This is a genomic window from Dyella sp. NPDC103356 (assembly GCF_055584465.1).
Map to the genome: position 1 here is coordinate 113,017 of NZ_JBVJLZ010000008.1, position 111,598 is coordinate 224,614.

106 protein-coding genes (1 of these 106 cut by a window edge) are annotated in these 111,598 nt (G+C 60.3%); 53 read left to right on the forward strand and 53 right to left on the reverse strand.

Annotated features, from left to right (window positions below; all coding sequences use genetic code 11):
- Both egtB and egtD read left to right on the forward strand, forming a co-directional pair.
- Positions 1-194, forward strand: partial view of an ergothioneine biosynthesis protein EgtB gene (gene egtB / locus ACZ6WW_RS18165; RefSeq protein ID WP_465275429.1) — the final stretch only. The gene continues 1,051 nt to the left of window position 1, outside the view; 194 of the gene's 1,245 nt are visible here — the last part of the coding sequence; the start codon falls outside the window, past its left edge; it ends in the stop codon at positions 192-194.
- A gap of 18 nt (positions 195-212) precedes the next feature.
- Positions 213-1,178, forward strand: a complete 966-nt coding sequence (gene egtD, locus ACZ6WW_RS18170) for an L-histidine N(alpha)-methyltransferase (protein ID WP_465275528.1) — start codon at positions 213-215, stop codon at positions 1,176-1,178.
- A 236-nt stretch (positions 1,179-1,414) separates the two neighbouring features.
- On the opposite strand, the gene ACZ6WW_RS18175 is transcribed toward egtD, so the two are convergent.
- The 3 genes from ACZ6WW_RS18175 to ACZ6WW_RS18185 form a co-directional block, all read right to left on the reverse strand.
- The gene (locus tag ACZ6WW_RS18175) at positions 1,415-2,440 is read right to left on the reverse strand and encodes a S41 family peptidase (RefSeq protein ID WP_465275430.1); all 1,026 of its coding nucleotides are present in this window, start codon (positions 2,438-2,440) and stop codon (positions 1,415-1,417) included.
- Positions 2,441-2,775: 335 nt separating this feature from the next.
- Positions 2,776-6,234: a transcription-repair coupling factor gene (mfd, locus tag ACZ6WW_RS18180; protein ID WP_465275431.1), complete on the reverse strand. Its 3,459-nt coding sequence runs from the start codon at positions 6,232-6,234 to the stop codon at positions 2,776-2,778.
- 96 nt (positions 6,235-6,330) lie between these two features.
- Positions 6,331-6,945 carry a GNAT family N-acetyltransferase gene (locus ACZ6WW_RS18185; protein ID WP_465275432.1) on the reverse strand — a complete coding sequence of 205 codons (615 nt, stop codon included), beginning with the start codon at positions 6,943-6,945 and terminating at the stop codon, positions 6,331-6,333.
- Positions 6,946-7,136: 191 nt separating this feature from the next.
- On the opposite strand from ACZ6WW_RS18185, the gene ACZ6WW_RS18190 reads away from it, so the two are divergent.
- On the forward strand, positions 7,137-7,514 hold the full coding sequence (locus ACZ6WW_RS18190; RefSeq protein ID WP_465275433.1) for an MmcQ/YjbR family DNA-binding protein: 378 nt from the start codon (positions 7,137-7,139) through the stop codon (positions 7,512-7,514).
- A 6-nt stretch (positions 7,515-7,520) separates the two neighbouring features.
- Positions 7,521-7,913 (forward strand): VOC family protein, encoded by a 393-nt coding sequence (locus ACZ6WW_RS18195; RefSeq protein WP_465275434.1) that lies wholly within the window; start codon positions 7,521-7,523, stop codon positions 7,911-7,913.
- Positions 7,914-7,917: 4 nt separating this feature from the next.
- On the opposite strand, the gene ACZ6WW_RS18200 is transcribed toward ACZ6WW_RS18195, so the two are convergent.
- From ACZ6WW_RS18200 to ACZ6WW_RS18210, 3 genes are read right to left on the reverse strand one after another with little or no spacing between them, the layout of a single operon-like run.
- Complete coding sequence (locus ACZ6WW_RS18200; protein ID WP_465275435.1) at positions 7,918-8,826, reverse strand: cation diffusion facilitator family transporter; 909 nt, start codon at positions 8,824-8,826, stop codon at positions 7,918-7,920.
- Between the two features lie 30 nt (positions 8,827-8,856).
- Entirely contained in the window at positions 8,857-9,360 is a 504-nt protein-coding gene (locus ACZ6WW_RS18205) for a Slp family lipoprotein (RefSeq protein WP_281849720.1), read from the reverse strand.
- 46 nt (positions 9,361-9,406) lie between these two features.
- Positions 9,407-10,282: a 23S rRNA (adenine(2030)-N(6))-methyltransferase RlmJ gene (locus tag ACZ6WW_RS18210; RefSeq protein ID WP_465275436.1), complete on the reverse strand. Its 876-nt coding sequence runs from the start codon at positions 10,280-10,282 to the stop codon at positions 9,407-9,409.
- Between the two features lie 161 nt (positions 10,283-10,443).
- On the opposite strand from ACZ6WW_RS18210, the gene ACZ6WW_RS18215 reads away from it, so the two are divergent.
- The 4 genes from ACZ6WW_RS18215 (at position 10,444) to ACZ6WW_RS18230 (ending at position 14,135) form a co-directional block, all read left to right on the forward strand.
- Complete coding sequence (locus ACZ6WW_RS18215) at positions 10,444-10,794, forward strand: hypothetical protein (protein WP_281849718.1); 351 nt, start codon at positions 10,444-10,446, stop codon at positions 10,792-10,794.
- 110 nt (positions 10,795-10,904) lie between these two features.
- Positions 10,905-12,620, forward strand: coding sequence for a copper resistance system multicopper oxidase (locus ACZ6WW_RS18220; RefSeq protein ID WP_465275437.1), 1,716 nt, complete (start codon positions 10,905-10,907; stop codon positions 12,618-12,620).
- Positions 12,617-13,507: a copper resistance protein B gene (locus tag ACZ6WW_RS18225; RefSeq protein WP_465275438.1), complete on the forward strand. Its 891-nt coding sequence runs from the start codon at positions 12,617-12,619 to the stop codon at positions 13,505-13,507. Before ACZ6WW_RS18220 ends, ACZ6WW_RS18225 begins: the two co-directional genes overlap by 4 nt.
- Positions 13,508-13,523: 16 nt before the next feature.
- The gene (locus ACZ6WW_RS18230; RefSeq protein ID WP_465275439.1) at positions 13,524-14,135 is read left to right on the forward strand and encodes a c-type cytochrome; all 612 of its coding nucleotides are present in this window, start codon (positions 13,524-13,526) and stop codon (positions 14,133-14,135) included.
- Here the strand turns inward: ACZ6WW_RS18230 and ACZ6WW_RS18235 are convergent.
- From ACZ6WW_RS18235 to ACZ6WW_RS18255, 5 genes are all read right to left on the reverse strand, one after another.
- Positions 14,132-15,061 carry a DMT family transporter gene (locus ACZ6WW_RS18235; RefSeq protein ID WP_465275440.1) on the reverse strand — a complete coding sequence of 310 codons (930 nt, stop codon included), beginning with the start codon at positions 15,059-15,061 and terminating at the stop codon, positions 14,132-14,134. The two genes, ACZ6WW_RS18230 and ACZ6WW_RS18235, sit on opposite strands and share 4 nt — an antisense overlap.
- 48 nt (positions 15,062-15,109) lie before the next feature.
- Positions 15,110-17,245: an AsmA family protein gene (locus ACZ6WW_RS18240; RefSeq protein ID WP_465275441.1), complete on the reverse strand. Its 2,136-nt coding sequence runs from the start codon at positions 17,243-17,245 to the stop codon at positions 15,110-15,112.
- Positions 17,246-17,528: 283 nt separating this feature from the next.
- The gene (locus tag ACZ6WW_RS18245; RefSeq protein ID WP_465275442.1) at positions 17,529-18,317 is read right to left on the reverse strand and encodes a siderophore-interacting protein; all 789 of its coding nucleotides are present in this window, start codon (positions 18,315-18,317) and stop codon (positions 17,529-17,531) included.
- Positions 18,318-18,383: 66 nt separating this feature from the next.
- Positions 18,384-18,767: a Fur family transcriptional regulator gene (locus ACZ6WW_RS18250; RefSeq protein ID WP_465275443.1), complete on the reverse strand. Its 384-nt coding sequence runs from the start codon at positions 18,765-18,767 to the stop codon at positions 18,384-18,386.
- Complete coding sequence (locus tag ACZ6WW_RS18255) at positions 18,760-19,353, reverse strand: PadR family transcriptional regulator (protein WP_465275444.1); 594 nt, start codon at positions 19,351-19,353, stop codon at positions 18,760-18,762. The genes ACZ6WW_RS18250 and ACZ6WW_RS18255 overlap by 8 nt, the downstream gene beginning before the upstream one ends.
- A 166-nt stretch (positions 19,354-19,519) precedes the next feature.
- On the opposite strand from ACZ6WW_RS18255, the gene ACZ6WW_RS18260 reads away from it, so the two are divergent.
- A complete protein-coding gene (locus ACZ6WW_RS18260) occupies positions 19,520-21,421 on the forward strand; it encodes an ABC transporter ATP-binding protein (RefSeq protein WP_465275445.1) in 1,902 nt (633 codons plus the stop codon).
- 322 nt (positions 21,422-21,743) lie between these two features.
- On the opposite strand, the gene ACZ6WW_RS18265 is transcribed toward ACZ6WW_RS18260, so the two are convergent.
- Positions 21,744-22,673 (reverse strand): peptidylprolyl isomerase, encoded by a 930-nt coding sequence (locus ACZ6WW_RS18265; RefSeq protein ID WP_465275446.1) that lies wholly within the window; start codon positions 22,671-22,673, stop codon positions 21,744-21,746.
- Positions 22,674-22,807: 134 nt separating this feature from the next.
- Between ACZ6WW_RS18265 and ACZ6WW_RS18270 the strand changes: the two genes are divergently transcribed.
- The 4 genes from ACZ6WW_RS18270 (at position 22,808) to ACZ6WW_RS18285 (ending at position 28,293) form a co-directional block, all read left to right on the forward strand.
- On the forward strand, positions 22,808-23,326 hold the full coding sequence (locus tag ACZ6WW_RS18270; protein WP_281849707.1) for an RNA polymerase sigma factor: 519 nt from the start codon (positions 22,808-22,810) through the stop codon (positions 23,324-23,326).
- Complete coding sequence (locus ACZ6WW_RS18275; protein ID WP_465275447.1) at positions 23,319-24,431, forward strand: FecR family protein; 1,113 nt, start codon at positions 23,319-23,321, stop codon at positions 24,429-24,431. Before ACZ6WW_RS18270 ends, ACZ6WW_RS18275 begins: the two co-directional genes overlap by 8 nt.
- A 110-nt stretch (positions 24,432-24,541) precedes the next feature.
- Positions 24,542-27,037: a TonB-dependent receptor gene (locus ACZ6WW_RS18280; protein WP_465275448.1), complete on the forward strand. Its 2,496-nt coding sequence runs from the start codon at positions 24,542-24,544 to the stop codon at positions 27,035-27,037.
- Complete coding sequence (locus ACZ6WW_RS18285) at positions 27,037-28,293, forward strand: histidine-type phosphatase (RefSeq protein ID WP_465275449.1); 1,257 nt, start codon at positions 27,037-27,039, stop codon at positions 28,291-28,293. The genes ACZ6WW_RS18280 and ACZ6WW_RS18285 overlap by 1 nt, the downstream gene beginning before the upstream one ends.
- A gap of 2 nt (positions 28,294-28,295) precedes the next feature.
- Here the strand turns inward: ACZ6WW_RS18285 and ACZ6WW_RS18290 are convergent, their stop codons facing one another.
- On the reverse strand, positions 28,296-29,279 hold the full coding sequence (locus ACZ6WW_RS18290; protein WP_465275450.1) for a hypothetical protein: 984 nt from the start codon (positions 29,277-29,279) through the stop codon (positions 28,296-28,298).
- A 315-nt stretch (positions 29,280-29,594) separates the two neighbouring features.
- On the opposite strand from ACZ6WW_RS18290, the gene ACZ6WW_RS18295 reads away from it, so the two are divergent.
- Positions 29,595-30,989: a serine hydrolase domain-containing protein gene (locus tag ACZ6WW_RS18295; protein WP_465275451.1), complete on the forward strand. Its 1,395-nt coding sequence runs from the start codon at positions 29,595-29,597 to the stop codon at positions 30,987-30,989.
- 14 nt (positions 30,990-31,003) lie between these two features.
- Here the strand turns inward: ACZ6WW_RS18295 and ACZ6WW_RS18300 are convergent, their stop codons facing one another.
- Both ACZ6WW_RS18300 and ACZ6WW_RS18305 read right to left on the reverse strand, forming a co-directional pair.
- Entirely contained in the window at positions 31,004-32,476 is a 1,473-nt protein-coding gene (locus tag ACZ6WW_RS18300; RefSeq protein WP_465275452.1) for an ABC transporter permease/substrate-binding protein, read from the reverse strand.
- Positions 32,473-33,240 (reverse strand): ATP-binding cassette domain-containing protein, encoded by a 768-nt coding sequence (locus ACZ6WW_RS18305; protein ID WP_465275453.1) that lies wholly within the window; start codon positions 33,238-33,240, stop codon positions 32,473-32,475. The genes ACZ6WW_RS18300 and ACZ6WW_RS18305 overlap by 4 nt, the downstream gene beginning before the upstream one ends.
- Before the next feature lie 150 nt (positions 33,241-33,390).
- On the opposite strand from ACZ6WW_RS18305, the gene ACZ6WW_RS18310 reads away from it, so the two are divergent.
- Positions 33,391-33,813: a hypothetical protein gene (locus ACZ6WW_RS18310; RefSeq protein ID WP_465275454.1), complete on the forward strand. Its 423-nt coding sequence runs from the start codon at positions 33,391-33,393 to the stop codon at positions 33,811-33,813.
- 29 nt (positions 33,814-33,842) lie between these two features.
- Here the strand turns inward: ACZ6WW_RS18310 and ACZ6WW_RS18315 are convergent, their stop codons facing one another.
- From ACZ6WW_RS18315 to ACZ6WW_RS18330, 4 genes are all read right to left on the reverse strand, one after another.
- On the reverse strand, positions 33,843-35,363 hold the full coding sequence (locus ACZ6WW_RS18315; RefSeq protein WP_465275455.1) for a glycosyltransferase family 39 protein: 1,521 nt from the start codon (positions 35,361-35,363) through the stop codon (positions 33,843-33,845).
- Between the two features lie 307 nt (positions 35,364-35,670).
- Positions 35,671-36,021: a carboxymuconolactone decarboxylase family protein gene (locus tag ACZ6WW_RS18320; protein ID WP_465275456.1), complete on the reverse strand. Its 351-nt coding sequence runs from the start codon at positions 36,019-36,021 to the stop codon at positions 35,671-35,673.
- A gap of 185 nt (positions 36,022-36,206) precedes the next feature.
- Positions 36,207-36,935: a 2OG-Fe dioxygenase family protein gene (locus ACZ6WW_RS18325; protein ID WP_465275457.1), complete on the reverse strand. Its 729-nt coding sequence runs from the start codon at positions 36,933-36,935 to the stop codon at positions 36,207-36,209.
- Positions 36,935-37,822 carry a LysR family transcriptional regulator gene (locus ACZ6WW_RS18330; RefSeq protein ID WP_465275458.1) on the reverse strand — a complete coding sequence of 296 codons (888 nt, stop codon included), beginning with the start codon at positions 37,820-37,822 and terminating at the stop codon, positions 36,935-36,937. Before ACZ6WW_RS18330 ends, ACZ6WW_RS18325 begins: the two co-directional genes overlap by 1 nt.
- Before the next feature lie 99 nt (positions 37,823-37,921).
- On the opposite strand from ACZ6WW_RS18330, the gene ACZ6WW_RS18335 reads away from it, so the two are divergent.
- Complete coding sequence (locus tag ACZ6WW_RS18335) at positions 37,922-38,755, forward strand: oxidoreductase (protein WP_465275459.1); 834 nt, start codon at positions 37,922-37,924, stop codon at positions 38,753-38,755.
- A 10-nt stretch (positions 38,756-38,765) separates the two neighbouring features.
- Here ACZ6WW_RS18335 and ACZ6WW_RS18340 read toward each other — a convergent pair whose 3' ends face one another.
- From ACZ6WW_RS18340 to ACZ6WW_RS18350, 3 genes are all read right to left on the reverse strand, one after another.
- Positions 38,766-38,912, reverse strand: coding sequence for a hypothetical protein (locus ACZ6WW_RS18340; RefSeq protein WP_281849690.1), 147 nt, complete (start codon positions 38,910-38,912; stop codon positions 38,766-38,768).
- A 474-nt stretch (positions 38,913-39,386) separates the two neighbouring features.
- Positions 39,387-40,085, reverse strand: a complete 699-nt coding sequence (locus ACZ6WW_RS18345; protein WP_465275460.1) for a 2OG-Fe(II) oxygenase — start codon at positions 40,083-40,085, stop codon at positions 39,387-39,389.
- Positions 40,086-40,172: 87 nt separating this feature from the next.
- Complete coding sequence (locus ACZ6WW_RS18350; protein WP_465275461.1) at positions 40,173-41,072, reverse strand: SDR family oxidoreductase; 900 nt, start codon at positions 41,070-41,072, stop codon at positions 40,173-40,175.
- A gap of 76 nt (positions 41,073-41,148) precedes the next feature.
- On the opposite strand from ACZ6WW_RS18350, the gene ACZ6WW_RS18355 reads away from it, so the two are divergent.
- The 3 genes from ACZ6WW_RS18355 to ACZ6WW_RS18365 all read left to right on the forward strand — a co-directional run bounded on the left by ACZ6WW_RS18355 (position 41,149) and on the right by ACZ6WW_RS18365 (position 44,174).
- Positions 41,149-42,009, forward strand: a complete 861-nt coding sequence (locus ACZ6WW_RS18355; protein WP_465275462.1) for a helix-turn-helix transcriptional regulator — start codon at positions 41,149-41,151, stop codon at positions 42,007-42,009.
- 210 nt (positions 42,010-42,219) lie between these two features.
- Positions 42,220-43,050, forward strand: a complete 831-nt coding sequence (locus ACZ6WW_RS18360) for a helix-turn-helix domain-containing protein (protein ID WP_465275463.1) — start codon at positions 42,220-42,222, stop codon at positions 43,048-43,050.
- A gap of 269 nt (positions 43,051-43,319) precedes the next feature.
- Positions 43,320-44,174 (forward strand): alpha/beta fold hydrolase, encoded by an 855-nt coding sequence (locus ACZ6WW_RS18365; RefSeq protein WP_465275464.1) that lies wholly within the window; start codon positions 43,320-43,322, stop codon positions 44,172-44,174.
- Between the two features lie 66 nt (positions 44,175-44,240).
- Here ACZ6WW_RS18365 and ACZ6WW_RS18370 read toward each other — a convergent pair whose 3' ends face one another.
- The 6 genes from ACZ6WW_RS18370 to ACZ6WW_RS18395 all read right to left on the reverse strand — a co-directional run bounded on the left by ACZ6WW_RS18370 (position 44,241) and on the right by ACZ6WW_RS18395 (position 52,305).
- The gene (locus ACZ6WW_RS18370) at positions 44,241-44,774 is read right to left on the reverse strand and encodes a nuclear transport factor 2 family protein (protein WP_465275465.1); all 534 of its coding nucleotides are present in this window, start codon (positions 44,772-44,774) and stop codon (positions 44,241-44,243) included.
- Between the two features lie 114 nt (positions 44,775-44,888).
- Positions 44,889-48,038 carry an efflux RND transporter permease subunit gene (locus tag ACZ6WW_RS18375; RefSeq protein WP_465275466.1) on the reverse strand — a complete coding sequence of 1,050 codons (3,150 nt, stop codon included), beginning with the start codon at positions 48,036-48,038 and terminating at the stop codon, positions 44,889-44,891.
- Complete coding sequence (locus ACZ6WW_RS18380; protein ID WP_465275467.1) at positions 48,035-49,318, reverse strand: efflux RND transporter periplasmic adaptor subunit; 1,284 nt, start codon at positions 49,316-49,318, stop codon at positions 48,035-48,037. The genes ACZ6WW_RS18375 and ACZ6WW_RS18380 overlap by 4 nt, the downstream gene beginning before the upstream one ends.
- The gene (locus ACZ6WW_RS18385; protein WP_465275468.1) at positions 49,315-50,607 is read right to left on the reverse strand and encodes a TolC family protein; all 1,293 of its coding nucleotides are present in this window, start codon (positions 50,605-50,607) and stop codon (positions 49,315-49,317) included. The genes ACZ6WW_RS18380 and ACZ6WW_RS18385 overlap by 4 nt, the downstream gene beginning before the upstream one ends.
- Before the next feature lie 71 nt (positions 50,608-50,678).
- A complete protein-coding gene (locus ACZ6WW_RS18390; RefSeq protein ID WP_465275469.1) occupies positions 50,679-51,089 on the reverse strand; it encodes a hypothetical protein in 411 nt (136 codons plus the stop codon).
- Positions 51,090-51,219: 130 nt separating this feature from the next.
- Positions 51,220-52,305 (reverse strand): aldo/keto reductase, encoded by a 1,086-nt coding sequence (locus ACZ6WW_RS18395; protein WP_465275470.1) that lies wholly within the window; start codon positions 52,303-52,305, stop codon positions 51,220-51,222.
- A gap of 90 nt (positions 52,306-52,395) precedes the next feature.
- On the opposite strand from ACZ6WW_RS18395, the gene ACZ6WW_RS18400 reads away from it, so the two are divergent.
- Positions 52,396-52,803, forward strand: a complete 408-nt coding sequence (locus tag ACZ6WW_RS18400) for a MarR family winged helix-turn-helix transcriptional regulator (RefSeq protein WP_465275471.1) — start codon at positions 52,396-52,398, stop codon at positions 52,801-52,803.
- 12 nt (positions 52,804-52,815) lie between these two features.
- The gene (locus ACZ6WW_RS18405; RefSeq protein WP_465275472.1) at positions 52,816-53,436 is read left to right on the forward strand and encodes a flavin reductase family protein; all 621 of its coding nucleotides are present in this window, start codon (positions 52,816-52,818) and stop codon (positions 53,434-53,436) included.
- Positions 53,437-53,613: 177 nt separating this feature from the next.
- On the opposite strand, the gene ACZ6WW_RS18410 is transcribed toward ACZ6WW_RS18405, so the two are convergent.
- Positions 53,614-54,366, reverse strand: coding sequence for an acetoacetate decarboxylase (locus ACZ6WW_RS18410; protein ID WP_281849671.1), 753 nt, complete (start codon positions 54,364-54,366; stop codon positions 53,614-53,616).
- A 268-nt stretch (positions 54,367-54,634) separates the two neighbouring features.
- On the opposite strand from ACZ6WW_RS18410, the gene ACZ6WW_RS18415 reads away from it, so the two are divergent.
- The 4 genes from ACZ6WW_RS18415 to ACZ6WW_RS18430 all read left to right on the forward strand — a co-directional run bounded on the left by ACZ6WW_RS18415 (position 54,635) and on the right by ACZ6WW_RS18430 (position 57,306).
- Complete coding sequence (locus ACZ6WW_RS18415; RefSeq protein ID WP_465275473.1) at positions 54,635-55,054, forward strand: hypothetical protein; 420 nt, start codon at positions 54,635-54,637, stop codon at positions 55,052-55,054.
- A gap of 759 nt (positions 55,055-55,813) precedes the next feature.
- Positions 55,814-56,191 carry a hypothetical protein gene (locus tag ACZ6WW_RS18420; RefSeq protein ID WP_465275474.1) on the forward strand — a complete coding sequence of 126 codons (378 nt, stop codon included), beginning with the start codon at positions 55,814-55,816 and terminating at the stop codon, positions 56,189-56,191.
- A gap of 91 nt (positions 56,192-56,282) precedes the next feature.
- On the forward strand, positions 56,283-57,095 hold the full coding sequence (locus tag ACZ6WW_RS18425) for a hypothetical protein (protein WP_465275475.1): 813 nt from the start codon (positions 56,283-56,285) through the stop codon (positions 57,093-57,095).
- 1 nt (position 57,096) lies between these two features.
- On the forward strand, positions 57,097-57,306 hold the full coding sequence (locus tag ACZ6WW_RS18430; protein WP_281849667.1) for a cytochrome c oxidase assembly factor Coa1 family protein: 210 nt from the start codon (positions 57,097-57,099) through the stop codon (positions 57,304-57,306).
- A gap of 17 nt (positions 57,307-57,323) precedes the next feature.
- Here ACZ6WW_RS18430 and ACZ6WW_RS18435 read toward each other — a convergent pair whose 3' ends face one another.
- The gene (locus ACZ6WW_RS18435; RefSeq protein ID WP_281849666.1) at positions 57,324-57,707 is read right to left on the reverse strand and encodes a nuclear transport factor 2 family protein; all 384 of its coding nucleotides are present in this window, start codon (positions 57,705-57,707) and stop codon (positions 57,324-57,326) included.
- A gap of 81 nt (positions 57,708-57,788) precedes the next feature.
- Complete coding sequence (locus ACZ6WW_RS18440) at positions 57,789-58,457, reverse strand: TetR/AcrR family transcriptional regulator (protein ID WP_465275476.1); 669 nt, start codon at positions 58,455-58,457, stop codon at positions 57,789-57,791.
- 121 nt (positions 58,458-58,578) lie between these two features.
- Here ACZ6WW_RS18440 and ACZ6WW_RS18445 point away from each other — a divergent pair, with 121 nt between their 5' ends.
- The gene (locus ACZ6WW_RS18445; protein ID WP_465275477.1) at positions 58,579-59,079 is read left to right on the forward strand and encodes a hypothetical protein; all 501 of its coding nucleotides are present in this window, start codon (positions 58,579-58,581) and stop codon (positions 59,077-59,079) included.
- Positions 59,080-59,113: 34 nt separating this feature from the next.
- Entirely contained in the window at positions 59,114-59,449 is a 336-nt protein-coding gene (locus ACZ6WW_RS18450; protein ID WP_465275478.1) for an antibiotic biosynthesis monooxygenase, read from the forward strand.
- Positions 59,450-59,485: 36 nt separating this feature from the next.
- On the opposite strand, the gene ACZ6WW_RS18455 is transcribed toward ACZ6WW_RS18450, so the two are convergent.
- The 3 genes from ACZ6WW_RS18455 to ACZ6WW_RS18465 are packed head-to-tail and all read right to left on the reverse strand — an operon-like array spanning position 59,486 to position 63,667.
- On the reverse strand, positions 59,486-60,964 hold the full coding sequence (locus ACZ6WW_RS18455; protein ID WP_465275479.1) for an efflux transporter outer membrane subunit: 1,479 nt from the start codon (positions 60,962-60,964) through the stop codon (positions 59,486-59,488).
- Positions 60,965-60,975: 11 nt separating this feature from the next.
- Positions 60,976-62,559, reverse strand: coding sequence for an MDR family MFS transporter (locus ACZ6WW_RS18460; protein WP_281849661.1), 1,584 nt, complete (start codon positions 62,557-62,559; stop codon positions 60,976-60,978).
- Positions 62,552-63,667 (reverse strand): HlyD family secretion protein, encoded by a 1,116-nt coding sequence (locus ACZ6WW_RS18465; RefSeq protein ID WP_465275480.1) that lies wholly within the window; start codon positions 63,665-63,667, stop codon positions 62,552-62,554. Before ACZ6WW_RS18465 ends, ACZ6WW_RS18460 begins: the two co-directional genes overlap by 8 nt.
- A 113-nt stretch (positions 63,668-63,780) precedes the next feature.
- Here ACZ6WW_RS18465 and ACZ6WW_RS18470 point away from each other — a divergent pair, with 113 nt between their 5' ends.
- Positions 63,781-64,500 carry a CerR family C-terminal domain-containing protein gene (locus ACZ6WW_RS18470; RefSeq protein WP_465275481.1) on the forward strand — a complete coding sequence of 240 codons (720 nt, stop codon included), beginning with the start codon at positions 63,781-63,783 and terminating at the stop codon, positions 64,498-64,500.
- Positions 64,501-64,515: 15 nt separating this feature from the next.
- On the opposite strand, the gene ACZ6WW_RS18475 is transcribed toward ACZ6WW_RS18470, so the two are convergent.
- Complete coding sequence (locus ACZ6WW_RS18475; protein WP_465275482.1) at positions 64,516-65,412, reverse strand: LysR family transcriptional regulator; 897 nt, start codon at positions 65,410-65,412, stop codon at positions 64,516-64,518.
- A gap of 111 nt (positions 65,413-65,523) precedes the next feature.
- Here ACZ6WW_RS18475 and ACZ6WW_RS18480 point away from each other — a divergent pair, with 111 nt between their 5' ends.
- Positions 65,524-66,399 (forward strand): aldo/keto reductase family oxidoreductase, encoded by an 876-nt coding sequence (locus ACZ6WW_RS18480; RefSeq protein ID WP_465275483.1) that lies wholly within the window; start codon positions 65,524-65,526, stop codon positions 66,397-66,399.
- Positions 66,400-66,474: 75 nt separating this feature from the next.
- On the forward strand, positions 66,475-67,854 hold the full coding sequence (locus ACZ6WW_RS18485) for a serine hydrolase domain-containing protein (protein ID WP_465275484.1): 1,380 nt from the start codon (positions 66,475-66,477) through the stop codon (positions 67,852-67,854).
- 55 nt (positions 67,855-67,909) lie between these two features.
- Here the strand turns inward: ACZ6WW_RS18485 and ACZ6WW_RS18490 are convergent, their stop codons facing one another.
- Positions 67,910-68,365 carry a PA2169 family four-helix-bundle protein gene (locus ACZ6WW_RS18490; RefSeq protein ID WP_281849655.1) on the reverse strand — a complete coding sequence of 152 codons (456 nt, stop codon included), beginning with the start codon at positions 68,363-68,365 and terminating at the stop codon, positions 67,910-67,912.
- Between the two features lie 155 nt (positions 68,366-68,520).
- Between ACZ6WW_RS18490 and ACZ6WW_RS18495 the strand changes: the two genes are divergently transcribed.
- Positions 68,521-68,805, forward strand: coding sequence for a hypothetical protein (locus ACZ6WW_RS18495; protein WP_465275485.1), 285 nt, complete (start codon positions 68,521-68,523; stop codon positions 68,803-68,805).
- Positions 68,806-68,987: 182 nt separating this feature from the next.
- Entirely contained in the window at positions 68,988-70,970 is a 1,983-nt protein-coding gene (locus ACZ6WW_RS18500) for a CocE/NonD family hydrolase (RefSeq protein WP_465275486.1), read from the forward strand.
- Positions 70,971-71,061: 91 nt separating this feature from the next.
- On the opposite strand, the gene ACZ6WW_RS18505 is transcribed toward ACZ6WW_RS18500, so the two are convergent.
- Positions 71,062-71,292: a 4-oxalocrotonate tautomerase gene (locus ACZ6WW_RS18505; protein ID WP_465275529.1), complete on the reverse strand. Its 231-nt coding sequence runs from the start codon at positions 71,290-71,292 to the stop codon at positions 71,062-71,064.
- 70 nt (positions 71,293-71,362) lie between these two features.
- Between ACZ6WW_RS18505 and ACZ6WW_RS18510 the strand changes: the two genes are divergently transcribed.
- The 5 genes from ACZ6WW_RS18510 to ACZ6WW_RS18530 all read left to right on the forward strand — a co-directional run bounded on the left by ACZ6WW_RS18510 (position 71,363) and on the right by ACZ6WW_RS18530 (position 78,000).
- Positions 71,363-72,250 carry a LysR family transcriptional regulator gene (locus ACZ6WW_RS18510; RefSeq protein WP_465275487.1) on the forward strand — a complete coding sequence of 296 codons (888 nt, stop codon included), beginning with the start codon at positions 71,363-71,365 and terminating at the stop codon, positions 72,248-72,250.
- Between the two features lie 245 nt (positions 72,251-72,495).
- Entirely contained in the window at positions 72,496-73,638 is a 1,143-nt protein-coding gene (locus tag ACZ6WW_RS18515; RefSeq protein ID WP_465275488.1) for a cache domain-containing protein, read from the forward strand.
- Entirely contained in the window at positions 73,638-74,717 is a 1,080-nt protein-coding gene (locus ACZ6WW_RS18520; RefSeq protein WP_465275489.1) for a ligand-gated ion channel, read from the forward strand. The genes ACZ6WW_RS18515 and ACZ6WW_RS18520 overlap by 1 nt, the downstream gene beginning before the upstream one ends.
- 496 nt (positions 74,718-75,213) lie before the next feature.
- Positions 75,214-76,188, forward strand: a complete 975-nt coding sequence (locus tag ACZ6WW_RS18525) for a phosphate/phosphite/phosphonate ABC transporter substrate-binding protein (protein WP_465275490.1) — start codon at positions 75,214-75,216, stop codon at positions 76,186-76,188.
- Positions 76,189-76,293: 105 nt separating this feature from the next.
- The gene (locus tag ACZ6WW_RS18530) at positions 76,294-78,000 is read left to right on the forward strand and encodes a tetratricopeptide repeat protein (RefSeq protein WP_465275491.1); all 1,707 of its coding nucleotides are present in this window, start codon (positions 76,294-76,296) and stop codon (positions 77,998-78,000) included.
- An 8-nt stretch (positions 78,001-78,008) separates the two neighbouring features.
- On the opposite strand, the gene mug is transcribed toward ACZ6WW_RS18530, so the two are convergent.
- Complete coding sequence (gene mug / locus ACZ6WW_RS18535; protein WP_465275492.1) at positions 78,009-78,569, reverse strand: G/U mismatch-specific DNA glycosylase; 561 nt, start codon at positions 78,567-78,569, stop codon at positions 78,009-78,011.
- Positions 78,570-78,587: 18 nt separating this feature from the next.
- A complete protein-coding gene (locus ACZ6WW_RS18540) occupies positions 78,588-79,217 on the reverse strand; it encodes a TetR/AcrR family transcriptional regulator (protein ID WP_465275493.1) in 630 nt (209 codons plus the stop codon).
- A gap of 100 nt (positions 79,218-79,317) precedes the next feature.
- Here ACZ6WW_RS18540 and ACZ6WW_RS18545 point away from each other — a divergent pair, with 100 nt between their 5' ends.
- Positions 79,318-80,259, forward strand: a complete 942-nt coding sequence (locus ACZ6WW_RS18545; protein WP_465275494.1) for an aldo/keto reductase — start codon at positions 79,318-79,320, stop codon at positions 80,257-80,259.
- Positions 80,260-80,283: 24 nt separating this feature from the next.
- Here the strand turns inward: ACZ6WW_RS18545 and ACZ6WW_RS18550 are convergent, their stop codons facing one another.
- Positions 80,284-81,135: an NAD(P)H-dependent oxidoreductase gene (locus ACZ6WW_RS18550; RefSeq protein WP_465275495.1), complete on the reverse strand. Its 852-nt coding sequence runs from the start codon at positions 81,133-81,135 to the stop codon at positions 80,284-80,286.
- 84 nt (positions 81,136-81,219) lie between these two features.
- On the opposite strand from ACZ6WW_RS18550, the gene ACZ6WW_RS18555 reads away from it, so the two are divergent.
- Positions 81,220-82,113: a LysR family transcriptional regulator gene (locus tag ACZ6WW_RS18555; protein WP_465275496.1), complete on the forward strand. Its 894-nt coding sequence runs from the start codon at positions 81,220-81,222 to the stop codon at positions 82,111-82,113.
- Positions 82,114-82,209: 96 nt separating this feature from the next.
- Here the strand turns inward: ACZ6WW_RS18555 and ACZ6WW_RS18560 are convergent, their stop codons facing one another.
- Positions 82,210-82,899 carry a hypothetical protein gene (locus tag ACZ6WW_RS18560; protein WP_465275497.1) on the reverse strand — a complete coding sequence of 230 codons (690 nt, stop codon included), beginning with the start codon at positions 82,897-82,899 and terminating at the stop codon, positions 82,210-82,212.
- Positions 82,900-83,250: 351 nt separating this feature from the next.
- Positions 83,251-84,771, reverse strand: a complete 1,521-nt coding sequence (locus tag ACZ6WW_RS18565) for a carbohydrate-binding protein (RefSeq protein WP_465275498.1) — start codon at positions 84,769-84,771, stop codon at positions 83,251-83,253.
- Between the two features lie 284 nt (positions 84,772-85,055).
- Here ACZ6WW_RS18565 and ACZ6WW_RS18570 point away from each other — a divergent pair, with 284 nt between their 5' ends.
- From ACZ6WW_RS18570 to ACZ6WW_RS18580, 3 genes are all read left to right on the forward strand, one after another.
- A complete protein-coding gene (locus ACZ6WW_RS18570) occupies positions 85,056-86,423 on the forward strand; it encodes a DUF418 domain-containing protein (protein WP_465275499.1) in 1,368 nt (455 codons plus the stop codon).
- A gap of 342 nt (positions 86,424-86,765) precedes the next feature.
- Complete coding sequence (locus ACZ6WW_RS18575) at positions 86,766-88,010, forward strand: autotransporter outer membrane beta-barrel domain-containing protein (RefSeq protein WP_465275500.1); 1,245 nt, start codon at positions 86,766-86,768, stop codon at positions 88,008-88,010.
- Between the two features lie 348 nt (positions 88,011-88,358).
- A complete protein-coding gene (locus ACZ6WW_RS18580; RefSeq protein ID WP_465275501.1) occupies positions 88,359-90,428 on the forward strand; it encodes a protease pro-enzyme activation domain-containing protein in 2,070 nt (689 codons plus the stop codon).
- A 24-nt stretch (positions 90,429-90,452) separates the two neighbouring features.
- On the opposite strand, the gene ACZ6WW_RS18585 is transcribed toward ACZ6WW_RS18580, so the two are convergent.
- Positions 90,453-91,460, reverse strand: coding sequence for a CPBP family intramembrane glutamic endopeptidase (locus ACZ6WW_RS18585; RefSeq protein ID WP_465275502.1), 1,008 nt, complete (start codon positions 91,458-91,460; stop codon positions 90,453-90,455).
- 194 nt (positions 91,461-91,654) lie between these two features.
- On the opposite strand from ACZ6WW_RS18585, the gene ACZ6WW_RS18590 reads away from it, so the two are divergent.
- A complete protein-coding gene (locus tag ACZ6WW_RS18590) occupies positions 91,655-92,899 on the forward strand; it encodes a DUF418 domain-containing protein (protein ID WP_465275503.1) in 1,245 nt (414 codons plus the stop codon).
- Between the two features lie 381 nt (positions 92,900-93,280).
- Here the strand turns inward: ACZ6WW_RS18590 and ACZ6WW_RS18595 are convergent, their stop codons facing one another.
- From ACZ6WW_RS18595 to ACZ6WW_RS18610, 4 genes are all read right to left on the reverse strand, one after another.
- Entirely contained in the window at positions 93,281-93,730 is a 450-nt protein-coding gene (locus ACZ6WW_RS18595; protein WP_465275504.1) for a GNAT family N-acetyltransferase, read from the reverse strand.
- A 31-nt stretch (positions 93,731-93,761) separates the two neighbouring features.
- Positions 93,762-94,403 (reverse strand): FMN-dependent NADH-azoreductase, encoded by a 642-nt coding sequence (locus tag ACZ6WW_RS18600; RefSeq protein WP_465275505.1) that lies wholly within the window; start codon positions 94,401-94,403, stop codon positions 93,762-93,764.
- A gap of 2 nt (positions 94,404-94,405) precedes the next feature.
- A complete protein-coding gene (locus ACZ6WW_RS18605) occupies positions 94,406-95,023 on the reverse strand; it encodes a nitroreductase family protein (protein WP_465275506.1) in 618 nt (205 codons plus the stop codon).
- Positions 95,024-95,094: 71 nt separating this feature from the next.
- Positions 95,095-96,012, reverse strand: a complete 918-nt coding sequence (locus ACZ6WW_RS18610) for an NADP-dependent oxidoreductase (RefSeq protein ID WP_465275507.1) — start codon at positions 96,010-96,012, stop codon at positions 95,095-95,097.
- 169 nt (positions 96,013-96,181) lie between these two features.
- Between ACZ6WW_RS18610 and pdxR the strand changes: the two genes are divergently transcribed.
- The 8 genes from pdxR (at position 96,182) to ACZ6WW_RS18650 (ending at position 103,032) form a co-directional block, all read left to right on the forward strand.
- Positions 96,182-97,588 carry a MocR-like pyridoxine biosynthesis transcription factor PdxR gene (pdxR, locus tag ACZ6WW_RS18615; RefSeq protein ID WP_465275508.1) on the forward strand — a complete coding sequence of 469 codons (1,407 nt, stop codon included), beginning with the start codon at positions 96,182-96,184 and terminating at the stop codon, positions 97,586-97,588.
- A 200-nt stretch (positions 97,589-97,788) separates the two neighbouring features.
- Positions 97,789-98,244 (forward strand): DUF3788 domain-containing protein, encoded by a 456-nt coding sequence (locus ACZ6WW_RS18620; protein WP_465275509.1) that lies wholly within the window; start codon positions 97,789-97,791, stop codon positions 98,242-98,244.
- Between the two features lie 85 nt (positions 98,245-98,329).
- Entirely contained in the window at positions 98,330-99,304 is a 975-nt protein-coding gene (locus ACZ6WW_RS18625) for an AraC family transcriptional regulator (protein ID WP_465275510.1), read from the forward strand.
- Positions 99,305-99,484: 180 nt separating this feature from the next.
- Positions 99,485-100,024 (forward strand): carboxymuconolactone decarboxylase family protein, encoded by a 540-nt coding sequence (locus ACZ6WW_RS18630; RefSeq protein WP_465275511.1) that lies wholly within the window; start codon positions 99,485-99,487, stop codon positions 100,022-100,024.
- A gap of 134 nt (positions 100,025-100,158) precedes the next feature.
- The gene (locus ACZ6WW_RS18635; protein ID WP_465275512.1) at positions 100,159-100,794 is read left to right on the forward strand and encodes a nitroreductase family protein; all 636 of its coding nucleotides are present in this window, start codon (positions 100,159-100,161) and stop codon (positions 100,792-100,794) included.
- Positions 100,795-100,965: 171 nt separating this feature from the next.
- The gene (locus ACZ6WW_RS18640) at positions 100,966-101,511 is read left to right on the forward strand and encodes a carboxymuconolactone decarboxylase family protein (RefSeq protein WP_465275513.1); all 546 of its coding nucleotides are present in this window, start codon (positions 100,966-100,968) and stop codon (positions 101,509-101,511) included.
- Positions 101,512-101,645: 134 nt separating this feature from the next.
- Positions 101,646-102,341, forward strand: coding sequence for a glutathione S-transferase N-terminal domain-containing protein (locus ACZ6WW_RS18645; RefSeq protein ID WP_465275514.1), 696 nt, complete (start codon positions 101,646-101,648; stop codon positions 102,339-102,341).
- Positions 102,342-102,531: 190 nt separating this feature from the next.
- Complete coding sequence (locus tag ACZ6WW_RS18650) at positions 102,532-103,032, forward strand: DUF1801 domain-containing protein (protein ID WP_465275515.1); 501 nt, start codon at positions 102,532-102,534, stop codon at positions 103,030-103,032.
- 223 nt (positions 103,033-103,255) lie between these two features.
- On the opposite strand, the gene ACZ6WW_RS18655 is transcribed toward ACZ6WW_RS18650, so the two are convergent.
- Entirely contained in the window at positions 103,256-104,005 is a 750-nt protein-coding gene (locus tag ACZ6WW_RS18655) for an SDR family NAD(P)-dependent oxidoreductase (protein ID WP_465275516.1), read from the reverse strand.
- A gap of 246 nt (positions 104,006-104,251) precedes the next feature.
- Between ACZ6WW_RS18655 and ACZ6WW_RS18660 the strand changes: the two genes are divergently transcribed.
- The gene (locus ACZ6WW_RS18660; protein ID WP_465275517.1) at positions 104,252-104,554 is read left to right on the forward strand and encodes a putative quinol monooxygenase; all 303 of its coding nucleotides are present in this window, start codon (positions 104,252-104,254) and stop codon (positions 104,552-104,554) included.
- Positions 104,555-104,657: 103 nt separating this feature from the next.
- Here ACZ6WW_RS18660 and ACZ6WW_RS18665 read toward each other — a convergent pair whose 3' ends face one another.
- The 3 genes from ACZ6WW_RS18665 to ACZ6WW_RS18675 form a co-directional block, all read right to left on the reverse strand.
- Positions 104,658-105,542 carry a LysR family transcriptional regulator gene (locus ACZ6WW_RS18665; RefSeq protein ID WP_465275518.1) on the reverse strand — a complete coding sequence of 295 codons (885 nt, stop codon included), beginning with the start codon at positions 105,540-105,542 and terminating at the stop codon, positions 104,658-104,660.
- A 151-nt stretch (positions 105,543-105,693) separates the two neighbouring features.
- A complete protein-coding gene (locus ACZ6WW_RS18670; RefSeq protein ID WP_465275519.1) occupies positions 105,694-107,220 on the reverse strand; it encodes a glycosyltransferase family 39 protein in 1,527 nt (508 codons plus the stop codon).
- 141 nt (positions 107,221-107,361) lie between these two features.
- Positions 107,362-108,108: an SDR family oxidoreductase gene (locus ACZ6WW_RS18675; RefSeq protein ID WP_465275520.1), complete on the reverse strand. Its 747-nt coding sequence runs from the start codon at positions 108,106-108,108 to the stop codon at positions 107,362-107,364.
- 131 nt (positions 108,109-108,239) lie between these two features.
- On the opposite strand from ACZ6WW_RS18675, the gene ACZ6WW_RS18680 reads away from it, so the two are divergent.
- Positions 108,240-109,223 (forward strand): LysR family transcriptional regulator, encoded by a 984-nt coding sequence (locus ACZ6WW_RS18680; protein WP_465275521.1) that lies wholly within the window; start codon positions 108,240-108,242, stop codon positions 109,221-109,223.
- A gap of 639 nt (positions 109,224-109,862) precedes the next feature.
- Here ACZ6WW_RS18680 and ACZ6WW_RS18685 read toward each other — a convergent pair.
- The gene (locus ACZ6WW_RS18685; RefSeq protein WP_465275522.1) at positions 109,863-110,327 is read right to left on the reverse strand and encodes a hypothetical protein; all 465 of its coding nucleotides are present in this window, start codon (positions 110,325-110,327) and stop codon (positions 109,863-109,865) included.
- Positions 110,324-111,598: RHS repeat-associated core domain-containing protein (locus tag ACZ6WW_RS18690; protein WP_465275523.1), on the reverse strand; the 1,275-nt coding region annotated here is incomplete at its 5' end. The genes ACZ6WW_RS18690 and ACZ6WW_RS18685, both read right to left, overlap by 4 nt.

Consider the following 111,598-nt stretch of genomic DNA (forward strand, 5'->3'; position numbering starts at 1 on the left):
GCAGCTATCCAGGCTTCAAGACGCTTCCCGGCGCACTGGGCGAATACAACGGTAAATTCATGAGCGGACAGATGGTGTTGCGCGGCGGTTCGTTTGCGACACCGCGCGATCATATTCGCAGCAGTTATCGCAATTTTTTCCCGCCCGATGCGCGTTGGCAGTTCATGGGGCTTCGTCTGGCGCAGGACCGATAAGAGTACCGATGCATGAGCATGCAGGCGTATGAACTTCGCGACGACGATCGTCGCCCCCCGATCAACGATGTCCTGGAAGTGGTACAACGCGGCTTGCGCTTGCAGCCCAAACGCTTGCCATCGTGGCTGTTTTACGACGAGCGTGGCTCGCAGTTGTTCGAGGACATCTGCGATCAACCGGAGTATTACCTCACTCGCGCGGAAATCGATCTGCTCAATGTGCACGCCGGTGACATCGCCGAGGTGTTGGGCGAGGACGTGCGCCTGATCGAATATGGCAGCGGCAGCGCCATCAAGACGCGCATGCTGCTCGAGCAGTTGCGCTCGCCGGTGTCGTATATGCCGGTGGAGATTTCGCCCGAACCGCTGCGTCAGAGCGTGCAGAGCTTCAGCGAGTTGTTTCCGGAGCTGACGATCCAGCCGTTCTGTGCGGACTTCACCCGCCCGTTGCGCTTGCCGGTTCCGCCGCGCGCTCCGCGCCGCAACGTCATCTATTTCCCGGGATCGACCATCGGCAATTTCGAGGCGCGCGATGCGATCGATCTGCTGCGCAAGATGCGCAACGAAATGGGCGAGGGCGGCGGTGTCCTGATCGGCGTGGATTTGAAGAAAGACCCCTCGGTGATCGAGGCGGCTTACAACGATAAGGCTGGTGTCACTGCCGAGTTCACGCTCAATATGCTGGTGCGGCTCAACCGGGAGATCGGCAGCGATTTCGATCTCTCCACCTTTCGCCACCGTGCGCATTACAACCCGATGGCCGGGCGCATCGAGACGCATATTGTCAGCGCGCGTAGCCAGCAAGTGCGGATCGGGCGGATGCATGTCGGCTTTGGCGACGGCGAAGCGATGCAGGTGGAGTACAGCTGCAAATATTCGCTGGAAGATTTCGCCACACTTGCTGCGCATGCCGGGTTGAAAGTGCGGCATGTTTGGCTTGATCCCCAGCAGCTTTTCAGTGTGCAGTTTCTCGTGCGTGCCTGAGTAGTACCAGCTTTTCTGCGGGAGCGACTTCAGGGAACCTTTAAAAACTGACTTTTCGCGCTCTTGAGGGCAAAAACGCCCCCGTGAAACAGGGCTCGTGTTTAGTCACCCAACGGGGTGTCGGAAGCGACTTTTCTTTGAGCCGATGGCGCCCTTGGCGCCATCGGCTTTACACCGCTATTACTCCATGGTGCTGCAGTTGCGCCAGGCACACCAAGAAGAGGCATAACGATCGATTACGGTTTTGGCGCGGGCTCGTCCTTGGCCGGCTGCTTTGCAATATCGTCCTTGATCATTTGCATAGCCGTGGCTTTTTCCTCGCCGACCGGCGTCACCACGTCCGGCTTTACGCCGACGCCTTCCCAGCCTTCCTGAGTGCGCGGAGCAACCACCATCTTGACCGGCAGGAAAACACTCAGGCCGTGGCCAAGGTCTTCGATGCTGCCGGCTATGCCCGCGCCCGCGGTGGTCTGGCCGATAATGGTGGCGCGATGCAGGCGCTGCATTGCATAAGCGAAACCTTCGGTAGCCGAGGCCGTATGGTCGTTGACCAGGATGTAAAGCTTGGCATCGGTCAGGCGCTTGCCTGGCACGTAATCGTAGGTCCACTCCTGCTCGTCGTCGCTACGGTCTTTGTGGAAACCGTTGAGATAGAACTGCTCGTTGCCGACGTCGTAGAAATACGAAGCGAAGAAGCGGCCGATCGTGCCACTGCCGCCGGGGTTGTTGCGGATGTCGATGATCACGTACTTGGCGTGCGCCGCGAGACCCATTGCATTGGCGACCGCCTCGTAGTTGTCCTTGCCTTGGCCCCAGGAACCTTGCGACTGGATATAGGCACTGGCCAGATTCTTGTCCAGTTCCACCGACTCAATGCTTGCGTCGACACCAAGGGGTTTGCTGCTTGCGCTCGCGTTCGCGGCTGTCGTGTGACGGAAACTCTTGTCGCAGAACACATGCAGATGGACATCCTTGTGCGTGCTGCGCAGATCGTCTGTCACTTTCTTGGCCAGGTCGCAATGGTCAAGGCCGTGATAGCGGTTGGACTTGGCGGCATCATTCAGCGCTTGCGCGTAGCGCTTGGAGAGGTCGGGAAAAGGGTAGTGCTTGACCAGATCCTGGCTGAGCGTTTTCAGCACGTCACGAATGTCGTTGTCGGGAAGTGCCTGATCGTCGGCATGGCCCATGGTGGCAAAGGACAGCAGCAAACCGCTCAATAAAGCGGGAATGAGCGCGCCGCGGCGCGTCGGGGTAGCAGTCATGGTGTCGCGAATCCGGGATGGTGCGCACCGGGATTGGTGCGGCGCAGCGAGCGTAGGAATCGACCACTCAGGTAGTCAATCATGACTCATGGCATGGGCTGCCGGATTTGGCTTTTCCAAATGCAAGGTAAGAAAAAGCGCCCAGGTAGGGAGGCTTCGCTTGCGGCTTGCAATGGTGGCCAGGGTCGGAGTCGGGCCGGACGTACACGCCTTTGCAGTCCGCTTCACCGAGGGTTTTACGGGTTCCCTTCAGTCGCGATGGGCCTGCCTTGAGGCAAGTTCCTGTCGAGACTGAAAAGTCGCTCTCACATGAATCTGTCCGTGTAGCTCTCTTCTTATCCAGGCCGCTGCGCACCCAGGGCTACCAGCACATCCTGAGCACTACGAATGCGCTCGGTGGCGCCAGGGAGCTCCAACGTAACGCGCAGCTTGTCCTGGCCCTCCAGCTTGTAGACGCGCGGCAGGCGCTGAACCAGCTTGATGATCGTCATCGGATCCACTTCCGGCTTGTCGCGGAAAACGATGCGACCACCATTGGGGCCGAAGTCGAGCTTGCGAATACCTAGCGGCGTGGCCATCAGCTTCAACCCGGCGATGGCAAACAGTTGCTTGGTCGGGTCGGGCAGCAAGCCGAAGCGATCGATCATTTCCACTTGCAGGTCGCGCAGCGAATCTTCATTGCGCGCGCTGGCGATGCGCTTGTACAGCGTCAGGCGCGTATGCACGTCCGGCAGGTAATCGTCGGGTATCAGCGCAGGCAGATGCAGTTCGACTTCGGTCTCGTGCTCGCTGGTGAGATCGAAGTCCGGCACCTTGCCCGATTTGAGCGCGCGCACGGCTCGCTCCAGCAACTCGGTGTAGAGACCGAAGCCGATCTCCTGGATCTGGCCGGATTGCTCGTCGCCAAGCAGTTCGCCGGCACCGCGAATTTCCAGGTCGTGCGTGGCCAGGGTAAAGCCCGCGCCCAGTTCCTCCAGCGACGCCAAGGCTTCCAGGCGCTTCTCGGCATCAGCGGTCATGGCCTTGCGATCGGGCACGACCAGATAGGCATAAGCGCGGTGATGCGAGCGGCCGACGCGGCCGCGCAGCTGATGCAGCTGGGCCAAGCCGAAGCGGTCCGCGCGGTCGATGATGATGGTGTTGGCCGTCGGGATGTCGATGCCGGTTTCGATAATTGTCGTGCACACCAGCACGTTGAAGCGCTGGCGGTGGAAGTCCGCCATCACCCGCTCCAGCTCGCGCTCGGGCATCTGGCCGTGGGCGATACCGATACGCGCCTCGGGGATCAACTCCTCGATCTCGCGCGCGGTACGTTCGATGGTGTTGACCTCGTTGTGCAGGAAATACACCTGGCCGCCGCGTTGCAGCTCGCGTTGGAACGCCTCGCGGATCAGCGCCGGCTCCCATGCCGAAATAAACGTGCGCACCGCCATGCGATGCGCGGGCGGCGTGGCGATCAGCGACAGGTCGCGCAAGCCGCTCATCGCCATGTTCAGCGTGCGCGGGATCGGCGTGGCGGTCATGGTCAGCAGGTCGACTTCCGCGCGCAGCTTTTTCAGCTGCTCTTTCTGGCGCACGCCGAAACGTTGTTCTTCGTCGACGATGACCAGGCCGAGGTCCTTGAACTTGATATCCGGCTGCAAGAGCTTGTGCGTGCCGATGATGACGTCGATCTGCCCCTCGGCGAGGCGCTTGAGCGCTTCGTTGACTTCCTTGGTGGATTTGAAACGCGACAACACGTCGACGCGAACCGGCCAGTCGGCGAAGCGGTCGGCGAAGTTGCGGTAATGCTGCTGCGCCAGCAATGTGGTCGGCACCAGGACCGCGACCTGCTTGCCGGCGGTGGCGGCAGCGAACGCAGCGCGCAGTGCGACCTCCGTCTTGCCGAAGCCGACATCGCCACAGATCACGCGATCCATGGCACGCGGTGCGGCAAGGTCGCCGAGGACGGCGCCGATGGCATGTTCCTGGTCCGGTGTTTCCTCGAAGGGGAAGCTGGCACCAAACTCTTCGATCAGCTGGCGATCGATCGAAAGCGACTGACCGCCACGCGCTTCGCGTTGTGCATAGATCGCCAGCAGTTCGGCGGCGACATCGCGCACTTTTTCGGCGGCTTTCTTGCGCGCGCGCTCCCACGCATCGCCGCCCAGCGAATGCAACGGCGCTAGTTCGGGCGCGGTGCCGGAGTAGCGACTGACCAGGCCCAATTGCGCCACGGGCACATACAGCTTGTCACCCTTGGCGTATTCGATGGTGAGGAATTCGCCGGCCATGCCGCCGACATCCATCGAGATCAGGCCCTGATAGCGCCCCACACCCTGATCGACATGCACGATCGGCGCGCCGATCGTGAGCTCGGTGAGATCGCGGATGATGCTTTCCGGATCACGCTCCGCACCACGGCGACGCTTGCGTTCGGTACGCACGCGCTCGCCGTAGAGTTCGCGCTCGGTCAGTACGGTAAGCGCGGGTCGGGTGATCGCAAAACCCTGTTCCAGTGCGGCTGTAGTGATGGCGAACTTGGGTGCGGCGCCCGTTGCAGGGACGAAGCTATGCCAGTTTTCGACGCTGTCGGGTTTCATCCCGGCGGCGGCCAGCGTTTCGATCAGGGCTTCGCGGCGGCCGGCTGAATCGGCGGCAATCAGCACACGGCCGGGATAGCTCGCCATGAAGTGGCGTAACGACGTGCCGGGTTCTTCGCCCTTGCGGTTGATCGGCAGCTCCGGCGCCGGCTGCGTACCGGTGTCGACGGCGTGCTCGTGCCCGCTGGGTACGACTTCCACGCGCAGGCGCTTGTTGAGCTGCTCGCGCAATTGTTCCGGTGACAGGTACAGCTCCGCCGGCGGCAGCACCGGGCGCTCGATGTCATGCGCGCGCTGGTCGTAGCGTTCGCCTGTCTGTTGCCAGAACTGTTGGGCGGAGTCGAGCGCTCCCTCGGCGAGCAGGAACACGGCCGTCTCGGAGAGGTAATCGAACAGCGTCGCGGTCTGCTCGAAGAACAGCGGCAGGTAGTACTCGATGCCGCCTGGTGTCACGCCTTCTTTCATGTCCTGGTAAAGCGGGCAGCGACGCACGTCGATCGGAAACCGCTCGCGCAGTTTGCCGCGGAAGTCCTTGGCCGCCGTATCGGTAAGCGGAAACTCGCGTGCGGGCAACAGCTCGACGCGTTCCACCTGTTGATGGGAGCGTTGACTCTCCGGATCGAAGCTGCGAATCGATTCGACCTCGTCATCGAACAGCTCGACGCGATACGGCTCGGCCGTGCCCATCGGAAAGATATCGATCAGCGCACCGCGTATGGCGAAATCGCCCGGTTCGGCCACTTGCGGCACATTGCGATAGCCTGCCGCTTCCAGGCGGCGCTGTTCGGCGCTCAGATCGAATTTCTGGCCCTTTTTCAGCATCAGGCCCGAGCCGGTGATATGGCTGCGTGGCGCGATGCGTTGCATCAGCGTAGCCATCGGCACCACCAGCACGCCGCGCTCGACCGAGGGCAGCTGATAGAGCGTGGCGATGCGCTGCGAAACGATTTCCGGGTGCGGGCTGAAGACGTCGTACGGCAGGGTTTCCCAGTCGGGGAAATGCAGCACCGGCAGGCCGCCGGCGAAGATCCGCAGTTCGTCTTCCAGGGCATGGGCGCGTTGAGTGTCGCGCGTGACCGCCACCAGCAGGCCGCCATGCGAGCGCGCAGCCTCCGCCACCAGCAATGCCCGTGCCGACCCGTGCGGCGGGGTCCAGTAGCGGCGTTGCTTGGGCGTGGTGGGGAGGGGCGGGTGCGAAAGAATGCTTGGCATGAGGACGCGTATGAGATCGCTCGGGACGCCGCGAGCTGCCGCGTCAGGGAAGCGGGCTAGTTTAACGCCTGGGAGGGATGTGCAGCGGGATTGGGGTCAGAGTGCCAGCGAAATCTGCGCCGTCCCCGGCTCATCCGGCAGCAACCGCTGGACGAAGCCCAGTTCGCGGCATAGCTGCAACATGGGGCGGTTTTCCAGCAGCACATAGCCCCAGATCTCGCTCAGCTCGCGGCGGCGGCATTCGTCGACCAGGTGTTGCATGAGCATGGCGCCCAGGCCGAGCCGGGTCCAATCCTGTTCGACCACGATCGAGAACTCGGCACTGTTCGCGGCTTCGTCCACGTAGATACGGCCCACGCCGCGGATCTCGCCGGGCACGACATTTTCGTCTTCCAGCACATAGGCCCGCTCTATGGCCGGATCGATGCGGCAAAGGCGCTGCGCCATCGGCTCGGGCAGCTCGGACATGGAATGCAGGAAGCGGCGACGGATGTCCTCCGGTGACAGTCGCTGGAAGCAGCGCTTGATCGCCGCGACGTCGTTCCCGTCGATATCGCGCAGGCGCAGCTCCCGCCCATCGTGGATGCGCACCAATTCACCCTGGGCCTGCCGTACCAGCTGCAGGCGCGCGAAGCGTTCGCGGCCGCGCGGAGGCAGCGGCGCCTGGTGGGGCGTGTCGGTGAGCTGGATGGCGGGGAGGGACATATCCATACTTTACCGTATTGTGTGCACTGCAACATGAACAGAAAGCTTGAAATGAGGCTTTGAAGAGAGCGTTTTGCCGCAAGTGCGGCATCCAGGCGAGCCGGTATACCCGATCTTGCGGCACGCCGCGTTGAGCTGGTGTGGTGCCGGCCCCTCGCCTCAGAATGCAAGGCTGAACCTACTGACGAGGCGGACGCATGAGCAAAGGCCTGAGTACCGAGCGGCTGGAGCAGCTTTGCAGCGGGTGGCCCGGCGTGACCCGCGACATCAAATGGGGCGACGCGCTGGTTTTCAGCGTTGGCGGCAAGATGTTCGTGGTGGCTTCGAGTGAGCGTGGTCAGGACGGGCGCCTGATGTTCAAGGTCCCGGACGAGCGCTTTCTGGAACTGACCGATCAGGAGGGCATGGCACCGGCGCCTTATCTGGCGCGGGCGCACTGGATCGCCGTCACCGATCGTCGCCGCTTCACCACCGCGACGCTGGAAAAACTGATCCGCGGCGCCTATCTCCAGGTACGCTCCAAACTCACCAAGAAACTGCAGGCGGCGATCGGCCCCGCACCCTTCAAGGAATAAGCAAGCATGAAGCAACATATCGGCAGCTTTGCGCTGCTGGTCGCCGACTACGACGAAGCGATCGCCTGGTACACCCGCGCACTGGGCTTCGAACTGGTCGAGGACGCCGACCTGGGCGGCGGCAAGCGCTGGGTCTTGCTGACACCGCCAGGCGCAAAGGAAACCCGCATTCTGCTGGCTCAGGCCGTCGGCGAAGCACAGACCGCGCGTATCGGCGACCAGGCAGGCGGTCGTGTCTGGTTATTTCTGCACACGGACGACTTTGATCGGGATTGGCGTCGCATGCGCACACAAGGCGTGCATTTTCGCGAAGAGCCGCGACACGAGCCGTATGGCACGGTGGCGGTGTTTGAGGATCTTTATGGGAATGCTTGGGACTTGCTTGAGTTGAAACGTTGACGCGCTAGTCTGCAATATCCGGCTCAAAAAAACTCCACCGAACATCCGGGAAAGCCTCTTTCATCGCCTTCTCGGTGCGGTTGATCGCCTCGATAAAGCTGCGCTGATCCGGCGCCGGCGCCATGCGTGCCTTCACGGCGACCATCACGTCCGGTCCCATTTGCAAGGTCAGCAGGTTGAGTACGGCGTCGACCTCGGGGCGCGCGTTCAAGAAGGCGATCAATGCCTCGCGCTGTTCCGGCTCGACGCCCTGGCCGATCAGCAGCGCCTTCACTTCGTTGGCGACGGCAACGGCAACGATGACGAGCAGGATGCCGATGGCGATGGTGCCGGCGGCGTCGAACAGCAGGTTGCCGGTGATCATCGTGGCGACCACAGCAATAAACGCGAGCGTCAAGCCAAGCAGGGCGGCGAGGTCTTCGCCAAAGATCACCAGCAGTTCGCTCGAGCGCGTTTCGCGGAACCAGCGCCACAGGCTGCGCGAGCCACGCGCCTTGTTTACTTCCTGCAGGCAGCCGTGCATCGAGATACCTTCGACCACGATGCTGAAACCCAGCACGCCCACGGCAAGCCATGGCCAGCTCAATGGCTCGGGATGGCTGAGCTTGTGCACGCCCTCATAGATCGAAAACATGCCGCCGACGCTGAACAGCAGCATCGCCACCAGAAACGACCAGAAATACATCACGCGGCCCCAGCCGAGCGGGTATTCCGCCGAGGGCGGCCGCTTGGCCTGTCGCATGCCCACCAGGAGCAAACCCTGGTTGGCGCAGTCGGCGAGCGAATGCACCGCTTCGGCCAGCATGGCGCCGGAGCCGGTCATGACGGCGGCGATCAGCTTGGCGATAAAGATCGCGAAATTGGCACCCAGAGCGAGCAGGATCGCTCTGAGCGAGTTGGCGTGTCCGGACATCGAGCTTTCCTTGAACGAATCGCGTGGGATTTAGCGGATACCGACGCCCACGCCTACACCGAAATTGACCTTGCCGCCCTGCATCTCCGACGTCGACCAGATATGCGATTGCGTCACGCCGACCAAGGGAAAGGCGTAATCGGCTTCACCCACCTTGCCGGAGCGATTGCCGCTGAGATGGCCGGTGACGGTAATCGGGGCGCCTTGCGGGTAATCGATCGATTCCACATAGCCAGGCATGGTCGCGATAAATCGTCCCATGCCATTGCCGCTCAGCTTGGGTCGCTGAGAGCTGTCCAGCGGATAGGCGAGGATCTCGATTTCGCTATGGTCGGCGAGGTTGTTCACTTGCACGATACGGCCACCCCAGATCACGTCGTGGCCGCTGTACTGTTCCGGCGTCTGCGAGACTTGCGCCGGCGCGACGACCACGTTGGCCGCGGTAGGCTTGTAGATCGGTGCCGGGGCGCAGGCACTCAGGGCCAGCAGCGCAGCCGGAGCGGCCAGGCGGATCAGTAGCGGGGCAAAACGCATGACCGTACTCCTCAGGAAGTGGGCTGGAGATAACCAAGCTTAGCGTTCAGGGCGCTTCCTCGACCAGCCAGTCGAGCCGCGTCTGGGCCGGGCGATCCTGCGAGAGCAACCGTCCCAGTGCATGCATCGGTTCGCGCAAGGCCTCGTCGAGTTTCCAGGGCGCGTTGAGTATGACCATGCCCGAGCCGTTGAGACGGAGCGGTGAATCGTCCGGGCGAATCAGCAGCTCCGCACGCAGCACGCGCTTGACGCCACTGTGTTGCAGCCAGCGGTGGAACGGTTGTACCTGGCTGCGGCGCTTGATCGGATACCACACCGCATAGACGCCGCCAGGCCAACGCAGCAAGGCGTTCTTGATGGTTTTCTCGATCGTGCGGTATTCGTCTTCCTGGGCTTCGAAGGGCGGGTCGATCAGGACCAGGCCACGCTTTTCCTGCGGCGGCACGAAGCCCTTGAGCGCCTCGTAGCCATCGCGCTGATGTACATGAACGCGTGCATCGCGATGAAACAAGTCGCGCAGGCGCGTGGCTTCTTCCGGGTGCAATTCGCATAGCTGTGCGCTGTCGCTGGCGCGCATCGCGCGGGCTACCTGCAGCGGCGAGCCGGGGTAGAGCTTCAAGCCGTCCTCATTGCCGGGCAGGTCGAGAATGGTCTGCAGCCAGCGCTGCAGCAGGCTGGGCAGCGCCGGTGCGCTGCCGTCGCCATGCATGTCCGGAAAGAGCAGGCGCGCGATGCCATCCTTGTATTCGCCGGTCTTGCCGGCCTGCATGCCATCGAGCGCGTAGCAGCCGCTGCCGGCATGCGTATCGACAAAGCAGAATGGCGACGGTTTGGCCTTGAGCGCCTCGATCAGCGCAAAAAGCACGGCGTGCTTGAGAACGTCGGCAAAATTGCCGGCGTGGAAGGCGTGGCGATAATTCATGGCGTCGGCGCTTTGATGTGATCCGCAGTATAGAGGGAGTGCCCTGATGGCGCTGGACTTCGGCATTCGCGGGGGCGCCGATGCGAGGTAAAGCCCGATGGAAGGGGCTTGGAGCCTGCTCCAGAGTTGAGCGCCCTGTGCATGCTGGCTATCCTCGCCCCATGCCCCGTCGCTCGCTCCAGCCCTTCCGCCGTTCCCGCCATGTGTTGGCCTGGGCGCTGTGTGCGTGGCTGGCGCTGGTGAGCATGGCCTGGGCACAGACCGATTGTTGTACAGGCATGCATATGCCCGACAGCGCGGGCATGCACGATACCGGACATGCGCATGGCCAGGGTCCGATGGCCACCGCCGACTGTGCCTGCGTGCACGCCCCGGCCACGCTGCCACCTACCGTGGCACTGGGCATGATCTCCCGGCTACCAGCCCATCCGCTGGCAGTGCAGGGACACCGCTCCGCGCCACAGCGCGCGCAATCCCCTCCATTACGGCCACCGGCGAATGACTTCGCCTGAATAACGGTATTCATGGCAGCAGATGTTTGTGGTGCTGCCACGGATGAGCATCGTTTTGGCCGAGCGTCCGCTTTCGCATAGCCGGACGGACGGCCGTTGGAGTCGACATCATGAGTAAGCAGGATCCGCGCGGCCTTTCGCTGCCGCGTCGGCGCTTCGTTCAAGGTCTGACCCTGGGCGGCGTCGCTGCCGGGCTGGGGCTGTTTCGCAGCGGCGATGTTTTCGCCGCCACTGACACACCGCGCACCGAACTGAGCGGCACCCATTTCGAGCTGGAAATCGGCGAGTTGCCGGTGGATTTCACTGGGAGCAAGCGTGTGGCCACGGTGGTCAACGGCCAGTTACCGGCCCCCTTGTTGCGCTGGCGCCAGGGCGAAACAGTGACCATCCGCGTACGCAACCGCCTTGCCGTTACCAGTTCGATTCACTGGCACGGCATCGTGCTGCCGGCCGATATGGATGGCGTGCCGGGCCTGAGTTTCGACGGCATCCCGCCGGGCGGCGAATACGTCTATCGCTTCACGGTGAATCAGGCAGGCACGTACTGGTATCACAGCCACTCGCGTTTCCAGGAACAGACCGGTTTGTATGGGCCGATCGTGATCGAGCCGCGCCAGGAACGTCACGCGGTGCAACGCGAGCACGTGATCCTGCTTAGCGATTGGACCGATACCGATCCGGAACGGATCTTCGCCAACCTGAAAAAGCAAAGCGATTACTACAACATCGGCAAGCGCACGATGGGCGACTTTCTGCGCGACGCCAGCCGGCAAGGTCTGTCGCAGGCGCTGGGCGAACGGCGCATGTGGAACCAGATGCGCATGGATCCCACCGATCTGGCCGACGTATCGGCCATGACCTATACCTATCTGATCAACGGCTCCACGCCAGCGGGCAACTGGACCGGCTTGTTCGATGCGGGCGAAAAAGTACGGCTGCGTTTTATCAACGGCTCATCGATGACTTTTTTCGATGTGCGTATCCCCGGTCTCAAAATGACCGTGGTGGCCGCCGACGGGCAGCCGATCGAACCGGTGACCGTCGACGAGTTTCGCATCGCCAATGCGGAGACCTACGATGTGATCGTCGAGCCGGCGGCCGACCGCGCCTGGACGATCTTTGCACAGAGCATGGATCGTTCCGGTTTCGCCCGCGCCACGCTGGCACCGCGAGCCGGCATGGTGGCCGATGTGCCGGCGCTCGATTCTCGTCCCTTGCTCGCCATGAGCGACATGATGGGACAGATGCAGCACGGTGGCATGAGCCACGACATGCATGGCATGCCCGGGATGGCCATGGACCATGGCGCCATGGGCGACATGTCGATGCGCGGCCATGGCCCAGAAATCGACATGCGTGTGCCGCAGCCGCGCAGCAACCTGGATGATCCTGGTGTGGGCTTGCGTGACAACGGCCGGCGCGTGCTCAGTTATGCCGACCTGCATGCGGTCGATGCGCCGATCTCGCCCAGGATCGATCGCGAGATGACGCTACACCTCACCGGCAATATGGAACGCTATCTCTGGTCGTTCGACGGCAAGCGCTTCTCCGACACCGGGCCTATCCAGCTGCGCCACGGTGAACACGTGCGCGTGGTGCTGATCAACGACACCATGATGACTCACCCGATCCATTTGCACGGCATGTGGAGCGAGCTGGAGTCTCCCGATGGCGCGTTCCAGGTACGCAAGCACACCGTGGTGGTTCAGCCGGCACAACGCGTGGCCTATCGCGTCAGCGCCGATGCGATCGGCCGCTGGGCCTACCACTGTCATCTCCTCTATCACATGGAAGCGGGCATGATGCGCGAAGTGGTGGTGGCATGAAGCGGCTTTTGATGTTTCTCCTGCTGTGCGGTGTTTCGGGCCTGGCGTATGCGCAACAGACGAAGCCCGCGGACGACATGCAGGATATGCCGATGGACGATATGCCCGGCATGTCCATGCCGCATCAGCATCACGACGTGCCTCCGGCCGCCGCTTCATCGTCGCCATTGCCGCCGAACGATCACGTTCCGCCACCGCCGCCGCAGCATGTCATGGCACAGCATGCCATGTCCGACGCGATGGATATGCACGACACCGGCACGCGCGGCATGCTGTTGATCGACCGCCTGGAGCGTACGCGCACCACAGGCGGCGACAACGCCACAGCCTGGGAGGGCGAGGGCTGGTGGGGCAGCGATATCGATCGCCTGTGGATACGCAGCGAGGGTGAGCGCCAGCGTGGCGTAACGCAAGATGGACGCGTCGACGTGCTATGGGGTCATGCCTGGACGACTTATTGGGATGGTCAGCTTGGCCTGCGCCAGGACATCGGTAACGGGCCCAAGCGGCAATGGCTGGCCGTCGGTGTGCAAGGCCTGGCACCTTACTGGTTCGAAACACAGGCGACGTTCTATGCGGGAGAGCAAGGACGTACGGCTCTGCGTCTGGAAAGCAGCTATGACGTGCTGTTTACCCAGCGGCTGATATTGACGCCGAAGATCGAGCTGAACCTTTATAGCCGCAACGATCCGCAGCGTGCGATTCGTGCCGGTCTGTCCGAGGCCGAAGCCGGCTTGCGTTTGCGCTACGAATTCAGCCGACGCTTTGCGCCCTATGTCGGGGTGTCGTGGGCTTACCGGCGTATTGCCAACGCACCCACCGATGTCCTGCTTGATACCGCCGCGCACGAAACGACCTGGGTTGCCGGCATCCGTTTCTGGTTCTAGATACTCAACGAGGGGAATGATCTTGAAAACATTGTTTGTTGTCTTGGTGATACTCGCGGTGGCTGCTGCCGCCTTTATATATTCCGGCGTTTACGATATCGGCGCAGACCGTCCCCATTGGGGCGTAACCACGCAGATCGTCGAGACACTGCGCGAGCGATCGATTGCACGAGAGTCGGCCGGTGTAACGGTGCCTACTGACCTGGATGCCCAGACACGCATTCACTCGGGCGCCGAACACTACGCGCAGATGTGCGCCGCCTGTCATTTGACGCCCGGCATGCGCAGCACCGAGTTGCGGCAGGGGCTTTATCCGCAGCCGCCGGATCTGGCCAAGCTCGGCATCGCCGATCCGGCCAAGGCGTTCTGGGTGATCAAGCACGGCGTCAAGATGACGGCCATGCCGGCATGGGGCGTCAGCCATAGCGATGATGCCATCTGGGACATGGTGGCCTTTATCCGTCAGTTGCCCAAGCTCGATGAAGACGGTTTTGTCGCGCTGGCCGGTACGCACGGTGACGACGGGCACGGTGGCGGACACCATCATCATGACGAAGGGCATGACGATCACGATGGCGATCACGATCACGACGAGCATCCGGCATCACCGGCCTCGGCGGCGCATTAGTCGACTATGTTGTGGCTCTCCGCGGTAGCCAGCAGCTCGGTCTTCGCCGGCTGGCTATCGCGGCGGTGTAGGAAAGGATGGGCGAACACGGCAGTCAGGATCACCGCGACGCCAAGATAGAACCAGGTGTCGAGCTGACGTTGTTCGCCCAGCAATACGATAGCCAGCACGATCGCATACACCGGTTCGAGATTGGTCACCATCTGCGTCTCGAAGGCGCTCATCTGACGCAGTGCGACGAGTGCCAAGGCGAAGGGCAGCAAGGTGCAGCCGAATGACAGCAGGAGCAGCAGCGCTGCATCATGCGCACCGGGTAGCATGAAAGCGGGGCCCGCATGCGGAAGAAACGGTGCGAGCAAGGTGAGAAAAAGCGTGCCCGAGCCCAGTTCGATGCAGGTGACGGTCAGCGGATCGCCATGCTCGACCAGACGCTTGTTGAGCGAGCCGAAGATGGCCACCAGCAGCGCAGATAGCGCGCCCACCGCAATACCCAGCCGCATTTCCACCGGCACGCCACCCACCACCATGGCGACGCCGGGAATGACCAGGAGACCGATCAGCAGCTCGCGCGGATCAAAGCGACGGCGCGCGATCCACGGCTCGATAAAAGCGAGAAAGACCGGGCCCAGGGCAATACAGGTTGCGCCGACCGATGCGTTCGATAATTTGATCGCCGCATAAAACGTCAGCCAGTGCAGCGACACGATCGCACCGATACCGGCATACGCCCAGCGCAATCTGGCCGGCATGGCCTTGAGCCCGCGCCACACCCTGGGCACCAGCAACAGCGCCGAGGTCACCAGCAAAGTACGCCACCAGACCAGCGGCAGCGCCTGCAGGGTGATCTGCTTGCCGAGAATGGCCGTGAATCCCCAGAGCAGGACGCAGAAGTGGATTTGTAGGCGGGCTTTGGCGGCGGGCTGCACGGTGCGGGATCGTCGTGGCGGTCCCGCATTGTACGTGGTGTGAGCCGATCACTTCGCCTTCGGTTGCACCGGCGCCTTTACCTTTGTTCCGCGCATCTGCTCCAGCACGCCCTGGCATGCATTCTCCTGGTTGCCTCGACTCGGGACCACCAGCGGCGCCAGCGCGGCCGCCGGTGCGGCGAATATCCCCAGGGCCAGGGCGCCGCCGCCGCGCAGAATCAGCCCGGCCGAATGCACGCCGACATCGGGGTTCTTCAGCGTGCCCTTGACGTACAGCGGCGAGCGCAGCGAGAACACCCGGAAGCCCTTGGTATGCGGCGTGACATCAAGGTCCAGGCGTTCGGTGGCGAAGTTGACGTTGCCGTCGACGTCGATGATCGCGTCTTCCGTGTCGAGGACGAACAGCTTGGTCTGGAATACGCCGTTGGCGGCGACCAGGTCCGAAGCGGCGCAGTTGATCTTGACCGTCTTGTCGCCGAACAACTTGCCGATGACCACGTTGCCGATATTGAGGCCCGCGGTTTCGAGCAAGGTCTTGCTGATCGCCCCGTCGTTCATCAGCAGCTTGACCTCGCCGTCGGCGGTGGCCAGCAGTTCGGCCACCGAGTTGCCATTCGAGCTCATGGCCATGTCGCCGTTGATTTCGCCGAAGCTGGTGTTCATCGCCTGAACGGTCGGGAACAGCTCTTTCAGTTTCAGATGGCGCGCTTTCAGATCCATCCGTCCGCGCATCGGTATCTGACTGCCGTCGAGGTGGATGAGCCCGGTGACGTTGCCGCCGGCCATGCCGAAGCTGAGTGGATCCAGATGCAGTTTGCCGTCCTCCAGCACGATATGTGTGCTCAAGTTGTCGATCGGCAGATTGGCATCGCGGATGATGCGCGTACCGGTAAACGTGACGTCCGCATCCATGGCTTTCCAGCGGTCTGTGCGAAAAGGCTCGACCGGTAGCGCTTTGTCGGCAGGCTGCGCGGTAGTGTCGCCGCGTTGCTGCTTTTGTTCTTTCGAATCGGCGCCGACCAGCGAACCCAGGTCCGAGAATTGCAGCAATTGCGAGTGCAACTTACCGGTCAGTTTCGGGCGCGGGGCGGCCGTGCTGAAATCGAGGCTGCCGCCCAGGTCGCTGCCGCCGACCCGGCCGCGGAAATTCTGGTAGCTGAAATGGCTGTTGTTCTTGTGCAGCTCGGCGATCAGGTGGCCTTCGGTGGCATAAGGCGGCGTATCGGGCAGCGTCAATCCAGTAAGCGGGTAGAGCTTTGCCATGCTGGTGCCGGAAAACCACAGGCGCAGATCGAGCGCAGCCAGGTGCATGGGATTGGTCAAGGTGCCGACCAGGGCGATATGCGAATCGCCCGCATGCACATCCGCCTGTACGGGGAAGGGTTGGTCGTTGCGCTGCAAGGCCAGCACGCCGCCGGTCTTGCCATCGCCCGATAGCGGTGCACCCTGATAACTACCCTTGGCCTGCCAGGCGAATGCGTAGGCGGAGGTGGGACGCGTCTTGGGTTCGCTTTCCGTTTGCGCATTGGCTAGCGTTTTCTTCGCGTCGCCACCGGCAGTTTTTTGTGCCTCGTCGCGTGCGCGCGCCGACTGCTGCGCCACGATCTCGTCATACGGGATGGCTTTTTGCAGCGGCTCGATATTCACCTGTAGCTGGATTTTGCTGGAGGCATCGTCGAGAGCGATATGGCCACGATCGAAGCCGATCGCACCCAGGTCGAGGCTCCATGTCGAAGGGCCGGTGCTTTGCGGCAGGGTGAAGTCCCAGGTGGCACGCCCTTGCTTGTCACGCTGCAGGTCGATGTTCGGCTGTACCAACTGCACGGTAGGTATGGTGATGCGATGCGCCAGCAAGGCCAGCGGCGAGAGGCGGAAGCGCAGGGCATCGAGCGTGGCGAACTGCTTGTTCGTGGCCCAGTCCGGGTTGGCTATGCGGATCTGTTGCGCAACGAATTCCGGCCACGGCACGATCGCCGCCAGGCCACCCTGGTCAGGTTCGCGCTGCCAATGCACGCTCAGGTCGCCCTGAATCTCGAACTGTCGTCCGATCGCCTGGCTGACCTTGTCGTTGATAAAAGGCTTGGCCCGGTTCCAGTCGAAGGTGGCGATCACGATGATGACGATTGCGATCAGCAAGACCAGGATGCCTCCGATCCAGCTCAGCACTTTCCGGCCGCGCTTCATTTCTTGCTTCTCCCATGCGTTGGCATGGGGTTATGGATACCGTGTCCTATGCATACAGAGTGTCGTCGTTGGTGAGATTGCTCACGGGGTGTTCACGTGAATCTCAGGACTTAGAGCTCCCCTCACCCTAACCCTCTCCCCCGGCAAAGCCAGGGGAGAGGGAATCTATTGAGGGTGCTTCAGTGTTTCGCACTTGCGCAGCCTGCTCCCTCTCCCATGGCTTTGCCGGGGGAGAGGGTTGGGGTGAGGGGGCAGGTGCTCGCGGCATGCCTCACCAAATCAATCAATCGTCGCTATCGCCAAACTTCCAATAACCCGTGGCCTTCACATGCTCCTTAGGCAAGTCACGATGCTCGCTTAACCATTGACGCATGTTGCGTGCACGCTTCGACTCAGTAGCGATCCAATAAAACGTATCACCGTTGGGCGACACAAATTGCTGCAAGGCCTGTTCCAGCAATGTGCTACTCGCAGCATCGTCACCCTTGCGATCCAGCCACTGCACATCGAAATGCGCATTCGAACTCAGGCTCTGCCGGTCGGCCGATTCGGGAATCTCAATGAACACAGTCGCCTTGGCATGCGACGGCAGCTCTTCCAGCCAGCGACCGATCGCGGGCACGGCGGTTTCATCGCCCGCCATGACGTAGTGATCGAAATCATCGGCGACGATAAACGAGCCCCGTGGGCCGCCCGCACCAAGCTGTTGCCCCGGTGTGGCTTGCGCCGCCCACGTCGCCGCGGGACCGTCGCCATGCAGGACAAAGTCCACGGTCAGTTCGCCGCGGGTTTCGTCGTGGCTGCGTGGCGTGTAGTCGCGCATGGGCGAGGGTTCCTTGCCGGGCGGATACTCCAGGCCGTTGGCGCCGAGTGTCGGGCGTACGATCTCGCCGTGGCTGTTGGGAAAGAACAGCTTGACGTGATCGTCCGGCGCGGCGCTGATAAAGCCGGCCAGCTCGGGGCCGCCGAGTACGATGCGTTGCATGTGAGGGGTCAGACGTTCTACGCGCAGCACATCGAGCTGGCGCATCACCACCGTATGACGAACCATGCGTGGTTCATGTCTTGCCATGAATGCTCCTTGGGGGAAAGTAAGCAGCCGGCTACTGGCTCGGATGAGCGATGGCGTGGCGGGGAATCAGTAGATGAAGTCGCCGTTGCGGCGAATCAAGCGGTAGCCCAGGCGCTCGGCGATCTGCCGCACGACGGCCAGGGCATCCATGTCCGGCGGTGTCGCAGCGGGTTGCGCCGTGCCGGCAAGTCGCCAATGGATGCGCCCATGAGCCTCGCTGTGTACCTGCACCAGGGCGTGCTGTTCCAGCTCGCGCATGAAGCGGTACACCGTGCCGATACTGGCGCGTGGATAGTGTTCGCGTGCCTGTACAAGCAACGCCACCGCATCCATGGCGTCCTGTCGTGCCACCAGGGCAGCCAGCACGGCGCGTCGGGGGGCGGTCATTTGCAGGCCAGCGGCCTTGCAGCGTTGCTGCCAGCGATCCAGATCCTCGCCGGGGCTATTCACGGCGCTGCCCGGTGGCGATGTCGGTGGCCGCTTTTTCGAGAATGGCCGCAACGCGTTGGGTTTCCGCACGGGTCCACTCCGTACCGCGCATCAGCAGGGCATGCTTGAGGGCATGCATGGCCTGGCGGATGGCCTGCGGCGCTGACATCTTCGCAGCCATGCGCGCGCTGTGTTCGGTGCGTTCGGTCATGGCTTCGACCGCGGCACGGTTTTCGTCGAGGAAGCGGCGTCCCTCGTCGGTGATTGCATAGAGCTTGCGTCCGCCCTGTTCGTTCTCCACCTGCGCATGTCCCATTTCTTCCAGCATGGTCAGCGTGGGGTAGATGGCGCCGGGGCTGGGCGAGTAGTGGCCATGAAACATTTCTTCGATGATGCGAATCATCTCGTAGCCGTGACGCGGCTGTTGTTCGAGCAGGGCGAGCAGCAGCAGTTTCAGATCGCCGTGACCGAACATGCGGCCGCCGCCGCGCCGGCCGCCGCCACGCAGCTCGTTCCAGTCGGCAAAGAAATCCCCGCCCGGGCCGCCACGAAAGCCGTGCCGTGCAGCATGGTGTTCAAAAGCCCGGTCGTGGTGTTCCTCGTGCATGGCCCGGAATCGATGGCGCATCGCATGAAATAACGAATGGTGTCCACGCATGATCAGGTCCTCTCGTAGTATCTAAGATGTAATTACGATATATCGTAAGTGTATCTAAAGACAAGCCCCCATGGCATGCTCCGGCTTTCGGCTAAGGCCGGACCCGGAAGTAACGATGCCGCGCGAATACAGCATGGGTGGGCGAGCAGCTAAGGGTGGGGCCAGTCGTGGCGAGCCACCGCCCAAGCAAAGTCTGCGCGAGCGCTTCAGCGCCTTGCGCAACCTGCCGCCGTTCCTGCTCGGCATATGGCGAACCAGCCCCTGGCTGTGCATCTGGACCATCGTCCTGAGGCTGGCACGCGCACTGCTGCCGGTAGTGACGCTCTACGTCGGCAAGTTGATCATCGACGAAGTCACGCATCTGATCCGCGCGGGAGGTTTCCATGGCGGGCTGTCCGACTGGCTGGCTGATGCGCAGATGCATCGCCTTTGGGCCTTGCTCGCGCTGGAATTCTCGCTGGCGATCGCCGCGGACATTCTGGGCCGTATCGTCTCGCTGATCGATTCGCTGCTGTCCGAGCTTTACAGCAACGCTACCAGTATCGAATTGATGCTGCATGCCGCTTCGCTCGACCTGGAAGACTTCGAAGATGCCGATCTGCAGGATCGCCTGGATCGCGCGCGACGCCAGGTGGCCGGCCGCAGTTCACTGCTCTCGCAGTTGCTCGGGCAGGCGCAGGACATCGTCACCATCGTCAGCTTTGCGGTGGGTCTGGCCGTCTATGCGCCTTGGTTGATTCTGCTGTTGCTGATCGCGCTGGTGCCGGTCTTTGTCGGCGAGCTGCATTTCAATGCGCAGAGTTACGCGGTCAATTACCAATGGACCCCGGAGCGACGCGAGCTGGACTACCTGCGCATGGTCGGCGCCAGCGCGCAAACGGCCAAGGAAGTCAAAAGCTTCAACCTCAATGATTTCCTGATCGACCGTTATCGCGTGCTGTCCAAGTCGATCTATCGCGCCAACCGCAGCATCGCACTGCGCCGCGCCGGCTGGGGCGGTCTGTTCACCACCATCGGCACGATCGGCTATTACCTCGCCTACGCGATCATTGCGTTTCGCACGGTAAGCGGCGATTTCACCATCGGCGATCTCACCTTCCTGTCCGCTTCGTTCCGCCGGCTGCGCAGCTTGCTGGAGAACCTGCTGATCGGTTTCTCGCAGGTGGCAGGGCAGGCGCTTTATCTGGATGACCTGTTTTCGTTCTTCCAGATCAAGCCGGAAATCTATACGCCCGAGCACCCTCGGCCGTTTCCTAATCCGATCCGCGAAGGCTTCGTATTCGAGGATGTGGGTTTCCGTTATCCCGATGCCGAGCGTTGGGCGGTGCGCAACCTCAACTTCACGTTGCGTGCGGGTGAGGTGCTGGCGCTGGTGGGCGAAAACGGTGCCGGTAAGACGACTCTGGTCAAATTACTTTCGCGACTCTACGACCCGGACGAGGGCCGCATTCTGCTCGATGGTCACCCATTGAGCGAATACGATCTGCACGAGTTGCGTGCGAATACCGGGGTGATCTTTCAGGACTTCGTGCGCTACTTCCTGAGTGCTGCCGACAATATTGCTGTCGGCCGCATTGAGGCGCGCGACGATCGCGAGCGCATCACCGATGCAGCGCGCCGCAGCGTTGCCGACGAGGTGATCGCCAAGCTGCCCAAGGGTTATGAGCAGATGCTGGGCAAGCTGTTCAAGGGTGGCGTGGATCTTTCCGGTGGCGAGTGGCAGAAGATCGCCATCGCTCGTGCGTACATGCGCGATGCGCAGCTATTGATCCTGGACGAGCCGACCGCGGCGCTGGATGCGCGCTCGGAGTTCGAGGTGTTTCAGCGCTTCAAGGAACTGTCGCAGGGCAAGACCGCGGTGCTGATCTCGCATCGCTTTTCGACGGTGCGCATGGCCGACCGCATCATGGTGCTCGAAGGCGGCAGCATCGTGGAGATCGGCAGTCATGCGGACTTGCTTGCCGCCGGCGGTCACTATGCCGAGCTGTTTGAGTTGCAGGCGGCGGGGTATCGTTGATTACACTATGGAGTGGACAGGACCTCAGGGAAGCCAATGTCAGCCCAGCCGCATATCCATTGCCCGCTTTGCTCGTGGGAACCCAAGATTGACAGCCGCTGGTATTGCGCGCCGGGCGAGCCCGGTTCGGGCTGCGGCACGCGCTGGCATACGTTCTGGACGGCCGGCTGCTGTCCGGGCTGCGGCCATTTTTGGGAGAAGACTCAATGCTTTTCGTGCAAGCAGTCTTCTCCGCATCAATCCTGGTATCACTATCCGGAAGGCAACAGCGAATCGACAGAGCGAGAGCGCTCTGTCGAAACGGCGGTCTAGCGGCTGCTAGCTACTTTGCGTCACGCACGGGGACATTGATGCTGCACAAGTCGATCTTGCCCGCCGGTACGGTGTAGAAATCATCATACCGATTGCGCTTCGCCTCGATCAACGCGGCAAACGTCGGGCTATCGGTACGCAACACCTGCAACTTCGGCCGCTGTGCCGCGGGCATATCGGCAAGCAGGGTGACCGAGCGGATCGTCGTGCGCTGTTCGGGCTTCTCGTAGAAACCCAACGCCCCGGTACCGCGCGGGAAAGCCGACAGGAACTCCATGCCTTGCAGTACTCGGCCGGCCACGGCCAGATTACGGTCGAGACCGCGCGGTGCCTGGCCGATGATGGCGTAAAGCGAACTGCCGCTACCGGTTTCCGGACCGACATCGCGGGCCACGCCAACAGCGCCATAGCAATGGGTCAGCCACTCCTGGCCGGTGGACTTGTCGCGCGCCACCGGGAAGCCCTCGGAGAAGCCGACTTCGGGCGCATAGACGTCGCCATCGGGCAGGGCAGTCCACGGCAGTTTGTCATCGATCGGACGGGTGTATTCGGGCGGCAGGGTTTTGCTGGCCTTGCCCAGCGAACGGAGCTTGGACTTGTCGCCCTTGTCGTCGTCTTCCGGATCGCCCCATTGGGTAACGAAGTTATCCTGCACGCGGATGATCGCCAGGCCATCGAAATAGTGGCCACGCACCAGGGTGCGGATGTTTTCCGCGTGCCGCGGCGTAAAGTCCGGCGCCAGCTCGATCACCACGCGCCCCTGCGGTAACTGCATCACCACGACGTTCTGCGGATCGGGGCTGCGCCATTCTTCCGGCTTGGCGTGATCCAGCAACTCCTTGGGCGAAGGGGTCTTTCCGGATTCGGCGGCCATGGCCGCTGGCAATGCCAGCGCGCAGAGCAACGAGAGGCCAAGCAGGGACGGAGCGAGTCGGCGCATGACGGACCTTGCGGTAATCGAAGAAGCGGTGAAGGTAGCAGAGGCGGGTTGCGCTTTCATCGTGCCGTCACATATCGCCTTTAGCGTGGCCGGTTCATTGCAGACGGCCCCCGGCCGTTCCGTACGGGTCCGTAGTGAGCGCCGACAAGCACAACACGTGGTCCAAGCTGTTTGCCGAGCAAGGGGCATGGCTCAATAGCTATGTCATGCGGCGGGTCGCGCACGCCTGGGACGCGCAGGATCTTGTGCAGGAGGTCTATCTGCGCCTGCTGCGCAGCGATCGCGGCGGCCAGGAGGACATCCGCAATCCGGAGGCGTATCTGGTCACGGTAGCGTCGAACCTGATCAAGGAACGCGCACAGATGAAGCGTCGCGCTCCGGTAAGCAGCGAAGGTCTGGAAGAAGTGCTGGACCGGCTGAGCGCACCCTGCGAAGCCGACGCTCAGGTCGATCAAGGCCTTCGACGGCAGCGACTGGGACAATTGATTGGACGGCTATCGCCCAAATGCCGTGCGGTGTTGGTACTGCACTATCGCGATGAACTGGGTTATCGCGAGATCGGCGAACGTCTGGGTATCTCGCCGAACATGGTCAAGAAGTACATCGTCAAAGGACTGGCGGCATGCCGGCAAGGGATGCTTCGTTATGAATGAGACACAGCGCTTCAAGCACTCCGGAGAAAGCTCGCTGCGGCTTACCGAGCAGGCGGCAAGCTGGTATCTGGATCAGCGGGCGGGCATGTCCGAAGCGCAGCAAGGCGAGTTTCTGGCATGGCTGCGGCGCTCGCCGGCGCATTTGAGCGAGTATCTGGCGATCGCGCAGATGCATGGCGATATGCAGGTTGCCGCCACGATGGAGGCACTCAGCACGGATCAGCTGGTCGATCTGGCGGCCACCGAAAGTGCGGTGGTGGCCTTGCGCAAGCCAGCCCCCCTTCCAGCGCGAAAAGAGACTGCGCGGGTGCCGGCGCCACGTCGCCGCCATCGCGCCACGTGGCTGGCTGCAGCGGCGATGTTCGCCATCGTTGTATTGGGCGCTTCCGGCTGGTGGCTGGGACGTGAAGCTCCCGCAGACGTCTATAGCTCGGGCAACGATGCCGTGCGCAGCGTCGCCTTGTCTGACGGAACGCTGGTGCAACTCGATCGGCAGAGCACCATCGCGGTGCGTTTCGATGAGCACGCGCGCCATATCGAGATCGTAAGCGGCAACGCCTTGTTCGATGTCGGCAAGGATGCGGTCCGCCCGTTGAGCGTCACTGTGGGCGCAAATCTCTTGCGCGATATCGGCACGGTATTCGCAGTGCAGCGTACCGAGCAGGGTGCGGACGTTGCCGTCATCAGCGGCCGCGTGCAGGTTCTGGAGCGCGGCTCACGCTGGGCTGCCTGGCGCAACGAAACGGGCGCCTCACTAGCCGATCTGACGGGCGGCGAGCAGGCGCATATGGATGCGCAAGGTAGCGTGCGTCGTTCGACATCGACCGATCTTGCATCGGCAACCGCATGGCTGCCGACGGAAATTCGCTTTCAGCGCGATACGGTCGCGAATGTGGCGCGACGTTTCAACGCCTATACCACGCGTCCGTTGTTGATCGAAGATCCTGCGGTCGCGAACATGCGCTTGAGCGGTGTGTTTCACGCCCGCGACGTCGATGCCTTTATCGCTTATCTGCAGACATTGCCGCATGTGCGGATCGAGCGGGAAAAGGATCGGGTGCGCGTCGTTGTCGCCGGGTCGTCACAAAGTGCAACGCGGTTGTAGGAAAAAATTCATCGAAAAAACGGTACCCGATTTTTTCGCCGGGCACTCGTAGATGGGGTAACGGGCAAAACCTGCCTGCCGATTCCTATCCCATCACAGGTTCGTTCTCCATGCGTAAATCGCTTTTTCTGCATATCGCCCTGGTGCTTGGCACCATGCCGGTGCTCGCGTTCGCCGATAGCAGCGCCGCCACCAGCACGGCGGCCATCGGGGCCATGCCGCTCAATCAGGCGCTGGAGATGTTTGCGCGACAGACCGGCTTGCAGATCGTCTATCGCGCCGAGATTCCCGACAGCCTGCGCTCCAAGGGCGCACCGGCCGGCCTGTCGCCCGAGCAGCAGCTCAAGCGACTGCTGCAGGGTACGGGGCTGGATTATCGAGCCGTTACGCCCAGCACCTACACCATCGTGCCGGTGAGTACGGTGGGAAACGTACCGGCCGGCAATAAGCCGGCCGACAAGCCGCTGCCGAGCATCGACCCGACGGGGGGCATGAAGGACCTGGCACCGGTCAGCGTCAGTGCCAACGCCGTCGATACCCTGGCGCCCAGCGCGGCACCGCTCGATGCGACTCAGCCCACCTCGGTGATCGACGAGCGGTTCATCCGCGACGGCCTGCGTTTCAATGCCAATTTCGACGACATCATCAAGTACGCGCCCAGCGTCACGGTGTCGTCGCCGGAAGGCCCGGGTCTGGGCAAGAACGAAAGCATCAGTCTGCGCGGCTTCCAGGACGGCCAGTTCAATATCACCTTCGACGGCATCCCGTTCGGCGACGCCAGCGATTTGCATCACACGACCTCGGCTTACTTCAATAACCATGTGCTGGGTCAGGCGGAAATCGATCGCGGTCCCGGCGGCGGTTCGACCATCGGTAATGCGACGTTCGGCGGCACGGTGGCCTTGCGTTCGCGCGACCCGAGCGACGAGCCGGGTATTACGCCTTACCTGACCCTTGGCAGTTGGGATACGCGTGCTGGCGGCGTCAATGTCGACGAAGCGATTGGCGCACACACCAAGCTGTTTGCCGATATCTCCAAGGAGGCCAGCGATACCTATCTCAAAGGTACCGACGACCGTCGCGAGCATATTTTCATCAAGACGATCACCCAGCTGGGCGAACAGACCGCGCTGACCTTCGTCACCAGCTACAATCGCGAGCACCAGAACACCGTGCAGGGCGCGACACTGGGCGAGATCGCGCAGTACGGCTGGCGTTATGGCCTGACCGATAATCCCGCGGTGCAGTCGTACCAGGGTTACAACAATGCGGCGTACTACTCCAGCTTTACGTATCTGGGTCTGAGCAGTCGCCTCGGCGACTGGGATATCGACAATAAGGTCTATCTCAATACCTTCGACCACTGGTCGCGCAAGACCAGCGATGCTTCGGACAACAATCCCGCCGACAACGGCGTGACCTTCTACGATGCCAAGGGCAAGAAGGTCGCCACGATAAAGACCGACGTGCCGGGCAAACTCGCCGATTCGGGCTTTCATTCCTTCGGTGACGTATTGCGCCTGGCACACGATCTGGGGCCGGGCACGTTCAGTACCGGTGTCTGGCTGGAGCGCTCGCTCGATGCGCGTTACCAGCTGCCGTTGGACATGAATACCGGACAGTTCACCGGCACCAAGTATGGCCCGCTGCAGAACTACATGCTGGATGATCGCACCGATACGCTGCAGCCGTATGTGCAGTACGACTGGAAGATCACCGACACCACCACCTTGAGCCCGGGCGTGCGCTATTCGGAAGTCACGCGCACGCTGGACGCCACGTTGAACAAGGTCACGCCGCCGGTGCCGTCGGACGCAGAGGCGACTTATCACGCGACACTGCCGTCGCTCAGCCTGCATCAGAAGATCAGCGATTCGTGGAGTGCCTATGCGCAGGCGGCCAAGGGCTTCCTGGCACCGCCGATCGATGTCATCGAAATCAACGGTTCGCACAGCCTGAAGCCGGAGCTGACCACCAACTTCCAATTGGGTACCGCGTACGCCTCGCGCGCTTTGACCTTTGGCGCGGACGTCTACTACATCCGCTTCTCCAACCTGTTGGCCGAGACCACGGTAGCGACAGACAACGGCAACGAGAGCGTCTACGTCAACGGTGGCGGCGCCATCTACAAGGGCGCGGAGTTCGAAGCGACCTATGCCTTGACGCATGCGCTGAGCCTGTACGGTAACGCCAGCTATAACAAGGCGACCTACCGCGATACCGATGTGCAGATCGCCGGCACGCCGAAGGTCACCGCAGCGCTGGGCCTGCTCTATAGCGGCGAACAAGGCTATTACGGTTCGCTGATGAGCAAGTTCGTCGGCAAGCAGTATGGCCTGGACAACACCACCGACAAGGCGGGCGACACGGTGTTTGCCAACAGCCAGCGCCTTGGCGGCTATATGAGCGTCGATGGCGCGATCGGTTATCGCACCGAGCATGGTCCGGCGGGTACCAAGGGCTTTTCGATCAGCGTGGACGTGAACAATATCTTCAACGTGCACAAGCTCACCAGCTACGCCGGCGCGCAGTCGGTCAGCGGCCAGCCGTTGTTCTTCGGTCTGCCGGGCCGTGGTGTGTTTCTCGATCTGTCGGTGAAGCTGTAATGCGTCGGCGATGGTTGTTGTCGCTGCTGGCAATTGCCTGTGCGTTGCCGTTGAGCGTATTCGCCAAAGACGCCGGCACGCTCAAGCTCGAGATCGTATTGATTCGTCATGGCGTGCGTTCGCCGACGAGCGCGCCGGAGGCCTTGGGTAAGTACTCACGCGAGGCATGGCCGGCATGGCCAGTGGAGCCCGGCGTGCTGACCGAGCATGGTGCACAAGGCATGCAGTCGATCGGTCAGTACTATCGCGAACGCTATCGTGCCGATGGCTTGTGGAGCGGCGATTGTGCGCAGGCATCTCGTGTCGTAGTGATCGCCGATAGCACGCCGCGCAATCGCGACAGCGCGACAGCGTTGAACAAAGGGTTGGGCGCGGACTGTGGGCTAAGTTTTTATGCCCGGCCCTCCGGAGAAAACAATCGCCTGTTCCACTATCAGTCCAAGGACAACGACGATGCCGATGATGCGCAGGTCGCCGGCAAGCCGCCGGCAGCGTTGAGCCTGTTGCAGGGCATCCTGCTCGGCTGCAGCGGCGATGACTGCCGCAGGGCGGCTCAGGCCGATGGCAGGAAGCTGTTGCTCGACGACGCGGCTGGCGGTCTGGCCAAGGCGATGAAGACCGCCGGTTCGCTCAGCGAGAACCTGATGCTGGAATATGCGCAAGGCATGCCGCTCGCACAGGTGGCCTGGGGCAAGGGCGATGCGGCGACGATCGGTCGATTGATCGAGTTGCATAACCTGCAGTTCGCGCAAAGCAAGAAGCCGTTGCCGTTGGCGCAGAAGAGTGCATCCAATCTGCTTGCGCATATCGTCGCTTCACTGGATGCCGCCAGCGGAAAGCATGGCGACGTCGAACCCTTGAGCGACGACGGTGCGCGCGTCGTGTTCCTGATCGGCCACGACACCAATCTTGCGCAGATCGGTGGCCTGCTCGGTACGCAATGGCATAGCGCCACCCAGCCGGACGACTATCCACCTGGCGGAGCGCTGGTCTTCGATCTCTTGGAAAAGCAGGGCCGTTACGCCGTGCGCGTCCATGCCTTGTTGCCCATGCTGGGTGCATTGCGCGATGCAGACGTCAGCCATGCGGGCGCTGTAGTCGACATGCCGGTCGCATTCGGCGACTGTCACGCTACGACGCCTTGCCCGATCGATACGTTCCGACGCTGGACGACAAAACGCATCCTGTCGAGCGAAGTCGAGGCGACGATGCCGCAGATGTCGCGCTCGACATCCGCGTCGGGTAAGGGAAGCTAGGGTTACTTGGTGACCGGGGCTGCAGCGACGCAGCCCTGGGCACAGGTAAACCAGGCTTTGGCCTTGGGGTAGTCGATAGTGATGGAAAAGTGGCTCAGCACATTGCCGCCCACCGCTCCCTCGGGTGTCTCGTCCATGATCCGCGCCATCATCTTGTGAAACGCCCTGTTGGGCCGTTCGGTAAACCAGATGGGGCCGACGGTCCAGCCGGCGATCTGCACCTTGGGTACTTCGATCAGGCGCGCACTGAATTGCTCTCCCAGCAGGTCGTCACCGTTTTCGACGACTCGCCAATCCGGGTGCTTCTTGTGCCAGATATCGAACATGCGCGTGGTGATGTAACTGGTCACGCCCATGCCGTCCGCTTCGGTCTCGGTGCCTGCCGCAGCCTTGCCGGCTGCAGTCGGGTGCGCGGTGGCGCCGGTATCGAGCAGCATGTTGATCGGGATACCGTCGACGCGCATCACGATGCGTGGGAAATACTGCGTGACGCCGCCGGTATCGTCTTTCTGGAAACCGAGATTGGCTGGCTTGGCGGTCACGTCATGCCGCCATGCACTGCCTTCGGCACGCAGTAGCTGATGCGGATAGTCGAACGTCCACACCCGGGTGCCGAGATAGCTTGCCCCCAACTGGCCGTCGTATGAAAAGCTCTCTGCATTGACCAGCACCTTGCCCGCGCACGGCCCGAGCGCAGGCGGCAAGGCAGCCTGTTTCTGATAGACCGGCGCCGTCACCGCCTTGACCGCATGCCCATCCAGTTTGCAGCCCGCCGGAACCAGGTGGAGCTTCTGTGCCGTGGCTTCGGTGAACCAGTAGAGATTGGCGGTGCCGCCACCGCCGGTGTCGACAATCAGGCGCAGGGTCTGACCGGAGGCCGTTTGCGGCGTCGCGTAGAAGTGGCCCGCGGCGTACTGGGTGGGTACGGTCTGCGCGGTCGTGGCCGCCCCGGTCAGAGCCATCGCGATGGTCAATACTGCGCTCATACCCTTCCTACGTGTTGGCGTGTGGCAAAACCTGGAGCCGCCAGGTTTTACCGAGCATATGTCAGGACCGGCGAATCGATCGCAGTATCCTACGGTTGCAACCTGGCCGCTCAGACATTTTGCGCAGCGTATCTTCCGATGAGCTGTCGCCGCTAGCCGGCTGCGCGATCCTCGTTTTGCTAAGGCACAGCTTAGCCAGGCTAAAAGTGCCTTCTGTGCCGGTACGCCCTTGCGTAGACTTGCGCCAGGTGCAGTCGAAAGGAGAGGGAGCTTGGACCGTTTTTTCTGTGGTGGGCGTATGTGCGGAGCGTGGGAATGATAGGCGGCATCCTGTTTTTGCTATCGCTTGGAGCCACCGCCGGGACATCCGTCGATGCGGCAACCGCCAAGCACATTCGCGATGACGTGCATGCCGTACTCGATCGAACGCATACGCCAGGAGCAGTCGTGCTGGTTGTCGCCGGTGGCACGACCATTTTTGAAGAAGCATACGGACAGCGTGACATCGGCAACAAACTGCCTGTCGGTATCGATACGCATTTCGAAATCGGCTCGATTACCAAGCAGTTCACCGCAGCCGCGATTCTACAACTGCAGGAAGCGGGCAAGCTCCGTATCGATGACCGATTGTCGGTATACCTGCCTAAGGTCCCGCATGCTGACGAGATTACTCTGAAGCAGATGTTGTCGCATACCAGTGGGCTGCCCGAGTACCTGGATGGGCCGGATATCGAGGTGGCGGCGCGAAAGCCGACCGCTTTCGCGCAGATCATGCAGCGTATCGACGGCAAGCCGCTGGTATTCGCGCCAGGCAGCCAATGGTCCTACAACAATTCCGGCTATCTCTTGCTGGGGCGTGTGATCGAGGCGGTATCTCACGAGACCTATCGTCACTATCTGCAGACGCATATTTTTCAGCCGCTGGCCATGCGCGAGACCTTTACCGTCAGTGACGAAAGCCGCCTGCCGAATATGGCGCTCGGCTATACGATGATCGATGGAAAAATCCAGCCAATTACGCCATGGGACGAGAGCTATGCATCGTCTGCCGGTAGCATCGTATCGACTGTAAGAGATCTTCAAAGGTGGAACGACGCGCTGACGACTGGCAAGGTCATCTCGCTGCAAAGCTATGCGCTGATGAGCACCTCGGTAATCACCGGACAAGGTGATGCCGAGTATGGTTTGGGCCTGTTTGTAGATCACGTGGAGGACCAACCACGAATAGGACATACCGGTGGTTCGGCTGGCTTTACCACGGCGAATGAATATTTCCCCAAGCAGGGGGTGCGGATCATCGCTTTTACCAATTGCCGTGCCAATCCCGAACCAGGTGAAATGCTCACCACAGCAATATTCAATGATCTCTATCCAGACATCGCCGCTGCCGGGCTTCATCCGGCTGCAGGCGAAGATACTGCGGTCAGCGTGCGAGTGCGCGCGCTCTTTATGCAGATTCAAACGGGAAAGGAAGATTCGAACCTGTTGGGAGCCAAACTCGACGCCAAGATGAAAGATGGGTTGGCCAAGCGATTAGCGGATGCCTATGCACCTTACGGCCAACCAACCGTCTTCACCTTCAAGGGACGGCGTGCAACGCCAGGTCGCCGCTGGTTCGATTACGTGATCCAGTTCGGTCCGGGAAGCCTGCTGAAGTTTGGCGTGGGTCTGGACGATGAAGGCAAGATAGCCGGACTGTCTTTTGGATAGGCGACAGTGGCGAACTATTGCCGTGCCTGGATTCTCAAGCCGCGCGGCGTAAGCCAGCGCTCTACGCCCTCAAAAAGCCCCTGCACCAGCAAGGCAAGCACCGCCGAAGGCACCGCGCCTTCCAGGATCAAAGCGACATTGTCGAGGCGGATACCGGTGAGTATCGGTTGGCCGTAACCACCGGCGCCGATAAGCGCGGCCAGTGTGGCGGTACCGACATTGATCACGGCAGCCGTCTTGATGCCGGCCAGAATCGAACGCATCGCCATGGGCAATTCCACATGGCGCAACCTCGCCGCGCTGGACAGGCCCAGCGCCGCGGCCGATTCGCGCAGCTCGTGGGGAATGCCGATCAATCCGGCATGCGTGTTGCGCACGATCGGCAGCAGGCTATAGAGAAAGAGTGCCGCGATCGCCGGCCAGGTACCGATGCCGAACAACGGAATCATGAAGACGAACATCGCCAGCGAAGGGATGGTCTGCAACACGCCGGTGAGCGCGATCACCAATTGCCCCAGGCGTGTCCATCGCGCGGCCAGGATACCCAGTGGAATAGCCAGCAACAGCGCCATGCCGAGCGAAAGAGCCACCAGCTTCACATGCTCGACGGTGCGCTGAAGCAGACGGGTTGCGAGGCCGGCTCGATCGTCGTCGGCACGCACGCCAAGAAAGCGCGCGGCGACATCCGTTTCCTTCGCGCCTTTGAGTTTTACCTCGGCGTTCATCTGCTGCATGGTCTTGACGTCGATGCGCCCGGCAAGCCGGCGCAGGACATCGACAAAGTCGGGTGCGCTTTGCTCCAGCGGCAGACGATAAAGGAACACGGCGTCGTAGCGCGGAAAGTACTGGCGGTCGTCTTCGAGCACGCGCAGGTGGTAGTAAGGAATTTCCGCGTCCGTGCTGTAAAGGTCGATCGCATCGACGGCATGGTCGGCGACGGCACGGTACGACAAGGTGTGGTCGAGGCCGCGCACCTGCGTTTGCGGTAAGGCGTAACTCGCGCGAATGCCCGGCCAACCATCCTGGCGATCCATGAACTCGTTGGAGAATCCGAAGCGCAGCTCGGGGTGTTTTGTCAGGTCGGAGAGACGCGCGATACCGAGTTTGGCGGCCGTAGTTTCCAGCATGCCGACGGCATAGGTATCGCTGAAGCCCAGTGAATCGGTGATACCGATGCCCAGCGGTTTGAGCTTTTCGCGCAGCGTGGCGATATCCGCATTCGGCGCCACGTTTTTCAACAGCTCCTGGGTCAGCGTGCCGGTGTATTCGGGGTACGCGTCGATATCGCCGTGCTGCAACGCGCTCCACAAGATGCGCGTGCCACCGAGCTCGCGCTGATGCGTGGTATCCACGCCGGCTTGCTGCGCGTCCAGTCGCGCCACTTCGCCAAGCACCACCGATTCGGTGAATTGCTTGGAGCCGATACGCACCGGCGTTGCCCAGGCCAGGGCCGGCAGCAGCGCAAGCAGGATCAACAGACGCTTCATGTCGACGACTCGGGCAGGCGGCGTTGGGCCGCAACGAAGCGTCGTACGAAATCGTTCGCCGGACGTTGGCGCAGATCGTCCAACCGGCCGTCCTGCACGACCTTGCCTTCGCTGATCAGCACCAGTCGTTGTGCAAACCACGCGGCCTCGGCCAGGTCGTGCGTGACGACGATCACCGTCTTGCCGAGCTGGTCGAAGATGCGTTTGAGTTCATCCTGCAGTTCGTGACGAACGATCGGATCGAGCGCACCCAGGGGCTCATCGAGCAGCAAGGCATCGGGGTTGAGCATCAAGCCACGCATCAAGGCAACGCGTTGCCGTTGGCCACCGGAGAGTTCGGCCGGGTAGCGGTCTAATACGTCAGGCGGGAGATCGGTCAATACGGCGAGTTCTTCCGCGCGTTCGCGCACACGCTTCATGTCCCAGCCGAGATAACGCGGTTGCAGCGCGAGATTGCCCAGGCCGGTGAGATGCGGAAACAGGCCGCCATCCTGGATCACGTAGCCGACACGCTGGCGCAATTGCAGCACGTGCGTCCGTTCGAGCACGCGGCCATCGGTCTTGATGGTGCCGTGATCGGGCCAATCCAGGCCCAGCAGCAGGCGCAGTACGGTTGACTTGCCGGAGCCGCTGCTGCCGATCAATGCCGTCGTGCTGCCATGGGTAAAGGCCAGGTCGACATCGTCGAGCGCGACGATATCGCCGTAGCGCTTGCTCACATGCTCCAGCGCAAATGCGAGCTGCGTCGCATCAGCCGCGGACAACGCTACCTCCCGCTACATGTGAAGACGCGGTGAGGAGGAGGGCGGGTGGCTGGCGGGGAGCGTTGAGCATACAGCGTGAACTCTACCGTAAGCATTTATCAGCGACCACTCGCTATGATCGCCGTTACAGGATCACAACGAAGCGCCCGGATGCCACGGATCAAGACCATCGAGGAAAACGTTGCGCTTCCACTGGCGCTGGGCCCTTCGGCCGAGCGCGATATCCCGCTGCCGATGGGCGTGGTTTTTCATATCGTCCACAGCAAGTTGTGGCACCTGATCGGCTGGTCGGACGAGGCATCGAACAGCTGCGGCTTGTGGCACAAGGGCATGGCTGTCGTGCTCCCGCGCGACAGGCTGATCGATCTCTCCATCGATCTGATGCATCCGGCAAAAGGCAAAGGTTGGGTCGCGCTCGATGCACGGCTGAGCGGCCAGACGGCACCGATCACGTTATTGCAGAGCGAGGCTTTCGATCCCAAGGCACTCATCTGGCTGCAACAGCACGAGGCGAAGCTTGTCGATGTTTTCGGGCAGGCGATCGTCATCAACGACCACGGTTCGGACTGTTAGCCAACGAAGCCGGCGGTCGGACGCAGCTATCAATCCGCTGCAGCGGGTGCCTGGAACATCAGGATCGTGATCTCCTTGCCTTGAGGAATCTGCGCTGCAGGCGTGCCGAGTGCGGCCAGCGTGTTCTTGAACGTATCCACGTCTTCGCGTTCGCCCATCGCCGATCGTCCATTGACTGCCCATACCCGGCTGCCTTGCTTCCAGCGTGCCAGGGCGACGTCCAGGTCCTGGGTGACCAGTGCCTTGCCGTCGATCGGTTGCTGGTTCTTCGGTTGCAGCACCGAGAGCATGGTCGGAGCGTTCGGGTCCGAGGTCAGCACGGTATCGCCGGGGCGCACATTCGCGGCCAGCGTCGCGGCGGCGACATCCCAGCGCGGCTTGGTCTCGATCCGATACACCGGCGCCAGATTGATCGAACCGACCAGGAGCAGGATCGTCACCAGCATGGGCATAGCGCGTCGGGGCAAGGCTGCAGCCCCCAGGCCGGCCAACACGAAGAAAGGGGCCGCACTCCACAGGATATAGCGCGGCAGCAGCATCGATTTGAAGAGCGACACCGCCAGCAACAACAACGGCAAGGTGAGAAAGCCGAGCAACAGTACGCGGCCATCGAGGCGTCCACGCACGCGATAAACGCCAATGACTCCGAGCAAGGCGACCAGCGGGCCGAGCAAGGGTACAGCGGTGGGCATCAAGCCGAACTGCACCACGGTGGCCATGCGCATCAGGTAGACGCTCTTGGCGGCGATCCAGATGTTTCGCCAGCTGAGCTGCGGAATCCAGTTGAAGTTCTGCAGCATGTGGCTGCCGTTGGCCAACACGATCGCGCCGTAGAACGGTACACAGCAGACCAGCACGACGGCCTGGCTGATGATCCAGTTGCGCTGAAATCCGCGGCGCGCTTCAGTGTCCTGTCGCAAGTGATACCAGACCAGCCATAGCGACAGGTTCGAAGCCAGCAGCCAGGGCGCGGCGTCGCCCAACACATCCAGTGCGCCGATCGTGCCCAGCAGATAACAGGCCCAGCCCCATATGTCGAAACCGCGTTGCCGGACTCCCAGCGAAGCGCGTTGAGCATCCTGGGCAAGGCGCACCAGGCCCCACAGCGCGGTGGTGATCAATAGTGTCACCAGCGTGTAGGAGCGGGCCTCCTGCCCGTACTGCACCTGCAACGGCGAGAACGCCATCAGCAGCCCGGCGATGAGCCCGGCGTTCCGGCCGCCGACGCGTCGAGCGATCGCGAACACCATCCCGATCGACATCGCGCCCAGCAGCGCCGAGGGAATGCGCAGCAACGCAGCGCCCGGGGCATAGGGCACCAGCAGCTGCAGCAGCAGGAAATAGCTCGGCATGTGCCGGTTGGCGAAACTGTCGTTGACCAGGTCGGGCAGATCCAGATGAATGCGCTGGAAGGTCAGCGCCTCATCCAGCCAGAACGGTTGATGGCCGATATGGATCAAGCGCAGCAATAGGCCGATACCGACCACTGCCAGCATCCAGACGAGATCGCCCGATAGCCAGGATTCGCCGGTCTTTTCGGCAGGCGGCAAGGTGCCTGCATTTGAGTTGTCATCGCGAAGCGCCGGGGGAAGCGCCTGGAGCCGCGAAAATGACAGCGTCTGTTTTACCGACATAACTGCCCAGCGTTTTATTCTGGCGGGGGTGCCAGCTCAAACGCATATGACACGGTTCGGTTGTCGATAGCATCAGCCGGAGGCGATTTGGCGGCCAAGCCGGTTAACTGCCGTTGGCTTTCGTCTGTTTTTGCGTAGCGTACGGTGACGTTTTTACGACAGGCTGGTGCAAGGGCGCCGCATAATGGCCGCGCCCGCTATACACGCCCGTATCGATCAAGCGTCAGCCGCCTTTGGCTGCACTGTGCTGGCTCACCGCATCCATGACGCGCGCGGAATACACCAGGGCTGCGCCGGCATTCATCGCGATCGCCACGCCCAGTGCTTCGGAAATCTCTTCGCGCGTGGCGCCGTGCTTGAGCGCTTCGCCGGTATGCACGGTGATGCAGCCGTCACAACGTGTGGTGACGGCCACTGCCAGTGAAATCAGCTCGCGCGTCTTGGCATCCAGATGCCCGGTCTTTTCACCGGCGCTGGAAAGCTCCTGGTAACCCTTGAGCGTTCCAGGCGTCAGCTTGCCCAGTTCGCCGATGCGGCCTACCAGCTCTTTGCGATATTCCATCCAATCCATCATGAGTCGTGTCTCCGGCGGGTTGATGGCCGGCACGGGAGCCGGCCGAATTGCGAGTATTGCGCCGCGATCGAGGTGCTACAAGCCATGCCGAAACATCCGCGATGGCGAACTGCAAGCACACGACTATGCGCGCGATACCCAGCGCAGGCGATACGACTTTGGCGGTAGGCCATCTCGCACCTGGGTTATTTCGCGCGGAATGTAACCACGAGTACATCGCGGTGCGATGCTTTCTTCGGATCGATCGGATTCACCGGCGTTACGCCGTGAAATACACGTGGGTCGTGAATCAGCGCCGAGTCCAGTGCATGCGTCAAGGTGAACTCGCCCAGCGGTTTGCCATCGGGAGCATGGATGCTGGTCGAGCCGCTGGCGATATTTTCGCGGTCGACCAGCAGCACCAGGACAAAATCCACGCCATCGCGATGACTGCCCTCAGGCGTGGGCTCGCCCGCGGCATCGGCGCTCGCTTCGATACGGAACTGATGCAGCTCCACGTGCCAATGCAGCTGTTCCGGTGCCAATGCACCGAAGAAGCGGTGGCAGAACGCAAGGATGGTATGCAGGCTTTGACTGGCTGCGGTGGCCGGTTCGACCGGTTCGAACCAGCGCTGGATATTGCCTTGCAGCGTGTTGTACTGCAGCGACTGGAAATGCGCCTGATGGGGTTCGGCCTTTACGCCGTTGGCGTCGGCGGAAAAGGTGGCATGTCGCCGACGTCGGCTGCGGCCGGTCGCCGCGATATAGGGATCGGGCTCGAGTCGATTCCAGCTATCGGCGAATGCGCTCCAGTCCGCCAGACCGCCCGCCGCTTCAAGCAAGGGGCGCATTGTGTCCGAGGTGGCAAAACAGAAACCTTCTCGTTGCACGGGTTCGAGCAACGAGGAAACGACGGGGGGATGGGTGTGCGACATCAGCCTATTATACGTCGTACCGATGCCACGAAATGATCGACGACCCGCGTGTTGCCAGCCGCTGGCGTGGCCAGGGCGAGCCTGATCACGGGCGCGCCCTTCTGGATAGCGAGATAACGCACGCCGCGCACCTGGACGCGCGCCATGGATTTGGGCACCAGCGATACCCCCATGCCGGCAGCGACCAGGTTGATCGCGGAGGAAAATTGCGGTGCTACCTGCCCAAACGATGGTTCAAAGCCGGCCTGCCAGCACGCGGCGATGATTTCGTCATGCAGGCTGGGGCCCGCATCGCGCGGAAACAGCACCATACGCTCGCCCGCCAGTGCACCGAGCGCGATCGTTTTTGCCTTGGCCAATGCGTGTCCTTCCGGCACGACCACGCTCATGTTTTCCGCGCCGAGCGACAGGATCGACACATGCTCCGGATCATGTCGCCCCAGTCGTATGAAGGCGACATCGAGCCGATCGTCCCGAAGTTGCTCCAATAGAGTCGACGTACCCGCCTCAACGAGCGAGGTTTCGATATCGGCATAGGTGCGCGTAAACCATCGTATCGATCGGGGTACGGCATCGAGATAGGCCGCCGATGCGGTAAAGCCGATCCGGATGCTGCCCAGCTCGCCGCGCCCGGCCCGGCGCGCCGCTTCGGCGGCATGGTCGGCGCGCAGGAGTATGGCGCGTGCTTCAGGCAAAAAGGCCTTGCCCGCCTCCGTCAGCTCCGCCCCCACCGGCGTGCGTCGAAACAGTGGCGTGCCCAACTCGTCTTCAAGGCTACGGATCTGCTGGCTCAGCGGCGGTTGGCCGATACCGACGCGCGCAGCGGCACGCGTGAAATTCAGCTCCTCGGCAACGGCGAGGAAATAGCGCAGGTGACGCAATTCCATGGCTAGTGGTTAAACCAATCGATTTGGAATATTCCATATATTGGACCGATGGACTGCGGCGCGCCACACTTTTACACCCCCCAATCGAAACGGTGCAGCATGGCAAAGACACTTTTCATTACCGGCGTGAGCTCGGGCTTCGGCCGCGCCTTTGCGCTGGCGGCGTTAGCCGCCGGACATCGGGTGATCGGCACGGTTCGCCATAGCGATGCGGCAGCTGACTTTTCCGCGTTGGCCGAAGGCGCTCATGCTTTCGTGCTGGACGTTACCGACAACGCCGCGATTCCGGAGGTTGTCGCCAAGGCCGAACAACTGGCGGGGCCGATCGATGTGCTGGTCAACAATGCCGGTTACGGCCACGAAGGCATACTCGAAGAATCGCCGCTGGACGAGATGCGTCGTCAGTTCGAAGTCAATGTGTTTGCCGCGGTCGCCATGATCAAAGCGGTGCTCCCGGGCATGCGCGAGCGCCGCCGCGGCCATATCGTCAACATCACTTCGATGGGCGGCTTTATCACCATGCCCGGTATCGCCTATTACTGCGGCAGCAAATTTGCCCTGGAAGGGATTTCCGAAGTGCTAGCCAAGGAAGTGGCGCCGTTCGACGTGAAGGTCACGGCGGTTGCGCCCGGCTCTTTCCGTACAGACTGGGCCGGGCGTTCGATGGTGCGGGCGGAACGCAGCATTGGCGACTACGACGCGTTGTTCAATCCGATCCGCGATGCTCGCGTTGCGAAAAGTGGCAGGCAACTGGGCGATCCGGCGCGTGCAGCGCAGGCGTTATTGTCGTTGATCGAGATGGAGCATCCGCCGATGCATCTGCTATTGGGCTCCGATGCAGTGGGCCTGGTAAAGCAGAAGCTGGATGACATGCGCATCGATATCGATCGTTTCGAAGCGCTCTCGCAGTCGACGGACAGCCCGATTGCCTGAATCCCCCCGCTTAACCTGCCGCGGTCGCGACCGGTGCGTGCTGGGTAGCGATGGTCGGTGCCGTTGCATGCGAGGCGATCATGGCGCCGAGCGTCAATGCGCAGACCAGCAGGGAGGCGGCGAAAAGGCTCTTCAGCATCAGGGTTTCGAAGTTCATGGTCGTTCTCCACAGGGTTAGGAATGAAGTCTTCGAGGGATAGATGGCAAATGGCGTGCCAGGGTTTAAAGGCATCGACAAATCGCGTTGCCAAGCCATTCTTGCTCGCAGGCGCCGGTGTAAGTTTGGTGTCCGCGGACGCTGTGGCTCGTGTCCGGACAGTTCGAGCACGATTCAAGAAACCCAAATACCTGATCTTTGCAGGAACGATTCCAGGGAGCCACGAAAAACCTTCCTACTCGTCATTCCGGCGCAGGCCGGAACCCAGTGGCTTTGTGATCGGTTGTCGCGAGAGCGTGCAAACGTCAGCTCTATGGCGAGAGCTGAAAACGAATGCCACTGGGTCCCGGCCTGCGCCGGGATGACGAGAATCAAAGCTGAGGTAGCTGGGTTTACCTTCAGCTTCGGTAGCTGTGCGTCGAGGTAGGCACCTATCGCGGCTGAAGTCGCTCCCACAGTTCAGGGGCCTCGATATCACCTGGCATCATGAAAAATAATGCCAACCGTATGCCGATACCCCGACCGAACCCGGCTCACCCCGTGGCGCATGTTCACGCGATACACGCCCTTGGTCCCACGCACAGGCCGATGATGCACGGCAAAGATCACCGCATCGCCCTGCACAAGCGGCACTACTTCCGCACGCGACTGCATGCGCGGCCGTTGTTCGGTAAGCACAAACTCCCCGCCGGTAAAGTCGTCCCCCGGTCGCGACAACAGAATCGCCATCTGGAGTGGGAAGACGTGTTCCCCATAAAGATCCTGATGCAGGCAGTTGTAATCGCCGGGCTCATAACGGAGTAACAACGGGGTCGGTCGCGTTTGACCCGCGGTATGGCATTGCTTGAGATAGTCGGCATGGCTCGTCGGATAGGTCACGGCCGTACCCATGGCTGCCTGCCATCGATTGGCGATCACCGCCAGATCCGGATACAGCGTGGTTCGAAGCGTCTCCAGCGGTGCTGGTAACGGATAGGCAAAGTACTTGTATTCGCCACGTCCGAAGCCATGACGACCCATCACGACCTTGCTGCGGAAAAGCATATCGTCGGCATAGCCATCGATAAGCGTATGGCAGGTTTCCGGCGATAGCAGGTGTTTGATCGTGGCAGCGCCGTAACGATCGAGATCGGACTCGACACGTGTCCAGTCGATGCCGTGCGGGTCATTCATGAGGGTGCTATCCATTCATTGCAGTCATGGATAGCACCTTAGGTTCGCCGGCCATCGCGAACACTCCGACTCTTGCTCTAATCGCGGCTAACCGGGTTGCCGAAGATCGGCGATGAGATCGGGCCCGGTGGGATGCCACCCCAGGTGTTCCCGCGTACGTTGACTCGATGCCGGCACATCGGCCGCCACCAGCGGTGCGAGCCAGCCAAAATGCTCTTGAGCCTCTTCAGGAGACTTGGCAACGACCGGCACATTCAGGCGTTGGCCAATGGCTTCGGCAATGCGTCGCAGGGACACGCCTTCCTCGGCCACAGCGTTGTATCGCGCTCCGGCGGAGCCTTTCTCGAGCACCAGCCGATAGAGATTCGCCGTATCAAGCCGGTGTGCCGCCGGCCAGCGATTGAGGCCGTCGCTGATGTACGCGGAGACGCCTTTTTCTCGTGCCACATCGATCATGTAGCTGATGAGACCTTGTTTGACAGGGTCGTGAACCTGCGGAAGACGTACGACCAGAACGCGCACGCCCCGCGCCTGCATCGCAGCCGCCGCCTCTTCCGAAGCCACGCGGGGAATCGGGGAGTTCGGCGCATCGTCCTCCGTGGTGGCGCGACCGGGCGTTCTAGCCACTCCCGTGCCGGAGGTGACGATCAGCGGACGGTCGGAGCCAGCGAGCACGGCGCCAAGGGTTTCGATAACTTGCCGGTCGAGCTCGCAGTTCTCGGCCCATTTCGAGAAGTCGTGGATGAAAGCGGTATGGATCACCGCATCCGACGCTTCCGCACCGCTGCGTAAGCTATCGAGGTCTTCCAGCGATCCGCGATGGACATGCGCACCTGCCGCAACCAGAGCCGCCGCGGCGGCATCCGAGCGAGCTAGGCCGAGTACTTCGTGTCCCGCGGCAATCAATTCATCGACGATGGCCGAGCCGATAAATCCGCTCGCACCGGTAACAAAAACGCGCATGGTGAAACCCTCTGCATTGGACATGAGACCACTCTCGGCGCATCATCTATCGGGGTAAAGTAGTGGCGTTATACGGGTATAACCACTAACAGGACGCGTCATGCCGGTGTTGAACGACAACCTGCTCGGAACCTATCTGAAGGATCGCCGCAAGAAACTCGATCCGGCGGCCCTGGGCTTTCCGCTAACGCGCAGGCGCACACCGGGATTGCGTCGCGAAGAGGTGGCGCAGCGCGCCAACGTGAGCATCACCTGGTACACGTGGCTCGAACAGGGCCGTGGCGGTGCGCCTTCGGCCAATGTGCTCGACCGCATCGCGCAAGCCTTGATGCTGACGGATGTCGAGCGCGAGCATATCTTTCTGCTGGCGCTGGGCCGCCCGCCGGAAGTGCGCTATCACGCGGTCGGCGGAGTGACGCCACGACTTCAGCACGTACTGGACGCGCTCGAATACAGCCCGGCCCTGATCAAGACGTTCACATGGGACGTCGTCGCATGGAACCGCGCCGCCACAGCCGTGCTGGGCAACTATGCGGAGTTGGTGCCGGAGCAACGCAACATACTGCGCATGATCTTTTGCGATCCCCGTGTTCGCGCCAAGCAGGCCGATTGGGAAAGCGTGGCACGGTTTGCGGTGGGAGCGTTTCGCGCGGATGCGGCGCGAGCAGGGGCATCCAGGGAAGTGGAAGCGCTTATTGATGAACTAAGTCGAATGAGCCCTGAGTTCGAAGCGATATGGCGTGACAACGACGTTCGTGCGCATGGCGAAGGCACCAAGCATCTGAAGCACCCGCAGGTGGGGCTTCTCGCGCTGGAATACTCGTCCTTTGCCATCGATGGCCGGCCCGATCTCAGCATGATCGTCTACCATCCGGCAACGTCGGCGGATGTGGATCGGATCAAGACGCTGATGACATTGCAGGCGGAAGCTAACCCCGTAAAAAATCGACTGCCTTCCTGAGTTTGTAGGAGCGACTTCAGGGAATCTCAAATAACCTCGGTTTTCATCGTCGCCCCGGCGCACGCCGGGGCATAGCGTCTTTAATACGTTGAAGCGTAAGACACTGGATCCAGGCGCTTGCTTTTGATTAATGCCTCACTGGGCGATACTCGGCACCTGACGTGAATTCAGGCCCGCCGAGGGCGGCGCAAGGTCACGTAGAGAGGCCAGATGTCCGATCTCACTGTCCATCCCTTGCTCGAAACGCCGTCCGTGACGGTGAGGGATGTTTATTGCAGTGGAGCGTGCCGTCACAAGAGCGACGAGGAGTGCACCACCGGGACCTACCTGGTGTTTCCCTATCGCGGTACTTACCTGCGGCATGTGGGTGCGTCCCAGGCGGTTGCCGAATCCAACCAGGTTCTTTTGTTCAATGCCGGGCAGGGTTACCAGATCAGCCACCCGGTGCTGGGAGGAGACGCGAGCTTGACGCTTGCACTGGATGAGGCATTGCTGCGGGAGCTGGCGCCCAGGACGCTGACCTGGGACAAGAACGCCTTCACGTTTCGGCAGCAGCAGTTGGGTATCGACCCGCGAGCCCAGGCCCTGGTGGCGTTGTTGCGCCACAGTCTGCGTGAGGGCGTCGCTGAGCGACTGGAGGCGGAGAGCCTTTCGTTGACGCTCGCACAGCGCGCGCTCGGCTCGCGCACGACACATACGGCCGGCGCGAATGCGGGTCGCCAGCGGCTGGCCGACCGTACCAAGTTGATCCTGGCCAGTGATCTTTCCAGGCGATGGACACTGGCCGACATAGCGGCCGAGGTCGGCGTCTCACCCGTATACCTGACCCAGGTATTTCAGCAGGTGGAAGGTGTGCCGCTGTACCGCTATCAACTGCGCCTTCGTCTGGCCCGCTCGCTGGACTTGCTGGGCCAGTACGACGATCTCAGCCAGTTGAGCCTCGAACTCGGCTTCAGCAGCCACAGCCACTTCAGCGCGTCGTTCCTGAAGACCTACGGCCGAACCCCGACCGAATTCCGGCAGGCGGCGCTCCGCCGCTAGGCCCATGGCCTCAAGTCGCTAAAGATTCTGACAGCGTCAGGCACAGGCCGCCTGACTAAATAGCCCTACCCGGATGTCGGGGCTATCGAGGCTAAGGCCATGAGTGGAAATACATGTGCGGCATGTGATTACGAACTGGGCGAGAATGCGATCTCCGTCACCCTGGGCGGAAAGACGGTCGAAGTCTGTTGCGAGGAATGCGCGACCAAGCTGAAAGAATCTTTCAGCGCCGCCGCTTCACCGAGGATCGGCTGACCATGGACGGAAATATGACCACACCCGCCAAGCGGACCATCCAGACGTCGTCGGGACTCATCAGCTACCGGGAACAAGGTGCCGGAGCCGTGGCGCTATTCGTGCACGGCGTGCTGTTGAACGGCCAACTCTGGCGCCATCAGTTGCAAGATCTCTCGGACTGTCGGCGGTGTATCGCCCCCGACTTGCTGGCTCACGGCGATACCCGCGCGGAGCCAGGGCAGGGCGTTTCGTTCAACGACAACGTCGAGATGCTCAAGCAATTCCTCGATGCATTGGGCATCGAAAAGGTGGACCTGGTTGCCAACGACAGCGGCGGCGGCATTGCACAGATATTCGCGGCACGTTATCCGCACTATCTGCGCAGCCTCACCTTGACCAATGGCGATACGCACGACAACTGGCCGCCCGAGGCATTCAAGCCATTCGTCGCCATGGTCGCAGCCGGCGGCTTGCGTGGAGCGATCGAGGCCATGCTCGCCGACAAGGCGAATTATCGCGCTCCCGAGGCACTGGGGCTGGCTTACGAACACCCGCAAGCGTTGCCTGATGAGGTGATCGAAGGCTATCTACGACCCTTCCTGGATAACGCACAGCGGCTCGCCGAACTGGAACGTTTCGTCGGTGCTTTCGATAACCGTCAAACCGTTGCCATCGAAGCAAAGTTGCGTGAGCTGAACGTGCCTACGTTGATTGCGTGGGGGACCGATGACATCTATTTCGATGTCAAATGGTCCCACTGGCTGGCCGAGACCATTCCGGGCACGACGCGCCGCGTCGAGCTGAAAGGTGCGCGCATCTTTTTTCCGGAAGAGCGCTGGATGGAATTCAACGTGGAGTTACGCCGGCATTGGCAGGTCAGCGCCTGAATCCGTGGCACGCTGTTGATAACCGCGTGCACGGTGATGTTGTAACGGGACGGTCGCGACACCCGGTTACTTGCCGGGTGCCGCATCGGACGGGCGCAGCGAATAGGCCGAATAGAACTCGCTCGCGATCTTCCAGGTGCCGCCCACCTTGATCAGCTGCAGTGTTTTCCAGCCATAGCTGCCGCGCTGTGTGCCAGTAAGCAAGGTGACAAAGTCGAGCGAGACGGCAGCTAGCTCGCCATCCTGCTCGATGCGTACGTTGTAAAAGCGCTGCGTAAGGTGCTGGTGGCTGCGAAAAACTGCGTCGCGAAAATCCTGGTATTGCCTTGTATCGGGCGGTGACTGAGAAGCGCCTCGCCGTACCAGTCCATCGGTAGAAAAGAACGGAATCTGTTCGTTGAGAAGAATGCTCGCAAATGCCGCCTCGTCGCTGGTGCTGACCGCGCGCGTGTAAGTCGCAAGCAGGTCCTTGATGGCCCGTTGGTCCTCCGCGGATACTTCATGTTTCGCCGCGCCAGGAGGGATATCGAGCGCCATCGCGGGAGATAGCACCAAGGGCAGCATGGCGATCATCGACAGTATCGTGAGCTTTCGGGACATGTGGCTTCTCGGTGATGCATGGCATGAAGGCAGTTACTGTAGCTTTGGCCAACGATCACCACTATCCAATCTTTCGGGATCGACGATCCAGAAAAACCAGACAGTGGGCATGCCTCAGCCGGCTGTCGAATCTTGCTTGCGTAAACGGCGACGTACCATGAGCTGGAACGCCGCAGGTAAAACGAGCATGGATAGCAGGGGAGCAGTAAGCATGCCTCCTACCATGGGCGCCGCGATACGCTGCATGACTTCCGAGCCCGCCCCATGTCCGAGCAGGATCGGAAACAGGCCGGCGAGGATGACGGCGACCGTCATGGCCTTCGGCCGTACCCGCTGCACGGCGCCTTCGCGTATCGCGTCATCGAGTGCATCCACGCCCGCGCGTGGATCGCGACTTAACCGTTGCTCCCATGCGTGGCGTAAATACAACAGCATCACCACGCCAAACTCCGCGGCGACACCGCCCAGCGCGATAAATCCGATCACGGATGCGACGGACACGGCATGGCCGAGCAGCCAGATCATCCAAAGTCCACCCACCAGGGCGAGCGGCACACTGGCCATGATCAGGATGGCGTCGCCGGCCCGGCGGAAAACGAGGTAGATCAGGGCGAAGATGATGGCCAGCGCTACCGGAACGACATAGTGCAGTCTTTCCATGGCGCGCGTCAGGTATTCGAACTGGCCCGACCAGGCGATGGTCACGCCGGGGGGCAACTGCACTTGCTGCGCGACAGTCTTCTGGAGGTCAGCGACCACGCGGCCCAGATCGCTGCTTGGCGTATCGATATAGACGTAGGTCGCAAGCTGGCCGTCCTCACTCTTCAGCATCGGTGCGCCCGCGCTCAGCGTGATATCCGCGACCTGACTCAACGCGATCTGTGCGCCGTTGGCCGCGACGATCGGCAATGCGCCTAGTGCCGCGACCGAATCGCGCTGCTCTCGCGGATACCGCACCACGATGGGATAGCGTTCGCGCCCGGCGACAACCTCACCAATGGGATCGCCGCCCACGACGGTGGCGATGAGCTGTTGAATCTGCTGTTGGCTCAGTCCATAGCGCATGGCGTCATCGCGCCGTATGCGAACATCCACGTATCGACCGCTGGCGCCGCGTTCGGCAATGGCCGAACGGACACCCGGAACGTTGCGGGCCATGGCTTCTATCCGATCGGCAACGGTTTGCAGCGTTGCCGAATCCGTGCCGAGTACCTTGACGCCGATCGGGCTCTTTATGCCGGTGGCAAGCATGTCGATACGGTTGCGGATCGGCGGCACGAAGAGGTTGGTCAGGCCCGGGACATGCACCGCCCGGTCCAGTTCGGCCTTGAGCTTGTCCATGGTCATGCCTGGCCGCCATTGGCTTTGCGGTTTGAAGGTGATGGTGGTTTCGAACATCTCCGTCGGCGCCGGATCTGTCGCCGTCTCCGCGCGACCGGCCTTGCCGAAGACATGATCGACTTCCGGCACGGTCTTGATCATGCGGTCGGTCAGTTGCAGCAACTGCGATGCCTTGCCGACCGACAACCCCGGCAGCGCGGTGGGCATGTACAGCAAGGTCCCCTCGTCCATCGGTGGCATGAACTCGCTGCCCAGTCGTTCCGCCGGTAGCACGGCGCTCAGCAAGAGAGCGCAGGCAAGTATCAACGTGGTTTTCGGAAAGCGCAGCACTGCGTCCAGTATCGGGCGATACAGCGCGATCAGGACGCGGTTGATCGGGTTGTCGCGCTCGGCGCGAATGCGGCCGCGTATCAGCCAACCCATCAGTACAGGCACAAGCGTCACGGCAAAGATGGCCGCCGCGGCCATGGCATAGGTCTTGGTGAAAGCCAGCGGCTTGAACAGTTTGCCTTCCTGTCCCTCCAGCGCAAACACGGGAATGAACGAGAGCGCGATGATCAGCAAACTGACGAAGAGCGCCGGACCGACCTCGGCCGCGGCGTCGGCCATCACGCGCCAACGTTCGCTCCCACCAGGTTCCTGTCCATCGTGCGCCTCGCGCCAATGCTCCAGATGCTTGTGTGCGTTCTCGATCATGACCACGGCGGCATCGACCATCGCGCCAATGGCGATGGCGATGCCACCCAGCGACATGAGATTGGCCGATACGCCTTGCAGTCGCATCACCAGGAACGCCGCCAGCACACCCAGCGGAAGCGTGATCACTGCAACTAGCGCGGAACGCAGATGACCGAGAAAAAGCACGCACACCAGTGCAACAACGGCAAATTCTTCCAGCAGCTTGCCGCGCAGATTCTCCACCGCTGCATCGATCAAGCCGGAGCGGTCGTACGTCGGCACGATCTCCACGCCAGCAGGAAGGCTACGCTTGAGTTCCGCCAGACGCTGCTTGACCGCGGTAATCGCTGCCTTCGCATTTTTGCCGGAGCGCAGTACGACGACGCCACCGGCGACTTCGCCCTGGCCGTCTAGTTCGGCCACGCCGCGGCGAAAGCTGGGGCCGCTGCGCACGGTGGCTACGTCGCGCACGAGCACCGGAATGCCTGCAGCATTGGCGAGGATCGGTACCTGCTCGAAGTCCTGTGCGGTACTCAGATAGCCCTGGCTGCGTACCATGAGTTCGGCTTCGCCTTGCTCCAGTACCGATCCGCCATTGGCACCGTTGGCGCTACGCACAGCGTCGACCAGCTGCTGCACAGTGACGCCATGGGCCGCGAGCGCCTGCGGATCGGGAACGATCTGCCAGCTGCGCTCCATGCCGCCCAGGCTTGCCACTTCGGCCACATCGGGCACGGTCTTGAGTTGATAACGAAGGAACCAGTCCTGCAGGGCACGCAGCTGGCCCAGGTCATGATGGCCACTGCGGTCGATCAGCGCGTACTCGTAGATCCAGCCGAGTCCTGTGGCATCGGGTCCAAGGGCAGGGCTGACACCGGGCGGAAGGCGGTCACGAACCTGGCTGAGGTATTCCAGCACGCGCGAGCGCGCCCAGTACAAGTCCGTACTGTCGTCGAACAGCACGTAGACATACGAGTCGCCGAAGAACGAATACCCACGCACGACTTTGGCGCCGGGCACCGAGAGCATGGTGGTGGCCAACGGATAGGTCACCTGATCTTCGACCACCTGCGCCGATTGCCCAGCCCAACTGGTGCGAATGATCACCTGCGTATCCGACAGGTCCGGCAATGCATCGATCGGCGTATGCAGGGCGGCGAACACGCCGGCCAGTGTCAGGGCCAACGCCGCGATCAGGACCAGAAAGCGATGCGCGATGGCGAGACGAATCAGACCACCGATCATGGCATACGCTCCGACGGGGTGTCGTTCATCGGCATCGGCGCCGTGGTGCTTGTAGCTGGCGTCGATGAACTGGGCATGTGGTTCAGACGATCCAGCGCGCCCGACAGGCTCGCTTCCGAATCGATCAGGAACTGGCCGGAGGTGACGACGCGTTCACCCTCACGCAGCCCCTCGGTAACCTGTGTGTAGCCTCCTGCGGAGCGTCCGGTATGAATCGCTACGGGACGGAAGTGACCGTCGTCTTCCCGCACGATGACGCGTATCTGGTCGCCGGTAGTAATCAAGGCTTCGTCGGGTATGACAGGGACAGCGTCGCCTTGCGCCGGATTCAACGTGACATGCGCGAACATGCCCGGACTGAGCGCGCCATCGGCGTTGTTCACGACGATGCGCGCGCGCTGGGCGCGTGTGGTGTTATCGATATCGGGCAGAAGTGTTTCCACGTTGCCCTGAAAGATCTGCCCAGGCCGGGCATCGACACGGATCGATACCGGGCTGCCGGCCTGGACCGCAGCCATCGCAGCCTGTGGCAGCGAGGCTTCCACCCATACCTTGTCCAGGCCATTGATCGTCATCAGCGTCTGTCCGGCGCTGACACGTTGTCCCTCGCGCACTTCAATCGTGGTGACGACACCCTTTTGCGGCGCATGCAGCGTCACCGCGCCGTTGCGGCCCACCGAGCGCAGGTCGCCGGGTTCGAGGCCGAGCACGCGAAGGCGTTCGAACGCAGCGCCGTGCAAGGCTTGCGCATCGGCTGATCGGGCCTGGCCGAGCGCGGTATATTCGGCGACTGCGCTGCTCCACGCTGGAGCTGTCAGCTCCGCCAGCGCAGCACCCGCGGGCACCGACGTATATGGAGCGCGCACGATCAGTCGGGTGATCACGCCATCCGCGCGTGCACTGACGACGCCCGCTTCGTTGAGATCCCAGCTCACCGTGCCGGGCGCACGAATGGCTTCCGTCAGCACGCGCCTGGTCACGCGTGTCGTGCGCAGACCGAGGTTCTGAACCGTGCCTGGGTCGATCCGTACACCGCTCGATTCGCCTTCGGCGCCGGCGTACTTGGGGATCATCGTCATGCCCATCGACGACAAGCCAGGCTGATCGTGATGCTCGGCCGGAATCATCGGGTCATACCAGTACAGCACGCGCTGGTCGGTGGCACCCATCTGCGTACTGGGGACATCCGTATGGCGTTGTTGCTTGCCGAGCAAATAGCCCGAGCCGATCAGGGCAGCGACGGACAACGGTGCAAGGCTCCACAAAAAGACGCGTTTCATGGTGTGCTTCCTTCGGGCATGAGGTAGGCCAGGACGGCCCAGGCGCGGCCGTAGTCGGCCTGCATGCGCAGGTAGTCCAGGTGGTGGGCGAGTTCGTCGCGTCGGGCTTCCAGCAGTGGCTGCAAATCCGCGCCGCCGCGATAGGCGGCCAGCGCAAGCGCGGCGCGGTCGTGCGCAAGCGGAAGCAATTGCTCGCGATGGCGGCGCACCTGTTGGCCCAATGCCTCCCATTGCGACCAGGCCGATTGCACGGTGGCGATCTGTTGACGGCGGGCGTCTTCATGTTGCGCTTGCACGGCATCCACCTCGGCAGCTCTTGCGGAGATGCCACGGTCCTGGCGATTGCGCGTGAACAGCGGCAGGCTCACGCCGACCTGCACGGTCAGCATGTCGGACAGCCCGCGTGTACGCGCGCCATAGCTCGCGCCCAGGCTCCATTCGGGATGCTTGGCGGCCTGTGCTTCGGCCAAGGCGGCCTGGGCAGCTTGTTCGCGCGCCGGCCAACCCAGCAGTTCGCCTTGATCGTCGATGTGATCGAGCAGGGTGTGTCGATCATGAGGGACATGATCGAAGTCAGGCGCATCGGCAACTACACTTTCCGTTGCTGTGCCTAGCCAGCGTGCAAGTTGTGCGCGTGCCTGTGCTTCGCGTGCCTGAGCGTCGTCCAGGCGATTGTCCAGGTCCAGCGCCTGCGCACGAATCGCCAGCACATCGCCTGCGCTGCCCATGCCGCCGCGCAACCGCGCTTGCGCGGCGGCCAGATCCAGTGCCCATTCGTCGCGTAATTGACGGAGCATGACCTGTTCGGCGGCAGCGCCCCAGACGCTGATCCAGGCCTGCGCTGTTTGCTGCCGTATCGCCAGATCGGTGACTTGAACGGATGATGCGGCGACATCGGCAGTGGCATCGGCCCATGCACGCTCGGCGCGACGCTTGCTGCGCGACGGCAATACCTGGCTGAACCCAATGCTGCGCATCGTCATGCTGTCGCCGCCGGCGGTGTATGCGCCGGGACCCTGGGTCGCCAGGTTGTCGATACCGACGGTCAACTGTGGGTCCGGGAGCGCGCCGGCCCGTGCGGCTTCTTCACGCGCCGAGGTCCATTGATCGCGACGCGCTTGCAGCAGTGGTGCCTCGGCAACGGCCTGGCGAACCGCGGCATCGAGCGTCAATGTCTGGCCTGCGACCGAGACGGGCAGGGCGGATAAAACAAGCAACCCGGCGACGGCCGAAAGCCATCGCCCATAACGTGCGCGTCGCACGTGGGCTTGGTAGGAACGGGAATTCATGTGCACTCCGAACGCAAATCGATACGAGCCGTGCCCATGGCACGACCGGCGTGAGACTCAGCGTGGGAGGCTTAAATCAGTAGGCTGCAGAAGCGCAGGGATGGCGGCGCTTCCGGCGGTTGCAGCAGGGGATCGGGTAAGGAGCGCTTTTCCGGCGATAGGGCGACCGTGCCCAGCAGTAACGGCGAGGCCGGTGGCAACAACAGGGGCGGCACCATGGGTACACGCGCGTCCGCCTGCGCGGAAGCGTGGCTTGCGCAATGCTCGGCGCAGCGCGGGTCGACGTTTTGATGGGGCACCTTGGCCGCATGTCCCGGCATCATTTGCGCGCAGTCGCCGGTCATCGGCGTGCCGACTCCGGCGCTCTGGGCCGTCGTGCACACATAGGCGGCCATCACCTGCTGCTGAAACAGCAAGCAGAACAGCGTAGCCACGATCCATAGGAGGCGTTGGCGGCGACTGAGGTGGCGGCGGCGATGCATGCGCGGATGATACTCGTAGCGAGGCGGTGTGGGATGGCCCGAGCTTCTCGCTCCGGGCCATCCTTTTGACCACTTCGATCCCTGGCTATCGAAAGTTACATCCAGTGGTTTTCCAGTCGCCGGGCGAGGCTCAGTAGACCTTGTCGCCCTTTTCGACCCCGAAAGCCGTGGCCGGCGCATGAACGCCATTGACCGAAGTGCCGCCATTGTGGATCGCAGGAAACCACGGCTCCATGTTTTGCGGGAAGCCAAACGTGGGCTTGGTCAGCGTGTCGAGCCGGCCCAGTTCCTCGGCCGAGAGCTTGATCTCGAGCGCCTTGATGTTGTCTTCGAGCTGCGCGATCCGTCGCGCGCCGATGATCGTCGAGGTGACACCGGGCTGCGACTGCACCCAGGCGAGCGCGACGCGTGCCACGGTGCTCTCGTGCGCCTTGGCGATGACCTCCAGCTCGTCGACGATCGCGTAGGTTTTCTCGTCGATGAACGTATCGGCGATAAAGCCACGATCCGGTTTGATCTGGCCAGCGTTGTGGCGCGTGTATTTACCGCTGAGTACGCCGCTCTTGAGTGGCGACCACGGCGTGATGCCGAGACCGAGTTCTAGGGCCATCGGCACGAGTTCCTGTTCGACGCTCCGCTCTAGCAGCGAATACTCGATCTGCAGCCCGATAAAGGCGGACCAGCCACGGAAGCGTGCCGTGATATTAGCCTCGGCAATCTTCCACGCGGGAGTATCGGAGACGCCGATATAGCGCACCTTGCCGGCGCGTACGAGGTCGTCGAGCGCGGCCATGGTCTCGTCGATCGGTGTGTGCTTGTCCCAGTTGTGCAGCCAATACAGATCGATGTAATCGGTCTGCAGGCGACGCAGCGAGTTTTCGCACGCTGCAACGATCGACTTGCGCCCCGATCCGCCACCGTTGGGATCGCCCGGATAAAGGTTGCCGCTGAACTTCGTCGCCAGCACCAGCCGGTCGCGGCGCGCGCTATGGCGGCCGATGTGGTCGCCGATGATCTTTTCGGAATGACTCTTCGTATAGAAGTTTGCGGTATCGATGAAATTGCCGCCGAGTTCGATGAATCGGTCGATGATCTGCTGGGACTCTTCGACGCTGGAGCCCCAGCCAAGGTCTTCACCGAAGGTCATCGCACCGAGGCAGAACGGGCTGACGCGCAGGCCGGAACGGCCGAGGGTTATATAGTGATCGAGGGACATGCGGCTCTCCGAGTTGACGGTGTTGTACAATCTTGAGCTAGTTCCAATTCACGATAGTTTATTCTTGAACTAATTGAAGATCAAGCGCCCATGCCAAAAAGCGATGTTGGAAAGATCTGGTCCCTCAATTACCGGCTAATGATGTCGGTGATCACCGGCGTCGCGCCTGAGGTTGCCGAGCTCGGACTGGAAGTGAAGGAGCTGTTTCTGCTCGCCGAAGTGGACGCCCATCCGCATCCCGCGGCGCTGGCCGGTATCCTGAGCATGCCCAAGCCCACCGTGACGATGTATGTCAAACGGCTCGAAGCGGCTGACTTTTTGCGCCGCGAAATCGATGCTGCCGACCTGCGCCGCCACCGGTTGATCCTTACCCCCGAAGGGCGTAAGACGATGACGCGCGGGCTTGCCCTGCTATCGGGAGCCTTCGGTGCCAGGCTTGCGCGGTTGAGTTCGGCGCAGCAGTCGGAATTGGCGACGTTGCTTGAGAAGTTGAGCTGAGGCAGACACTTCATGCGCGATTTTCATGTGTACGAGCCACGCGATGGCCACGGTCTGCCGCACGATCCATTCAACGCCATCGTAGGGCCGCGGCCCATCGGCTGGATTTCGTCGATGAGCAAGGACGGCGTGGTGAACCTTGCGCCCTACAGCTTCTTCAACGCCTTCAACTACAAGCCGCCGATCGTCGGTTTTGCGAGCACGGGATGGAAGGACTCCGTGCGCAATATCAGCGAAACGGGCGAGTTTGCCTGGAACCTGGCAACGCTCTCGCTTGCCGAGGCGATGAATGCGACCTCGGCGATGGCGCCGCCCGACGTCGACGAATTCGAGCTGGCATCGTTGACGCGCGCGCCCTCGCGTCTGATCAGCGTGCCGCGTGTTCTGGAAAGCCCTGTGTCGTTCGAATGCAAACTGACGCAGCTCATTCAGCTCACGGATACAGCCGGGCAACCGGTTGATACGTGGCTGACACTGGGAGAGGTGGTTGCTGTTTACATCGACAAAAGTCTGCTGAAGGACGGCGTGTACGATACGGGGGAGGCCGGCCATATCCTTCGAGCGGGCGGGCCGGCGGATTATTTCACCGTTGGCACGGCACAACGTTTTCGGATGAAGCGTCCGCAGCAGTGACTAGCGCCTGCCGAATATAGTCTCCAGCAACCCCTCCGACTCGTCATCCCGGCGAAGGCCGGGACCCAGTGACTTTGTGATCGGTTGTCGCGAGAGCCAACACGCATTTGCTCTGTCGCGAAAATCGGACGCTACAGCCACTGGATCCCGGCCTGCGCCGGGATGACGAGTAGGTGGTTACTCGGAGTCGCCTTCAGCAAGGTAGTCATACACCACGGTACCCAACTCGAGCGTCAGGTCCGCAATGAAATGCATCGTCGATTCAATCTTCAGCACCGGCAGATCGGCCACGGGCGCCAACGCATGAGGATGCAGTTCCAACGATCCCGGACCGCTCCATGCTCCCTTGAGCGTCACGTTTGAGGTGAAGTAACGCACCAGCTCGCAAATACGCGGCGTTCCATCCACATGCGGGATGATCTTCAAGAGAAAATTCGGTGCGGCCAGCCCCGCCAGCACCGCATCCCGATTTGCTTCGCGATGCTTGAACCCCATCGTGGCCTTGGCTACGCGAACCTTTCCGTAATCGAGCGTGCCCACCAAGGTGTCAATTTCGGTGGCCAGTACGGGGCTCGCGAGCTTCTTGGGAAAGCCCCACAATTCGCGGCCGCCCGCAATCGGCGGGTGGTCGTTCAAGTACATCGAGTGCACATATGAACCGTGTTGGCCGCGAAAGCTAACCGGAATCACCTGGCCCGATTCGGTGTAATCACCAAAACCAGTCGAATCAGGCATGCGGATGAACTCGTACTTCACCAGCGCGTCTTCGATCTCCAACGGCTCCGGTACCACGGCGCGCAGCGCGTCGAGATCGGTGCGATAGGTAACGACAAGGAATTCGCGATTGACGAAGCGATAAGGCCCCGGTGGGAAGGCCGGGCTCGTAAGCGGCATCGCAAACGCATTGGCTTTGACGTCAGCTATTTTCACAAGAGGCTCCAGTTGGCGGGTATCTCGCTTGCGTCCGTGTAGCAGCGGGTTTCGCAAGTACTTGGAATGATTCTCGTCGAATCGGGTTACAGAATGGCGAGGCGGCTACACCTTGTGCCAGCCATGGCGGTCACAAGTGCCCTCTCGTCAGCCCTATGCCTGGTAACGCTACCAGGAACGGCAGCGTCCGGGCGACTATGCACGGGTGTGTGGTGGATGCTTTAAAGTCCCCCATGGCGGTACTCGAAACGGTCGTAAAGGGGCTGATGTGAATCCATTGGAACGCATAACGGAACGGGTTGGCCGCTTGGGTCATCCAGATGATCCGGATACACCGACACCACTGCTGAGCATCGAGGAGTTCTTCGAGGGTAACGATGAGGTCGGAAGTATCGGATGCAACATCTTTCCGACCCCGACGCCTCAGGAGTTCTACGAAGTATTTCGTCGTATTGCCTCGCGCCATGACGTGGCCGACATACGCGTTCAGATAACGGCATTCGACGCACCCGAATGGCCGTTCACGGACACTGTCTATGTGATGACGACCGCTCCCGCGGAGGAGGTCATGAACTGGTTTCCCGAAGCGATGAGGCCGGATGAAACATGGCGTGGCTTCCTCGATCAGGTGTACGAGCCGTATGACGTCCCCGCAGGTGTTCAGCCCATAGCGTGTTGGTGGGACTGAGCGTGCAACCCAAGGTGAGCGATTTCGACACACCCGCTTCCGAGCCGAAGCAGACTTTAGGGCCAGATTAAGGAAGGGAGCATTGTCGTGTTTGGAGTGGGTGGAACGTCACCGAAGACGAGAGCGGAAAAGCTCGCCTGGTGGGTTGCTTTCACAATTTTCCTTCTATTCGTCCTTTACGTGCTCGCAAAGAATTTCTTGTTCTAGGACACATAGACTTGTTCACGGTCGCCAAGCTAACGTCCGCTATCGACCCGAAACGTACCCAAGCGAACAGTTAGACAATTATTGGATAGCTGGCCCGCGGGTCCCTACATTGAGGTGCTGAGGCGTTATGAAGGGATTCGAAACCTGCCCCAAATGCTTGGCGCACTTTGAGGGTCGCGGCGCTCTGCTTTGGGGCGGGGTTGCCACCTACAAAGGTTTTACGTTGCCCGCGGCATCTTCCAAGATGTGCTGCCCTAAATGCGGATGCATTTTTACGGGCAAGAACGTTCGGTTTTTTGGCTTTCTGTCTGCGCCCGCACTCTGTCTAGTGCTGCTTACAGCGGTTGTCCTAGGCCTGCTCATAGTTATGCTTTCATCGGTTCTATGAGACGAGGGCCTGCGACCCTCATAAGATGGTCCCCGGTGCCACAAAGCTGGCTTCTCGCCCGTAGCTGGGTGCGTGGTCACGTTGGTCCTTCGGCAAGCTGGGAAGGTTCGCTTTCGACCCGAGGCGGACCCAACGCATCGTCGACCATCTAGCCGGATTAGAGCATGACCGAAACTTTCATGAACATCGGTGCGATTGCCCTGGAGTCGGGTCTTCCCGTCGGGTTGCTGATACTGATGGCGCTACGGCCCGGAGTTCGGCCGAGAGCCATGGTGATACTTGGTGCGATCTTTCCCGCGCTGTGCTTTTACGCCTCGGTGGCGGTGAGCTATCTGAGTTCGCAAGGGGCGTCAGACATTTTTGCGTTTTACGCGATGTGGATAATGACTTTCGCGCCATATGTGGCGGTGGCGCTTGGAGGGTTGGCGGTCTCGTTTCTTCAGAAGCCGAAGAACTATTGGGCCCGTTTCGGGCTGGGTATGCTATCCACGCCCGCCGCGTACTTTGCGTTCGTATTCGTCGCCATGCTCATCTCATCGTGAGGTTTGAGAGGTCCGCTTCCGACGCAAAGGCGGATGTAAGCAAGCTCCCTTTGACCAGGCACGTATCTCCATCTACTAGGGAATGTAAGTCATGAGAGAGACGTTAGACAAACGGGCATTGAAGATCTTGCATGACGCCTTCTGGTCTCCTGGAGGCTGGAAGCATGAGTCTGATCGCGCGTTATCGGCAGAAGACTTCGACTATGCGAAGGAAAAGGGTGTCATGTTCGATCCGGTGCACATGGATCACCCGCATGCGATCAATGCAGTCCGTGAGCTCGTAGACGGACTGGATCAACGCACGGTCGTCAATGCCTTCCTGTCGAGCCTATCTACAAGAAGGCTGGATTGGCGTTCGGCATTGGGCAGCTATACGGTATTTCAACACCTAGTTCCTCATGAACCACAGGGGGCTAAAGCTTGCGAACTATGTGGGTTTTATCTCAGAGCGAAAGAGCAAAACTTCAACATGCTCAACTTCGAGCGTACAAAATGGGGTGGCGTGCGCCATCTGCAGCTCGCATATGCAGCCATGGATCTAAACCTGTTTCTCAAGAGTCCCGCATCGCTCCCTACGAGGGACGACGTCAATATATTTCAAGCTATCGTCGAGGCGATACGAAGCGCGGGTCCAGATATCACGGCCGCCACTTTGCACTCACGATTACCTAAGACCTTGAAGTCGAACAAGGCTGAGCGAGATGTTGTGATCTCAATCCTTGGCTTCTGTGATGTGCTGGCTTTTTCTTCTCATCCGGGTTTCACAGACGCATTCATTCCGGCGACTCGCCGTACTCTGCCGTCCCGTCGCTTTGTGGATATGGCTTATCCCGCATGCTGGTGGACCGGCGAAATGGGCATCAACGAAACGAAACTGAAAGAATACTTCGGACACGTACTGTAATTTGGGCGATCGAGCAGTTGGGAAAACTCTAGGCAACATCCAGTTCTCAGGTACCGACGGCAAAGCGAATCTCTCCTTCAGCGCGAAAGGCCCTAAAGGCAAAGGGACTGCCTACATCGAGGCCGTCAAAGCGATGGGGCAATGGCGTATGGAGCAGGCGGTGTTCGAGGACGCTGATTCGAAACGTCGTATTGACTTCCATCAACGGTAAGATCGCGGCACCTGTTATCACGTCGCCTGGCCGACCCATTGAGCGCGCCAGGCTGGAGCGTCGAAGGGATCGGCAAAGTACTGAGTTTCGTGCGACACCTTTCCGTCGCGAAATTCCATGATGCTCACGGTGTAGGCGCGCTTGCCTTGATAGGTGATCTCGTATTCGCTAACCCAGAGATTGCCCTCGCCGACGATGCGTCGAACGACAAACCCCGATGGTTTGCCGGGGTGATGGCTGCGAAGCGCTTGGAGGTTGTGCCGGCCGCGAATGATCTCGCCCGACTGCGGGTACTCGCACACGGCATCGTCGTGATAGATGTCGTGCTCGGTCACTTGATCGCCGGCCGCGGATGCGGCCCAGTGCCGATCAATGGCAGCCCGAATGTCTTGAGCATCCATCATCGATCTCCCGTTGAGCCTGCTGGATGAACAACTAGGCTGCGCTTGGCCCATCCTGCAATACAAGTGCCTGTGCGGCCGTTAGCGCCGAGGGGTGCTTTTTGAGGTGGCGCGACGAACCTGGCTCTTTGGCTCGGGATAGAGACGAAGAAAGTCCTCGGTGGCGCTTCTGACTCGCCGATCAATGTCCGCTGCATTCGGTGCGTCGCATAGACGGAGCAACAGACTTACCATCAGGTCGCCCCAAAGCAATGCGAGGTAGCGGTTGCCCATCTCGCCCGGGTCGCCCGTACCGATCATGCCGGCAGACTGCGCTTGCACCAGGATGTTCCGCACGGTTGTGCGTATCGATTCGCGAGCGGTCTCCAGTGTCGCGGCTACCTCCGGTGCACGTTGCGCTTCCGTAATGGCCAGTCGAAAGACCGCCATGACGCCAGGGTGGCTTACTTCGTGCAGTACAGTCGCACCGAGCCTGGAAAGCATGGCCGCAAGCTCTTCACGATGGGATGGCGCAGGCAGCTGGTTCGGCAGGCGCATGCGTCCCGCGCGATCGGCGATGCACGCGGCGAGCATCGCCTGCTTGTTACCGAACAGCGCATACAGCTCCCGCTTCGATACCTGCGCACGCGTGGCGATCTTCAGGGTGCTCGCCTCGGTATAGCCGAACTCCATGAACGACTCCATCGCGGCATTCAAGATCCGTTCCCGCACCGGTTGCGGACCGGGCTCGACGATAGGCTGCTTCTTCACGAAAGATCTCTTGCATTGGTACTGGCTGGTACCGTAGCATGACTTTACTGGTACTGATCGGTACCAAGGCCGTTCGGCGTTCTACCCGAAGGCCGGTTACTAAAAGTCGATGGGGGTCCCCATGTCACCCGCAAACATCTTTACCGCGCATCTCATCCTGGGTTACGTCGCCTGGCTGCTCTGCTATCGCGTATACATCTGGCCTCGACTCGGATCGATGGATCGGGTCGAAGCGCAGCGCGCCATCGCAACCTTGCACAGCTTCCGATTCTTCGGGCTCGTGTTCGTGATGCCTGGGGTTGTTGGCCCCCATCTACCGGGCAGTTTTGCGGCATTTGCCGCGTACGCCGACCTGGCCACCGGGTTGCTCGCCATGCTTGCGCTTCTCACCGTCAGAGTGCGCCCGCTCTTTTGGCTGTTTGTCGTTGCCTTCAACATCGTCGGAATGGGTGACTTGCTGTTGGATTATTACCACGCAGTCCAGGCCAATCTTCCTGCCGTGGCAGGGGAGTTGGGCGCCGCCTATGCGATTCCGGTCATCTACGTGCCGCTGTTGATGATCACGCATATCGCGGCGTTCTATATGCTGGCGCGGCCAGCGACTCGACTGGCGGCGGAGTAGGCTGGGCCTGTTGGACCGACCTGATAGGAGACGTATGGGTAATGTTTCTCCCGCGTTCTGCGCGATCTACCGTTGGCGGCTGCATTCAGGGTCCGAAGAGGCCTTTGTTCAAGCCTGGTCGCGGATCACGCAGTTACTCCTGGCCGAACGAGGTTCGTGGGGCTCGCGCTTGCACCGTGGCCCGGACGATCTCTGGTACAGCTACACACAGTGGCCGTCCGCCGAGGCAAAAGCCGAGGGGCTTGCTCGCGACTCGGTCGATCCGGAGGCTTGGCGAGTGCTGCGTGAATGCATCGCCGAAAGCCTGCCGGAGTTGGTCCTCGAGCCGATATTCGATTTCCTCGCGCCGCTTCCGCGTGGTGATGCCTGACCATGTAGCCCCACAGGCAGCGCAGGTACGACCTGCTTAATTCATTGCTTGATCGTGGGCCGGAAGCCAGCCAAGTCCGAGGCTCTTCTGCAGCGATACGAAGTCTTTGAGCAGGTTGGCTTGCCCCTCGACAAGGTTCTGCTGTGCAGAGAATTGCGTGCGTTGCGTATCCAGCAAATCGATCATCGAGGATGCTCCCGCGCCGTAACGCTGGCGCATCAATGTCGCGGAACGATCGGCGGACGTTTCGATCTTCTGCAGACGAGCCACGCTTTCGCGCTGGTGACCATAACGGGACAGCGCATTGTTGGCGTCCTGCAACGCGGCGAGCACGGTCTGCGCATAGCGAGCGCTGGCTTCGTCGCGGCTCGCTTCGGCTTCGCGAATGCCGCTGCGCGTACGTCCAAAATCAAGCACGTCCCATTGCAGGTAAGGCACGCCAAGCCAGGTAAACGAACTGTTCCGCACCAGGTGTCCGGGATTGGCTGCGTTGGTCCCGATAAAGCCCAGCATGGTCACCTTGGGAAATAGATCGGCGGTGCGCTCGCCGATCTGCGCATTGCTCGCGGCAAGCCGGCGCTCGGCGGCGCGGATATCCGGGCGCTGCTGCAACATGCTCGCCGGGTCGTCGATGGCCACGGTGGCGGGCAGGGTGGGTAAAGGTGCGGGCGTGGACAGCTCATGATCAAGTGCGCCGGGCGCCTGGCCAGTGAGCACGGCGAGCTGGTCGAGCGACTCGGTGATCTGTTCATCCAGTGGAATAAGCGTGGCGCGGGTGTTTTCCACCTGGGTGGTCTGGCGCTCGACATCCGCATCGCCCGCGACGCCACGTGCGCGTCGCTGCTGAATCAGCACCAGCGTCTGCTGTTCGAGCTCGGCCGATTGATTGGCCAATGCCAGACGTTGCTGTTGGTCGCGCAGGTTGATGTATGCCTGCGCCACTTCGGCGGCCAGCGATACCTGCGTATCGGCAAGATCGGCGTTGACCGCGTCAGCCTGGGCCGAGGCGGCCTCGATCGCGCGGCGCGTGCCACCGAACAAATCGGCTTCCCATGATGCATCGAAGCCCGCGGTGTACAGCTGCAGTGGGCCTTGTCCCCGGGATGTCGTGTTGTTCTGCGATGTCTGCAAGCCGGAAATATCCGGTTTACGGGTGCGTAGCGCGGCCGCATCGGCCGACACCGTCGGCAATGCATCGGCACGTTGCTGTTGCAGTTGCGCGCGCGATTCGCGCAGACGCGCCTGTGCGGCTTGCAGATTCTGGTTATGCGCCAGCGCTGCGTCGATCAGTGCCGTCAATTGCGCATCATTGAGCGTATTCCACCACTGGCTTGGCGCATGCGTCGGCGTGATACCCGCGGACGGGGCGCGCACGAAGGCATTGGCGTGCCCCGTACCGGTGACATCCGGTGCACCGCGATAGTCAGGACCAACGGTGCAACCCGCCAATGCCGTGAGCGAGGCGAAGAGCGCCAGAAACAAGGCGCGTGGCGCATGGGAAGTGGTTGTATGCATGACTGACATCCTTAGTGGCCTGCAGCGGGTGCCGGCGCGCCATAGCTCGGCGTCTTCAACAGCAACGCGAGTGGGATGCAGCACAGCAGCGCAATGCCGAGTACGTAGAAAACTTCCGAATAGGTAATCACTGCCGCCTGCTGCTGGATCTGCAGGGCAAGTTGGCCAAGCGCGCGCATCTTCGCGTAGGCCATGTCGCCGGTTCGCGCGAACCAGCCGGCTGCGTTGGCGGCAAGACGATCCTGGCCCAGTACCGAGTTGGCCGTCAGCGATTCCCGGATGGTCGCGACATGAAACGTATTGCGCCGGTCGATCACAGTGCCGATGACGGCCAGCCCGATCGAGCCGCCGAGATTGCGCGCCATGTTGTAGACGCCGGCGGCATCTCCGGCTTCCTCCCGGCTCACCGCTGCCATCGACGCCTGATTCAACGGCATGAACACAAGCATCTGGCCGGCGCCGCGGACCAGCTGCGACCAGAAGAAATCATCGCCGACGCTTTGTGCCGTCAGGTGGATATCCAGCATGCAGCTCACCACGAAGCACATCAGGCCGGTGATCACCATGATCCGGAAATCGACCTTGCCTAGCAGACGTGGCAGCAACGGCATCATGAGAAACGCAGGTACGCCCGATACCAGCATCACCCAGCCTGACTGCTCCGCGTTGTATCCGGCGATCAAGCCGAGGAACTGCGGTATCAGGTAGATGACCGAATAGAACACCGCGCCGACCACCAGCACGATAAGAATGACGCTGGCGTATCGCGGATTGCCCAGCAGGCTCAGGCGCATCACCGGCCGTTTGGCGGTGAACTGCGAAATCGCGATCAGCACCATGCCTGCCAGCGACAATAGACTCAGCCAGATGATCATGTCCGATTCGAACCAGCGTTCGCGCTGACCTTCCTCCAACACGACCGTCAAGGAGCTGAGGCCGGCCGAGAGTCCGACGATGCCCAGCCAGTCGGCTTGCTTGAGCGCATCCCATTGCGGGTGATCCGGCGGCAGTCCGAGCAACAGCAAGGCGATCAGGCCGATACACACCGGCAGATTGATGAAAAAGCACCAGCTCCAACTGATGTTCTCCGTGAGCCAGCCGCCCAGCACCGGTCCCAGCAGCGGGCCAAGCAGCACGATCAAGCCGAAGATCGTCATGCCGATCGGCAGCTGCGACATCGGCAGGCGACTGCGGATGATGGTCTGGCCGGTCGGGATCATCGCGCCACCGGTCAGGCCCTGGCCGATGCGGCCGATGATCATGGCCGTCAACGTATGCGACATGCCGCACATCATCGAGAACAGGATAAACAGCGCCGCGCCGCCCAGCAGAAATTTGCGCAGGCCAAACACCCGCGTCAGCCATGCGGCCAGCGGAATGATGACGATTTCCGACATCAGGTAGCCGGTCGAGATCCAGGTGCCTTCCGTGCCGGTGGCACCGATTTCACCTTGGATCTGTGGCAACGCGGAATTGGTGATGGAGATATCGAGTGTTGCCATCAATGCGCCGAGTGAACCGGCGGCCACGGCGATCCAGTCCGCGGCACTGGCGCGCTCGGGGTGGCTTGCAGGCATGGCGCCCGTCTCAGCCATGACTGTTGCCTGCCGGACGCGTATCCACTTCCACGGTCACCGACAGGCCCGGAACCAGCAGCTTGCGTGTCTGCTCATCGGTATCGATGCGAATGCGCACCGGTACACGCTGCACGATCTTGGTGAAGTTGCCGGTCGCGTTTTCAGGCGGCAGCAACGCGAACTGCGAACCCGTGCCCGGCGAGAAACTGTCCACCACGCCATGGAGGTCAGCGCCTGCCAGCGCATCCACATGCAAGCTCGCATGCTGGCCCGCGCGCATCCGGCCGACCTGGGTTTCCTTGAAGTTGGCATTGAGATAGATGCTCTGCACCGGCACGACGGTCATCATCCGCGTGCCCGGTTGCGCATACTGTCCGACGCGGACTGTGCGGTCTCCGATACGTCCGTCGAGCGAGCTGCGAATCAAGGTGTCCTGCACATCCAGTTGTGCCTGCCGCTCGGATGCCTGTGCGACTTCCAGTTGCGCCCGTGCCTGGGCTAGCTGCGCGTCGAGATCGGCCATTCGTCCCTGGGCCTGGTCAAGCGCTGCCGTGTCGGCGGCAAGTGTCGCGCGCGCCTGGTCGCGGTTGGTGACCAGGACCGACAGTTGATCGCCGCTTTCGGCGCCGGTCGTTGCCAGTGGCCCGTAACGGCGTACTTCGTCTTCGGCATGGCGAATGTTTACTGTCGCCACCTGTTGTTGCGCTTTTGCCTGCTCGATAGCGGCCCGTTGCTGCGGAATGGCCGCCTGGGCGCGTTCGATATCCGCCTTGCGCGCATCGATCGTGGCCTTGGCCTGATCCAGCGTGGCCTGGTACTGGCGGCTATCCAGCCGCACCAGGGGATCGCCGGCCTTTACCGCGACGTTGTCGCCGACGTAGACGTCGGTGACATAGCCGCTGACCTTCGGGGCGACGATGACGCTGTCGGCCTGCAGATAAGCGTCGTCCGTGCTTTGCATGAAGCGCCCTACGAGCCACCAGTAAACGAGGGCCACTACGGCTGCGATAGCCAGCACAACGCCGGCCGGCAGGAGGAAGCGACGTATCTTGGACGGGCGAGCCGGCGGGGCGGCAGCACCTTTGGAGGCATCGGCGGCCGATGCGGTTCCGGTCGTAGCGGGCATGCGTAGTAGTCCGAAAGTATTCCAGGTGGAATATTTATTCCGACTGGAATATTTTTGTCAAGTGCTATCCTTGGCCGGCAAGCAGGAGAGACAACCCGTATGAGAGCAAACGCATGACTCCAACCAAACGGCCACGTCGCCCATCGGCAGGCGGTTACGCGCGTGGCGACGAGACGCGTCAACGCATCATCGACGCGGGGGTGAGGCTATTTGGCGAACATGGTTTTGCCGGTGCATCGACGCGCGATATCGCCGCTGCCGCCGGGGTCAATGCGCCGGCGTTGCAGTATTACTTCGAAAACAAGGAAGGCCTGTACCAGGCATGCGCCGAGTACATCACCAACGATCTCAGGGATCGCTTCGCGCCGGCCATGCGGGAGGCCAATGCGGTGTTGAAGGCCGATGGCGCCATGGATGCACTGATCGATGCCTACCTCGGCATTCTCGGGGTGATGCTGGACAGTGTGCTTTCGCAACCGCATGCGTCGAAAAAACGGCTCTTCGTTGCGCGGGAACTTGGCGACGAAGAGGCCCATGTCGCCTCCAAGCTGCTCGATCGACGCCTGAAGCGGCCGCTGAACAAGGCCATGCTGTCACTGCTTTCGCGCATCACCGGCTTGGGTGTGAATGATCCTGTTACGCGCATCCGGTCGCTTACCCTCAAGGGTCAGATCATGCCGTTCTACCATCCTCCCGGAGCCTGCCTCGATGCGCTCGGGTGGAAGGAGATCGACGCGGCCAAAGGTGCCTTGCTCAAATCGAGCGTGCTCGCGCAAACGCGCACCCTGCTCGATAGCTGGCGTGTCGATCTGGCAACGAATCGGGCCAGATAGCCGCGCCTGCTGCGATCACCGCGATCGAATGAAATCGATAAATGCCCGCAACGGGGCAGGTAGGTGGCGGCGGCCAGGGTAGTAGAGGAACGGACCTGTAAACGTCTGCCACCACGGTTCCAATACCGGCTCGAGTGCGCCACTGTCCAGGTGTGGGCGTAACCACTCCTCGAACAAATGGATCACGCCCAGGCCGTTGATGGCTGCGTCGACGGCCAGATCCACTGCGGCGCCCAGACGAACGATCAGTGGCCCGGCAGGGTCCACGCGTACGATCTCTCCATCGCGCTCGAATTCCCAGACAGGCATGGCGCCGCTGGCAAATTGCCCACGCAGGCAGGCGTGGTCCAGTAGGTCGCGCGGGTGCTTGGGGCGCCCCCTGGCGCGGAGATAATCCGGAGATGCCGCGGTAGCGAAGCGCTGAAAGCGCGGGCCGAGGGGCACGGCGATCATGTCCTGCTCGAGCCGCTCGTCGTAGCGAACGCCGGCATCGCAACCGGCCGCGAGCATGTCGACAAAGCTATCCTCCACGATCACTTCAAGCTTGATCTCCGGATAGGCTCTGAGGAACGGCGTGACGATCGAAGGAAGCACAAGACGGGCGACGGTAGCCGGTACATTGAGCTTGAGCGTCCCCGTCGGTCGGTCGCGGAAACTGTTGACGACATCCAGCGCGGCTTCCACTTCACCCAGGGCGGGCACAAGCCGTTCGGCCAGGCGAGCGCCCGCCTCGGTCGGCGAGACACTGCGAGTCGTACGGTTGAGCAGCCGGACGCCAAGACGCGTTTCCAGGCGCCGCACGGCCTCGCTCAGGCTGGAGGCGGAGGTGCCGCTGGCGCGCGCTCCCTCGCGGAAGCCGCCCGCCTGCACCACGGCCAGAAATGCAAAGAGATCCTGGAGATCTGTTGCCATTGTTCGATCTTCCGCACAACCTGTGCCGATTTCATCGGATTATCGTGCGGCTGGTAAGTGCCTATAGTCCACCCCTGGCACCATTCCGTTCGTTCCTTTCCTGGAGTCCCTATGAGCAACCTTAAGAAGTCGGGAAGTTTTTCGCTGGGTGACCGCAAAGTGACCCGACTGGGTTATGGCGCCATGCAGCTGGCTGGTCCAGGCGTGTTCGGCCCCCCGAAAGATCGCGACGCGGCGCTTGCGGTGCTTCGCGAGGCACTGGCTTCCGGCGTGGATCACATCGATACCAGTGACTTCTACGGACCGCATGTCACCAACCAGCTGATTCGCGAAGCGCTGCATCCTTATGCACAGAACCTGGTGATCGTGACCAAGGTGGGCGCGACGCGTGGTGCCGATGCGTCATGGAATCCGGCACAAAGCCCCGCCGACCTGACGCGTGCGGTGCACGACAATCTGCGCAACCTCGGCGTCGACGTGCTGGACGTGGTGAATCTACGCATCATGGGCAACGTGCACGCGCCCAGCGAAGGGTCGATCGAGGAGCAGTTCACGACGCTGGCGGAGTTGCAGCGGCAGGGCCTGATACGACACCTTGGTCTGAGCAACGCAACCTCCGCGCAGGTGACGCAGGCGCAGCGCATCGCCGACGTGGTCTGCGTGCAGAACCAGTACAACCTCGTGCACCGGCATGACGAAGCGCTGGTCGATGAGCTCGGCCAGAAGGGCATCGCTTATGTTCCCTTCTTCCCGCTTGGTGGCTTCTCGCCGCTCCAGTCCGAGACCTTGTCCGCGGTCGCGCAAAAGCTCGATGCGACGCCGATGCAGGTCGCCCTTGCATGGTTGCTCGCACGCGCGCCCAACATACTTCTTATTCCCGGCACGTCGTCTATCAAGCATCTGAAGGAAAACCTGGCGGCCGCCGAGTTGGTGCTTTCGGACGACGTGCTTGCCGAACTGGAAGCGATTGGACAGAAGCGCGGCTAAGACGTTATATGTGCGTCTGCTCGCCCCCGGGCCTCGTGGCTCGGGGGCGAACCCACAAAAGGAAAGGGGGCGTGGGTGGCCATATCGAGGAAGTCGATCGCAGTCCGCGCGCTTTGCATCGTGGTGCTTGTCCTTGCGGGACTGTTCATCTGGAAGCGCCCCGACCATGCGATTCGCGTCGGCACGGCGAGTATTTCGGACGTCCTCTGTTCTGGCGTGTTTGTTTCCGGACTCGCGCCGGATCGTGTCTTTGCCGAGAACTTCGCCGCGGACAAGGGCCTGGCCTTGCTACGGCCTGGATTGCACTATTCAGTGGATCGAGTCCATCGCCGCATCACTACCGACTGGCACGGAAGATTTGAAAACGTTGCCACTTACTATCCCTCCTATGGCTGTGCATTAGCCTGGCAAACGCCCGACGCCGCCACCTTGCAGGCTGCCAGCGATGCGGCGAGTCCGGTGGCTGAAACGGAAGTCGTTGTAACGCCGAGTAGTCCCGCCATCGGCGATGCATTGGCGCGCGCGTTCGAGGAGCCGGCGACGGGTCCACGCCGCTATGTGCATGCGATTGTGGTTTTGCACGAGGGGCACATCGTTGCCGAGCAATACGCCGGAGGATTCGGCCCCGATACACCGCAACTGGGCTTTTCCGTCAGCAAGTCCGTCGTCAATGCGTTGGTGGGCATCCTGGTGAAGCAGGGCAAGCTCGATATCTATGCGCCGGCACCCATCGGGGCATGGAAGGATTCGAGCGACATGCGTCACCGGATCACGCTCGATCAACTCATGCGCATGACGTCGGGCCTTTCGCTTGCCGAGGAGGACAGCGGATTCGACCCGGTATCGATCATGCTTTTCCGTATGCACGACATGGCCGCGTACGCGGCCGAGGCTCCACTCAAGGCAACGCCTGGCCAGACATGGGAATACACCAGCGGCAACACGCTGCTCGTTGCAGGTGTGATACGTGACCACGTCGCTGGTGGCGCCGCGGGACTGATCCGTTTCGCACACAAGGAGTTGTTCGATCCGATTGGCATGCGCCATGTGCTGATGGAATTCGACGGCGCGCAAACCATGGTTGGATCGACCCGTGTCTACGCATCGGCGCGTGACTGGGCCCGCTTCGGCCAGCTCTATCTCGACGGCGGCGTGGTGAACGGTCAACGCATTCTTCCGCCGCAATGGGATGTCTATTCGAGCAGCCCGACACTCGATAGTCCCTACGGTGCCGGTTTCTGGACTAACGTGGCGGCGGCAGGCGACACCCATGCGCGTATCGAAGGGATGCCGCCAGGTGCGTACATGGCATCGGGTGCCCAAGGGCAACGCATCGTGATCGTGCCCTCGAAACATCTGGTCATCGTCCGGCTGGGTACCACGGTCGATCCGCCGAACTACGACATCAAGGGACTCGTACATCTCGTTAACGATGTGTCCGCTGCAATTGAGTAAGTTTTAAGCGCAAAGATAGAGCGGCCTGGTGGCCGCTCATGGATGGCGCTACTCGTTATTGCCTGCCTTCAAGTCCGTGCTTCAACTGGCGCATCTCATCGTGGCCTTGTCGCACGGAAGTAAACGCTGCTTGCACAGCGGTATGCACGGCCGGGGCAAGCTTGTCGTCCTTCAAGGCGTCTTCGTACTTGGCCTTGATATGGTCTTCCCCGCGTTCGACCTCGTCGACGACGGCTTTGTCGCCCTTGCTCATGGATGCACGCAGGTCGACAAAGCTGCGGTGGATCGATGCCAGCGCCGTACCGTCGTCCTCGGGCTTGCCGCCCAACGAGGACACCAACTGCTGCAAGCCTGTTGCCACTTGCCGGCGATCGGTAGCCCAGCTTTGGAACAGATCGCGATACGTGGCGCTGTCTGCCTCTTTGGCTGCTTCCTGGTAGCCATTGACGCTGTCGATCGTAGTGGCAATCAATCCATTGATGACTTTGATGTCGTGATCGTTTTGGCTCATCGCTACGTTTCCGTGTTGTGGCGTTAGAACATGCCCGGAGCAACGCGCGCAATCGGTGAAAAGTATCGGATGACTGCCATCACATAGCGGTCCGGCCGACATTCACTCTCAATCGACGGTTGTCGTTGCCTGATAAAGTCAAACCCGTTAGAGCCATGGCCATGCTGCAACTCAATCCACCTCTTCCATTGAATACGCCCAAGGGCGAAGGCTTTGCTCACTTCCTGGTCGACTATGGCCCGGAAAGCGATCTGTACTGGACGGTATTCATTACCGAAACTGGAGAGATATGGACGTTCTCCAATCGAGAAGTGCGCGCCTGCAAGAACATCACGTTGGGTCGAGTGGCACCGTCTGTGCCATCAAGCGTCAAACCTCGTCGTGAGGGCGGCGTGCATCCATTGCCCGTATCAGGGCCTGCTTCGGAACGCCCGGCTTGATGGCTATGTGGCCGGAGACTCCAAAGCCCACCTGAGTTTGTGCAACGGCGACTCCAGTTGCTACAAGCCGTGACGTAGGAAGGCTTCGCCTCGCGTTTTCCTGCGAATGCCGCCCCTGCCATTAGTCATGTTCCCCTCCCTGCCCAAAGTCACATACTCGACAGGTATCCAGGGAGAACCTCATGTCATCCATGCACCTCCGTACGTGCCTTGCCGGCGCGATGCTCACCTTGCTTGCCGCCGTTCCGGCCGCCGCACAGCAACGCCCCGATCCGCAGCAGCAACTCATCGCCAAACGCAACGATCTCGAAAAGCAGCTTGAGCAGATCGCCATCATCGATCGCAAGGTGATGGTGAAAATGCGCGACGGCAAACTGATGGCTGCCGATATCTATCGGCCGAAGCATGCGACGGGCAAAGTGCCGATTATTTTTTCGCGTACGCCCTATAACTTCAATTTCTGGGACGTGAAGCTCGGCGCGCCGCGCGATATGACCAGGGAACTGGAGGCAGTGAAGCATGGCTATGCCTATGTGCAGATGAATGAGCGCGGCCATTACTTCTCGCAAGGCGAATACGACATTCTCGGGCCGCCGTTGACCGACGGTTCGGACGAGATCAAATGGCTCGCCTCGCAGCCGTGGTCGAACGGCAAGGTGGGCACCACGGGCTGCTCGTCGACCGCGGAATGGCAAATGGCCGTCGTGGCGCAGGACGATCCGGGGCTCGCCACCTTCAACGTGCAAGGCTTCGGCGCCGGCGTAGGCAAAGTCGGGCCGTATTACGAACAGGGCAACTGGTATCGCGGTGGCGCGGTGCAGATGCTCTTTATCGATTGGCTGTACGACGAGCAGAACCAGGTGCGCCCGATGTTCCCGGCCAATACCTCGCAGGCCGAGCTGATCCGCGTCTCGCGCATGTTCGACCTGGATGCGCAATCGCCACCGGTGGATTGGGACAAAGCGTTCTGGCATCTGCCCGAGAACGACATCATGCGTTCGGTCGGCGGCCCGCCGGGCATCTTCGATACGAAGATGCCGGTGGCGACGGGCGGCAACATGATCGCGCGTGCGCCGAACGATCCGGCCTGGACCAAGGGCGGCCTGTGGAACGAGACCATGCCGGTGAAGAAGCCGGGCCTGTGGTTCATGAGCTGGTTCGATGTCTCGGTATCGCCGAACCTGGCTGCTTACAACTACGTGCGCAGCCACGCGCCGAAGGCCATTGCCGATCAGCAGTACGCCGTGATCGCACCGGTGCTGCATTGCGCCTATACGCGTGCCACGGAGGACACCATGATCGGCGACCTCAGCGTTGGCGATGCGCGCTTCGATTACGACAGCCTGGTCTATGGCTGGTTCGATCATTTTCTGAAAGGCGAGGACAACGGCATCCTCGAAAAACAGCCCAAGGTGATGTACTACGTTATGGGCGAGAACAAGTGGCGCAAATCGCCAACCTGGCCGCCGGTGGGTGCGAAGACCGAGGAGTTCTTCCTCAGCAGCCAGGGCAAGGCCAATACGCTCTATGGCGACGGTAGCCTGACCACGGCGCCGGACGCGGCCGATCATCCCGATCAGTTCGTGTACGACCCGGCCAACCCGGTGCCCACCTTCGGCGGTGGCGGCTGTTGCCAGGGCAATGCGGTGAAGTTCGGCTCGTACGACCAAAACCCGCAACTCGCCCGCAACGACATTCTGGTCTACAACTCCGAGCCCTTCAAGGAAGGTACCGAAGTCAGCGGCCCCATCACCGTCACCCTGTATGTATCTTCGAGTGCGAAGGACACCGACTTCACCTTCAAGATCATGGACGTCTATCCGGATGGGCGTGCGTTCAACATCACCGAGAACATCCAGCGCATGCGCTATCGCGACGGCTACGACAAGCCGCTGGCATGGATGGAAGCGGACAAGGTCTACAAGGTGACTTTCCAGCCGATCGATACCAGCAACTATTTCTTCGCCGGACATCGCCTGCGCGTTGCCATATCGAGCAGCAATTTCCCGCGCTTCGATCGCAACCTCAATACGGGTGGAAACAACTACGACGAGGTCAAGGGCGTGATCGCACACAATGCCGTGCATCACGACGGTGAGCATCCGTCGAAGGTGACGATTACGGTGGTGCCTCGCTCGGGCGAGGTGGCTCAGGGCGCCAACTAGTTTGGGTCTGTTGCCACCGTCGCGGCCTTGTCAGCGGCGGTGGCACTCGTCCTTGCCTTCGTGTTTCTGATCACGGGCGTGGTTGTTGCAGTCACCCGTCAGAAAGTAGTTTGCCGCTCTTGGCCCATGCGTCGCGTGATACTTCGGTAATCACGATATCGACGCTTTCCGGCGGGCACTTCAGCGTTTCCACGGCGACGCGGGTTGCTTCCTGCACGAAGCTGCGCTTTTGTTCCAGCGTGCGGCCGGGATGCATTTCAAGACGTAGGATGGGCATGGTGATGCTCTCATGGATACCCCGGAAGTGGGGTGGCGAGGGCATGATGCGCGTGGGCCTGGCGTTGATAAACTTGCCATGATTTTGCACATAACCAACCTATAGGTTTGCAATCATGAACAAGCTGGCGGGCATGGAAATGTTTGTGCAGGTGGTGGAGTGCGGCAGCTTTGCCGCCGCCGCCGAGGCCAGCCAGGTATCGGCGACCATGGTGGCAAAGCATATCCAGGCCATCGAGCAGCGTTTGAATGCACGGCTGCTTCACCGCACCACACGCCGCCAGCAACTTTCCGATGTGGGGCGGCTTTACTACGAGCGATGCAAGCAAGCGCTTGCCGAGATCGAGCTGGCCGATGCCAGTGCCGCCGAGTTGCAGGCCAGTCCGCGTGGTCTGCTGCGCATGGTGGCGCCGGTGAGTTTCGGCAGTCATAGCCTGGTGCCGGCGCTGGCCGATTACATGGCTGCACATCCCGACGTTCAGGTGGATCTGACGCTTGATAACGGCACGGATAGTTTGATCGGCGATGGCTACGAACTCGGTATCCATATTGGCGAGATCAATGGCCCGGGGCTGGTGGCGCGCCCGCTCAAGCCTTATCGCAGGATGATGGCGGCTGCACCTGCCTACCTGGACCGCCATGGTTCGCCGCAGCGACCCGAGCAGCTCAGTGAGCACGCATGCCTGGGCCTGTCGTACTGGCGTCGCCATGATCATTGGCGACTAGTCGGTCCTGGTGGAGACGTCCGTGATGTGGCCGTGCAAGGCGGATTTACCGCCAACCATGGCGATGCGTTGCGCATGGCGGCCTTGCGTGGGCTAGGTATCGTGCTGCAGCCGGAGGTTGTGTTGGCCGACGATCTCGCTGCCGGCCGTTTGCTGCCGGTATTGCCCGCTTGGTCGCTGGCACCGTCGCCGATGTACCTGGTGTATACCCAGGATCACCGCCCCACGGCAAAGTTGCGGAGCGCGATCGACTTTCTACTGGAGAGGTTCGGCATCTAGCCGTTTAGAACCATTATGTCCCCGTTTTGAACGGATTATGGGGCGCAGGTAACAGCTTTTGCCGGCTGATTGCACGCATAGTGGGAATAGGAGGGGAATGGACGGGGGCGTGCCATTTGGGGCTGCGCCTCTCAATCGTGACGTAATATTCATTCATGGCGTAGTATCCAGCCCGCGCAAAGAGCGGGGGCATTAGATAATGCTCAGGCTATGGCGGTGGGTTGCCTTCGTTTCAGGAGGTTTTTATGTCCCTGCGTCGACGCGTCATGGTTATCGCGAGTATTGTCCTTGCGGCCGTATTCGCCATGAATTTCATATTCGCCGTGGCGGCGCAGCGTCACTCGCTCAATGCGGCCAAGGAAAACGAACTGGCCAACGTAGCGAAGATCACGACATCGGCGTTGCAGGATCGTGAGCTGATTTCCGCAGGCGCAGCCGAAATCATTGCGGATCAGCCGTGGGTGGCGAAAGCTTTCCGTGCTGGCGATCGATCAGCGCTGCAGCAGGGTCTGCAACCGATGTTCGAACGCATGAAGGCCATCTATGGCGCAACCATCATCCAGTTCTTCACGCCGCCCGCCCAGGCATTGCTGTTTGTCGAGAATCCGGCGATGCCCAAGACGGATTTCAGCGACACCCGGCCCATGATCATTGCAGCCAACCTGCATGGCATCAGTCAGCGTGGTCTGGAGCTTGGCCCTGTAGGGTTGGCCGTGCGCGCCGTAGCGCCGATCAAAGACGATGCCGGGCTTATTGGTGTTGTTGAATATGCGTCGGATTTTCAGGCGTTGCTCAAGCAGATTGGCACGCTGACTGATACGCAGTTGGCGACCTTGATTAACGAAGACCTATGGAACAAGGCGCGCAAGAACGACAAGGAGTTCATGCCTGCTCGGGATCAGCTTATCGATGGGAATCGCACGGTGTACTCCACGGATTGGGATGTCACAAGCGCGCTTGTGACGGCTGAAGAACTTACGCCGACGCGTGGCAATCGAACCACGACCCGAATGCGTGATGGTGTCGAATATGGTGTGCTGACGATGCCGTTGATGGATTTCAGTGGGCAGCAAATTGGCTTTGTGGTGGCAACCCGAAGTTTCGCCGGCCTGAACACCGAGTTTGTCGATGCCGTGCGTCTGGCGGTGTTGCGTATGCTGCTGGGCTTTATTGTTTCCTTCGGCGCCGTGGTAGTGATTTTCAATGGCCTGCTGCTTCGCCCGATCACTGATCTGCTGAGTAAGTTGCAGGCGCTGGAAAAGGGCGACGAAGACACGCCATTGGCCATAGCTGGCCGCAACGACGAAGTGGGCGGGCTGTTTCAGGTGGCCGATCGATTGCGCCTGAAGCTGCGCGCGCTTGCCGAACTTGCTGCAAGGAAACCGTGATGGGTTCGCTTGGCAAGGACTTTGTTATCGCTGCCAGCTTCCTGCTGGCGCTGATGTCCGCGTCCACGAGTAGGGCAGCAAACATAAAGGAAATGCCTGATAACGCGCCCCGTCCGATGCCGGTTAGCGTTTCACTCTCCATTCTGGACGTCCAGGGCATCAAGGAGAACCTCAATACGCTGTACGCGACCGTGGAGTTTCACCAAACCTGGCGCGATCCCCGCCTGGCGTTCGATCCGATCAAGCTGGGTGCGGAAGAGATCGTACACACCGATACGGACGCCAGGCAGTTCCTCGATACACACTGGAATCCCCATATCATTCTCACCAACCAGATCAGTGCGACGGGAACGCCGGAGGTCGGTGTGGAAATTCGGCCCGACGGCACGGTCAGCGTCATCACTACCGTCAACGGCGGCTTCTATATACGCAGTGACTATTTTGATTTTCCATTCGATCGCCAGGCATTCCCGATCGATATCGCATCGGACCGCTACTATCGCGACCTGCTTACCCTGTCTTACGGTTCGGGTGGAAAGGCCGCGTCGGTTATCGATCGCTCTGTGCATCTGGCTCAATGGACCTTGACTGGCTTGTCCCCCGAGCGCTCTACCCGTATTGGCTGGGATGGTACGAGCTTCGAGCATCTCACCGTAAAAATCCTTGCGACGCGCAATACTTTGCAATATGCGCCGCAAATATTCTTGCCCTACCTGTTCATCATGATCTCACCGCTGATCGTGCTGATGCTGAAGGTCGACAGTGTGGTGGAAAAAACGACCATGCTGAGCGGCGCTGCGCTCGCCACTATCGCACTTCAGTTTACGGTGGCGGCGAGTTTTCCGGAGGTCGTGTTGACCGACAATATCGTGTCGCGCATGTTCTGGCTCGGTTACGCGTTTTTGCTGATCATGCTGATTTTGGTGATCACGGTGTACAACCACACGATTGCGTGGTTCAAGGATCCGTATGTGATCGCGGAGATACGGGCTCAGCTCAACTGGGTCCCCGCGATGATCTTTCTGGTGCTCTTGATCGGCACCATTCTGGCGCCGGTGCTGCGGCATACGTTTGCGTAGGTGGTCGGCTTAGATAAGTCAGGACACAATCGTGTCTAGCGAGTAAAAGAAGGCTCCGAATGCCTCGGTTCTCCTATCGTCATCCCGGCGCAGGCCGGGATCCAGTGGCTTCGGTTTTAGGTTTTCGCGATAGAGCAGAGGCATTGTTGGCCCTCGTGATAATCGATCGCAAAGTCACTGGATATCGGTCCGCACCGAGATAGCGATACTAGGAAGGTTTTTTTGAGATTCCATGAAATTTCCCTTGCAAGAATCAGGTATTTTTTGTGGTTTTAGTTGTCGAAATGCCAGCTAATAAGCGCATATTCGCCCGTATGCGCGGTTTTCACATCGCGAAACGTAAAAGGCACCCTGGGGAAATGTATGGCGTTCAGCTTTATCGTTGCTACGGTGCCGAAGCGAGGTTGTCGTGACTCGTGATATCGGTAGATAGCGGCTAAGGTCACATCGCTTTCCGGCGCTATCGGCAAATGCTCTTCTTTGGCAGGAGGATGTCATGGATAAGCTGCTTTGCGGAGCCGGAAAAACCTGGCGCAAATCCATCCATACGGCAATGGCATGTGTGGTATTTGCCGCAGTTGCGACAAGTATCCAGGCACAGGAGCAGGCCAAGGTGTCTGATGGAACCCATGGTGCCGTGGTATCTCTGCCCATGTATGAAGTGTCGGACGCCATGAAGAAGGCCGACAATATCTTCTGGAACAGATTAAGAGAGAAACTAGCCTCCCAGGGCGTGGTTGCGCCGATGGCGCTCGAACGAACGAACGGCGATCTGGCCGACCAATGGCAGGACGAGCATCTCCTTTTGTCGCAAACCTGCGGCTATCCGTATACGCACACGCTCATGCAGCGCGGGGTCAAGATTGTCGGCACCCTGGTCTATACGACCAATGATGGTCTTGCTCCCGGGGAATACCGTAGCGTGATCATCGTAAAGGCCGATACACCCTACAAAACCCTGGCGGACTTGAAGGGAAAGAAGGCTGGTGTGAACGAGATGGGTTCGAATAGCGGGATGAATGCCTTCCGCGCTGCGGTGGCGGCCAGTTTTCCGGCGAACGAACTCAAACAGGGGATTTTCGCGTCAGTGATAACGACGGGCGGCCATATGAAGAGCGTTCGCATGGTCGCTGACGGACAGATCGACGTGGCAGCCATCGACAGCGTGAGCTACGACCTGATCAAGCGCGATTATCCCGAGCTCGCGGCAAAGACGCGGGTGTTAACCAACACTCCTGTTTCTCCGGGGCTTCCCTTGATCACCAGCGCGCGGACTGACGACAAGACGATCGACAAGATGCGGGCGGCCATCAAGGACGTCGTGACACATCCGGGAGATGCCGACTTGCGTTGGGCTCTGGACGAAATGAAGCTCAAGGATTTTGTGGTGATCGATGCTCAGACTTATCACCAGCGCATCTATCAGCTGGAGAACTCGGCGGTAGACAAAGGCTATCCAGCATTGAAGTAGCTCGATGCAGTGCGGGACATCCGTTACATGGTTTTTCTCTGATGGTTATGAATACGCTCTCGCGGAGGCGTCATGATTAGTCGGTGGAAACTTATGGCACGCGCCATGGCGATCATCCTGGTTTTTCTCACCTTCTCGGCAACCTCTTGGTGCCGGGATGCTTCGCCACCGGCACAGGCAAAGCGGGTTCCGTTGGTTTTTCCGACGTCCGGGCCGGCTGGCGCGCAAACGACTTTCTTGACCGGTGTCGAATTGCTGCACAACTTCGAATACGAAGATGCGGTCAAGACATTCGGCGATATCGTCAAAGCCCATCCCGACTTCGCCTTGGCGTATTGGGGCTTGGCGATGTCTTACAATCACCCGCTTTGGGGTGAGCAGGATCTGGAATCGGCGCGGCATGCCTTGGCCGATCTCGACAAGGCGCATGCAACGAGCCTGACGCCGCGCGAAAAGGGCCTCATCGCGGCAGTGAGGTTGCTTTACGGCGATGGAGACAAAGCGCAGCGTGATGCGGCCTATGCGGAGGCGATGCGCCAGCTTTATATTCAGTACCCGAATGACGATGAGGTGGCCAGTTTTTATGGCTTGGCCATCCTTGGTACCAAGGCCGAGAATGAGAATTTTGCGGTCAATGTAAAGGCGTCTGACGTCCTGGAGCGAGTCTATAGCCGCAACCCGAACCACCCGGGCGTATTGCATTATCTGGTTCATTGTTACGACGATCCCAGATACGCCTTACTGGGGCGACAGGCGGCCGATAGATATGGAGTAGTTGCCCCTGATTCGGCGCATGCGCTGCACATGCCTTCGCACATCTACCTCGACCTTGGTATGTGGAAGGAATTTGTCCGCGTCAATGAAGCCTCATGGGTCGCCAGCCTCGATCGCGTCCGGCGCGATAACCTGGGGCCTGGCGGTTATGACATCCACGGGCTCCATACGCTGCAGTGGCTCGAGTACGGCTACCTCCAACAGGGACAGACAGCCAGGGCGATGGATAGCCTCAAGACCATGGCGAAAATCTATGCGGTGAACCCGGACCCGATGGTCAAGTGGTACTTCGCGATGATGCGCGCCAGCTACATCGTCAACGCGCCCAATTGGCAAGATGTCGGTACCTCCGCGGATTTGAAGGGCATCGAGTCCATCGACCTGCAAGGTGTGGAACTCACGGCGCCCGCGAACAGCATGTTTGCCACGGGTCTGGCCGCGGTACGGCAAAAGCGGCCCGAACAAGTGAGGCGGGCTATTGACGATATTGGAGAGTTCATCGAGAAGACTCGGCATGCTACGCAGGACGAAGCCGGTAAGGCCGATGCAGGCCATCACCATGATTCGTTTTTTACGGGCTCCTACGCGGCGAGCATCAAGCCGGCGCAGATCATGCAGGCCCAGCTTGAAGCCCTGCAACTTCTCGCCGATGGAAAAGTGGAAGATGCGATAAGTCAGCTTCAAGCCGCGGTCGGTGACGAGGAAAAGCTACCCGTAGGCTATGGCCCGCCCGCTCCCGTAAAGCCATCAGCCGAGCTGTTGGGAGAGGTCTACCTGAGGGCAGGGCATCCACAGAGTGCCATGCGGGCTTTTCAGTGGGCGCTGCTGCGCTATCCGAAGCGCGCGGCCTCCTTGGTCGGGCTAAGCGAGGCTGCTCGACTTGCAGGGGATCGCGAGACCGCAGCGAAGGCGGACGAGGAACTCGGCGCCATGCAGCATGGAGTGACCGGCCGTTTTCAAGCCTGGAGGCAACTGCCTTGCGGAGCGTGTTCGGCCGCAGGTGCGACAAGCCGTGACGCAAGCGCGGATCGCGGTTGAAGCCGCTCCTACAAGATCATGCTCTGCTCTTTGCCTTCGATGAATAGATAAAGCTGGCGGTACGCCTCGACCAGGTCATCGAGGGTAAACGCGCGGTTTCTCCCGCTGGGATTGGGTAGAACCCAAATGGCTGCGTCCCGCATGCGAGTCGGTTGCAGTCCCCAGGCAATATCTCGTTGGCGGGACAGCTCCGAGTACGCCATCTTGCCTAGAAACGCGATAAGACGCGGCGCGTAATGCGCGACTTTCCGTTCAAACTCGGCGGCGGCGGCGGTGAATTCTCCTGGCAGCAACTGGTCCGCACGGGCCGTGGGGCGCCTCACCACCGACGTCAGTCCATAGCCGTAGCTGAGAATCGTGTGGTCTTCCTGCGGCTGAATTTCCTCAGGGGTAAAGCCGGCGAGATGAATAACGCGCCAGAATCGATTATTTCGTCCGACGAAGTGATGTCCTGACGCGGCCGCCGACAGGCCCGGGTTGATCCCGCAGAAAAGCACTTTGAGATCTCCGCCAATGATGTCGGGGAGTTCGCCGGTCGAAGCAGGCTGGGCATCAGACTTGATCTTCATGGTCGATCGCACCGGTGGTCAGCTACAGATCACGCTCACCGCCTTGTGCGCGAGCTTCCTTAGTTCGTTGCGTGAGCTGCCGGTGCGAGCACGAATGGCTAGCGTATGCATCGTAGCGGAGGCGAGCAGGGCGAGCGCCTTGGGGTCGGCGCTCTGCTCCAATTCGCCTGCCGTACGCGCCTGTTTGAAGCGCGCCTCGAAATCGGCGTCGAGCGCTTGAAAGCCCTTCGCGACGATGGCCTGGATCTCAGGATCGCCAGGGGCTTCGGTAATGGCCGTGCCGACCACGAAGCAGCCGCGCACCTGATCGTCACCAGAGAAATAAATCGATAGTGCCGCGTCGTATACCCTCTTCAAGGTCTCGGGCAACGTCCCACCACGCTCGAATGCCTTGCGCATCATTGCAAATTTGAGCTCCCAATAGTCGCTCAGCGCCCTGATGTAGATCTCATGCTTGTCACCAAACGCCGCCCGAAGGCTGGGCCGGTTCATGCCGGTCGCGGCGGAGATGTCGTCGAGCGACGTGCCGGAATAGCCCGTCTTCCAGAATGCTTCCTTGGCCTGTCGAAGAGCGGTCTCGGGCTCGTAGGCACGTGGCCGTCCACGGGCTTTTCTCAAGGCATCGTCTTTTTTTGTTCCGGGCTGCATAAAAATATTGACCTGTCGTCGTTCTGGTGAATATTATGCGAGTCAGTACAAAATGCAACTCGCGTGCAGTTCGTGCTTTATCCATCAGGAAGACACAGCCATGCATTCCCCCGAGCGTTTTCGTGACACAAGAATCCCGCTCGCCCACGGCGTCGGATCGATCCCGGCTGTCGGGTTCGGTACGTTGATTCGTGACGGCGTTGCCGCCAGGCAGGCGATCAAGGTGGCGTTGGAAGTGGGGTTCAGGCATCTCGATTGCGCGGAGCTTTACGGCAACGAAGACGTGGTCGGCGTCGCGATGCGGGAGGCATTCGAGGCTGGAGCCGTGGCGCGAGAGGAGCTGTTCGTCAGCTCGAAGCTATGGAACAACAATCACCGTCCCGAACGGGTCAAGCCTGCGCTCGAAGCAAGCCTCCGTCGTCTTCAGCTCGACTATCTCGATGCCTATTTGATCCATACACCTTTTGCCTTCCGGCCTGGCGACGAGCAGTACCCCAAGGACGGACGTGGTGAGCCGGCCTATGACGCGGGAGTCACGCTGATCGAGACCTGGCAGGCGATGGAAAGCCTCGTGGATGAAGGCAAGTGCAGATCCATTGGGCTCTCCGATATCACCCTGGAAAAGCTGAGGGAAATCGTCGCGGTTGCTCGCATCAAGCCTGCCGTGGTGCAGGTCGAAAGCCATCCTTATCTTCCCGAATGGGAGCTGCTCGACTTCTGCAAGCAACATGGCATCGTGCTACTTGCCTTTGCGCCGTTGGGCCACGGTATGGAGCCGAGGATACCGGATGATCCGGTGATCAAGGCCATTGCTCAGCGTGTCGAGAAAATGCCGGCACAGGTCGCGCTCGCTTGGGCGGTGCAGCGTGGGACAGCCTTTCTGACTACATCGACCAATCCCGCGCATATCAGGGAAAACTTCGATATTTCCGCACTGCCCGAAGAGGCCATGCAGGAAATACAAAGTCGCATCACCACGAGTGTTCGGTTGAATGCCGTCGTGGAGACCGGCATGCCTGGATTTGTTCCGCAGCGTGGGTGAATGGGTGGGGCGTCAGACTACAAGTCAGGTCACGTGCTCTTCGACCGATACGCGGTCGTGTTTCGTTTCGCCTTTGAAGTCAAATGAATCTGAAGGCGACTGGGCGACGTGCATCGCAAAGCTGGTCTGTCCCGGCGACAACTCCGGTTTCAGCGTGAGCGAAGGAATCTCATACGCACCCGCATTCTGCGGCCGATAGGCAATCGGTGGCGTAGTCCATAGGTCATCCAGTCGCTGCCCCAGTGCTTCGCATATAGCGTCGAACTGCGCTTCGCTGATGCCGCGTGCCCGATAGGTGACGAAGGGCGGTAGGACGTCGAAGCCAGGGTAGTAAAGCATCCCGTGCTGAATCGGAAACAGAAGATCGTCGATAGGCCCATTGATGCCGCGCGGGCCGTAATGGGACTCCCAGCCGCCGGTTGTGATGACCAGCATCGCGCGTTTACCCGCGAGCATGCCTTCGCCATAGCGATCGCCCCAGCGCACATCGGAATGCTCGCCCACGCCGTAGCCGAAGCCGTAAGCATAGACGCGCTCGAACCAGCCCTTGAGGATTGCCGGCATCGAGAACCACCACAGCGGGAACTGCAGGATCACGGCATCTGCCCAGCGCAGCTTTTCCTGCTCGCGCTCGATATCCGCGCTTTGCTGCCCGCTCGCATAGGCATGTTTGGAATCGCGGTCGGGATAGAAACGTTCCCTCGCATCGCGGCCGGTATTGTCATTGGCGTCGAGCGCGGCCTTCCATTGCATCGCATAAAGGTCTGAGACCTGCACGGTGTGACCGGCATCTTGCAGGCGTTTGATCGTGAAATCCTTGAGCGAGCCGTTCAGGGAGCGAGGTTCTGGATGGGCAAAGACGATAAGTACGTTCATGGCGGGGTCTCTGTGGCACATGACGACACCTTAGGCGCCCGCGAGGTATATTAGAAATTAATTATCAAAATTATAGGTATAGTCGTGAATAATTTACGGCGGCTCGACCTCAATCTGTTGGTCACCCTCGATGCTTTGCTTGCCGAACACAATGTCACCCGGGCGGCGCAGCGGCTGAATTTCTCTCAGCCGTCGATCAGCGTGCATCTGGCCAAGTTGCGCGAGATATTCGGTGACCCGTTATTGCTGCCAGGGCCCAGAGGCATGCGGCCGACGGCACGAGCCGATGCCTTGCGCGAGCCGCTACGCATGGCCCTGGAGGCATTGGAGCTCGCGGTCGCGCCTTCCGGCCCCTTCGATCCCTCGGGTTCGGATCGCACATGGCGCGTGGTTGCCTCCGATTACAGCGAGGCCACGATCGTGTTGCCTGTGCTGGCCGGCTTGCGCGCGGCGGCGCCGGGGACGAGTCTGGCTGTCCTGGCGCTCACGCCGTCGCGTATCGCGCGACAGGCGGAGCAGGGCGACATCGATCTGGCCTTTCACACGCGCGACGATGCCCCGCCAGGTTTGCGCCAGCGTGTGCTGTTCGCCGAGCGCTACGTGCTAGTGGGTCGTTCGGGGCATCCGCGATTGAAGCGACGGCCGACGCTTCGACAATTCTGCGAGCTCGAACATGTGATCGTTTCGCCCGATGGCGGGGGATTTCACGGTGGGACTGATGATGCGCTGGCCAAGGCGGGCTTGGCGCGTCGGGTCGTGCTGTCCGTGCCGCATTTCATGTTTGTCAGGTCGGTCGTGGAGCGAACCGATCTGGTGGCGATGCTGCCCGAGCGTCTGCTCCGTGACGGCCCCGGGTTACGTGTCGTCGAGGCGCCGATCGAGGTGGTGGGTTACGAAATGGCGATGCTCTGGCATGAGCGCTCACATCGCGATCCGGCGCATCGGTGGCTGCGGGACTACATCGTTGAGAATATCTAGTGTGAATCGAGCGCCTACAATGTTAATGCTACCCGAGCGATACCCTCTGCCGCACTACGCACTTTTTGTCCGCCTTGTATAGCCGGCGGACACTTGCTAAGGAGATTCCGGGCCTCCCGAATTCGGATGCACCGAATGCGATAGGTGAAGCGATGGAATGTAGTAATAGCCGTGCCAAGCCTGCGATGGGGAAGATGTGTCAACGACCACATTCAGTCCGCCGGCTTCTGGCATGGGAAACCAGTCAACGGCCTCGCATCGTGAAGTGCAGCGCCATCCTTTGCCGCTGCCGGCATGCACGTCCAGCGAAATAACGCGATATCCAGCAGCATCGACATTCTTGGCGAAAGGAACAACGTTCATCCCAGGCATAGGAAGCATCCTTGCATGAGCATTGCCAATGAATACCAAGCCACGATCTGCGCGGAATGCTTTCATCGACTCGACGAAGAATTCGGCACCGAGCTGATCGATCGGTTGCCGTTCCAGGGCGACAAGTTTCAGGCGGCCTTGCGACTGTGCGGTCAGCATCAATAAGTTCCGCACCATGCCAAGCATATCGGCGCTGTGCCTCCCATCTCGGAATTCATTCCAGAACGGGTCCAGCTGAGCCTGGTGCCAAGCTGTATCGAGCGTGGCCGGTCGTACGTCTGCAAAGTAGCGATTGAAGCTGTCCGGAAGTTCAAGCCCTATAACGCCTCGCCGCGTTCCCAGTTCCTTGGAAAAGATGCACGCGGCACGCCCGAAGCTGGCAGGTGGTTCTATGGTGCCGTGCAGATCACCCATGATGACCACCTTCGCGCCCGCTGTGCTTTCGAAGCCAGGCAACGGTTCGCACGGTTGCATCTTGTTAGCGGCGTGCGTGATTGATGCTGATCCGCAGAGCAAAAGGAGCAGCGCAACGAACGTCCTCGACTTGAGAGATGCCACGGAGAATCCTTTTGGGGCGAAGGGCCGAATTCTTTATTTTTGACCGAATCCCACCGTTAATGCCAGGTTGCGTCTTTCGACTGATGGTCGAAGAGAACGATGAGCATTAATTTGCTTGCTCCTTGGCCCGATATTTACCTTCAGTCTGCCCTATGCGACCCAACCGGGACATCGACTTTGCAGTCGATGTCCCGGTTTCCGCTGGCTTTAAAGTTGCGAGGCAGTAGTTGCGTTGAACGGCATGCCCAAACTGGTCTCCAGGTTGCCGATGGCATACTCCAGCAGGCTGAATATCTTCGCCCGGTCTGCTGTGTTGCTCAGATCCAGTGTCGCCGTGCTGGCAACGCCTGCCTGACTCAGTGCGGTAGTGAACGCTGTCTGCGCCTGCGCTGCCGAGATGTAGACCGAAGTGCCCGACTTGTTCACATAGGCCAGTGTCTGGAACACATTCGAAAACACCCCCTGCAACGACGCGATATTGAAACTCACGTGGTTGGTGGGCGTGGTCAGATTGGTGGCGCTCGTGGTCGGAATCGGCTTGTCGTACATCTGGTCCAGGTAGTAGCGAACCTGATAGGGATACTGCCGATACGTGTCTTGCACGCCCCACACCGAACTGTACGAATCCACCGAAGCCACGGTCGAGGCGGTAGCCGTTGCCCCCAGACTGCTATAGCTGCCTACCAGGCCGCCGTAGTAGCCCTGGTTGTAGGCCACGTTCAACAAGACATCGAAGAAGTTGTTCGGTAGCGTCTTGAAGTTCGTCAGTGCGTTATTGAAAGCCGGCTGCCACGGCGTGGTCCAGCCGCCCGGCCCGGTGCCCGTGACAATCAAGGCCACGAAGTCGTTGTAGTGGAAGTACGCCGTCAACATCGGGCCGTAGTACTTGTTGTTGAATGACGCGGGCGTGGGTTTGCTGTACTGCGTGGCCGCCGTAGCCATGGTGTAACCGATGTTCTTCTGGATCGCGATGTAGTTGATCAGCGAATGGCCGGCCGGTGTATAGGTCCCGGACACCATATCGGCGGCGTAGTTGTTGATCTGGTATGGACCGCCCTGTCCAACGCTCATTACCGCGGCTTGATTGGGCGAAGGATCAATTAGCGTGCTGGAGCTGACGTAGTATTGAGTGGCAATATTTTCCTGCAGCAGCTGCGCCAGGATCGAGCCGTAGGTGTAGTCCTTATTGAACTGGATGCCGGGGTAGTACTCCTGTACCAGGTGGCCGTACATAACGCCGGCGACGATGTTGGACATGATCAGGTCGGTGTAATTGTCGCCTGTCAGAGGGAGTTGATCCTGTGCAGACCCCGCGCCAAGCAGCAGATGGAAATTGATCGTGCCGGTGGTACTGCCTCCCGACGCGGGTGGTGCGGGTGGTGCGGGCGGCGGAGGCGGCGGGGGTGGCGGAGGCGGTGAACCCGACGAGCCGCAGGTGCTCACCTGGGTCCATGGCTGACCGCTACCGGAGCCGCCGTTGTTAGTCGCCGGGTCATTGCCCTGCGTCCACCAGTTGGCCACGTAATTGACGCCGTTTTCGCTCGCTTGCTGCCCACCGGTATAGATCGTCGATGCACTCCATGGTGTTGCGCATGCCGGCGCCGATTGCGCCTGCGCCATTTGCATCGGCGCCATCGTCAATAAGGTGGTGGACAGCACCGCGCCCATCGCTGTGCTTATCGCGCTCAGTGGCATGACGGGCCACTTCGGCAAACTTTTCTGACTCATGGGGCTACCTCCGTATGGGCTAAATAACGCTGGCGGTTTGACAACGATATCCCTCCCGGTCACGGAGACACGGCTTGACGCATCCACGTCCGTAACTACGTGTATGGGGGGTACAACAGCACTGGTGCCTTCGAGTATCGAAGGGAAATGACAACGTTGTCTATGGAAGCACCGCAGTGCCAGGGGAGATCGTGATGCATGTCGCAAAGGCATGAGCAAGCGCCTGATCGAAAAGGTCGATCTGGCATTTGGGAATGCCGGAGGCGACTCTTGTGGCATCTGCCATGGACCAAAGACTGGCTGGCACTCACGACATTCTCCACTTATACGAATCAACCCAACGGTGTATCGTCCGACCGGCTAATTGTCGGATTCAATGCCAGGGGGGTTGTGTGAATAAGAAAGAGGAAGCCGGCGTAATCGCAAGTATTTCAATCTCGAAAAGCGCGGGTCCCGTATTGGACGATGAGCGCCTCGTTCTCGTCGACGCGCTGCGCGGTTTTGCGCTGTTTGGCGTACTGGCGGCCAATATGCGCGCCTTCAACTTGCCCTTGATGCTTTACGATGCCACGGAAAAGGTTTTTCCATCATGGTACGACGTCTGGGTACAGGCGTTATTGGATGTGTTTATCTCAGGAAAGGCATATACGCTATTTGCCTTTCTCTTCGGGCTTGGTTTCGCCATTCAAATGACGCGTTCCCAGGCGCGTAGCTCAGGCTTTCCATGGTTCTATTTGCGACGGCTGGGCGCATTGGCGTTGTTTGGATTCATCCATGGCTTCGTGATCTGGGATGGCGACATCCTGCTGCCTTATGCCTGTACCGGTTTCCTCCTGTTCTGGTTCCGCAAGGCAACGCCAAAGACGGTGCTGACCTGGGGCGTATGCTTGTGGACACTGTCACTCCTGCTCGCGATCGGGCGCTGGATAGCCAGCCGGCTCCATATTGATGGATTTGCCGGTACCGGTGCGCCACCGGACCTGACGAAGGCGCAGCAGATCGTCGCTCTTTATGCGCATGCCAATCTGGGCGGTCTTGTGCACGAGAACGGCCAGATGTGGCGTCAGTGGATATCGTCCGCACCGTTCACGGTGGCACTCAGCCTGCCTCTCTTCCTGATGGGCCTGTATGTTTGGCGCAAGGGATGGGTTCAGGCGTTGCCCGAGCGAAAATCAACACTGCGGCGCATCTGCGCATGGACGTTGTCATTGGGATTGACGACGCAGATGGTTTGCGTGGTCGCGCATCATCTTGTCAGCCCGGACCAATCCCAGACGATATTGACCTTGATCTTGAGACTGGCAAATCTTGTCAGCATGCCCTTGGCGAGTTGCGGCTACGCAACCGGGCTGGCGCTGCTGTTTCAGCATCCGCGATGGCGGGCGCGTGTCCTGTGGCTCGCCCCGGTGGGGCGCATGGCATTGACCAATTACCTTACGCAATCGATTTTCTTCGTGACGTTTTACAGCGGCATTGTCTCGGGCTTATACGGGCGTGTAGGTCCCGCGTGGAACATGCTCGCCGCCGTATTGTTCTACCTGGCGCAGCTGCTATTCAGCCATTGGTGGTTCCGGCACTTCCGCTTTGGCCCGGTGGAATGGTTCTGGCGTGGGCTGACGTATCTGAAGTGGCCAAGAATGCGGATGGCTTGAGCGCCCGCCAAGGCCATGGTTTGTATGCCTGCTACATACAGATGTCATACCGCGCTGGCGGACATGACATCTGTGTGTATGTGCATGTGTGTGAACCGCAGTAGCTTGCTCGTCGCCCAAAAGCAAAATTTGTGGACTGATCAACAGATCAAGCATTCAGCTAAACGCTTCATCGATGATACGAGCAGGTTGGCACGCAAAGTGTGTGCTGAAGTAAATGTGTGCCACTGCGCATCTCTAACGCATAAGCGGAGAGATCGTGGCCCACGAACACATAAATTTGCAGTGCGGTGAAGATACTTGGTAGTTGCCACGCCCGGTGGTGATTATCGAGATCCATGCATGCTTATCCGCAATCGTAATTTCGGCACGCTGGGAGCTGCTACCCAGCACGATCAGCCATCCATACATTCTGCCGGACGACGCGTCGGGTACGTGCTGGTCATTGGAGCCGCGTTGGCGGCCGTTACACCCTTCTCGGCGGCGATCGCGCAGAGCCAGCCTTTCGTTGCTTCCGGCTCGCCCAATCAAGTAGCGGTTGCCACCGCCTTGCAGTCGCTGCCTGCGCGTAGCCCGCTGCGGACGTCCCTGCAAAGCCAATGGCCCACCGACCCGGCCAGCGCACGCGCCGGATATGACCGTCTGTCTGGCGAGATCCATGCCGCCGTCGGCACGCAGATGATCGAAGACAGCCATTTTGCCCGAGACATGTCGTTTGCGAGGCTCTCCTGCGCGGCCGGCTGTGCCGATGGCAGTCATTTTTGGGGGCAGGCCACCGGTGGCTGGAGCCAGCAAGGTAACAACGGCAACGCCGGCGCAATCACGCGTGACATGGGCGGTGTGATGGGCGGCGTCGATACGCTGATCTTCCACAATAGCTGGCGCGTAGGCCTGTTGTTCGGTTACGACCACTCGACGCTCACCGCCGACAGCCGCGATTCCACCGCCAGCACTCACGACACCACTTACGGTGCTTACGCCGGCACCCAGTGGGGAGCGCTCACCCTCAAGCTCGGCGCGGCTTATGTGCGCCACGATATTTCCACCGACAGGTTCGTGCAGGTTCCAGGGCTGGCCACAGCGCACGTTGGCACGGACTACTATGGGGACACCGCGCAGGTCTTTGGCGAGCTCGGCTATGGCGTGCGTTGGGGCGGCAGTACATGGCAGCCTTATCTGCAGCTTGCCCAGGTGCGGCAGAACTTCGAGTCGTTCCACGAATCCGGCAGCCCGGCAGCGCTCCTGGGCCGCAGCCATGAAGCCGATGTGACGTATTCCACCCTTGGCGTGCACTTCGTCGCCGACAGCTTTCAACTGGGCAACGTATCGGTGAATGCGCGAGCCGGCATCGGTTGGCGTCATGCTATGGGCGACGTGGACGTCGATCACGCGCTGGCGTTCCGTGCTGGCGGCAACTACTACAATCTGAATGGTCTGGTCGTGAGTCGCAATGTCGGTGTGCTCGACGCCGGCCTGGATTTCACCCTGGCGCCCGATGCGGTGTTTTCGCTGAGCTATACGGGTCAGGCCGGTAGTCAACGTACCGTCGACCAGAATCTGACTGCGGCTTTGTCAGTACGGTTCTGATTCGCGTCGAGCAGGGGATGGGAATTGGCGGCGGTGTTGGCACTCATCGCCGCCACTCAGCTTGATCTACATATCTTGCTGTATGAACGGCATCTGCCAGATGCCAATGTCATTTCGAAATTGAGCACAGGCTCAATTTTTTTTGGGTTGAAATATTAGTCTCATCCGATAGCTGGCGAGATCTTCGTCGAGCAAGCTCGGCCGCGCCATTTTTCGTTGGATTCTTCCCTTCTTTGAGCTTTAGCCAAGGGGTGCGAGATGACTTTCAAGAGCCGCGTTTCAAATAAAAGGCCCTGGCGCACAAGCCTGGCTATATTGCCATTAGCTCTATGGATGGCCTCAGCATCCATGTCCGCATCCGCTGCCCAGGGATGGGTGGAAACTCAAACCAAGGCCACCCTGGTATCGTTGGGTAGTGCTTCGGTCGGCAAGGGAGCTGCCGCGCCGCGAGCGTGGGCTATCAACGCAGCCGATATGTCACCGGTGAATGCCTTGGTGACTCCACTGGAGTCGGAGAAACAGCTGCATATCGTGATCAGCCTGAAGCTACGCAACGAGACGCAGCTCGATACGTTCTTGCATGAGCTCAATCAGTCGGGCAGCCCGGTTTACGGCAAGTTCCTTACGCCGCAGCAGTTCAAGGACGCCTATGCACCCACCGATAGTCAACTGCAAGCGGTCATAGCGCATTTACAACAAGCCGGGTTCACTCATATCCAGCCCGCTCCGAATAATTTGCTGATTTCAGCGGATGGCAACGCGACGAACATAGCCTCGGCATTTCGCACGCAGATCAGGCAATTCACGTCGCCCGAAGGGAAGCAACAATTTGCCAACGACGCGCCTGTTCAGGTGCCACAGACATTGGGCGATACAGTCGGAGCTGTTCTTGGCCTGCAAAATGTACACGGGCCGCAGGCCTCCTTCGAAAGTACTTCGCCGATAACCAGGAGCAACGCACTGCCTGTTTCCGTTACCGACCCTGCTCAATACACGAAAGTCTATGACGCTGGTAGCACGCCAAGCGGCGTGAACACGAGCGTGGCCGTTATCTGCCAGGGAAACGGGGATATGTCCGGGCTGGTCGATGCCCTCAATGCCTATACCGATCAGGAGCACCTCCCGAGGGTGCCTACCACCCTGGTCGCCATTACTGATGGTGTGGGACAGGGCACGGTTTACCCCTTCTCGCCTCCGGGTTGCTGGCCCGAGACCATCGTCGGCGTGTCTGGCGGATTGGCGAAGTTGACCGCCTATGTCGGAGCGGTCCAGGTAGGCAGCTATTTGACGGAGGCGACGCTTACGGCGATGTATAACCGGGCCGTGACTGACAACCGCGCCAAGATCATTCATTCGGCTTACAACCAGGACGAAACATGGGCACATAACTCCGGCGCCCAGACAGCGGACGATGCGATTTTCAAGCAGGCGGTGGCTCAGGGGCAGACCTTTGTGGTGCCCTCCGGGGATTTCGGTGTCTATGAATCTTACGCTGGCGCGATCTATCAAAAGGATCTGAGCAAGTACTCGGTCAGCGAACCAGCCAGCTCCCCCTATGTGGTTGCCGTGGGAGCCACGAACGCGGCCGTAAATCAGGATTTCAGCTGGGCGGGCGAGAGTGTTTTCTCCGCCACGTTTGATTACTGGCAGGGCGACATGTACGGCAGCGGAGGCGGTGTCAGCCTGTTCGAGCGCGCGCCAATCTGGCAGAGCGACGCCTTGGGTCGTGCAGTGACTATGCGAGTCGTACCGGACCTGGCCTTCGATCGCGGTGGGTACTACGGTGGCGCAACCGGCAATGCCTCGGCCATTTTCGCCGGCATATGGGCGCGCATCCAATCGGCAAACAACAACAGCCTGGGCTTGCCGACAGAGCGCATGTACCAGCATTTCTCCAAGGATCCCGCGCCAACACATGACATCGTCGGCGGCTATAACGGCATTTACACCGGTGGGACGCCGAGCTTTACAGGCTATCGCTGCACTCTCACATGGGACTACTGCACCGGCTGGGGCAGCCTCGATATCGCGAAGTTCAACGACTATGTCACGCAGTATTGGGGTACCCCGCGCGGCAATGTCTATGCGAGCTATTTCGTCTGGCCCATTCCAGACCTGGGCAGTGTCGCGGGGCCGATCATCATTCGCGATCGCAGCGGCCATTGCCCGCCTACGCTGAGGGTGGAAGCCAAGATCACTCACCCGCATCGTGGCGATCTGCGTATCACCCTGGTAGCTCCGAACGGGATCCGTACAGTACTGAAGCAGCCAGATCCCAACGACAGCGGCGCCAATATCGATCAGATCTGGACAGTGGATGCCGCTACGTTTCCAGCCAATGGCAAATGGCAGCTATGGGTGGACGATTCGTTCAAGGGGAACACAGGGACTCTGGACCAGTGGAGTATTGGGTTCTGAACCGCATGGCCATGTGATGGTGAGCTAGGCGGCGATGGGAGCAGGAGTCTCCTTGCGAGGCGGTGCCACAATCCAGATGACGACGGCCGACACCAACGTAAGAAGGGTGAACATCCACAAGCGACCCGTTGAGAGATCTTCGGGCGCAGGGGCAATCGCCGCCAGGCTATAGGCGAGGTTTGATGCGGTGTGGAAGAGCATATTGGACAAGATACTTCTGCCGCCGCGGTGGTACGCCCAGGAAAACAGAAAGCGCATGGCGACCGTGGCCATGAAGAAGATGTAGAACGGCGTATATCCTTGGATGGCACCCTTGGTCACGATGAAGAACAAGGGCAGATGCCACAGCGCCCAGATGGAGCCGAGGATCGCGGTTGAAGTCTTGAGTGGCAGAAATGCATCGAGCTTATCCGACAGCAGTGTCCACCCATATTCCTCGGCCAGCGTCCCGCCCAGCACGAACAGGAACAAATAGCTCAGCGGGAAGTCCGCCAGGGTCATCGTGAAGTGCGGCGCCTGACCGATAAGTCGCGCATGGGTGAGCTCGACAACGATCGCCAGTATCGGCATCAGGAAGAAGGAAACCAGAAAGACGCTCCACCCCATTCGCGGGTCGAAGCCGCGACGAAAAAAGCCGGTCATTCGGCGGAGGCCGCCATCGCTGTATGTCGTCACGGCTGCGCTTATGAACGGGCCGAATGAGCCAATGAACAACATGGGGATCAGGGGGAACGAAATGATTTTCTTACTGATCAGCCAGGCGACCAGCCAGAACGCCCATGCGAACCCGAAGGCAACGGCCAGATAAAGCGTGATGGATCGCGAGTTTCGCATGGCGCTATCCCTCTTCTCGTGACAGTACAAATAGTCAAGATCTGTTTGAGATGGCCTATTGAATACTCGCTTGTCGATGGCGACGCCATGGCCGTTTTGGCACGGTATCCATGAATCTGTGGCGGCTTGCAGCGAGGCGCAGCGTTGTCTCGAACGGGCGTCGAAATATTTTGCGGATGACTTCGGTGCGTCGGTCATGGGTTTCTGTGGCTACACGATTGCTATCGTTCCCACAGCAAGGTCTTTTCGCTGTAGGTAATGTGCCGCCAAAGTCCGAATGCCGTGCAACACTCCTTCCGCTTGTGCGTCTATAGTGTGTTGTGTTGATCGCATGAGGTCGCGACTCAAGGCGGACATCATTTCCCGGCCAATGAGGTAGCCCCAAGGCTGCGATGGATACCTTCGTTTCAGGAACGGATAAACCTTTGCAGCAGGATGAGGTGCGTCCGGTCAGCCCGGATCGTCGCATAGCCGCGATTGATGTGCTGCGAGGTGTGGCGCTCTTGGGCGTGCTCTCGGTCAATCTGATCACCGAGTTCCGCGTTTCGTTGTTCCAGCAGTTTCTTCCTTCGTCGCTGGAGCAAACCGGGTTAGATCATGCCGTCAATGTATTAGTGAGCATTGGCCTGGAATTGAAAGCGTTTGCCTTGTTCTCCTTGCTGTTCGGCGTTGGATTAGCCATTCAGTTCGAACGGCTTGCAGCCAACGCGCGGCGTCTATCGCTGCTGACCAGGCGGCTTCTGATTCTCCTGGGATTTGGTCTCTTGCATCTGTTCCTCATCTGGAATGGCGACATACTCACTGAGTACGCGCTGATCGGATTGGTAGCACTGCCATTTCTCTATGCGTCGAACCGGGCCCTCGCCACTACTGGGGTAATCGCTCTGGCGGCTTATGCCGCACTTCCGTTCTGGCTTTCGGACACGCTCTTCTGGCCCAGCGAAGCGTGGCTCCGGCAACATGCTCAGATCGCCACCTCGGTCTATGCGAACGGTAACTGGACGGAGGTCGTCCGCTACAACATAGCCGAGATACCAAGTATTATTCCGCTTCACTTGTTTGTGGCTCCGAGAACGTTCGCATTGTTCTTGCTTGGGGTGCTTGCGTGGAGGGTAGGGCTGGTGCGCCATCCCGAACGGCATCGTCGCTTACTCATCGGTATCGCCATCCTGGGCTTGGTCCTTGGTTTCGGTATGAACCTTCTGGATCCGCCCGATCCACTTTCTCCCTGGCGATCATGGGCCCCCGTCATCCGTGTTCTGATCACTTTAGGTCCGGTGGTACTCGCCATAGGTTATGGCGCCACCATCATTGCGCTTTACACATTCACCGTGGCCGGTCGCGCCCTGGGCGCCTTGGGCCCGCTTGGCCGAATGGCCTTCAGCAACTATCTGTTCCAGTCGCTAATTTTCGGCTGGATTTTCTTTGGGTACGGCTTGGGCCTCTTCGGCCGGCTGAGTCCGTCGCAAGCCATGTTGCTGGGCATCGTCGTTTATATCGCCCAAGTCATCGTCAGTCGTTGGTGGCTAAAACGCTTCCGATTCGGCCCCATGGAGTGGCTATGGCGAACGCTCATGTATGGCGCTCGCCAACCTTGGCGGCTGAGGGGGCAAGGCTCTTCCCAAAATGGCGTGTGAAACTGGGAAGTGAGTGATGGTTCAGAGTGCTCGCTTTTAAACGGAGGCTTCAGCCGCGCTCGCCGCTCCTGATTGACCGAAGAAACCCGATCACCAAGGTGGAGTCACCTTGCGAAACCAACTGCTGTGCGGTTAAGCCTCCGAGCTCTCGAATAGGCACGGACCGATACCACGCTTCGATACAAGCGGCGTCGTTTTCGATGGACAAAGCCAGCCGCCATATATGGATCGAGGCGAGGTCGGGCGGTCGTCGCTCGAATAAACTGTTGACTGGCTGTGACGATCGCTGCATGCCATCGCTCCTCTTGCCCATGTTCAATTGCAATGAATTCACGTGGCGATGCGCCGCTCGGGTAGTGAAAAAAGATCTATCCCAGCGCGTCAGGCAAGTAGTTTTCGATACTGGATAAAAGGTGAGCGATCAGCCATGCGGTCATACAGCTGCATGGCGTTGAGGTTGGATTCGTGCGTCTGCCAGTACACACGGGGCGCTCCACGACGCCTGGCATCTTCATAGACATGTTCGATCAGTGCGCGACCAATGCCGTCGCCACGCGCATCCTCGGCCACAAACAGGTCCTGAAGATAGCAGTCGTCACCCGCAGTCCACGTCGATCGATGGTAGATCGAATGCACAAGCCCCGATGCTCGGTCATTCACCATGGCGAGCGCTGCATGCATCGGTTCCATCGGGTCCAGGAACCGTGCCCAGGTCTCGTGAGTCACGGACTCCTGGATATCTACGTCATAAAATCGCTGATACCCTTTCCAAAGCGGAAGCCAAATATCAAAATCGTAGACATCGATGGCCTTGATCTCGATCGGTCTCATGGCACGCTCCTGAAATTAGGGCGGATGCTCTTCAACTCGCTCGTGCGTTTCGCGAATCATGGAGGCATATCACGCCGCTGAAGTTCATCGTCGCGAGTGCTTTGTCCCTCGCCAGGACTGCCTGGTCCGTGTCGAGAAACGCAGTGGCCTGCACGGAAAGAAATTGCAGGGTCTTCAGTCCTATGCTTGCCAGTACGACTGACAGGTACGGCGTGAGAAAATCGGGCTGATTAGCCCGATCACCGCTAAACACACCGCCGGAAGCGATGCCGACAAACACGGGGCGATCCTTGAGCATTCCTACCTTCCCGGCGGGCGTCGACATGAATGTGCGACCGGCGCGAAGGATCTGGTCGATCCACACCTTGAGGACCGACGGAACGGTGAGGTTGTTCATGGGCGTTCCAATGACAGTCACATCGGCCGCCTCGACTTCCTGGATAAGCATCTCGGAAAGCTCCAGCGCGCCCTTCAACGGGGACGCCAAGGTAGCTGGCGACGACAAGGTCGTCGCGTAGTCGGGCGAAGCGTGCGGCAGCGGAGCTGAGGCAAAGTCTCGCCGCGTGATATTCGCGCCGGGTGCAGCCTCAAGAATCTTTCCGACAATCGCCGCTGAAAGCTGGCGACTGTGCGATTCCGGACGTGGACTGCAGTCAATGTGGAGGATATTCATGCTCAAATAAAGTCCAGTACATCGTCCACCGGTCGGCGCGGCTTCTGCGCCCAGTTCCCCGGGCGTTCCGGCCCAATGGACAACAACATGATCGGCACTTCGTCACTACTCAGCCCGAACTGCAGATGCACCGCTTCGGCATCGAATCCGATCATCGGCGTCGAACCCAGGCCCAGCGAGCGGGCCGCATAGATCATGGCCGCTGCGCCGAAGGTGCCGGTACGTACGGCTTCGTCCCGCTGGCGCTGCGGGTACGCCATGTACAAATCACGTGCTGGTATTTCCCATTCCGGCACCATCTTTTCCGGCATCACGCCCGCTGCCACCAACGGTGCGAGGCGATCCGGTATGACACTGGAATTGGCTAGCTGGCCGCAGACAATGAAGGTGACGGCCGCGTCGGTGATTGCTGGCTGGTTCCAGGCGATCGGGCTCAGTCGCGCCTTGGCTTCCGGTGTGCGTACGGCGATAAAGCGCCAGTTCTGCAAGTGGAAGGATGTCGGTGCACTGGTGCCGATACGCACCAGATCGCGGATCTGGTCGTCGCTCAACGTCGCGGCGGGGTCGTAGTACTTCGCAGCGCTTCGGCTCAGGATGCATTCGATGACGGCGTTGGTCATGGTGGTGCCTATGTGTGAAAAAGCAGGTTGTGGAATCGACGGAGAGGGCAGATCTGCCCGCACTCAAGCGTTCACGGACGAATACGGATGATCGTCTTGCCCTTGGGGCGCTCGGCCAGGTTGAAGGCGGCAACTGCGTCGTCGAGCGCCGCGACGTTGCCGATATGCATGCGCAATCGTCCGTCACGTACGCGCTGTACGAGCTGATTCAGTTGGGCACGATCGGACTCGACGACGAAGTCGATCGTCCGGCCATCGACGGGCCGCGCTTCGATCGGGCCGGCGATAGTCACCAGCGTTCCTCCAGTTCGGATCACGCCTACGGACCGTTTCGCGATGTCGCCGCCGAGAACATCGAAAACCAGATCGACACGACCGATATCTTCCAGTGCGTCGTTATCGAGATCGACGAACTCCTGCGCACCGAATTCGAGCGCTGCCTGGCGACTTGCACCGCGCCCGGTGCCGATGACATACGCGCCAGCTTCGCGGGCGAGCTGGACAGCCATCGAGCCGACCACGCCGGCTGCGCCATGCACAAGAACGGTCTGCCCTACACATAGGCGACCGTGTTCGAACAGTCCTTGCCATGAGGTCAGCCCTGGCATCACGAGTGCAGCACCCACCGTAAAGTCAACGTCCCCGGGCAGTGGGGCGAGATTGCGTGCTTCGACAGCGATGTACTCCGCCAGCGTTCCGTCGCGAGTCCAATCCGTGAGGCCGAACACGCGCTGTCCTACCGACAGCCCCGTCGTCCCGTAACCAAGCGCAGTGACCACGCCGGCCAGCTCATGGCCAGGGATGGACGGTGTCCGGTCACGGTCGAGACGATCGGTCCAGGTCGGGGGCCATGTCAGCTCGTCCGCGGTAAATCCCGATGCGTGAACCTGCACGATGACATCGTTTATCGCTGCCTGTGGCTGCGGCCGTTCCACCAGTTTCATTCCGGCCGTTCCCGCAGCCTGATCGGTTACCACGATTGCTTTCATAGACATTGCCTCCCGTCAGGCTGGCCCAGGTGTCAGCACAGCGGATGCCAGCGCAGTTAAAAAAACCTCTTAGAAACGGAGGTGGTCAGTCACGTTGAGAGCGCATGCTGCGTCACTGCAGGTACATTGAGAAGAACCAAAAAGATGATCGGCGGATGTACCATGAGGCATGGGATACGCGCTGCACATCAGGATCGACCGGTCCGCCAAAACCACCTTGGCAGAGCAGATCTGCCGGGGTGTCATTGCATCGATCAGGAGCGGCGTGCTTGGCCCGGGCGCAAGACTGCCGTCGTGGATAACACTGGCTGCGCAATTGGGCGTGGCCAGGGGTACGGTCAAGGCCGCTTATGAGCGCCTCATCGACGAGCAGATCGTCGTCACGTCACGGTCGGGTGGCACCCGGGTGGCCCCGCACCCTGCCGTTGCCGCTCAGGGCATGTCCTCGCAAGAAACAGACACGCCACCCACGCTGTACGACCACTTGCTTGGCGGCCCTGGCCTGTTTCGCATGGGAGTGCCGCCTTCGGCCGGTCTTCCCGCGAGCGTCCTGGCGCGCTTGCGTATGCAGGCTGCGCGGATGGAAGTGGATGCGCCTGCGGTGTATCCGGATCCGCGCGGGGAAGCGGTTCTCCGGCGCGCGATTGCTGCGCATGTTGCGCTCGCGCGTGGTCTCGAGTGCAGTCCATCCCAGATATTCATCACCGCGGGTTTCGCCGGAGCCTTGGGCATGACTTTGCGCGTGCTCGACGCGAAAGGTCGTCGGGCCTGGGTTGAAGACCCCGGTTTCTTTCAGAGCCGCATGGCGCTCGAGTTCGCCGGCCTCGTCCCTGTCGGCGTTCCGGTAGACAACGAAGGCATGGATGTTCGTCGTGGCATCGAGCTATCGCCCGACGCAGCCCTCGCGTTGGTGACGGCGGGACAGCAGGCGCCTCTCGGTGGGACGTTATCGCTCAACCGGCGACACGAGCTGATCGCATGGGCTGCGCGTACGGGAGCGTGGATTATCGAGGATGACTACCTCGGTGAGCTTCAGCTCACGCGGCGGGCCGCTCCGGCATTGGCATCCTTGGATCGCAGCGGGCGTGTGATCCATATCGGATCCTTCAGCAAGACCATAAGCCCTGCGCTCAGGCTTGGTTTCGTCGTGGCTCCGCCAGCACTGGTCGCTCAATTTGCCCAGGCAGCCCTGTACTTTGGATCGGCACCAGGCCCCGCCGTACAACGGGCGACTGCGCAGTTCATGCAGGACGGGCATTACATGAGGCATCTGGGCCGGTTGAAGCGAATCTGTGCTGCGAGAGGCGAGATGCTGAGAACCGTCTTGGGACGGATGGGATATCGCGTGCACATCGGCGGCCTGGCCGTGGTCATGTATCTGCCTAGCGGCGTGTCCGACACGGTGGTATGCCGCAAGGCGCTTGAACTCGGCATGACACCGTCGCCGCTGTCGGCCTGGTTCGTTCCGGGTACAAATGCCGAATCGGGATTGTTGCTTGGCGTTGCCACGGTCAGCGAAGACCAGATTCCAGCCGCCTGCGAACAGCTCGATAAGCTGATCCGTACATCCGCATAGCGTCTGGCAAATCCTGGTACATCGAAGATTGACGTTCTTGGTTCTTTTTTTGCGTCCGAGCCGGTGGAATATTGCCGTCGTATTCGTCGTCGACAGCAATGACATTGCGCTGAGATCAAAACATCTTCGCGTGAAATCGAGTTGCGGTCCGCCAAGCCTTCGAAGTTCACGCGCTAAAGTTCAGGTGCAAGAAGATCGACATGGAACCCTCTCTGCAGATCGGCGACAGGATCACCGACAAATCAACCGTGCCTGATGACAGCGCCGTCCGCCACTGGACCGGGCCGAAAGCGTTCGCGCATTGGACCGAGTTGCGGAACTGGATAGAGGCGTTCTACCCCGGCGTTTTTTCGCCAGATTGGCTCTATGGCGGCAAGACACGCGGTTGGTCGCTGCGCTACAAGAAAACCAGGGCGTTCTGTACGCTCCTGCCGGAATACAGGCGGCTCTCGGTCCTTGTGGTCCTGGGTGGCGCGGAACGAGAAAAGTTCGAGGAGCGGCGTTATGCGTGGCGCCCGCAGTTGGTCAAGCATTACGACGAAGCTCCCGCATACCCTGACGGGAAATGGCTGACGCTTGCGATCTCGTCTGCAGCCGATCGGCATGATGTGACTGAGCTTTTGAGCATGAAGCGCCCGCCAACGTCTCGCCATTAAATATCACGTGTTGGTCGCGTCTCGCTCGCTTTCCATCCGCGGCTGAAAACTTTCTACCTGAAGCGACAACACAGGTTTATTCATCGTGCACCAAGTCGACTGGCTGAGTCATTTTTTGCGAATGATCACCCTCACTGGTCAGTTGGAGGTTCACTGCGTCTACGGTGCACCCTGGCGCGTCGTCTGGCCGCAGTCCGCGATGCATGAGATTCCCTACCACGTCGTTCTCAAGGGTCGGGCCATTGTTGAGGATCCAGAGACAGGAACGACCAGGGAACTGGCGGGTGGAGATATCGTGTTGTTGCCTCACGGTGCGGCACACGTGCTGCACGATGGCAGCGGACATGCGCCGGGTCCCACCCACAGACACCCCAGTTCCGGTGGATGGACGCGGAGCGTAAATGACGGCAAGGGTGAGCGCCTGGATATGTTGTGCGGGCGATTCTTCATCGAACCACCCCACGATCGGCTGATCCGCAATTATCTGCCCAGATCCCTGACGGTACGAGCCACGGACAGCCGTGACGAAGCGGGCGTCATGTCGACGTCCAACCATCTGGCCAGTCTTGTGGGACTGATGCGTCTGGAGTCGGAGGGCGACAAGCCCAGCGGGCAAGTGATCTTCAACTCGCTTAGCTTGGCGCTGTTCACGCTGGCACTTCGTGCGGCCAGCGAATCCGAGCAAGTGCCGGCGGGCTTGTTATCGCTTGCTGGTCATCCACGTCTGGCGCCTGCCATTTCAGCCATGTTCGCCGATCCGGTTCGAGCCTGGACCCTGCCTGATCTGGCTGATTTGTGCAGCATGTCACGCGCGACCTTCATGCGGCATTTTCAAGACAAGCTCGGTCGCTCGGCCATGGAGCTGCTGACCGATATTCGGATGAGCATGGCGGCCAACGAGCTAAAAAAACCTGCGATGACTACCGAGGCCGTGGCTGACACCGTTGGTTACCGATCCGTAGCGGCTTTCCGCCGTGCATTCACCGACAAGATGGGGATGACGCCAGGGCAATGGCGTCGCCTGGCTCGCGGCAGCGAGCAACTCGGCGTGACGGCTTGAATAAAGCAGTGCCAGATGCGCCCTCGTTGTCGTGGTCCTTTCCAGCCTGTTTCTTTTCAGCCTGATCTTATCCAGCCTGATCTTATCCAGCATTTTATTGAGCTGCGGCAGTCTCGAAAACGGTAATGGCCAAGCCTAACGTAGCGACCTATCAAAGCCACCTGATGAAAGGGCCGCAACATGAGCCGTATCGCTATTCCCGCCATCGAGTCCGCCACCGGTGCCACAGCCGATGTCTACGCTCGCGTCAAGAAGATCGCTGGCGGTCGTGTCCCGAACACATATGCAGCGCTTGGCTATCTCGCTCCGTCCTCTTTTGAGGTGTTTCTCGATGCGCACGCCGCTTTGGCACAGGGCAGTCTGAGTCAGCAGGAACTTCAAACCATCAAGTTGTTGGTCAGCGTCATAGCGGGTTGCGATGTCTGCGTAGCCGCCCATAGCTTGCTGGGCAGGATGGCTGGCTTGTCGGTCGATGCCTTGCGAGCCATTCGCACGGGAACCCCTGCAGGTGACGCCAGGCGTGATGCCCTGGTGCGTTTTGTATCGGTCCTGCAGACCAGCAGCGGCTCGATCAGCCAAGGCGAATTCGCGGCCATTCGTGCGGCTGGCTACACCGATACCCAGCTCGCCGAGATCTCGCTAGCCATCGGTCTTATCACTTTCACCAACACCTTCAATCGCATCAACGACACCGACGTCGACTTTCCATCTGTGGAGTGAACCGCGTTGCCGCTTGAGCATCGCATCACGCATCCAGGTTTCGCCCGATTTTCCCAGGCCTTGCATGGCGATAGCTATGCATGGAGCGGAGCCACGCGGGTGCACGAATCCGTCTTCCCATACCGAGAGCAATCATGAGCATCGAAACAAGTAAGACCAACGCCGTCATCGAATGCATTCTAAGCCGCAGTGCTGCGAAGTATTACGATCCTGCCGCCGCGTTGAGCGACGACCAGATCCGCGATCTGGTGCGTATCGGCACCAGTGCACCGACATCCTTCCACTTGCAGAACTGGCGCTTTATCGCCGTACGCACACCGGAAGCCAAGGCGCGACTGAGTCCGATCGCCTGGAATCAGCCGGCGATCACCGACGCGGCCGTCACCTTCATTGTCTGCGGTCAGTTAGCCGATTCCAGTGTCATACCGGATCGCCTGGCGCCATTGGTGGCAGCGGGTGTCATGCCGGCGACGATGGTGCGGGAATGGGAAATCCCCGCGCGAGATCTGTACATGGCGTACCCGCAGCGCCAGCGGGATGAGGCTGTACGTACCGGGACCTTCGGTGCAGCAGCCATGATCTATGCGGCCCGTTCGTTGGGCCTGGGTTCGACGCCGATGATCGGATTCGATGCCGATGCCGTGCATCGCGAATTCGGGCTGGCCGCGAACGAAGTGCCGGTCATGCTGTTGTCGATCGGACCGGAACGCCAGGGCAACTGGGCGCAGAAGCCGCGCCGACCCGTGGCCGAGGTGTTGGATTTCGTATAAGCGCGCCAGGGCGAAGTGATCTCGCCGAGCGAGCCTCCGATTCTGATGGTACGTGCTACCTGAAAACCCGAACCACTTCGCTCCAACGCTTGGCCGCGAAGTAAATCAAGGGAATAGGCCATTGCGGACTTTTCCCTTTTCAGTCAAACAAGCCACTTAAGGAATACTGCGATGACAAGAACCATCCCCCTGACGCTGGACCAGGTGCCAGACGCTTCAAAGCCGATGCTCGAGACGTTCACCAAGAACATCGGTTTTACTCCAAACATGATGGCGGCCTTTGCGCAGAGCCCGATTGCGTTCAATGCATGGGCCAATCTGCTTGGAGCACTGAGCAAGTCGCTTGATGTAAAAACGCGCGACAGCATCGGCCTTGCTGTGTCCGAAGTAAACGGCTGCAACTACTGCCTCACGGTTCACAGCTTCACGGCCGAACACATGGCGAAACTCCCCGCCGATGAAATCATCCTCGCGCGAAAGGGCCGTGCAAGTGATACGAAGCGCGACGCTGCTATCCAATTTGCACGCAAGGTCATCGAAACCCGCGGCCAGGTCAGTGATGCCGATCTGAAAGCCGTCCGTAATGCCGGTTACACGGAAGCGAACATCATCGAGATCGTCGCTCTGGTGGCCATGTACACGCTGACCAATTTTTTCAACAACGTGTTTGATCCGGAGAAAGACTTTCCCGCAGTTGCGCCGGCGGGGACGATTTAAACTCCGAGCGATCGCGTCGACCTTGGAGTGGTAATCGACGCGGTCGCAGTGCCAAAGCCCGGCGGTAACCAGGAAGAACTCTTGGTAACATGACCGGGCTTTGTGTGCGAGCCGACGAACCCGGGAGAAGAAAAATGACGGTGAACCATCCCATCTTTGCGCGCTGGCCGGCGCAGCATCCTGAGCGACTTCAGCTCTTCTCGCTGCCGACACCTAACGGCGTGAAGATCGGCATCATGCTTGAAGAAACGGGCTTGGCTTATGAGCCGCATCGCATCGATATCATGGCGAACGAGAATCGTGACCCTGCCTTCATTGCGCTCAACCCGAATGGCAAGATCCCGGCGATCTACGATCCCGATGGCCCAGGCGGCCGGCCTCTGGCGTTGTTTGAATCAGGAGCGATCCTGATCTACCTGGCGGACAAGACGGGACAGTTCCTGTCCAACGATCTCAGCACCCGGTATGAAACGATCCAGTGGGTGATGTGGCAGATGGGCGGCGTCGGGCCCATGTTCGGTCAGGTCGGTTTCTTCAACAAATTTGCCGGCAAAGCGTATGAAGACAAACGGCCGTTGGAACGCTACGTCACCGAATCGGCACGATTGCTCGGCGTTCTCGATGAACGCCTCGCCGGCCGGGATTGGGTGATGGGGGCGGACTACAGCATCGCCGATATTTCATTGATTGGCTGGGTGCGCAATCTGATTGGTTTTTACGAAGCGCGTGAACTTGTCGGTTTCGACCGTTTTCATCATGTGCAGGCGTGGCTCGATCGTGGGCTCGCGCGCCCGGGAGTACAACGTGGGCTGCTGGTGACGGCGGCCTAGTAGTCACTGAATAAGCGGGTTGAATAGGCGAGTCGGATTGATTTTGCAGGGCCGACGGCCCGTAGACCTCTGAGAATTTGCTCTGACTCGTTTGTTTTTGCGATTGCAGTTTGGCTTCTGTATAGCCAAGCTTCGAAGGTCCGCTTTCGACCCAGAATGGGCACGGCATAGTTACCACGAGGAGACGATGATGCCGACTTCCGAGACTGACAAGGATCGCAAGGCCGTCGTACGCCATCCGGCCAAACGAGCCACCGCAAAAAATAAAGGCGCCACGCCATTGCCTGAAGCGATGACCGGCCGGGCCAGTCCCGCAAAAGCCGCGGACGGCGACAAGCCGGTATTCGCGTACATCGCCAGCCTGCCGCAACCGCAGCGTGAGATCGCCGAACGAGTGGATGCGTTGGCGGCCAAGACGTTGCAGGGGCTTAAGCGCTCTGTCAAATGGGGCATATCGTGGTACGGCGTTGGCGATGGCTGGTGCTTCTGTTGTGGCGCCTTCGCTGGCCACGTCAAGCTGATGTTCGTCAACGGCACGATGCTCGAGCCCCTGCCGCCCGTAACTCCCATCGGCATGGGCAAGGCTACGAGGGGCGTCGAGCCCAAATCATTGAGCGATCTCGACGAGCGCCAGATCGTCGCCTGGATGAAACAGGCCACCGCGGTGCCTGGCGTCGGAAAGAAGCGTTAGTCGTTGAAAATAGACGGGTCCGAAATAAACGGGTCAGATTGATTTTCTGGCCAACTACCCGTCGACCTCAATAAACGGGTCAGATTGATTTTCCAGGACCGACCTCCGTTCGACCTCTGAAAATTCGCTCTGACCCGTTTGTTTTCCTTTTCCGTTTGTTTTCTTGCCAGACCGACCGCAGCCTCGCGCGTTACCCATCGCAACCGCTGGGGTAGAAGGCAGATCAGGCGCGCTGGCCGCCAGACGCTGTGATCCGTTCGCCGGTCACCCAAGCGGAGTCGTCAGAGGCTAGAAACAGAGCGACGCGAGCGATGTCTTCCGGCATGCCTGGGCGACCGAACGGGATGGTGGCGACGACAGCTTCGACGGCTTCCTGCGGCCAACCCAGCGCTGCGATGCCTTCGGTGATAGTGGCACCCGGTGCGATGCTGTTGACGCGAATCTTCTTCGGCGCGAGCTCCACCGAGGTCACGCGCGTGACAGAGTCGACAGCACTCTTGGATGCAGCGTAGATGACCGAATTGGGCATGTAGCCGATGCTCGCGATGGAACTGATGTTGATGATGCTGCCGCCATTCGGACCGAAGTGCTTCGCTGCCTCCTGTGTCGCAGTGATGAGGCCGAGCACGTTGGTGTTGAACTCACGATGGAATTCCTGCTCCGTCGCGTCCTGCAAGGGGCTGAAGGCGAAAACACCCGCATTGTTTACCAGGATGTCCAGCGTGCCGAAGGCGCGCTTCGACTCTTCGAACAATCGCTGGATATCGGCGGTCTTGGAGAAGTCGGCGTGGATGGCTACGGCCTTGCCGCCGGAATTCTTGATCTCGGCGACCAACGCGTTCGCGGCGTCTTTGCTGGTCGAGTAGTTCACAACGACCGATGCGCCGGACTTGGCGAACAACTTGGCGATTCCGGCACCGATACCTTTCGATGCGCCTGTAACAATGGCGACCTTGCCAGTAAGTGAAGTCATGGATTTGTGTCCCGGTTTGATGGCGCCTCATTGGCGTCTGGATGAACTGTCGTCGATCGATGGGGGCGTGAGTAGGCGCGTCGACGACTAAGACTTATTCGTCAGATGAATGCCTTCCCGCGCTCAAACTGGGCGAACATGTCCAACAGAGGGCCGTCGACGAAATGGATGAATCGTCCACATCCGAGCAGGTCCTATCCCCACGGATTCGCAGAACCGTGACCTTCATTTCAAGAGAAGCATTCCATGACCAAATATGCGTTGTTTGTCCGTCTCGAAGCCAAGCCCGGCCAAGAGGCCGCCGTTGCCGCCTTTCTAGCCAGCGCACTGCCGCTTGCCAATGCAGAGCTGGGCACCATCGTCTGGTTTGCGTTGCAGTTTGGCCCTTCGACATTTGGCGTTTTCGACGCCTTCGCTGACGAAGAAGGTCGCCAGGCCCATCTGCGAGGCCCGATCGCGGCTGCGTTGATGGCTAACGCGGCTGACTTGCTCAGCGCACCGCCGAGCATCGAGCAGATCGATCTGCTTGCTGCCAAACTGCCGGGCTAGCGGACGGTGCGCCACATTGATGCGAACAGCTAACTGACGTGTGGATGCATTCGCGGCATGCATCGATCGAAATGCTACGGGTGCGTGACGCAAAGCTCGAAGCTTAGCGACGAAGTTCCGCGATCAGATACTCGACGAGCGCGCGTGCCGAAGGCTTCGGTCGTCGGCCTGGCGTGAACATGCCGTGGGCTTCAACCTCGCCCATCTTCCAGTCGGGAAAAAGCTGAATCAACGCGCCGCTGGCGAGTTCGGCGCGGCAGCCCCATAGCGATGTATTTACAACGCCGATTCCCGCGACGGCAGCGGCTACCGCGGCCTCGTTATAGGACACGGTCAGACGAGGATTGATGCGTGCCGACACGCTTTGGCCATCCTTCTGGAAGGACCATGTCCCGGAGCTGGTCCCCGCAGGCCCGACGATAGCTGCATGGTCGGCCAGGTCGGCAGGTACTTCGGGCGCACCATGCGTTTCCAGATAACTCGGCGACGCCGCAATCAATCGCGGCGTCCGACCGATGATGCGAGCGGTGGCGCTTGAATCGTCCAGGTCACCGAGTCGGAGTGCGACATCGGCACCTTCCTTGATGGTGTCTTGCCGTTGATCGCTCATCAACAGGCTGACGTTTAGCGAAGGGTGGCGCGTAAGAAAGCCCGGCATCAAGGGAATGATTTCGCGCACACCAAAGCTTGCAGGCATGGCAACGCGCAATGACCCGCGTAGCTCCTGCGATCCACGCGCAGAGTGATCGGCTTCCTCGAGCGACGACAGGATCGCTTCGACACGAGTCAGATAGTCGTTGCCGGCGTCGGTCAGCGTGACTGCGCGCGTCGTGCGGGTGACCAAAGCCGCGCCAACGTCTTCCTCCAGCGCCGCGATGATCCGCGATACTGACGGTTGTGAAACATCAAGCTCCCGCGCCGCCGCGGAAAAGCTTCCGGTGCGGGCAACGCGCACGAAAAGTCGGAGCGCCTGTAGCTTGTCGTTCATTGGCGAAGTGTGTCTTAGACCGGGCGACGGCGGCAAGCGGCTCGCTCAGTACGTGGACAAGCTGATTTTCCTGGGCCGCCGGCCCGTGATCCTATAAAGAGTTTGCTCTGACCTTTTCGTTTTCTTGCCGGACGGTCCACTGGCTCACGCGCTACCCAAACTCGGGCCCATGGCTCCATAGTTCGCTCCACGGTTTGCGCATGGGGCCACAAACAAAGATGTCGGGATGATCCCGGCTTTCTTCATTGACGACGCCCCACGCATTACCCGAGTGCCCGGCCAGGCGGCAATCGGTGAAGAGTTCATCGGCGCGTTCGCGTGAACTTCCCAGCACGATCACGGTGTGTGGCGGTGTTTGTGGATAGCCACGCAGCCAACCGGAATTCACCGCTGTGATCGGCGATGGCAGGCGATAGGCTTTCCCGAGCAGGGCGATAGCGCCTTGCTCGCCGTAATTACCTACCACGATGCCCAGATCGGCCTGCTGTTCGGCGGGAAGGGCATCGCGAATGGTGGCAACGTGCGTGACGAGCTCGTTCCAACCGACCTTCTCACGCAGGTCGTTGTTTCTCTTCAACGCGAAGTCCCGTAGCGGACCGCTTGATGTGATCGGCATGATGATCAGCGCCGCGTAGATGCCGATAGCTACAACACTACTGAACAGCAATGCCGCTGTCCCGACCCGCCATGCAGGACGCAAGGTGCTCAGCCATCGTTCTGTGATCACTGAACCCATCGCCAGCAGCATGGGGTATGCCGCGCTGACATAGTAAAAGCGGCCTTGCAAAAGCATGAACAACAGCAGCGGGACGACGTACATCCAGGCAAGCATCCGGTAACGTCGTGCTCGCAAATAACCCACCAGGCCCGCGATCCACACCGGTGCCGCAAACAGATTGGCATTGATGAGGAACTGATCGCGCAGGAAGCCGTCCGCACGTCCTTCATTGACGTCGCGGGCGTGGATACCCTGCAGGAACCGATAGGAAATGAAGTCGTGCCTCACGAGCCAGACGAGGTTCGGAGCAAACACGAGTAGCGCGACAGCGCCGCCGGCCCAGAACCAACGGTTCATGAGGTATCGCCGTGCATCGGTCAGAAGCACGCCCACCAACACGCCCAGCAGCTCGAACGCTATCGAGTACTTGGTCTGCAGTCCAAGCCCGGCAAACAGGCCGATCGCTACCCACCAGCGCGGGTCGTCGTCGCGCAGCAGGCGGATCGCACTCCAGGCGATAAGCACCCACCACAACATGTCGAACGAGGAGTACTGGAACATGGTGGCATTGCCCATGGGCGCGGGCGACAGCCCAACGGCGATCGCCGCGAAGATCTGGGCCAGACGACCGCCACCCAGGTCGCGCGCCATAAGGCCGCTGGCCAGAATCACCACGGTTTGGGCCAGCACCGAGAACAGCCTCAGCCACACCAGCGACAGGCCAAAGATCTCCAGCCCCACATGCTCCAACGCTGCAGTCAGCGGCGGGTAGGGTACGAAGCCCCAATCCAGATGCTGCGCATCGCTCAGGAATTGCAGCTCATCCCGGTGAAAGCCGTATTGCCCGTTAGTCAGCATGTGGGCCACGCCAAACAGCACGGCAATGACGAGCACTGGTGCCGTACTCCCGTGCTGGCGAGGAGTGGTCGCCGGCGGTTGTGGCAAGTCGTGGCTGTGCACGTTCGGGTTCCCCTGGAGTCGTTGACTCCCCATACTCCCCGGTCAGCCACTGTCGGGCTAGATGCATTGGGACGGATTGGCTCGTTTCAGGGACGAAAGGTGGGCTGATCAGGCAGGCGGTACTTCGAGCTGAGAGTTGCCTTAAGGAACCTGGCGGGTGGGGCGGAACACGATCTCGTTGACGTCCATGTCTTCGGGCTGGGCAATGGCGAAGGCCAGGGCACGAGCAAACGAATCGGCGGGGATGGCAACGGACTGATAGAAATCGTCCAGGCGCGCTTTCATATCCGCTTCCGAGGAGCTGCCAGGAAGCTCGCTGTCGACAGCGCCCGGCGAAATGACCGTGGTGCGAATGTTCCAGTGCTTGACCTCCTGTCGCAGGCCTTCGGACAACGCCCGTACCGCATGCTTGGTCGCGCTGTAGACGGCGCCATTGAGCATGATCTTGTGGCCGGCGGTAGACGACACATTCACGATTTGCCCAGACATCTGGCGTTGCATGTGGGGCAGCGCTGCCGCGATGCCATACAACACGCCCTTCAGATTGACGTCGATCGTCTGATCCCACTCTTCGACCCTCAGTCGCTCCAACGGCGACTGGGGCATGATCCCAGCGTTGTTGACCATGACGTCAACGCGTCCGAAGGTCTCTACGGCAGCGTCGACAAGCCGCTTCACGTCGCTGCGCACAGTGACGTTGGTTGCGACGGCCAGTGCACGCTGCCCCGAGCCGTTCAATTCATCGGCCAGTAGCTGCAGGCGATCGATACGCCGCGCGCCCAATACGACACGCGCACCCTGTGCGCCCAGCAGGCGCGCGGCCGCCAAACCGAGTCCGCTGCTCGCACCGGTGATGACGATGACCTTGTCGTTGATGTTGTCGCTCATAACGCTTTCCTGTGATGGACTGGCGCCCACTTTAGGTGGCGATTTATCAACCCGGTAGCAGCTTTGAAGTTGATTCAGTAGCAACCTTGGATTGATACTGATGCTTGCAGACTCTCAATGAGGAGCGGCCGATGCCCATCCATGACATTCGCGCGATTGACCTGTTCACCAAGGCGGTAGAACTGGGCAGTATCCGGCGCGCGGCGGCGGTTCAGGGCGTGAGCGCCCAAGCGGCGAGCAAGGCGCTGGCGATGCTGGAGCAACGACTGGGTGTGCGGCTGTTGCATCGCACGACGCGCAGCATCGCGCTGACCTTTGAGGGGCAGCAGTTTCTGGAGGGCGCCCAACCCGCGCTGGCGGCGTTGGAGCGAGCCATCGATGGTGTTCGCACGGCCAAGGACGAGATCGCCGGGCCTTTGCGCATCGTCGCTCCGCGATACGCCTTTGGGCGATTGCTCTGGCCGCTGGTCGACGAGTTCTGCCGTCTCCATCCGAAGATCGAGCCGCACCTTAAACTCGACGACCGCATCGGCGAATGGGTGAACGATCGCGCCGACATCGGTTTTCGCATTGGGTCGGCGCCGGAGGATGGCGTTGCCGCTCGTCGCCTCTCCAGCATGCAGCTGATCGTTTGCGCGGCACCTGCGTATATCGCGACCTATGGTGTGCCAGATTCGATCGAGCAGTTGACCTCGCATCGATGCAGCGTGCTGCGGCATTCGGCGACGGGGCGCGTGCTGCCCTGGCTCTTGAAGAAGGATGGCGAAGTGATTTCCGTCGATCTCCCGCCCTCACTATCGACGAACGACGCCGGTCTGGAGGTCGATGCCGTGCTGTCCGGCCATGTGATCGGTCTGTTGTCGAGTCTCTCGGTCGCACCGCTGATTCGCTCGGGGCAGCTTGTGCCATTGCTGACGGAGCACATCGCCGACCACATGGGCATGTATGTTTACTACGGAAGCCGGGCGGCGCAGCCTTCACGCGTCCGCTCGTTCATCGACCTCGCTGTGGAACGGTTGGGGCAATCGTCAGAATATGTGCTCGATGCCCGCGAGCTGGCCATGGCGCAAGCCAAGGGGTGTCGGAAGACGCGCCGCGGGTCGAGGCGGCGCTAGTTGATCGGCAAGTCGGATCGCGGGTTGGGTTGGTTTTCCTGGATGGCAAGCATGTCGCTTTCGGGAAAATTGTTCTGATCCATTTGTTCGCGTTTAGGTAAAAATTATGGTGGCAATGCACCAAATGACAATTAGCGCCGGAGCTATTGCGTCAGAGATGCAGACGATGTTAAGTAATCGCCTGCTTTTTTTATCCAAGGCAATCGAGTTTATTTTAAGCTCACTCAGATATTTGTACCCTGGTGTAAACATCATTGGACGACCTAATTTCTTAAATAGATCACCGTGAAGGCTTCTAATGTAGGCGATTAGGCGATGTCTGAGGAAAATATTCCAGATAGAGAACCCTATCATAAAGATCCATGACCACATCCAGATATTTTCTTTCATTTGCATATCCGCTTGCGGTGATCAATAACTATCGCCCGATTAATTATCGACTTTCCAACCCCGCCTGTGGTCCCGAAGAGGCTTTGATAACCTTGGATGCGATCCAATCGAAATTTCCACAGCTATCTCTCGTAGCCGACCAACCTAACATTCGCTGAATTTCGACTTTTTCATGTAGAAATCTTTGAATGGAACTCTACTTCTAATTGGATCGAATCAGCGAGGACGCCTCAACAGTGCGCGACGTGTTTATTTATCACAATAGTACCTGCCATTTTTTTCCTTAGACCAACCCACATGTATAGAATACAATCTCTTAAAAGAATCCACCTGGGTATCAAGCTTCAAATTTATCCCATCGCGGCAAAATTCCAAACCATTCTCGCGGCCGTTAAATCTGTCGGCCTCTACATACATCCATCCACTTCTTGAAAGCATATTTTTATAGAAGTAAATGATGTCAGGCTTAGTCGCCACGTAGTCAAACATTTGCGTAATGACAATATTGCCACCCCTATTCATTAGGTAAGAGTCGCCATCCCTCTTCGATCCTTGGGGCATGTCTAGTTCTTCGGCAACTTTTTTCATCAAGATGACAGGGGCGCCCACTGTGCGATCACTATCAATTCTATCGGAGATAAAATAGAAGGCGATAACAAATGCGCCGGAAAATGCCCACCAAAGTATGTTAACTATGTTCGTACTTGAGATCATATGCAGTCTCTTCCGGACTTTTGAGCTTCTCCGGAAGCGCCCCCATAACCCACCCCTCCTTCTATGGCTACTCCCGCCGGACTCCACACTAGTCCACCTCCAACAAAACGATAATAACTTGCTGAGGCTGAGATTCCATCTAGAAATTCATCAATAGAATTTTCGTTTACGTTGGCGCTCAATATCTTTCCAGCAGCCAAAGACAATCCCCAGTTTGGCTTCTTTGAGGGCCGTGGGTCCGCCAGGCTGAGCCCTCCTCCGCCATAAACTTCTCCATTCCTAAGATTGACCGCATAGTTAAAAGCAAATAATGGCGGAATGCTTAAGTTTAGAGCCACATAATCAGGCCCATAAGCAACACCAATGTCTTTACAACCCTGAACTGTCATTCCCACACAAAGGCTTGTATCTGCTATTAATCCTATGGGATCAAAGTAGTTAACGGGATTTGCATTGACGTAGCTATAGGTATTTGGCCCAGCCCCCAACCCCAACGGGTCGCTGGTGATATACCGACCAATCCGGGCGTCGTAGTAGCGATGTACGTTGTAATGCAGCCCGGTCTCCGCATCAAAGTACTGCCCAGGAAACCGCAGATTGAACGTATAGCCCGACGCCTGCGGGGCATGCTCACCAAACGGATCGCCCGCGAGCTTCCAGGCCCAGATCGTCTCGCGCGCGCCATCCGTAACGGCGCGCGGCGTGCCCAGATGATCAGCGTGGATATAGTGCACCGCATCGCTTCCGGCTCCATGCTCGATCACCGCGATCGGGATATCGCCCAGCCACACATAATCGCGCGCGTCATCGCCCATCTCTGCGAGCAGTTGACTCGCACCGTCGTAGATAAAGCGCTGACGCGTCGGCACCGGCAGGCGTACCTGCTTGCCGATCCGCTCACCCCGGCCGTTGTAGGTGTACTGCGCCACCGGCTGGCCGTTGCGCACCACCGTGGTCAGTTGCCCCTCGGCGTCGTAGCTGTACTGAAAGGCATCACCCGCTTGCGTGGCGATAGTGTTGCCACTGGCATCGACACGTCGTGTGCCGTCACCGGCGGCGATCAAACGATGCGTACCGTCCTGATATCGGTAGGCCTCCGTCGCCTGATCCTCGCCGGTCTTGCTCAGACGATCGCCGGTCCCGTTGTAGCTCAACTGCTGACGGGTGCGTCCGGCCGGATCGATCACATCGACCAGTCGGCCCAGGCCGTCGTAGGCGTAGCGGTGACGCTGCCCGGCTTCGGTGATGGCGGTGACCTGGCCGGCGGCGTC

Excerpts from the sequence above, each read along its gene's own strand:
- ACZ6WW_RS18605 (WP_465275506.1), bottom strand. The coding sequence starts at position 95,023 with ATGACCAACGCCGTCATCGAATGCATCCTGAGCCGAAGCGCTGCGAAG.
- ACZ6WW_RS18200 (WP_465275435.1), bottom strand. The coding sequence starts at position 8,826 with ATGTCCGGACACGCCAACTCGCTCAGAGCGATCCTGCTCGCTCTGGGT.
- ACZ6WW_RS18560 (WP_465275497.1), bottom strand. The coding sequence starts at position 82,899 with ATGGGTGATCTGCACGGCACCATAGAACCACCTGCCAGCTTCGGGCGT.
- ACZ6WW_RS18545 (WP_465275494.1), top strand. The coding sequence starts at position 79,318 with ATGCATTCCCCCGAGCGTTTTCGTGACACAAGAATCCCGCTCGCCCAC.
- ACZ6WW_RS18320 (WP_465275456.1), bottom strand. The coding sequence starts at position 36,021 with ATGATGGATTGGATGGAATATCGCAAAGAGCTGGTAGGCCGCATCGGC.
- ACZ6WW_RS18230 (WP_465275439.1), top strand. The coding sequence starts at position 13,524 with ATGATCTTGAAAACATTGTTTGTTGTCTTGGTGATACTCGCGGTGGCT.
- ACZ6WW_RS18590 (WP_465275503.1), top strand. The coding sequence starts at position 91,655 with ATGGATACCTTCGTTTCAGGAACGGATAAACCTTTGCAGCAGGATGAG.
- ACZ6WW_RS18225 (WP_465275438.1), top strand. The coding sequence starts at position 12,617 with ATGAAGCGGCTTTTGATGTTTCTCCTGCTGTGCGGTGTTTCGGGCCTG.
- ACZ6WW_RS18360 (WP_465275463.1), top strand. The coding sequence starts at position 42,220 with ATGTCCGATCTCACTGTCCATCCCTTGCTCGAAACGCCGTCCGTGACG.
- ACZ6WW_RS18345 (WP_465275460.1), bottom strand. The coding sequence starts at position 40,085 with ATGAATGACCCGCACGGCATCGACTGGACACGTGTCGAGTCCGATCTC.
- ACZ6WW_RS18455 (WP_465275479.1), bottom strand. The coding sequence starts at position 60,964 with ATGCATACAACCACTTCCCATGCGCCACGCGCCTTGTTTCTGGCGCTC.
- ACZ6WW_RS18550 (WP_465275495.1), bottom strand. The coding sequence starts at position 81,135 with ATGAACGTACTTATCGTCTTTGCCCATCCAGAACCTCGCTCCCTGAAC.
- ACZ6WW_RS18655 (WP_465275516.1), bottom strand. The coding sequence starts at position 104,005 with ATGACTTCACTTACTGGCAAGGTCGCCATTGTTACAGGCGCATCGAAA.
- ACZ6WW_RS18650 (WP_465275515.1), top strand. The coding sequence starts at position 102,532 with ATGCCGACTTCCGAGACTGACAAGGATCGCAAGGCCGTCGTACGCCAT.
- ACZ6WW_RS18510 (WP_465275487.1), top strand. The coding sequence starts at position 71,363 with ATGAACAAGCTGGCGGGCATGGAAATGTTTGTGCAGGTGGTGGAGTGC.
- ACZ6WW_RS18260 (WP_465275445.1), top strand. The coding sequence starts at position 19,520 with ATGCCGCGCGAATACAGCATGGGTGGGCGAGCAGCTAAGGGTGGGGCC.
- ACZ6WW_RS18450 (WP_465275478.1), top strand. The coding sequence starts at position 59,114 with ATGGGTAATGTTTCTCCCGCGTTCTGCGCGATCTACCGTTGGCGGCTG.
- ACZ6WW_RS18585 (WP_465275502.1), bottom strand. The coding sequence starts at position 91,460 with ATGACCGACGCACCGAAGTCATCCGCAAAATATTTCGACGCCCGTTCG.
- ACZ6WW_RS18490 (WP_281849655.1), bottom strand. The coding sequence starts at position 68,365 with ATGAGCCAAAACGATCACGACATCAAAGTCATCAATGGATTGATTGCC.
- egtD (WP_465275528.1), top strand. The coding sequence starts at position 213 with ATGCAGGCGTATGAACTTCGCGACGACGATCGTCGCCCCCCGATCAAC.
- ACZ6WW_RS18300 (WP_465275452.1), bottom strand. The coding sequence starts at position 32,476 with ATGAAGCGTCTGTTGATCCTGCTTGCGCTGCTGCCGGCCCTGGCCTGG.
- ACZ6WW_RS18530 (WP_465275491.1), top strand. The coding sequence starts at position 76,294 with ATGGCGATCATCCTGGTTTTTCTCACCTTCTCGGCAACCTCTTGGTGC.
- ACZ6WW_RS18565 (WP_465275498.1), bottom strand. The coding sequence starts at position 84,771 with ATGAGTCAGAAAAGTTTGCCGAAGTGGCCCGTCATGCCACTGAGCGCG.
- ACZ6WW_RS18570 (WP_465275499.1), top strand. The coding sequence starts at position 85,056 with ATGGACCAAAGACTGGCTGGCACTCACGACATTCTCCACTTATACGAA.
- ACZ6WW_RS18435 (WP_281849666.1), bottom strand. The coding sequence starts at position 57,707 with ATGGATGCTCAAGACATTCGGGCTGCCATTGATCGGCACTGGGCCGCA.
- ACZ6WW_RS18280 (WP_465275448.1), top strand. The coding sequence starts at position 24,542 with ATGCGTAAATCGCTTTTTCTGCATATCGCCCTGGTGCTTGGCACCATG.
- ACZ6WW_RS18425 (WP_465275475.1), top strand. The coding sequence starts at position 56,283 with ATGAGAGAGACGTTAGACAAACGGGCATTGAAGATCTTGCATGACGCC.
- ACZ6WW_RS18685 (WP_465275522.1), bottom strand. The coding sequence starts at position 110,327 with ATGATCTCAAGTACGAACATAGTTAACATACTTTGGTGGGCATTTTCC.
- ACZ6WW_RS18475 (WP_465275482.1), bottom strand. The coding sequence starts at position 65,412 with ATGGCAACAGATCTCCAGGATCTCTTTGCATTTCTGGCCGTGGTGCAG.
- ACZ6WW_RS18195 (WP_465275434.1), top strand. The coding sequence starts at position 7,521 with ATGAAGCAACATATCGGCAGCTTTGCGCTGCTGGTCGCCGACTACGAC.
- ACZ6WW_RS18480 (WP_465275483.1), top strand. The coding sequence starts at position 65,524 with ATGAGCAACCTTAAGAAGTCGGGAAGTTTTTCGCTGGGTGACCGCAAA.
- ACZ6WW_RS18405 (WP_465275472.1), top strand. The coding sequence starts at position 52,816 with ATGCGCGATTTTCATGTGTACGAGCCACGCGATGGCCACGGTCTGCCG.
- ACZ6WW_RS18495 (WP_465275485.1), top strand. The coding sequence starts at position 68,521 with ATGGCCATGCTGCAACTCAATCCACCTCTTCCATTGAATACGCCCAAG.
- ACZ6WW_RS18445 (WP_465275477.1), top strand. The coding sequence starts at position 58,579 with ATGTCACCCGCAAACATCTTTACCGCGCATCTCATCCTGGGTTACGTC.
- ACZ6WW_RS18645 (WP_465275514.1), top strand. The coding sequence starts at position 101,646 with ATGACGGTGAACCATCCCATCTTTGCGCGCTGGCCGGCGCAGCATCCT.
- ACZ6WW_RS18540 (WP_465275493.1), bottom strand. The coding sequence starts at position 79,217 with ATGCAGCCCGGAACAAAAAAAGACGATGCCTTGAGAAAAGCCCGTGGA.
- ACZ6WW_RS18350 (WP_465275461.1), bottom strand. The coding sequence starts at position 41,072 with ATGTCCAATGCAGAGGGTTTCACCATGCGCGTTTTTGTTACCGGTGCG.
- ACZ6WW_RS18245 (WP_465275442.1), bottom strand. The coding sequence starts at position 18,317 with ATGGCAAGACATGAACCACGCATGGTTCGTCATACGGTGGTGATGCGC.
- ACZ6WW_RS18240 (WP_465275441.1), bottom strand. The coding sequence starts at position 17,245 with ATGAAGCGCGGCCGGAAAGTGCTGAGCTGGATCGGAGGCATCCTGGTC.
- pdxR (WP_465275508.1), top strand. The coding sequence starts at position 96,182 with ATGGGATACGCGCTGCACATCAGGATCGACCGGTCCGCCAAAACCACC.
- ACZ6WW_RS18390 (WP_465275469.1), bottom strand. The coding sequence starts at position 51,089 with ATGCATCGCCGCCGCCACCTCAGTCGCCGCCAACGCCTCCTATGGATC.
- ACZ6WW_RS18290 (WP_465275450.1), bottom strand. The coding sequence starts at position 29,279 with ATGAGCGCAGTATTGACCATCGCGATGGCTCTGACCGGGGCGGCCACG.
- ACZ6WW_RS18630 (WP_465275511.1), top strand. The coding sequence starts at position 99,485 with ATGAGCCGTATCGCTATTCCCGCCATCGAGTCCGCCACCGGTGCCACA.
- ACZ6WW_RS18190 (WP_465275433.1), top strand. The coding sequence starts at position 7,137 with ATGAGCAAAGGCCTGAGTACCGAGCGGCTGGAGCAGCTTTGCAGCGGG.
- ACZ6WW_RS18520 (WP_465275489.1), top strand. The coding sequence starts at position 73,638 with ATGGGTTCGCTTGGCAAGGACTTTGTTATCGCTGCCAGCTTCCTGCTG.
- ACZ6WW_RS18370 (WP_465275465.1), bottom strand. The coding sequence starts at position 44,774 with ATGTCCCGAAAGCTCACGATACTGTCGATGATCGCCATGCTGCCCTTG.
- ACZ6WW_RS18295 (WP_465275451.1), top strand. The coding sequence starts at position 29,595 with ATGATAGGCGGCATCCTGTTTTTGCTATCGCTTGGAGCCACCGCCGGG.
- ACZ6WW_RS18665 (WP_465275518.1), bottom strand. The coding sequence starts at position 105,542 with ATGAACGACAAGCTACAGGCGCTCCGACTTTTCGTGCGCGTTGCCCGC.
- ACZ6WW_RS18660 (WP_465275517.1), top strand. The coding sequence starts at position 104,252 with ATGACCAAATATGCGTTGTTTGTCCGTCTCGAAGCCAAGCCCGGCCAA.
- ACZ6WW_RS18215 (WP_281849718.1), top strand. The coding sequence starts at position 10,444 with ATGCCCCGTCGCTCGCTCCAGCCCTTCCGCCGTTCCCGCCATGTGTTG.
- mug (WP_465275492.1), bottom strand. The coding sequence starts at position 78,569 with ATGAAGATCAAGTCTGATGCCCAGCCTGCTTCGACCGGCGAACTCCCC.
- ACZ6WW_RS18575 (WP_465275500.1), top strand. The coding sequence starts at position 86,766 with ATGCTTATCCGCAATCGTAATTTCGGCACGCTGGGAGCTGCTACCCAG.
- ACZ6WW_RS18620 (WP_465275509.1), top strand. The coding sequence starts at position 97,789 with ATGGAACCCTCTCTGCAGATCGGCGACAGGATCACCGACAAATCAACC.
- ACZ6WW_RS18420 (WP_465275474.1), top strand. The coding sequence starts at position 55,814 with ATGACCGAAACTTTCATGAACATCGGTGCGATTGCCCTGGAGTCGGGT.
- ACZ6WW_RS18470 (WP_465275481.1), top strand. The coding sequence starts at position 63,781 with ATGACTCCAACCAAACGGCCACGTCGCCCATCGGCAGGCGGTTACGCG.
- ACZ6WW_RS18335 (WP_465275459.1), top strand. The coding sequence starts at position 37,922 with ATGGCAAAGACACTTTTCATTACCGGCGTGAGCTCGGGCTTCGGCCGC.
- mfd (WP_465275431.1), bottom strand. The coding sequence starts at position 6,234 with ATGCCAAGCATTCTTTCGCACCCGCCCCTCCCCACCACGCCCAAGCAA.
- ACZ6WW_RS18680 (WP_465275521.1), top strand. The coding sequence starts at position 108,240 with ATGCCCATCCATGACATTCGCGCGATTGACCTGTTCACCAAGGCGGTA.
- ACZ6WW_RS18515 (WP_465275488.1), top strand. The coding sequence starts at position 72,496 with ATGTCCCTGCGTCGACGCGTCATGGTTATCGCGAGTATTGTCCTTGCG.
- ACZ6WW_RS18375 (WP_465275466.1), bottom strand. The coding sequence starts at position 48,038 with ATGATCGGTGGTCTGATTCGTCTCGCCATCGCGCATCGCTTTCTGGTC.
- ACZ6WW_RS18400 (WP_465275471.1), top strand. The coding sequence starts at position 52,396 with ATGCCAAAAAGCGATGTTGGAAAGATCTGGTCCCTCAATTACCGGCTA.
- ACZ6WW_RS18205 (WP_281849720.1), bottom strand. The coding sequence starts at position 9,360 with ATGCGTTTTGCCCCGCTACTGATCCGCCTGGCCGCTCCGGCTGCGCTG.
- ACZ6WW_RS18265 (WP_465275446.1), bottom strand. The coding sequence starts at position 22,673 with ATGCGCCGACTCGCTCCGTCCCTGCTTGGCCTCTCGTTGCTCTGCGCG.
- ACZ6WW_RS18580 (WP_465275501.1), top strand. The coding sequence starts at position 88,359 with ATGTCCGCATCCGCTGCCCAGGGATGGGTGGAAACTCAAACCAAGGCC.
- ACZ6WW_RS18395 (WP_465275470.1), bottom strand. The coding sequence starts at position 52,305 with ATGTCCCTCGATCACTATATAACCCTCGGCCGTTCCGGCCTGCGCGTC.
- ACZ6WW_RS18505 (WP_465275529.1), bottom strand. The coding sequence starts at position 71,292 with ATGCCCTCGCCACCCCACTTCCGGGGTATCCATGAGAGCATCACCATG.
- ACZ6WW_RS18595 (WP_465275504.1), bottom strand. The coding sequence starts at position 93,730 with ATGAGACCGATCGAGATCAAGGCCATCGATGTCTACGATTTTGATATT.
- ACZ6WW_RS18635 (WP_465275512.1), top strand. The coding sequence starts at position 100,159 with ATGAGCATCGAAACAAGTAAGACCAACGCCGTCATCGAATGCATTCTA.
- ACZ6WW_RS18675 (WP_465275520.1), bottom strand. The coding sequence starts at position 108,108 with ATGAGCGACAACATCAACGACAAGGTCATCGTCATCACCGGTGCGAGC.
- ACZ6WW_RS18365 (WP_465275464.1), top strand. The coding sequence starts at position 43,320 with ATGACCACACCCGCCAAGCGGACCATCCAGACGTCGTCGGGACTCATC.
- ACZ6WW_RS18460 (WP_281849661.1), bottom strand. The coding sequence starts at position 62,559 with ATGGCTGAGACGGGCGCCATGCCTGCAAGCCACCCCGAGCGCGCCAGT.
- ACZ6WW_RS18285 (WP_465275449.1), top strand. The coding sequence starts at position 27,037 with ATGCGTCGGCGATGGTTGTTGTCGCTGCTGGCAATTGCCTGTGCGTTG.
- ACZ6WW_RS18220 (WP_465275437.1), top strand. The coding sequence starts at position 10,905 with ATGAGTAAGCAGGATCCGCGCGGCCTTTCGCTGCCGCGTCGGCGCTTC.
- ACZ6WW_RS18210 (WP_465275436.1), bottom strand. The coding sequence starts at position 10,282 with ATGAATTATCGCCACGCCTTCCACGCCGGCAATTTTGCCGACGTTCTC.
- ACZ6WW_RS18340 (WP_281849690.1), bottom strand. The coding sequence starts at position 38,912 with ATGAACTTCGAAACCCTGATGCTGAAGAGCCTTTTCGCCGCCTCCCTG.
- ACZ6WW_RS18385 (WP_465275468.1), bottom strand. The coding sequence starts at position 50,607 with ATGAATTCCCGTTCCTACCAAGCCCACGTGCGACGCGCACGTTATGGG.
- ACZ6WW_RS18330 (WP_465275458.1), bottom strand. The coding sequence starts at position 37,822 with ATGGAATTGCGTCACCTGCGCTATTTCCTCGCCGTTGCCGAGGAGCTG.
- ACZ6WW_RS18500 (WP_465275486.1), top strand. The coding sequence starts at position 68,988 with ATGTCATCCATGCACCTCCGTACGTGCCTTGCCGGCGCGATGCTCACC.
- ACZ6WW_RS18175 (WP_465275430.1), bottom strand. The coding sequence starts at position 2,440 with ATGACTGCTACCCCGACGCGCCGCGGCGCGCTCATTCCCGCTTTATTG.
- ACZ6WW_RS18275 (WP_465275447.1), top strand. The coding sequence starts at position 23,319 with ATGAATGAGACACAGCGCTTCAAGCACTCCGGAGAAAGCTCGCTGCGG.
- ACZ6WW_RS18380 (WP_465275467.1), bottom strand. The coding sequence starts at position 49,318 with ATGAAACGCGTCTTTTTGTGGAGCCTTGCACCGTTGTCCGTCGCTGCC.
- ACZ6WW_RS18255 (WP_465275444.1), bottom strand. The coding sequence starts at position 19,353 with ATGCACGAGGAACACCACGACCGGGCTTTTGAACACCATGCTGCACGG.
- ACZ6WW_RS18355 (WP_465275462.1), top strand. The coding sequence starts at position 41,149 with ATGCCGGTGTTGAACGACAACCTGCTCGGAACCTATCTGAAGGATCGC.
- ACZ6WW_RS18610 (WP_465275507.1), bottom strand. The coding sequence starts at position 96,012 with ATGAAAGCAATCGTGGTAACCGATCAGGCTGCGGGAACGGCCGGAATG.
- ACZ6WW_RS18600 (WP_465275505.1), bottom strand. The coding sequence starts at position 94,403 with ATGAATATCCTCCACATTGACTGCAGTCCACGTCCGGAATCGCACAGT.
- ACZ6WW_RS18465 (WP_465275480.1), bottom strand. The coding sequence starts at position 63,667 with ATGCCCGCTACGACCGGAACCGCATCGGCCGCCGATGCCTCCAAAGGT.
- ACZ6WW_RS18325 (WP_465275457.1), bottom strand. The coding sequence starts at position 36,935 with ATGTCGCACACCCATCCCCCCGTCGTTTCCTCGTTGCTCGAACCCGTG.
- ACZ6WW_RS18185 (WP_465275432.1), bottom strand. The coding sequence starts at position 6,945 with ATGGATATGTCCCTCCCCGCCATCCAGCTCACCGACACGCCCCACCAG.
- ACZ6WW_RS18640 (WP_465275513.1), top strand. The coding sequence starts at position 100,966 with ATGACAAGAACCATCCCCCTGACGCTGGACCAGGTGCCAGACGCTTCA.
- ACZ6WW_RS18310 (WP_465275454.1), top strand. The coding sequence starts at position 33,391 with ATGCCACGGATCAAGACCATCGAGGAAAACGTTGCGCTTCCACTGGCG.
- ACZ6WW_RS18525 (WP_465275490.1), top strand. The coding sequence starts at position 75,214 with ATGGATAAGCTGCTTTGCGGAGCCGGAAAAACCTGGCGCAAATCCATC.